This window comes from Arthrobacter oryzae (genome assembly GCF_037911235.1).
In the GTDB taxonomy this organism is placed as follows: Bacteria; Actinomycetota; Actinomycetes; order Actinomycetales; family Micrococcaceae; genus Arthrobacter; species Arthrobacter oryzae_E.
This window is the reverse complement of the sequence record NZ_JBBLYW010000051.1, coordinates 55123-169872: the sequence shown is the minus strand read 5'-3', so window position 1 is coordinate 169872 and position 114750 is coordinate 55123. Positions and strand designations below refer to the sequence as shown.

98 protein-coding genes and 1 riboswitch (2 of these 99 cut by a window edge) are annotated in these 114750 nt (G+C 66.9%); of the genes, 51 read left to right on the top strand and 47 right to left on the bottom strand.

What is annotated here, in order from left to right; translation table 11 throughout:
* From WMN78_RS14565 to WMN78_RS14540, 6 genes are all read left to right on the top strand, one after another.
* On the top strand, window positions 1–924 hold the 3' portion of the coding sequence (locus WMN78_RS14565; protein ID WP_340534457.1) for a ferredoxin reductase. It extends 492 nt beyond the left edge of the window; 924 of the gene's 1416 nt are visible here — the last part of the coding sequence; the start codon falls outside the window, past its left edge; the stop codon is at window positions 922–924.
* Window positions 925–1173: 249 nt separating this feature from the next.
* The gene (locus WMN78_RS14560; protein WP_340534456.1) at window positions 1174–3096 is read left to right on the top strand and encodes a BCCT family transporter; all 1923 of its coding nucleotides are present in this window, start codon (window positions 1174–1176) and stop codon (window positions 3094–3096) included.
* Between the two features lie 3 nt (window positions 3097–3099).
* Window positions 3100–4029, top strand: coding sequence for a formyltetrahydrofolate deformylase (gene purU, locus WMN78_RS14555; RefSeq protein WP_340534455.1), 930 nt, complete (start codon window positions 3100–3102; stop codon window positions 4027–4029).
* A 39-nt stretch (window positions 4030–4068) separates the two neighbouring features.
* Window positions 4069–6576, top strand: a complete 2508-nt coding sequence (locus tag WMN78_RS14550) for an FAD-dependent oxidoreductase (RefSeq protein ID WP_340534454.1) — start codon at window positions 4069–4071, stop codon at window positions 6574–6576.
* 535 nt (window positions 6577–7111) lie between these two features.
* Entirely contained in the window at window positions 7112–8551 is a 1440-nt protein-coding gene (locus WMN78_RS14545; RefSeq protein WP_340534453.1) for an alpha-amylase family protein, read from the top strand.
* Window positions 8552–8658: 107 nt separating this feature from the next.
* On the top strand, window positions 8659–10356 hold the full coding sequence (locus WMN78_RS14540; RefSeq protein ID WP_340534452.1) for an alkaline phosphatase D family protein: 1698 nt from the start codon (window positions 8659–8661) through the stop codon (window positions 10354–10356).
* On the opposite strand, the gene WMN78_RS14535 is transcribed toward WMN78_RS14540, so the two are convergent.
* The 3 genes from WMN78_RS14535 to WMN78_RS14525 are packed head-to-tail and all read right to left on the bottom strand — an operon-like array spanning window position 10295 to window position 14375.
* A complete protein-coding gene (locus tag WMN78_RS14535; RefSeq protein ID WP_340534451.1) occupies window positions 10295–12628 on the bottom strand; it encodes an FdhF/YdeP family oxidoreductase in 2334 nt (777 codons plus the stop codon). The genes WMN78_RS14540 and WMN78_RS14535 overlap by 62 nt on opposite strands.
* Window positions 12625–13245, bottom strand: coding sequence for an MBL fold metallo-hydrolase (locus WMN78_RS14530; RefSeq protein ID WP_340534450.1), 621 nt, complete (start codon window positions 13243–13245; stop codon window positions 12625–12627). Before WMN78_RS14530 ends, WMN78_RS14535 begins: the two co-directional genes overlap by 4 nt.
* Window positions 13242–14375 (bottom strand): S-(hydroxymethyl)mycothiol dehydrogenase, encoded by a 1134-nt coding sequence (locus WMN78_RS14525; RefSeq protein WP_340534449.1) that lies wholly within the window; start codon window positions 14373–14375, stop codon window positions 13242–13244. The genes WMN78_RS14530 and WMN78_RS14525 overlap by 4 nt, the downstream gene beginning before the upstream one ends.
* A 423-nt stretch (window positions 14376–14798) precedes the next feature.
* Here WMN78_RS14525 and WMN78_RS14520 point away from each other — a divergent pair, with 423 nt between their 5' ends.
* The 3 genes from WMN78_RS14520 (at window position 14799) to WMN78_RS14510 (ending at window position 18379) form a co-directional block, all read left to right on the top strand.
* Window positions 14799–16154: an MFS transporter gene (locus tag WMN78_RS14520; protein ID WP_340534448.1), complete on the top strand. Its 1356-nt coding sequence runs from the start codon at window positions 14799–14801 to the stop codon at window positions 16152–16154.
* A 60-nt stretch (window positions 16155–16214) separates the two neighbouring features.
* Window positions 16215–17471, top strand: coding sequence for an aminopeptidase P family protein (locus WMN78_RS14515; protein WP_340534447.1), 1257 nt, complete (start codon window positions 16215–16217; stop codon window positions 17469–17471).
* 89 nt (window positions 17472–17560) lie between these two features.
* Window positions 17561–18379, top strand: coding sequence for an IclR family transcriptional regulator (locus tag WMN78_RS14510; RefSeq protein WP_340534446.1), 819 nt, complete (start codon window positions 17561–17563; stop codon window positions 18377–18379).
* A gap of 116 nt (window positions 18380–18495) precedes the next feature.
* Here WMN78_RS14510 and opgC read toward each other — a convergent pair whose 3' ends face one another.
* On the bottom strand, window positions 18496–21003 hold the full coding sequence (gene opgC, locus WMN78_RS14505; RefSeq protein WP_340534445.1) for an OpgC domain-containing protein: 2508 nt from the start codon (window positions 21001–21003) through the stop codon (window positions 18496–18498).
* Window positions 20990–22249, bottom strand: coding sequence for a GAF domain-containing sensor histidine kinase (locus tag WMN78_RS14500; protein WP_340534444.1), 1260 nt, complete (start codon window positions 22247–22249; stop codon window positions 20990–20992). Before WMN78_RS14500 ends, opgC begins: the two co-directional genes overlap by 14 nt.
* A 281-nt stretch (window positions 22250–22530) precedes the next feature.
* Between WMN78_RS14500 and uraD the strand changes: the two genes are divergently transcribed.
* The 5 genes from uraD (at window position 22531) to purM (ending at window position 26721) form a co-directional block, all read left to right on the top strand.
* Complete coding sequence (gene uraD, locus WMN78_RS14495; protein ID WP_340534443.1) at window positions 22531–23028, top strand: 2-oxo-4-hydroxy-4-carboxy-5-ureidoimidazoline decarboxylase; 498 nt, start codon at window positions 22531–22533, stop codon at window positions 23026–23028.
* Window positions 23025–23366 carry a hydroxyisourate hydrolase gene (gene uraH, locus WMN78_RS14490; protein WP_340534442.1) on the top strand — a complete coding sequence of 114 codons (342 nt, stop codon included), beginning with the start codon at window positions 23025–23027 and terminating at the stop codon, window positions 23364–23366. Before uraD ends, uraH begins: the two co-directional genes overlap by 4 nt.
* 114 nt (window positions 23367–23480) lie before the next feature.
* Entirely contained in the window at window positions 23481–23831 is a 351-nt protein-coding gene (locus tag WMN78_RS14485) for a hypothetical protein (RefSeq protein WP_340534441.1), read from the top strand.
* 47 nt (window positions 23832–23878) lie between these two features.
* Window positions 23879–25552 (top strand): amidophosphoribosyltransferase, encoded by a 1674-nt coding sequence (gene purF / locus WMN78_RS14480; protein WP_340534440.1) that lies wholly within the window; start codon window positions 23879–23881, stop codon window positions 25550–25552.
* Window positions 25549–26721 (top strand): phosphoribosylformylglycinamidine cyclo-ligase, encoded by a 1173-nt coding sequence (gene purM / locus WMN78_RS14475; protein ID WP_340534439.1) that lies wholly within the window; start codon window positions 25549–25551, stop codon window positions 26719–26721. Before purF ends, purM begins: the two co-directional genes overlap by 4 nt.
* 84 nt (window positions 26722–26805) lie before the next feature.
* Here purM and WMN78_RS14470 read toward each other — a convergent pair whose 3' ends face one another.
* The gene (locus tag WMN78_RS14470) at window positions 26806–27597 is read right to left on the bottom strand and encodes a VOC family protein (RefSeq protein WP_340534438.1); all 792 of its coding nucleotides are present in this window, start codon (window positions 27595–27597) and stop codon (window positions 26806–26808) included.
* Window positions 27598–27917: 320 nt separating this feature from the next.
* Window positions 27918–28151 carry a DUF3073 domain-containing protein gene (locus WMN78_RS14465; RefSeq protein WP_043484564.1) on the bottom strand — a complete coding sequence of 78 codons (234 nt, stop codon included), beginning with the start codon at window positions 28149–28151 and terminating at the stop codon, window positions 27918–27920.
* A 236-nt stretch (window positions 28152–28387) separates the two neighbouring features.
* Here WMN78_RS14465 and WMN78_RS14460 point away from each other — a divergent pair, with 236 nt between their 5' ends.
* Window positions 28388–29149, top strand: coding sequence for a septum formation family protein (locus WMN78_RS14460; RefSeq protein WP_340534437.1), 762 nt, complete (start codon window positions 28388–28390; stop codon window positions 29147–29149).
* A 7-nt stretch (window positions 29150–29156) separates the two neighbouring features.
* Here the strand turns inward: WMN78_RS14460 and clpB are convergent, their stop codons facing one another.
* Complete coding sequence (clpB, locus tag WMN78_RS14455) at window positions 29157–31826, bottom strand: ATP-dependent chaperone ClpB (RefSeq protein ID WP_340534436.1); 2670 nt, start codon at window positions 31824–31826, stop codon at window positions 29157–29159.
* A 405-nt stretch (window positions 31827–32231) separates the two neighbouring features.
* On the opposite strand from clpB, the gene WMN78_RS14450 reads away from it, so the two are divergent.
* Entirely contained in the window at window positions 32232–32759 is a 528-nt protein-coding gene (locus WMN78_RS14450; protein WP_340534519.1) for a carboxymuconolactone decarboxylase family protein, read from the top strand.
* Window positions 32760–32788: 29 nt separating this feature from the next.
* Here the strand turns inward: WMN78_RS14450 and WMN78_RS14445 are convergent, their stop codons facing one another.
* From WMN78_RS14445 to WMN78_RS14430, 4 genes are read right to left on the bottom strand one after another with little or no spacing between them, the layout of a single operon-like run.
* Window positions 32789–33847: an ABC transporter ATP-binding protein gene (locus WMN78_RS14445; protein WP_340534435.1), complete on the bottom strand. Its 1059-nt coding sequence runs from the start codon at window positions 33845–33847 to the stop codon at window positions 32789–32791.
* Window positions 33844–34698, bottom strand: coding sequence for an ABC transporter permease (locus WMN78_RS14440; protein WP_340534433.1), 855 nt, complete (start codon window positions 34696–34698; stop codon window positions 33844–33846). The genes WMN78_RS14445 and WMN78_RS14440 overlap by 4 nt, the downstream gene beginning before the upstream one ends.
* A gap of 2 nt (window positions 34699–34700) precedes the next feature.
* Entirely contained in the window at window positions 34701–35513 is an 813-nt protein-coding gene (gene modA, locus WMN78_RS14435) for a molybdate ABC transporter substrate-binding protein (protein WP_340534432.1), read from the bottom strand.
* Entirely contained in the window at window positions 35510–35920 is a 411-nt protein-coding gene (locus WMN78_RS14430; RefSeq protein ID WP_340534431.1) for a TOBE domain-containing protein, read from the bottom strand. Before WMN78_RS14430 ends, modA begins: the two co-directional genes overlap by 4 nt.
* A 169-nt stretch (window positions 35921–36089) precedes the next feature.
* Between WMN78_RS14430 and WMN78_RS14425 the strand changes: the two genes are divergently transcribed.
* Window positions 36090–37424, top strand: a complete 1335-nt coding sequence (locus tag WMN78_RS14425) for an FAD-binding oxidoreductase (RefSeq protein ID WP_340534430.1) — start codon at window positions 36090–36092, stop codon at window positions 37422–37424.
* A gap of 42 nt (window positions 37425–37466) precedes the next feature.
* On the opposite strand, the gene WMN78_RS14420 is transcribed toward WMN78_RS14425, so the two are convergent.
* Window positions 37467–39215: an HNH endonuclease signature motif containing protein gene (locus WMN78_RS14420; RefSeq protein WP_340534429.1), complete on the bottom strand. Its 1749-nt coding sequence runs from the start codon at window positions 39213–39215 to the stop codon at window positions 37467–37469.
* 62 nt (window positions 39216–39277) lie between these two features.
* Window positions 39278–40225, bottom strand: coding sequence for an alpha/beta fold hydrolase (locus tag WMN78_RS14415; protein ID WP_340534428.1), 948 nt, complete (start codon window positions 40223–40225; stop codon window positions 39278–39280).
* An 81-nt stretch (window positions 40226–40306) separates the two neighbouring features.
* Here WMN78_RS14415 and WMN78_RS14410 point away from each other — a divergent pair, with 81 nt between their 5' ends.
* The gene (locus WMN78_RS14410) at window positions 40307–41176 is read left to right on the top strand and encodes a DUF4031 domain-containing protein (RefSeq protein ID WP_340534427.1); all 870 of its coding nucleotides are present in this window, start codon (window positions 40307–40309) and stop codon (window positions 41174–41176) included.
* Window positions 41173–41925, top strand: coding sequence for a 2-phosphosulfolactate phosphatase (locus WMN78_RS14405; RefSeq protein WP_340534426.1), 753 nt, complete (start codon window positions 41173–41175; stop codon window positions 41923–41925). The genes WMN78_RS14410 and WMN78_RS14405 overlap by 4 nt, the downstream gene beginning before the upstream one ends.
* A 26-nt stretch (window positions 41926–41951) precedes the next feature.
* On the opposite strand, the gene WMN78_RS14400 is transcribed toward WMN78_RS14405, so the two are convergent.
* Together WMN78_RS14400 and WMN78_RS14395 are read right to left on the bottom strand one after the other, a co-directional pair.
* Window positions 41952–42353, bottom strand: a complete 402-nt coding sequence (locus WMN78_RS14400) for a YccF domain-containing protein (protein ID WP_340534425.1) — start codon at window positions 42351–42353, stop codon at window positions 41952–41954.
* Window positions 42354–42431: 78 nt separating this feature from the next.
* On the bottom strand, window positions 42432–43898 hold the full coding sequence (locus tag WMN78_RS14395; RefSeq protein ID WP_340534424.1) for a TrkH family potassium uptake protein: 1467 nt from the start codon (window positions 43896–43898) through the stop codon (window positions 42432–42434).
* A gap of 259 nt (window positions 43899–44157) precedes the next feature.
* Between WMN78_RS14395 and WMN78_RS14390 the strand changes: the two genes are divergently transcribed.
* Together WMN78_RS14390 and WMN78_RS14385 are read left to right on the top strand one after the other, a co-directional pair.
* Complete coding sequence (locus tag WMN78_RS14390; protein ID WP_340534423.1) at window positions 44158–45174, top strand: magnesium and cobalt transport protein CorA; 1017 nt, start codon at window positions 44158–44160, stop codon at window positions 45172–45174.
* Window positions 45165–46286, top strand: a complete 1122-nt coding sequence (locus WMN78_RS14385) for a serine hydrolase domain-containing protein (protein ID WP_340534422.1) — start codon at window positions 45165–45167, stop codon at window positions 46284–46286. The genes WMN78_RS14390 and WMN78_RS14385 overlap by 10 nt, the downstream gene beginning before the upstream one ends.
* 78 nt (window positions 46287–46364) lie before the next feature.
* On the opposite strand, the gene WMN78_RS14380 is transcribed toward WMN78_RS14385, so the two are convergent.
* The 3 genes from WMN78_RS14380 to WMN78_RS14370 form a co-directional block, all read right to left on the bottom strand.
* The gene (locus tag WMN78_RS14380; RefSeq protein ID WP_340534421.1) at window positions 46365–46910 is read right to left on the bottom strand and encodes a YceI family protein; all 546 of its coding nucleotides are present in this window, start codon (window positions 46908–46910) and stop codon (window positions 46365–46367) included.
* A gap of 82 nt (window positions 46911–46992) precedes the next feature.
* A complete protein-coding gene (locus WMN78_RS14375) occupies window positions 46993–48084 on the bottom strand; it encodes an LLM class flavin-dependent oxidoreductase (RefSeq protein ID WP_340534420.1) in 1092 nt (363 codons plus the stop codon).
* Window positions 48085–48141: 57 nt separating this feature from the next.
* The gene (locus tag WMN78_RS14370; protein ID WP_340534419.1) at window positions 48142–48738 is read right to left on the bottom strand and encodes a phosphoribosylanthranilate isomerase; all 597 of its coding nucleotides are present in this window, start codon (window positions 48736–48738) and stop codon (window positions 48142–48144) included.
* Between the two features lie 76 nt (window positions 48739–48814).
* Here WMN78_RS14370 and WMN78_RS14365 point away from each other — a divergent pair, with 76 nt between their 5' ends.
* Window positions 48815–49444, top strand: coding sequence for a HutD family protein (locus WMN78_RS14365; RefSeq protein ID WP_340534418.1), 630 nt, complete (start codon window positions 48815–48817; stop codon window positions 49442–49444).
* Here the strand turns inward: WMN78_RS14365 and WMN78_RS14360 are convergent.
* Complete coding sequence (locus WMN78_RS14360) at window positions 49437–51407, bottom strand: glycogen debranching N-terminal domain-containing protein (RefSeq protein WP_340534417.1); 1971 nt, start codon at window positions 51405–51407, stop codon at window positions 49437–49439. The genes WMN78_RS14365 and WMN78_RS14360 overlap by 8 nt on opposite strands.
* A gap of 225 nt (window positions 51408–51632) precedes the next feature.
* On the opposite strand from WMN78_RS14360, the gene WMN78_RS14355 reads away from it, so the two are divergent.
* The 4 genes from WMN78_RS14355 (at window position 51633) to WMN78_RS14340 (ending at window position 54275) form a co-directional block, all read left to right on the top strand.
* Window positions 51633–52727, top strand: coding sequence for a LacI family DNA-binding transcriptional regulator (locus tag WMN78_RS14355; RefSeq protein WP_340534416.1), 1095 nt, complete (start codon window positions 51633–51635; stop codon window positions 52725–52727).
* 131 nt (window positions 52728–52858) lie between these two features.
* The gene (locus WMN78_RS14350; protein WP_340534415.1) at window positions 52859–53485 is read left to right on the top strand and encodes a hypothetical protein; all 627 of its coding nucleotides are present in this window, start codon (window positions 52859–52861) and stop codon (window positions 53483–53485) included.
* Between the two features lie 50 nt (window positions 53486–53535).
* Window positions 53536–53601, top strand: a riboswitch (guanidine-III (ykkC-III) riboswitch).
* 9 nt (window positions 53602–53610) lie between these two features.
* Entirely contained in the window at window positions 53611–53934 is a 324-nt protein-coding gene (locus WMN78_RS14345; RefSeq protein ID WP_340534414.1) for a DMT family transporter, read from the top strand.
* Window positions 53934–54275, top strand: a complete 342-nt coding sequence (locus WMN78_RS14340; RefSeq protein WP_340534518.1) for a multidrug efflux SMR transporter — start codon at window positions 53934–53936, stop codon at window positions 54273–54275. The genes WMN78_RS14345 and WMN78_RS14340 overlap by 1 nt, the downstream gene beginning before the upstream one ends.
* Here WMN78_RS14340 and WMN78_RS14335 read toward each other — a convergent pair.
* Window positions 54217–55302, bottom strand: a complete 1086-nt coding sequence (locus WMN78_RS14335; RefSeq protein ID WP_340534413.1) for a LacI family DNA-binding transcriptional regulator — start codon at window positions 55300–55302, stop codon at window positions 54217–54219. The two genes, WMN78_RS14340 and WMN78_RS14335, sit on opposite strands and share 59 nt — an antisense overlap.
* Window positions 55303–55497: 195 nt before the next feature.
* Between WMN78_RS14335 and pulA the strand changes: the two genes are divergently transcribed.
* The 4 genes from pulA to WMN78_RS14315 are packed head-to-tail and all read left to right on the top strand — an operon-like array spanning window position 55498 to window position 60996.
* Complete coding sequence (gene pulA, locus WMN78_RS14330; protein ID WP_340534412.1) at window positions 55498–58575, top strand: pullulanase-type alpha-1,6-glucosidase; 3078 nt, start codon at window positions 55498–55500, stop codon at window positions 58573–58575.
* Window positions 58576–58596: 21 nt separating this feature from the next.
* Window positions 58597–59265: a nucleoside/nucleotide kinase family protein gene (locus WMN78_RS14325; protein ID WP_340534411.1), complete on the top strand. Its 669-nt coding sequence runs from the start codon at window positions 58597–58599 to the stop codon at window positions 59263–59265.
* A 39-nt stretch (window positions 59266–59304) separates the two neighbouring features.
* The gene (locus WMN78_RS14320) at window positions 59305–60324 is read left to right on the top strand and encodes an aldo/keto reductase (protein WP_340534410.1); all 1020 of its coding nucleotides are present in this window, start codon (window positions 59305–59307) and stop codon (window positions 60322–60324) included.
* 21 nt (window positions 60325–60345) lie between these two features.
* Window positions 60346–60996, top strand: coding sequence for an MBL fold metallo-hydrolase (locus tag WMN78_RS14315; RefSeq protein WP_340534409.1), 651 nt, complete (start codon window positions 60346–60348; stop codon window positions 60994–60996).
* Between the two features lie 92 nt (window positions 60997–61088).
* On the opposite strand, the gene WMN78_RS14310 is transcribed toward WMN78_RS14315, so the two are convergent.
* Window positions 61089–62987 (bottom strand): DEAD/DEAH box helicase, encoded by a 1899-nt coding sequence (locus WMN78_RS14310; protein ID WP_340534408.1) that lies wholly within the window; start codon window positions 62985–62987, stop codon window positions 61089–61091.
* 427 nt (window positions 62988–63414) lie between these two features.
* On the opposite strand from WMN78_RS14310, the gene WMN78_RS14305 reads away from it, so the two are divergent.
* Together WMN78_RS14305 and WMN78_RS14300 are read left to right on the top strand one after the other, a co-directional pair.
* Entirely contained in the window at window positions 63415–63588 is a 174-nt protein-coding gene (locus tag WMN78_RS14305; RefSeq protein ID WP_340534407.1) for a CsbD family protein, read from the top strand.
* Window positions 63589–63958: 370 nt separating this feature from the next.
* Window positions 63959–65476 carry an amino acid permease gene (locus WMN78_RS14300; RefSeq protein ID WP_340534406.1) on the top strand — a complete coding sequence of 506 codons (1518 nt, stop codon included), beginning with the start codon at window positions 63959–63961 and terminating at the stop codon, window positions 65474–65476.
* On the opposite strand, the gene WMN78_RS14295 is transcribed toward WMN78_RS14300, so the two are convergent.
* From WMN78_RS14295 to WMN78_RS14260, 8 genes are all read right to left on the bottom strand, one after another.
* Window positions 65473–66888, bottom strand: coding sequence for an MFS transporter (locus tag WMN78_RS14295; protein ID WP_340534405.1), 1416 nt, complete (start codon window positions 66886–66888; stop codon window positions 65473–65475). The genes WMN78_RS14300 and WMN78_RS14295 overlap by 4 nt on opposite strands.
* Window positions 66889–67036: 148 nt before the next feature.
* A complete protein-coding gene (locus WMN78_RS14290) occupies window positions 67037–68419 on the bottom strand; it encodes an aromatic acid/H+ symport family MFS transporter (protein WP_340534404.1) in 1383 nt (460 codons plus the stop codon).
* Window positions 68416–70158: a CocE/NonD family hydrolase gene (locus WMN78_RS14285; protein ID WP_340534403.1), complete on the bottom strand. Its 1743-nt coding sequence runs from the start codon at window positions 70156–70158 to the stop codon at window positions 68416–68418. Before WMN78_RS14285 ends, WMN78_RS14290 begins: the two co-directional genes overlap by 4 nt.
* A complete protein-coding gene (locus WMN78_RS14280; protein WP_340534402.1) occupies window positions 70151–71134 on the bottom strand; it encodes an MBL fold metallo-hydrolase in 984 nt (327 codons plus the stop codon). The genes WMN78_RS14285 and WMN78_RS14280 overlap by 8 nt, the downstream gene beginning before the upstream one ends.
* Window positions 71131–72081, bottom strand: coding sequence for an alpha/beta hydrolase (locus tag WMN78_RS14275; protein ID WP_340534401.1), 951 nt, complete (start codon window positions 72079–72081; stop codon window positions 71131–71133). The genes WMN78_RS14280 and WMN78_RS14275 overlap by 4 nt, the downstream gene beginning before the upstream one ends.
* A 5-nt stretch (window positions 72082–72086) precedes the next feature.
* Window positions 72087–73223 carry an NAD(P)/FAD-dependent oxidoreductase gene (locus tag WMN78_RS14270; RefSeq protein ID WP_340534400.1) on the bottom strand — a complete coding sequence of 379 codons (1137 nt, stop codon included), beginning with the start codon at window positions 73221–73223 and terminating at the stop codon, window positions 72087–72089.
* A gap of 52 nt (window positions 73224–73275) precedes the next feature.
* Window positions 73276–74229, bottom strand: coding sequence for a phosphotriesterase (locus tag WMN78_RS14265; RefSeq protein WP_340534399.1), 954 nt, complete (start codon window positions 74227–74229; stop codon window positions 73276–73278).
* 50 nt (window positions 74230–74279) lie between these two features.
* Window positions 74280–75290, bottom strand: a complete 1011-nt coding sequence (locus WMN78_RS14260) for a phosphotriesterase (protein ID WP_340534398.1) — start codon at window positions 75288–75290, stop codon at window positions 74280–74282.
* Between the two features lie 254 nt (window positions 75291–75544).
* On the opposite strand from WMN78_RS14260, the gene WMN78_RS14255 reads away from it, so the two are divergent.
* The 5 genes from WMN78_RS14255 to WMN78_RS14235 are packed head-to-tail and all read left to right on the top strand — an operon-like array spanning window position 75545 to window position 80606.
* Window positions 75545–77287 (top strand): MFS transporter, encoded by a 1743-nt coding sequence (locus WMN78_RS14255; RefSeq protein WP_340534397.1) that lies wholly within the window; start codon window positions 75545–75547, stop codon window positions 77285–77287.
* Window positions 77288–77340: 53 nt separating this feature from the next.
* A complete protein-coding gene (locus WMN78_RS14250) occupies window positions 77341–78513 on the top strand; it encodes a cytochrome P450 (protein WP_340534396.1) in 1173 nt (390 codons plus the stop codon).
* On the top strand, window positions 78510–78704 hold the full coding sequence (locus WMN78_RS14245) for a ferredoxin (protein WP_340534395.1): 195 nt from the start codon (window positions 78510–78512) through the stop codon (window positions 78702–78704). The genes WMN78_RS14250 and WMN78_RS14245 overlap by 4 nt, the downstream gene beginning before the upstream one ends.
* Window positions 78701–79966 carry an FAD/NAD(P)-binding oxidoreductase gene (locus WMN78_RS14240; protein WP_340534394.1) on the top strand — a complete coding sequence of 422 codons (1266 nt, stop codon included), beginning with the start codon at window positions 78701–78703 and terminating at the stop codon, window positions 79964–79966. Before WMN78_RS14245 ends, WMN78_RS14240 begins: the two co-directional genes overlap by 4 nt.
* A 28-nt stretch (window positions 79967–79994) precedes the next feature.
* The gene (locus WMN78_RS14235; protein WP_340534393.1) at window positions 79995–80606 is read left to right on the top strand and encodes a TetR/AcrR family transcriptional regulator; all 612 of its coding nucleotides are present in this window, start codon (window positions 79995–79997) and stop codon (window positions 80604–80606) included.
* On the opposite strand, the gene WMN78_RS14230 is transcribed toward WMN78_RS14235, so the two are convergent.
* A complete protein-coding gene (locus tag WMN78_RS14230; protein WP_340534517.1) occupies window positions 80603–81634 on the bottom strand; it encodes an Lrp/AsnC family transcriptional regulator in 1032 nt (343 codons plus the stop codon). The genes WMN78_RS14235 and WMN78_RS14230 overlap by 4 nt on opposite strands.
* 143 nt (window positions 81635–81777) lie before the next feature.
* Here WMN78_RS14230 and WMN78_RS14225 point away from each other — a divergent pair, with 143 nt between their 5' ends.
* The 3 genes from WMN78_RS14225 (at window position 81778) to WMN78_RS14215 (ending at window position 84845) form a co-directional block, all read left to right on the top strand.
* Entirely contained in the window at window positions 81778–83001 is a 1224-nt protein-coding gene (locus WMN78_RS14225) for a M20 family metallopeptidase (RefSeq protein WP_340534392.1), read from the top strand.
* A 27-nt stretch (window positions 83002–83028) separates the two neighbouring features.
* The gene (locus tag WMN78_RS14220; protein ID WP_340534391.1) at window positions 83029–84321 is read left to right on the top strand and encodes an MFS transporter; all 1293 of its coding nucleotides are present in this window, start codon (window positions 83029–83031) and stop codon (window positions 84319–84321) included.
* A gap of 185 nt (window positions 84322–84506) precedes the next feature.
* Complete coding sequence (locus WMN78_RS14215) at window positions 84507–84845, top strand: hypothetical protein (protein WP_340534390.1); 339 nt, start codon at window positions 84507–84509, stop codon at window positions 84843–84845.
* A 52-nt stretch (window positions 84846–84897) separates the two neighbouring features.
* Here WMN78_RS14215 and WMN78_RS14210 read toward each other — a convergent pair whose 3' ends face one another.
* Together WMN78_RS14210 and WMN78_RS14205 are read right to left on the bottom strand one after the other, a co-directional pair.
* Window positions 84898–86361, bottom strand: a complete 1464-nt coding sequence (locus tag WMN78_RS14210) for an MFS transporter (RefSeq protein ID WP_340534389.1) — start codon at window positions 86359–86361, stop codon at window positions 84898–84900.
* A gap of 85 nt (window positions 86362–86446) precedes the next feature.
* Window positions 86447–86920: a MarR family winged helix-turn-helix transcriptional regulator gene (locus WMN78_RS14205; protein ID WP_340534387.1), complete on the bottom strand. Its 474-nt coding sequence runs from the start codon at window positions 86918–86920 to the stop codon at window positions 86447–86449.
* 136 nt (window positions 86921–87056) lie between these two features.
* On the opposite strand from WMN78_RS14205, the gene WMN78_RS14200 reads away from it, so the two are divergent.
* The 3 genes from WMN78_RS14200 (at window position 87057) to WMN78_RS14190 (ending at window position 90386) form a co-directional block, all read left to right on the top strand.
* Window positions 87057–88385, top strand: coding sequence for an MFS transporter (locus tag WMN78_RS14200; protein ID WP_340534386.1), 1329 nt, complete (start codon window positions 87057–87059; stop codon window positions 88383–88385).
* Window positions 88382–88903: a hypothetical protein gene (locus WMN78_RS14195; RefSeq protein WP_340534384.1), complete on the top strand. Its 522-nt coding sequence runs from the start codon at window positions 88382–88384 to the stop codon at window positions 88901–88903. The genes WMN78_RS14200 and WMN78_RS14195 overlap by 4 nt, the downstream gene beginning before the upstream one ends.
* Window positions 88904–89189: 286 nt before the next feature.
* On the top strand, window positions 89190–90386 hold the full coding sequence (locus WMN78_RS14190) for an ABC transporter substrate-binding protein (RefSeq protein ID WP_340534383.1): 1197 nt from the start codon (window positions 89190–89192) through the stop codon (window positions 90384–90386).
* A 53-nt stretch (window positions 90387–90439) separates the two neighbouring features.
* On the opposite strand, the gene WMN78_RS14185 is transcribed toward WMN78_RS14190, so the two are convergent.
* Entirely contained in the window at window positions 90440–91708 is a 1269-nt protein-coding gene (locus WMN78_RS14185; protein WP_340534516.1) for an MFS transporter, read from the bottom strand.
* Window positions 91709–91884: 176 nt separating this feature from the next.
* On the opposite strand from WMN78_RS14185, the gene WMN78_RS14180 reads away from it, so the two are divergent.
* From WMN78_RS14180 to WMN78_RS14170, 3 genes are all read left to right on the top strand, one after another.
* Window positions 91885–92325, top strand: coding sequence for a hypothetical protein (locus WMN78_RS14180; RefSeq protein WP_340534382.1), 441 nt, complete (start codon window positions 91885–91887; stop codon window positions 92323–92325).
* A gap of 83 nt (window positions 92326–92408) precedes the next feature.
* Window positions 92409–93380 (top strand): tRNA (guanosine(46)-N7)-methyltransferase TrmB, encoded by a 972-nt coding sequence (trmB, locus tag WMN78_RS14175; protein ID WP_340534381.1) that lies wholly within the window; start codon window positions 92409–92411, stop codon window positions 93378–93380.
* A 6-nt stretch (window positions 93381–93386) separates the two neighbouring features.
* Window positions 93387–93782 (top strand): hypothetical protein, encoded by a 396-nt coding sequence (locus WMN78_RS14170; protein ID WP_340534380.1) that lies wholly within the window; start codon window positions 93387–93389, stop codon window positions 93780–93782.
* 22 nt (window positions 93783–93804) lie between these two features.
* On the opposite strand, the gene WMN78_RS14165 is transcribed toward WMN78_RS14170, so the two are convergent.
* Complete coding sequence (locus WMN78_RS14165; RefSeq protein ID WP_340534379.1) at window positions 93805–94251, bottom strand: hypothetical protein; 447 nt, start codon at window positions 94249–94251, stop codon at window positions 93805–93807.
* 99 nt (window positions 94252–94350) lie between these two features.
* Window positions 94351–95928: a WXG100 family type VII secretion target gene (locus tag WMN78_RS14160; protein WP_340534378.1), complete on the bottom strand. Its 1578-nt coding sequence runs from the start codon at window positions 95926–95928 to the stop codon at window positions 94351–94353.
* Window positions 95929–96246: 318 nt separating this feature from the next.
* Here WMN78_RS14160 and WMN78_RS14155 point away from each other — a divergent pair, with 318 nt between their 5' ends.
* Both WMN78_RS14155 and WMN78_RS14150 read left to right on the top strand, forming a co-directional pair.
* A complete protein-coding gene (locus WMN78_RS14155) occupies window positions 96247–96996 on the top strand; it encodes a DUF1206 domain-containing protein (protein WP_340534377.1) in 750 nt (249 codons plus the stop codon).
* Between the two features lie 32 nt (window positions 96997–97028).
* Window positions 97029–97508, top strand: a complete 480-nt coding sequence (locus WMN78_RS14150; protein ID WP_340534376.1) for an SRPBCC family protein — start codon at window positions 97029–97031, stop codon at window positions 97506–97508.
* A gap of 21 nt (window positions 97509–97529) precedes the next feature.
* On the opposite strand, the gene WMN78_RS14145 is transcribed toward WMN78_RS14150, so the two are convergent.
* The 3 genes from WMN78_RS14145 to WMN78_RS14135 are packed head-to-tail and all read right to left on the bottom strand — an operon-like array spanning window position 97530 to window position 99932.
* The gene (locus WMN78_RS14145) at window positions 97530–98696 is read right to left on the bottom strand and encodes a pyridoxal phosphate-dependent aminotransferase (protein WP_340534375.1); all 1167 of its coding nucleotides are present in this window, start codon (window positions 98694–98696) and stop codon (window positions 97530–97532) included.
* A gap of 31 nt (window positions 98697–98727) precedes the next feature.
* A complete protein-coding gene (locus WMN78_RS14140) occupies window positions 98728–99435 on the bottom strand; it encodes a zf-HC2 domain-containing protein (protein ID WP_340534374.1) in 708 nt (235 codons plus the stop codon).
* Window positions 99432–99932, bottom strand: a complete 501-nt coding sequence (locus WMN78_RS14135) for a sigma-70 family RNA polymerase sigma factor (RefSeq protein WP_340534373.1) — start codon at window positions 99930–99932, stop codon at window positions 99432–99434. Before WMN78_RS14135 ends, WMN78_RS14140 begins: the two co-directional genes overlap by 4 nt.
* 261 nt (window positions 99933–100193) lie before the next feature.
* On the opposite strand from WMN78_RS14135, the gene WMN78_RS14130 reads away from it, so the two are divergent.
* A complete protein-coding gene (locus tag WMN78_RS14130) occupies window positions 100194–100712 on the top strand; it encodes a hypothetical protein (RefSeq protein WP_340534372.1) in 519 nt (172 codons plus the stop codon).
* Between the two features lie 38 nt (window positions 100713–100750).
* On the opposite strand, the gene WMN78_RS14125 is transcribed toward WMN78_RS14130, so the two are convergent.
* The 5 genes from WMN78_RS14125 to WMN78_RS14105 form a co-directional block, all read right to left on the bottom strand.
* Entirely contained in the window at window positions 100751–101542 is a 792-nt protein-coding gene (locus WMN78_RS14125; protein ID WP_340534371.1) for a hypothetical protein, read from the bottom strand.
* Window positions 101535–102089, bottom strand: coding sequence for a sigma-70 family RNA polymerase sigma factor (locus tag WMN78_RS14120; RefSeq protein ID WP_340534370.1), 555 nt, complete (start codon window positions 102087–102089; stop codon window positions 101535–101537). Before WMN78_RS14120 ends, WMN78_RS14125 begins: the two co-directional genes overlap by 8 nt.
* Before the next feature lie 132 nt (window positions 102090–102221).
* Window positions 102222–102893: a protein tyrosine phosphatase gene (locus WMN78_RS14115; protein WP_340534369.1), complete on the bottom strand. Its 672-nt coding sequence runs from the start codon at window positions 102891–102893 to the stop codon at window positions 102222–102224.
* A 444-nt stretch (window positions 102894–103337) separates the two neighbouring features.
* Window positions 103338–105743: a phosphoenolpyruvate synthase gene (gene ppsA, locus WMN78_RS14110; RefSeq protein WP_340534367.1), complete on the bottom strand. Its 2406-nt coding sequence runs from the start codon at window positions 105741–105743 to the stop codon at window positions 103338–103340.
* 151 nt (window positions 105744–105894) lie between these two features.
* The gene (locus tag WMN78_RS14105; protein ID WP_340534366.1) at window positions 105895–106713 is read right to left on the bottom strand and encodes a pyruvate, water dikinase regulatory protein; all 819 of its coding nucleotides are present in this window, start codon (window positions 106711–106713) and stop codon (window positions 105895–105897) included.
* A gap of 65 nt (window positions 106714–106778) precedes the next feature.
* Here WMN78_RS14105 and WMN78_RS14100 point away from each other — a divergent pair, with 65 nt between their 5' ends.
* Complete coding sequence (locus WMN78_RS14100) at window positions 106779–108011, top strand: pyridoxal phosphate-dependent aminotransferase (protein WP_340534365.1); 1233 nt, start codon at window positions 106779–106781, stop codon at window positions 108009–108011.
* Here WMN78_RS14100 and WMN78_RS14095 read toward each other — a convergent pair.
* The gene (locus WMN78_RS14095; protein WP_340534364.1) at window positions 108008–110011 is read right to left on the bottom strand and encodes a glycoside hydrolase family 32 protein; all 2004 of its coding nucleotides are present in this window, start codon (window positions 110009–110011) and stop codon (window positions 108008–108010) included. The genes WMN78_RS14100 and WMN78_RS14095 overlap by 4 nt on opposite strands.
* A 124-nt stretch (window positions 110012–110135) precedes the next feature.
* Window positions 110136–110984 (bottom strand): DMP19 family protein, encoded by an 849-nt coding sequence (locus WMN78_RS14090; RefSeq protein ID WP_340534363.1) that lies wholly within the window; start codon window positions 110982–110984, stop codon window positions 110136–110138.
* Window positions 110985–111162: 178 nt separating this feature from the next.
* Here WMN78_RS14090 and WMN78_RS14085 point away from each other — a divergent pair, with 178 nt between their 5' ends.
* Entirely contained in the window at window positions 111163–114639 is a 3477-nt protein-coding gene (locus WMN78_RS14085; protein ID WP_340534362.1) for a DEAD/DEAH box helicase, read from the top strand.
* Between the two features lie 48 nt (window positions 114640–114687).
* On the opposite strand, the gene WMN78_RS14080 is transcribed toward WMN78_RS14085, so the two are convergent.
* Window positions 114688–114750: the 3' end of a hypothetical protein gene (locus tag WMN78_RS14080; protein ID WP_340534361.1), read on the bottom strand. 324 nt of this gene lie beyond the right edge of the window; only the last 63 of its 387 coding nucleotides appear in the window; its start codon lies beyond the right edge, outside the window; its stop codon occupies window positions 114688–114690.

The following is a 114750-nucleotide window of genomic DNA, read 5'->3' as shown; positions in this document are numbered from 1 at the left end:
GGCGCAGGCATCACTCCCATCATGTCCATGATGCGGACCATCCACTCCCTGCCCGGACACGCCGATGTTGTGGTGCTCTACCACGGCTCGGATGCTGGAGGCTTTGCCTTCCACCGGGAACTTGCCTATATCGCATCGGTGGACTCACGCATCAAGGTCTACTACTCCCTGGGCGACCGCAGCGTACCGGAGGGGTGGGAAGGACTCAGCGGAAGACTGACGGCAGCCATGCTCGAGGAGGTGGCTCCGGACGCCAACGGCCGCCAGGTGTACGCATGCGGTCCTGAGGGTTACCTGAACACCGCCGCCGAGCTCCTCCAGAAGGTCGGTGTGGACGACACTTCCATCTACATGGAGTTCTTCTCCGGAGACCGCCAGACGCTCCTTGAATACCAGGCGGAGGTGGCCCTTGCAGCCGACGTCGCGGAGGAGATCGCCGAGGAGATCGCCGAATCCGCCGAGGACTACTTTGAAGGCCAGCCCGCCGCGTTCGGGCTCTACGAGCCTGGCTACGACGCTGACGGGACTCTGCAGGCCTCCGGGCTGCCGCTGGAAATCGTCGACCCGGACACGCCCGGCTCCGACCCCTCCGCCGACAGCCCGGTCGGGGAGCCGGAAGCCGGTTCCCCTGATGCCTCGAGCTTCGACACGGTGGGAACAGGCAGCCTCACCATGTCCTTCATGCGTACCGGCATCAATGTGCGGATCGACCCCGCCGAGCGCATCCTCGAGGTGGCACAGCGTGCCGGCGTCAGGATCGGCGCGAACTGCAAGGAAGGCATGTGCGGCTCCTGCAAGGTCGTCAAGCTTTCAGGGGAGATCGAGATGAACCACCAGGGCGGGATCCGGGCACGCGAAATCTCTGCAGGCAAATTCCTGCCCTGCTGCTCCATCGCGCAGACGGACCTGGTGATCGATGCCTGACCCCTGTTCCAGCCCACTGTCAAGGCGCAGCCGAAACCCCTGAAATCGGGCTTAAGAATTCGCAAAAACCTTGACACGTGACTGTGATCCGGGCCACTCTGTTGCTTATTACGAGACGTGTTGATCTTTGCGGAACAGCCGCCGATCAAAACGAAGCCGACTCTGTACTGAATGCCAGGAAGTCAACCTTCCGCCCGGCCTGGGGACGCCGGAGTACAACGCCCATGAATTCAAACCAAAGGACTTGACATGGCTTTGAACAGCGACATCCGCACGGATGCCCAACCCCCACTTGAGCTTGAGGAGCCAAAACTCGTTCCTGCGCCGGAGAACTCTCCCTCCTCCCACGATTCGCACGACGCGGAGGACACCCAGCAGATCATGCAGGAACTCCGCCAGACCAAGGCCGAACAGGCTGTGGCACAACGGCGAAACCGTAAGCTCACCCTCGACAAGGCCACCTTTGGTATCACAGGTGTCCTGGCACTCGCCTTTGTGGCCTGGGGTTTCCTGGGCCGGGACAGCCTGGCTGCCACCTCCACACTGGCCCTTGACTGGGTGATGGAATACACCGGCTGGCTCTTCATGGTCCTGGCCTCGCTGTTCGTCGTTTTTGTCCTCTGGCTGGCCCTCGGAAAATGGGGCAACATCCCGCTCGGCAAGGACGGGGAAAAGCCGGAGTTCCGGACTGTTTCCTGGATCGCGATGATGTTCGCGGCCGGCATGGGCATCGGCCTGATGTTCTACGGCGTGGCCGAGCCGCTGTACCACTACGTCTCTCCACCGCCCGGAACGGTGGACGGGAGGACCCCTGCGGCCATCCAGACCGCCATGGCCACCTCCATCTTCCACTGGACCCTGCATCCCTGGGCGATGTACGCCGTCGTCGGCATTGCCATGGCCTACGGAACCTACCGCCTGGGCCGCCGGCAGCTGATCTCCGCGGCGTTCACCTCGCTGTTCGGCATCAGGACGGTGGAAGGGCCGGTAGGCAAGGTCATCAACATCCTGGCGATCTTCGCCACGCTCTTCGGCACGGCGGCTTCCCTGGGTCTGGGCGCCCTGCAGATCGGCAGCGGGCTGAGCTCAAACGGCTGGATGGGCGAGGTGGGTACGCCCGTGCTCGTGGCCATTGTCGCCGTCCTGACCGCCTGCTTTGTGGCCTCGGCGGTGTCCGGCATCAGCCGCGGCATCCAGTGGCTGTCCAACATCAACATGGTCCTGGCCGTTGTCCTGGCGCTCATCGTCTTCATCGCAGGGCCAACGCTGTTCATCCTCAACCTCATCCCGGCCGCGGTGGGCGACTACGCCCGGGACCTGGCCGAGATGGCTTCCCGCACCGAGGCCGTGGGGGACGAGGCCCTGCGCACCTGGATGTCCGGCTGGACCATCTTCTACTGGGCCTGGTGGGTGTCCTGGACGCCTTTCGTGGGCATGTTCATCGCCCGGATCAGCCGCGGCCGCACCATCCGGCAGTTCGTCACCGGCGTCCTGCTGGTACCCAGCATCGTCAGCGTCATCTGGTTTGGCATCTTCGGCGGAACGGCCTTCAAGATCCAGGAGGACGCGGACAAGGCAGGCGCAGCCGGCCTCGTATCCATGGCCAGCGGGTCACCGTCCATCGACTTTGACGGAGCCCTGTTCGACCTGGTGAAGAACATGTCCATGCCGGCCTGGCTGACCGCGGCGGTCATCGTCCTCGCCATGGTTCTGGTGGCCATCTTCTTCATTACGGGAGCCGACTCGGCGTCGATCATCATGGCGTCATTGAGCTCCAACGGATCCTCGGACCCGAAGCGTGGGCTGATCATCTTCTGGGGCGTCCTCACCGGGGCGGTGGCGGCCGTGATGCTGCTCGCCGGTGGCGACAAGCCCTCCGAAGCGTTGTCCGGGCTGCAGCGCATCACCATCGTGGCAGCCCTGCCGTTCGTGCTGGTCATGCTGCTGCTCTGCTTCGCCCTGGTGAAGGACCTGCGCCGGGACCCGCTGTCCCTGCGGCGGCGGCTGGCTGACTCAGTAGTGGAGCGAGCCATCCGGACCGGCGTGGACCAGCACGGCGGCGTCCAGTTCGATCTCGTTACCAAGCATCAATGTGATCAGCGCTGTTCAGACGGCGGCCCCTGCGCCGCTTCCCCCGCTGACACCCAAGCCCCCGCAAAGAACCAGGAGTAGACCATGACCACAGTCCTTGAGGGCCGCCCCACCGGTAACGCGACGGCGGAAGCCGGCGCCGTCCCCAGCGTCCGCAGTACCGGCACCGCACAGTACGTCCTCACGCTTGCGTGCCCGGAACGCCCCGGAATCGTCCGGGCCATCACCGCATTCCTCGCTGATCGCGGCTTCGACATCGTTGAACACCAGCAGTTCGATGACCACATGAGCGGCAAGCTCTACCTGCGCACGGCCTTCACTCCGGGAGACAAGGAAGTGTCCGCTGAAGGCCTCAGCGCGGAGTTCGCCGCCGTTGCCCATGAGTTCGACATGGAGTTCGCCATCCACGACGGCCGCCCCCAGCGCGTGCTGGTAATGGTCTCGAAGTTCGGCCACTGCCTCAACGACCTTATCTTCCGCTGGCGCGCCGGCAGCCTGGGTGCGGAGATCGCCGTCGTGGTGTCCAACCACGAGGACCTCCGCCCCATGGCGGAAGCCGCGGGCCTGCCGTTCATCCACGTCCCGGTCACCGCGGACACCAAGCCGCAGGCCGAGGCGCGCCTGCTGGAACTGGTCGAGGAGTACCAGGCAGACCTGGTGGTCCTGGCCCGCTATATGCAGGTACTCTCGGACGGCCTCAGCAAGACCCTCCGCGGCCGCGCCATCAACATCCACCATTCCTTCCTGCCCGGGTTCAAGGGGGCCAAGCCTTACCACCAGGCCTATGACCGCGGCGTGAAGCTCATCGGAGCCACCGCGCACTACGTCACCGCAGACCTGGACGAGGGCCCGATCATCGAACAGGAAGTGTTCCGGGTGGACCACAGCCTGGACCCGAATGCACTGGTCACTGTAGGCAGGGACGCCGAATCCCAGGCACTGTCCCGCGCGGTTAGGTGGCACTGCCAGCACCGGGTCCTGCTCAACAACACCCGCACCGTCGTCTTCCGCTAACGCCAACGCCCGCCACGCAAAACAGGAGAACCAATTATCATGAGCGCATCACCACGCGTCGTCATCATCGGCGCCGGCATCGTCGGTACCAACCTCGCGGACGAGCTGGCCAGCCGCGGCTGGACCAACATCACGGTCGTCGAGCAGGGCCCGCTGGAACTGGCCGGCGGCTCCACATCGCATGCCCCCGGCCTGGTGTTCCAGAACAACCCGTCCAAGACCATGACGGAATTCGCCACGTACACCGTCAACAAGCTGCTCTCCCTGAGCAAGGACGGCCAGTCCTGCTTCAACCAGGTGGGCGGCCTGGAACTGGCAACTACTCCCGAACGCCTGGCCGACCTCAAGCGCAAGATGGGTGTGATGACCTCCTGGGGCGTCGAAAGCCGGATCGTCGACGCCGACGAATGCGAAAAGATCTACCCGCTGTTGAACACCGGTAAGCTCACCGGCGGCCGCGAGGTCCTGGGCGGCCTGCTCATCCCCACGGACGGGCTGGCCCTCGCAGCCCGTGCCGTGCAGCTGCTGATCGAGCGTTCCCGCGAGCGCGGCGTGATCTACCTCGGCTCCACCGCCGTGACCGGCATCGAACAGGCCGGCGGCAAGGTCACCGGCGTCGAAACGGCCGACGGCGTGATCCCGGCGGACATCGTGGTCTCCTGCGCCGGTTTCTGGGGCCGTGAGCTCGGCAAGCTGGTGGGCCTGGATGTGCCGCTGCAGCCGCTGGCCCACCAGTACGTCAAGTCCACCCCCCTCCCTGAACTCAAGGGCGCGAACGAACTGCCCAACGGTGCCCAGAAGCCCATTCTCCGCTACCAGGACAAGGACCTGTACTACCGCGAATGGGGCGAGCGCATCGGCATCGGCAGCTATGCCCACCGCCCGATGCCGGTGGACATGACCGCCCTGCCGAAGGTGTCCGCCGAGGAAATGTCCGACCACCGGATGCCCTCCCGCCTGGACTTCACCATGGAGGACTTTGCACCGGCCTGGGAGGACAGCAAGGACCTCCTTCCGGCCCTGCGCGCGGCGCAGATCGAGGACGGCTTCAACGGCATCTTCTCCTTCACCCCCGACGGCGGCCCGCTGATCGGCGAAGCCCCGGACCTCGCCGGCTTCTTCGTTGCCGAGGCTGTGTGGGTGACGCACTCCGCAGGTGTCGCCAAGGCCGTGGCGGAGCTGCTCATCGACGGCCGGTCCCGCACCGACCTGCACGGCACCGAGCTCACCCGCTTCGAGAAGGTGCAGACCAGCGACGAGTACGTCAGCGAAACATCCCAGCAGAACTTCGTGGAGATCTACGACATCCTGCACCCGCTGCAGCCCAAGGAATCACCCCGGGACCTGCGCGTCAGCCCGTTCAACGTCCGGCAGAAGGAGCTCGGGGCGTTCTTCCTGGAGTCCGCGGGGTGGGAGCGCCCGCACTGGTACGAGGCCAACCGTGGCCTGCTCGAGGTGCTGCCGGCGGAATGGCAGGCGCCGGAGCGGGACGGGTGGTCCGCGATGTTCCACTCCCCCATTTCGGCGGCCGAGGCGTGGAAGACGCGCACCGCCGTCGGACTTTACGACATGACGCCGCTGAAGCGGCTGGAGGTCAACGGTCCGGGCGCCCAGGCGCTGCTGCACCGGCTCAGCACGGGCAACATCACCAAGAAGCCCGGCGCAGTCACCTATTGCCTGCTGCTGGAGCACGACGGCGGCATCCGCAGCGACGTGACCGTTGCCCGCCTCGCGGAGGAAAAGTTCCAGCTGGGCGTGAACAGCAACGTGGACTTCGACTACCTCCGCGTCGAGGCCCGGAAGCAGTCCGCCGCGGACCCGGCGCAATGGGTTCACGTCTCGGACATCACCGGCAGCACCTGCTGCATCGGATTGTGGGGACCGCTGGCCCGTGAAGTGATCGGTAAGGTCAGCACTGATGACCTCAGCAACGACGGCCTGAAGTACTTCCGGACCAAGGAAATTTCCGTGGGCGGCATCCCGGTCACGGCCATGCGGCTCTCCTACGTGGGCGAGCTCGGCTGGGAGCTCTACACCACCGCCGAGTACGGGCTCAAGCTCTGGGACCTGCTCTTCGAGGCCGGGCAGGAGCACGGCATCATCGCTGCCGGGCGCGGTGCGTTCAACAGCATGCGTCTTGAGAAGGGCTACCGGCTGTGGGGCACGGACATGAATTCCGAACACCACCCCTACCAGGCCGGCCTGGGCTTCTCAGTGGCCAAGGACAAGACGGGCTTCGTGGGCTGCGACGCGCTGGCGGCCCGGAAGGAGCAGCCTGCCGCGCGCGTACTGCGGTGCCTGACCGTGGACGACGGCACGTCGATGGTCCTGGGCAAGGAACCCGTCTACGTCAACGGTGAGGCGGCGGGGTATGTCACCAGCGCCGCCTTCGGATACTCCGTGCGCAAGCCGATTGCCTACGCCTGGCTGCCGGCCGCTGTCTCCGAGGGCGACCCTGTGGAGATCGAGTACTTCGGCGAACGGGTTGCTGCCACCGTCACCGCCGAACCCCTGTTCGACCCCGGCATGGAACGGCTCCGCGGGTAACGGCGGCTGGCGGCCACCGGCCGTCCTGACCCTCTTTTGCGCCAGAACGACGGCGGCACACCGGCAGGTCCGGAGTGTCGTCGTCGTTTTCGGCTTTAACAGGGTCGGGAAGGCAGGGTAAGCCCGCGGCCAGCTTGCCCGGGTAGGCAACTGTCTCGCGCTGGAGGAGCCGGGTGATCACTTCAACCCGCCGGGACATGAGCGTGCCCACCTGCAGCCGGTCGCCGGGCCAGCGGGAGGCCTCCCGGGAGTCTTTGAGTGCTTGGGTCAGGGCACGGGAAAGGGAATAGACCTTCCAGGAATGTTTCAGGTGGATGAGTGCCTGCGCCACGGCTTCGGCCAGGATTCTTTGCCCTGCTTGAATTGTTTCCATGCGGACCATCACCATCCCCGGTGCGCAGACTTGCTACATGACCTTCCCTTCGAGTGTGGCGACAGTGCCTCAGCATCTGCTCAAGGCGGCTCAAGGATTTGCTCAAGACCCGTCCGCGGAGCTGACAGAGTATGTTGGGGAACCGACGAAAGGTGGATCTCCATGACGGAGCCGGACTGGGTCCAACACGCTATCTGGTGGCAGGTCTACCCGATCGGCTTTGTGGGCGCCGAACCCTCGGCCCGGGCGGCGCAGCCCGTTGCCCACCGGCTGGGGCAACTGGTTCCCTGGCTTGACTACGTGCTGGAACTCGGTGCTTCCGGGCTCGCCCTGGGACCTGTCTTCGCCTCGGAAACGCACGGCTATGACACCACGGATTACTTCCGGATCGATCCCCGGCTGGGCGATGACGCGGACTTTGACGAGCTGATCGCCCAGTGCCACGCCCGGGGGCTGAAGGTCCTGCTGGACGGCGTCTTCAACCACGTGGGCCGCAGCTTCGGGCCGTTCCAGAAGGTGCTTGCTGACGGGCCCGGCGCGCCCGCCGCCTCATGGTTCCGCCTGCAGTGGCCGGACTCCGGGTGGTCGCCGGGAACGGAGCCCGGCTACGAGGACTTCGAGGGCCATCACCATCTGGTGGCACTCAACCACGACGAGCCCGGGGTCGCCGCCCTGGTCACGGACGTGATGAAGCACTGGCTGGGCCGGGGTGCGGACGGCTGGCGGCTGGACGCAGCGTACGCCGTGCCGGCGTCGTTCTGGGCGCCGGTGCTGGCGGAGGTGCGCCGGGACTACCCGGAGTCCTACTTCGTGGGCGAGTACATCCACGGGGACTTCGCCGACGAGGTGGAGCGGAGCACCCTGGACTCAGTCACGCAGTACGAACTGTGGAAAGCGGTCTGGAGTTCACTCAACGATGCCAACTTCTACGAGCTGGCTTCCGCGCTGGAGCGGCACAACGGATTCCTGGAGACCTTTGTGCCGCTCACGTTCGTGGGCAACCACGACGTCACCCGGCTTGCCAGCAAACTGAAAAACCCGGACCAGCTGGGGCTTGCGCTCACCGTCCTGATGAGCGTAGGCGGGACGCCCTGCATCTACTACGGCGACGAGCAGGCCTTCCGCGGCATCAAGGAGGACCGCGCCGGCGGAGATGACGCGGTCCGTCCTGCGTTCCCTGCCTCTCCCGCGGAGTTGGCGAAGGCCGGCTGGCCCGTCTACCACCTGCACCAGGAACTGATCGGCCTCCGCCGGCGGCACGCCTGGCTGCACACGGCCCGCACCAAGGTCCTGACGCTCAGCAACGAACACCTCGTCTACCAGGTCCGTGCCGACGGCGGTGCGGCCGGCGGCGGTGCGGCCAGCGGCGATGCGGCCGGCGGCGATGCGGCCGGCGGCGGTGCGGCCAGCGGCGATGCGGCCGGCGGCGATGCGGCCGGCGGCGGTGCCCTGACGGTTGCGCTGAACCTGTCCGGCTCGCCCGCGGACCTGCCGGTGCCGTCCGGGTCCGGCGCGCTGCTGGCCGGGCAGGCCCGCCCGCATCCGGACCGCGACGCCGTGGGCCTGCCCGGTTTCGGGTGGGCCGTCCTCGGAAAGGGCTAGCTCACCGAGGCTGCCCCGCTGCGCTCCGCAGGGCGCCCAGATGATGTTTCCTGGTTCTCCAGCCCTGACCCATGGTTGAGGCGGGCCGGAACGGGTACAACTAAGTCATGACGACCTCATCCCTGGTGCTCGGCCCGATGATCCGGTACGTGGATGAGACCTCGGCCAGCATCTGGGCGGAAACCCGGAGCGATTCCCGAGTCACCGTCCGCGCCGGGGACCGCAGCTGGGAGGCCCGTACGTTCGCGGTGCATGGCCACCACTACGCACTCGTGGAGGCGGACGGGCTGGAGCCCGGAATGGTGCTGCCCTACACGCTGGAAATCGACGGGGCGCAGGTCTGGCCCGAGCCCGCATCCGAGTTCCCGCCGCCGGTGATCGCGACGTTGAAGATCGGCAAGCCCCTGCGCATGGCCTACGGCTCCTGCCGCACCAGCGTTCCCCATGATGAGTCGGGCAACCGGACCCACGGCGTCGACTCGCTCCGCGCCTACGCCTTGGCGATGGCCTCCGGCGGAGGCCAGGCGTGGCCGGACCTGGTGGCCTTCCTCGGAGACCAGGTGTACGCCGACCTAACCAGCGAGCAGATGCAGGATTTCATCCGGGCCAGGCGGGACATCGAGGCGCCGCCGGGCGAGGAGCTCAAGGACTACGAGGAATATGCCCACCTCTACTACCTCGCCTGGTCAGACCCGGCCAACAGGTGGCTGCTGTCCACCCTGCCCAGCGCCATGATCTTCGACGACCACGACGTCCGCGACGACTGGAACGCCTCGCTGAGCTGGAAGAAGGAGATGGAAGCCACCTCCTGGTGGCATGAGCGGATAGTCGCCGGGCTGGGCTCCTACTGGGTGTACCAGCACCTGGGCAACCTCTCGCCGCAGGAGCGGCTTGACGACGCCATCTGGCAGCGGGTGGTCCGGCACGGGAGCGAGACAGAACTGGACCTCAGCGCAGAGCTGGACAGTTTCGCCGACCGGGCTGACCAGGACCCGGAATCCTACCGGTGGAGCTTCTGCCGCGACTTTGGAGACACCAGGCTGATAGTGGTCGACTCCCGGGCCGCCCGCAACCTGGCACCGGAAAACCGCAGCCTGCTTGATGCCGCAGAGATGGCCTGGCTCGATGGCCGCATGCGCGGCGGATTCCGCCACGTGCTCGTCGCCACCTCCCTGCCCTTCCTCCTGCCGATGGGCCTGCACCACGTGGAGTCTTGGGATGAGGCCATATCCGAAGGAGCGTGGGGGAAGTCCGCCGCCCGGGCCGGCGAAAAGCTGCGCCAGGCGCTGGACCTCGAACACTGGGGCGCCTTCCAAAAGAGCTTTGCGGAGGTGGCTGCCATGGCGGCCGAGGTGGCCGACGGCAAGCGCGGCCCCTCGCCGGAGACCGTCACCTTCCTGTCCGGGGACGTGCACTTCTCCTACGTCGCGGAGGTGGAACGCTCCTCCGGCAGCCGGATCATGCAAGCAGTCTGCTCCCCGATCCGCAACCCCCTTCCCCGGCTGATGAGATCCTTCGGGGCAGTCATGTCCTACGGCCTGGCCGCGCCGATAGGCGCCCTGGTGGCCCGGTCGGCGCGGGTGCCGGACCCGCCGTTTACCTGGACACGCGTGAAGGGGCCCTGGTTCGACAACAACCTCGCCAGCCTCGAAGTTGCCCCGGAAGGGCTCAAGCTGTGGTGGGAGACGGGCGTGGTGGACGACGGCGACCACCTGCACCCCAGGCTCAAACGGGTGGCATCCCTTACCGTGGCTCCGCGAAACTCCCAGCAGCATGCGGCACGAACCGGACGAACATGGCCTTGAACCCGGGGGTGTTGGATTCCCGTGCCACGTTTTCCTTGTGCACCAGGGCGTTGGCCTCGGGGAAGTACGCCGCGGCGCATCCCTTCGCCGTCGGGTAGGCCACCAGCCGGAACTTGTCCGCCTGCCGGTCGTGCCCGCGGAACGTGCTCACCACATCCACCAGGTCCCTGTCCTGGAAGCCCAGCTCGGCCAGGTCCTCGGGGTGCACCAAAATCACCCGGCGGCCGTCCGAAATCCCGCGGTACCGGTCATCCAGGCCGTAGAACGTGGTGTTGTACTGGTCGTGGCTGCGCATCGTCTGGAGCACCAGGTGGCCTTCCGGCGGAGTCAGGTATTCCAGGGGGCTGACCGTGAAGCGTCCCCGGCCGATGTCCGTCTTGAAGGACCGCGTATCGCGCGGCGGGTTGGGCAGCACAAAGCCGTTCTTGGTCCGGATCCGCTCGTTGAAGTCCTGGAAGCCCGGGATAACGCGGGAGATGTGGTCCCGGACCACGTCGTAGTCCGCGGCCATGGCCTTCCAGTCCACAGCGTGGCCGTTGCCGAAGGTGGCGTCGGCCATGCGGGCGATGATCACCGGCTCGGCAAGCAGGTGCTCGGAGACCGGGTGGAGCCTGCCCTGCGTGGAGTGGACCACGGACATGGAGTCCTCCACGGACAGGAACTGGGCGCCGTTCGGGTGCTTGTCGTCCTTGTCCGTCCGGCCCAGCGTGGGCAGGATCAGCGAGGTGCGGCCGTGCACCACGTGGGAACGGTTCGGCTTGGTGGACACGTGCACGGTCAGGCCGATGCGCTGCATCCCGGCTTCCAGGGTCTCCGTGTCGGAACAGGCCAGGGAGAAGTTGCCACCCATGGACACAAAGACGTCCACGTCGTCGCGTTCGAACGCCTCCATCGCCTCCACTGCGTCGTAGCCGTGGCCACGCGGTGACCGGATTTTGAACTCACGGTCCAGTGCTTCCAGGAGCCATTCCTTGGGTTTTTCCCAGATGCCCATGGTCCGGTCGCCCTGGACGTTGGAGTGCCCGCGGACCGGGCACGCGCCTGCGCCGGGCTTGCCGAAGTTGCCCTGCAGGAGCAGGACGTTGACCATTTCCTTGATGGTGTCCACCGAGTGCGGCTGCTGCGTGACGCCGAGGGCCCAGCAGAAGATGGTGGCCTTGGACCGGATCAGCATCCCGGCCACGTCCTCGATCTGCTTCCGGGCCAGGCCGGTGGCCTTCTCGGTTTCCGCCCAGTCCAGCTCGCGACGGGCCTCACGGTACGCGTCGAACCCGTCAGTCTGCGCGTCAACAAAGGAACGGTCGACGACGGAACCCGGGTTGCGTTCTTCCTCCGCCAGGAGCAGGTGGCCCAGAGCCTGGAACAGCGCCAGGTCCCCGCCCACCTTGATCTGCAGGTACTCGTCGGCCAGGGGTGTGCCGTGCCCCACCACGCCGGAGACGGTCTGGGGGTCCTTGAAGTTGAACAGGCCGGCCTCAGGCAGCGGGTTCACCGCCACCACCTTGCCGCCCTTGTCCTTGCACTCCTTCAGCGCCGAGAGCATCCGGGGGTGGTTGGTGCCCGGGTTCTGGCCGACCACGAAGATGAGCTCCGAGTCGTGGATGTCATCCAGCGACACGGTGCCCTTGCCGATTCCGATGGTCGGGTTCAGCGCGGAGCCCGAGGATTCATGGCACATGTTGGAGCAGTCGGGCAGGTTATTGGTGCCCAGGGCCCGCGCGAACAGCTGGTACATGAACGCCGTCTCGTTGGCCGTGCGCCCGGAGGTGTAGAAGACGCAGCGGTCCGGCGTGCTGGCCCGGATGTGCTCCCCGATGAGGTCGAAGGCGTCCGCCCAGGAGATCGGCGAGTAGTGGGTTTCACCTTCGCGGATCACCACCGGCTCGCTGAGCCTGCCCTGGTTGCCCAGCCAGTACTCCGTCTTCCCTCTCAGCTCGGCAATGGAGTGCTCGGCCCAGAATTCGGCACCCACTGTCCTGAGGGTGTTTTCCTCCGCCACGGCTTTGGCGCCGTTCTCGCAGAATTCGGCTGTCTTGCGCTTTTTGTCCGATTCCGGCCAGGCGCAGCCGGGGCAGTCAAAGCCGCCGCGCTGGTTCAGGCGGAGCATCGAATGCACGGTCCGCGACACCCCGGCCTGGGCCACGGCGCGTTCCAGCGCAACCATCACGGCCTTGACGCCGGCGGCTTCCTTCTTCGGTGCGTGGACTTCGAGCTTGTCCTCGTTGATGTCCTCGACCGGGGCGGGCTGCCTGCCGAACTTCAGGGGATTCATTGGTCGACCTTGGCCAGCGTCTCGCGCTCGGCCCCGATGGTGGTGTTGTCACCGTGGCCGGTGCGGACCACCGTGCCGGCAGGCAGCGGCAGCAGCCGTTCGCGGATGGAGGTGAGGATGGTGGGGTAGTCGCTGTAGGACCTGCCTGTGGCACCGGGACCGCCGTTGAACAGCGTGTCGCCGGTGAACACGGTGCTTTCGGACTCGATGTAAAAGCACGTGGAGCCCGGCGAGTGGCCCGGAGTGTGGAGGGCAAGCAGGGTGGCCCCGCCCACCCGGAACTCGTCGCCGTCCGCAAGTTCGCGGTCCGGTTTGAGGTCCGGGTAGACCTGCTCCCACAGCACCAGGTCGTCAGGGTGCAGGTAGATCGGCGCGTCCACGGCTTCAGCCACGGCCCGTGCCGCCCCGATGTGGTCGTTGTGGGCGTGCGTCAGCAGGATGGCCAGCACCCTACGGCCGCGGACCTGGTTGATGATCGCAGCGGCGTCGTGCGGGGAGTCGATGATCACGCATTCGTCCTCGTTCCCCACGATCCAGACGTTGTTGTCCACGTCCCAGGTCCCGCCGTCGAGCGAAAATGTCCCTGAGGTGACCAGGTTCTCGATGGTGACGCTCATACGGCCGCCGCTTCCGTGGCGGTGGCTGCGGTTTCCGCGGACGGAAGGATCTCCACCACGGAACGCAGCACCTTGCCTTCGTGCATCTTGGCGAAGGCCTCTTCCACCTGGTCGATGGTGATGCGCTCGGTGACGAAGGCGTCCAGGTCCAGGTTGCCCAGCTTGTAATGCTGGACCAGCATCGGGAAGTCACGGGACGGCAGGCAGTCGCCGTACCACGAGGACTTCAGGGATCCGCCGCGGCCAAAGACGTCCAGCAGCGGCAGCTCAAGCTTCATGTCCGGCGTCGGAACTCCCACCAGCACCACGCGGCCGGCGAGGTCGCGTGCGTAGAACGCCTGCTTGTACGTTTCGGGGCGGCCCACCGCTTCAATCACGACGTCGGCACCGTTGCCGCCGGTGAGTGCCCGGATGGCCTCGATGGGATCTTCCTTGCTTGAGTCCACGCCGTGGGTGGCGCCGAGGGACTTGGCCATTTCCACCTTGTTGGCGTCGATGTCCACCGCGATGATGGTGGTGGCGCCGGCCAGCTTGGCGCCTGCGATCGCGGCGATGCCCACGCCGCCGCAGCCGATCACGGCGACGGATTCGCCGCGCTTGACCTCACCGGTGTTGATGGCGGCGCCGATGCCTGCCATCACACCGCAGCCGAGGAGCCCGACGGCGGCCGGATCGGCGTCGTCGTCAACCTTGGTGCACTGCCCGGCGGCGACGAGCGTCTTCTCCGCGAACGCGCCGATGCCCAGCGCGGGTGACAGTTCCGTCCCGTCCTCAAGGGTCATTTTCTGCGTGGCGTTGTGCGTGTTGAAGCAGTACTGCGGCTGGCCCTTGGCGCAGGCGCGGCATTCGCCGCACACTGCCCGCCAGTTCAGGATGACCCTGTCGCCTGGGGCCACCTCGGTGACGTCCGGTCCGACGGCGCTGACCACGCCCGTGGCCTCGTGGCCCAGCAGGATGGGGAAATCGTCAGTGATTCCGCCCTGCTTGTAGTGCAGGTCCGTGTGGCAGACACCGCATGTGAGGATATCCACCAGCGCCTCGCCGGGTCCGGGATCCGGCACCAGGATGGTCTCCACCGAGACCGGCGCGTTCTTTTCCTTCGCGATGACGGCTTTTACTTTGTGAACCATGATTTCGTGTGTTCCTTTCCTGAGCCCGGGGGGACTCTTTGGCAACGGCACCCGTTGCCCAATCTAGCTCGTTCAGCAGGCCCAGCGGGGACATTGCCCTTCTGAATTGCGCATTACACAACACGATGCACATAGCGCCTACTTGAAAATATGGCAGTCGTCACACGGGGGCGTCAAGGGACGTCCGGATTGGGGCATCCCCCTGGCAATGATCGGCGGTTGGGCCTTCTTTCCGCAACCACGTCTCTTTCACCGCAACATACCCCAGGGCGCCTCCAGCGGTCCTTCACTGCCGAATCCCGGCAGAGATTCGGCCCAGGGTTCACAATTCAGAAACCTAAAGGTATTGACTGTGTCTCATGTCACGCCTAGTCTGATGCAACAGCGTTGCGCTGAATGCAACCCCAACACCTTGGTGGATACATGAGTAACGAAACTTCCGCTCCCGCTCTTGCGGGCCGCAGAACGTTGAGCGGCCAGAATTTCCAACCCGCTGACAACGGTGTCAGCAAGGAAACGCGCCGCAGAGTGATCGCGGCCAGCTTCATCGGCAACTTCGTCGAATGGTTCGATTACGCCGTCTACGGCTACCTGGCCGTGACGATCGCGACAGTCTTCTTCCCTGAATCAGATCCCCAGACCGGGCTCCTGCTGACATTCGCCCTGTTCGCCATTTCATTCCTGGTACGCCCGCTCGGCGGGTTCGTCTGGGGCCACATCGGTGACAGGGTGGGCCGGCGGACCGCCCTCTCCCTGTCCATCCTGATCATGTCCGGAGCGACATTCTGCATAGCCCTCATCCCGGGCTACGACACCATCGGCATCTGGGCTCCGGTCCTGCTGCTGATCATCAGGGTCGTACAGGGCTTCTCAGCCTCAGGGGAGTACGCCGGAGCATCGGCCTTCCTGGTCGAGTACGCCCCCGCTAACAAGCGCGGCCTCTACGCCGCCGTGGTTCCCGCGAGCACTGCAGCAGGCTTGCTCCTGGGTTCCCTGATCGCTGGCCTGCTGACAGTTGTGCTCACTTCCGACGCGATGCATAGCTGGGGGTGGCGCCTGCCGTTCCTGCTCGCCGCTCCGATGGGGCTGATCGGACGCTATATCCGTAACAAGCTCGAAGACACCCCGGTGTTCCGCGAGTTGGCAGCGGAGGACCACGCCGGCAAGGCACCCGTGTCCAGCCTGTTCCGGAACCACTGGCGCCAGCTGCTGCAGGCCGTCGGTGCCGTGCTGCTGAACGCCGTCGGGTTCTACGTCATCCTCAGCTACATGCCCACCTACCTGTCCTCGGAGCTGGGCCTCGGAGAGACCGAATCATTCCTGGCCACCACCATCGCGTTGCTGACATACATCGGTTTCATCTTCCTGACGGGGATGCTCTCGGACCGTTACGGACGCAAGAAGGTGCTCATCGCTGCATCCGTGAGCTTCATCCTGCTGACGGTGCCCGCGTTCGCACTGCTGGGAACCGGAAACTTCCTGGTGATTGTCCTGGTCCAGATCCTGCTGGGCGCCATGCTCACCCTCAACGACGGGACGCTCCCCAGCTTCCTGGCCGAAATGTTCCCCACGAGGGTCCGCTACAGCGGCTTCGCAGTCAGCTTCAACCTCTCCAACGCGCTCTTCGGCGGCACGGCCCCGTTCATGGCAACCCTCCTGATCGCCGCCACCGCCAGCGATCTGGCGCCGGCCTGGTACCTCGTCGCTGCCGCTGTCATCTCCCTGATCGCCGTCGCGCTCTCCAGGGAAACCTGCAAAGAACCGCTACGCCACGAATAACCAACTTCTTTCCATTTCTCCCCACCTCAAGTAACTGCACCACAGAAAGGCACCACCACAATGACCACCACAGCATCCGAGAACGCAACGTCCGTCGCCGAACTGGAGCGGCTCAAGGTCCTGAAAAACGGCGATAAGGTCAAGCTGACCTTCTCCGACACGGAATTCGAACGCCGTCTCGCCGGACTTCGCCGCATCATGGCAGAGAAGGACCTGGACGCCGTCGTCCTGACCAGCTACCACTCGATCAAGTACTACTCCGACTTCCTTTTCACCACCTTCGGCCGCTCCTACGCCATGGTGGTCACGAAGGATGACACCGTCACGGTCACCGCCAACATCGACGCCGGCATGCCCTGGCGCCGCAGCTACGGCGACAACATCGTGTACACGGACTGGCGCCGGGACAACTACATCTTCGCCATCCAGGAAGTCCTGCGCACCCGCGGCATCAACCCGCGCCGCCTCGGCGTCGAGGACGATTCGCTGCCGCTGGATAACCGCAACAAGATCCAGGCCGCCTTCCCGTCGGCAACCCTTGTGGACGTGGCCCAGGCTGCCATGCGCCAGCGGATGATCAAGTCCGCCGAGGAGATCGAGGTCATCAAGCACGGGGCACGCATCGGCGACCTCGGCGGCGAGGCCATCCGCAACGCCATCACCGCAGGCATCACCGAGTACGAGGTCGCCCTAATCGGCACCGAAGCCATGGTCCACGAGATCGCCCGGACCTTCCCGGATTCCGAGATCCGCGACACCTGGGTCTGGTTCCAGTCCGGCATCAACACCGACGGCGCGCACAACTGGGCCACCACCCGCAAGATCCAGGAACACGACATCCTGTCGCTGAACTGCTTCCCCATGACCTCCGGCTACTACACGGCACTGGAACGCACCCTGTTCTACGGCGAACCGGATGCCCGCTCGCTGGAACTGTGGAACATCAACGTGGAGGTCCACAAGCGCGGCCTTGAACTCATCAAGCCCGGCGCCGTCTGCAAGGACATCGCCGCCGAGCTCAACGAGATCTACGTCGGTTACGGACTGCTCGCCAACCGCACCTTCGGCTACGGCCACTCGTTCGGTGTCCTGAGCCACTACTACGGCCGCGAAGCCGGCCTTGAGCTCCGCGAGGACATCGACACGGTCCTGGAGCCGGGCATGGTGGTTTCCATGGAACCGATGATCACGGTCATGGACGGCCAGCCCGGTGCCGGCGGCTACCGCGAGCACGACATCCTGGTGGTCGGCGAGGACGGCGCGGAGAACATCACCAAGTTCCCGTTCGGTCCGGAATACAACATCATCGGGGCCTAACCAGCACCGGTTTTGCCATCGCCCGAAAGCGGCGCCACGTACACCGTGGCGCCGCTTTCCGGCTGACATACGGAATGATGGTGCACACCATGACCTCAGCAGAAGCTCCCGAAACCAGCAGCAACGGCGACACCAAGGGCACGTCCGTCATCGTCAACGCCATCGCCGTGCTGCGAAGCTTTACCGCTGACGAGCCGCTCCTGGGCGTCACAGAGATCGCCAACCGCGTGGGCCTGCACAAGAGCACCGTCTCCCGCATCCTGGCCACGTTCGAGCAGGAACACCTGGTGGAGCGGGACCCGGAAACCCGCAGGTTCCGCCTGGGCCTGGGTCTGATCGCCGTCGCCGGCCCCCTGCTGGCCGAACTCGAAGAGCGCCGCGTGGCCTACCCCGTCCTGCGTGAACTCACGGAGCAGACCGGCGAAACAAGCGCCCTCATGGTGTGGAACGGGTCCGAGTCGATGTGCGTGGAGCAGATCGCCAGCCATCACCAGATCAAGCACACCACCCCGCTGGGCGCGCGGTACAGGGATGCCCTCAGCGCCTCCGTGCAGGTCTTCCTCGCCGCCGAGCCTGCCGAGCGGGTGCGGGTACTGCTCCGCAGCGGCGAAATTGCCCATCCGGGCCTGGACGATGCCAGCCTTGAGGCCTACCTGATCCGCCTCGGTGATGTGGCCCGGCGCGGCTGGGCCACCAACTACGGGGAGTCGTCACTGGACGAAGTGGGCCTCGCAGCCCCCGTTTTCGACCACCGCGGCGACATCGTGGCGGCAGTTCTCATCCCGGCACCGCGCTTCCGGGTATCCCCGGACACGCTGCAACGCCTCGGGGAATCCTGCAAGGCAGCCGCAGACCGGGTCACTGCCCGCCTCGGCGGCGCGTCCCCGGCCTCCTCCCCCGCCCGCTAACCCCCAGACGCTCTCTCACTTCCCGCCGGTTTTCCTCAGACGCTCTCTCACTTCAAATCCGAGACGCCCTGAGGTGAGAGAGCGTCCCGCATCAAGCGGCGAAAGGTGAGAGAGCGTCAGGTGGGGATGATGCGGAACAGGAACCGGGTCCGGACCATCACCCAGAGCAGGGCCACGATCAAGGCGTAGGCGACGGTGTTGAGCCAGATGTTCCCCTGCTGCAGTGCCGGAATGTTCGCCACCACGGCGATCAGCACCACGTGCATGATGAAGACGTACAGCGTGGACTGTCCCAGCGGGATCAGCAGCCAGCCCACCGCGCGTTCAACAGGCTTCCAGTACGCGGTAAGGAGCGCGTAGGCCGTCACCAGCAGGGCGAGCACGTTCAGGAGGCGTCCGGGTTCCAGGTAGGTCCGCCCGAAGAACTGATCGTAAACGGCGCGGTAGGTCGCATCCGAGGTGAGCGCGAGCCGCACATCGAATTCGTTGGCAAGGTACGGGTTGGCCCAGGACATCAGGGCGAAGGCCACGGTGATGGCCGCACAGACCCCCACCACCCAGCGGTGCGCGGACAGCCAGGCCACAATGATCCGCCGGTAGTATCCGCCCACCAGGCCCAGCACGAACAGGACCTGCCACACCAGGAGCGGGAACGAATCCTCAAACTGCGAAGGCAGGATCCTGAAACGGAACACCGTGCCCGCAATGTACAGGGCCGTGGTGGCAGCCAGGACCCAGAGCACCTTGCCGCGCGCGAGTGCCAGCAGGATCAGCGGGCTGACCAGCAGCATGATCACATAGAGCCCCATCACGTTGAACTGCCACGGGCCGAACTGCAGGAGCAGCACCGCCGGGATGACTGCCCCGGGCACGGGGAACTGCAGCAGGCCCTGCATGCCGGTGTAGAGGTCGTAGCTCCGGCCTGCCCCCGACCTGCCGGCACCGCCTGTCCCCTGGTCCGTGAACGTGGTCAGCACCTCCGAGTTGAAGACCGGAAGGAGGCTGAGGAGGAACACCAGGACAACAACCACCAGCGCCGTGACGTACAGCTTGCCCGCGCGCCTGCCGGTTTTTTGCGTCACCTCGCCAATGTTGTTCTGGGCCTTGGGCCCGTAGACCATCCCCAACACCAGCCCGGACAGCAGCACAAACAGCTCGGCGCCGGACACGAACCCGACGGTTTCCTGGGTGAGCAGTTGAAAGAGGGACGTCATGCCCACGTGGTTCACCACCACGAACAGGATGGCCACGCCGCGCATCAGGTCCACCCTGGCATCGCGCGAGGACTTGTCCGAATACGTCCAGCCCTTGGCGGGGCGCAGGCGGACCGGCACCAGCCACAGCAGGACCGCCCCGGCCAGCAGGGCGGCCGCGGCGATCCCCGCCGGAACACCGGACAGCGTGTTGCCGGATGTTCCGCCCAGCCCCTGCACGGTGCTGGTGACCGGTCCGGTGACCAGCGTGGAATCCCTGACGGCGGCGCCGGCCGCAGCCGCCACGTCCGCATTCCCGGTGAGGCGCCAGTCAATGACGGTGTTGCCGGCGTCCCCCACGGCCGTTGTCTCGGCCCAGACGACGGCGGCGATCCGTTCCATCTTGCCCGGCGCGGCCGCGTCCAGCACTTGCTTCCACCAACCGGATTTGATCTCGGTTTCCGAAGGGCCGCCCGCCGACGGGCTGTAATACGCCGCCGTCTGAAGCAGCAGGGGCTTGTCCCGCTTAACCGCGTAGGACCCGTAAAAGTTGGAGTCACCGCCGTCGGACGCAGCGTCCGCACCGGAGGCGGCCCCCTGGGCCGTCCCGTCCAGCAGCGAGGCAAGCTCCCCGTCCCTTGGCAGCGTGTTCCGGGCGGCTCCCCCGCCGGTGTCGTCATGCAGTGCCGTCAGGCCCGTCCAGTCAACAACGTCGTCCCCCGGGTAGTACGGGGCGTAGGGCTCGTCCGAACCGTTCCACTCGCCGTCGGAATTCGTGTCCAGCGCCGCGAAACCGGCGGTCCCGGGAGCCGGGGCGTCGCGGTTTCTTGTGAACGGATAGTCCCGCGCCTGGAACGGCTGCCACACCATCACCGCGTTTGATTCCGCGTCAAACGCGTGGGCCACGGCACGGTACGCCGGAACATAGGCCCCGGGTTGCTGGCCCCAGGACACCCAGCTGGAGTTCATGTCCGGGGCGAAGCGGATCAGCAGCTTTCCGGGGAAGCCGTTCGCCAGTTCCTCGAGCTGACGGGCAAAATCAGCGGCGCCGGCGGCGTTGATGTCAGTGAGGGGGACTGCGGGATTCACGGTGATCAGGGCGTGCGCTCCCGAGGCGGCACTCTGGGTCAGGAACTCCCGCAGGTATCCCTTTTCGGCGCCTTGGATGGGAAAGGAGACGTCGTGGCCCAGGACCGCCGGAGAGGCCTGCAGCCGGTCGGCGAACCCGGCAGCATCGTCCTCGCCCCATTCCAGCACGCTTCCCAGGAGCGGCTTTCCGGGCGAGGCACCGAGGTCCTCGCCGCTGTTAATGTTCGACGCCGGGACGGCACCCTGCGCGGTCACCGCAGCCTGCGCGGCTCCGGCCGGCAGGAAAAGCAGCAGGGCGAGCAGCAGCAGCATCGCCCTGAGCGAGGCTTTAAGCGGATTCATCCGGCCCGCCTTCCGGGAAGAGGGCCGAAACCGTTGTTCCGCCGCCCGGGGTTTCGGTGAGCGAAAGTTCGCCGCCGTGCGACTGGACGATCCGCACGCAGGTGGCAAGGCCCAGGCCCGAGCCGGGAGCGTCGCCGGGACGGTGCAGCCGGACAAGGGGTTCAAGGACCCGTTCGCGGTCGGCGGCACCGATGCCTTTGCCGTTGTCCGCCACCCGGAGGGTGACACCGCGGTCGTCGGCCAGGGTATAGACCCTCACGTTGAGGTCCTGCCCCGGGCGGCGGTAGTTGAAGGCGTTGCCCAGCAGGTTCTGCAGGAGGGTCCGCAACTGCGCCGGATCGGCCGTCAGTTCCGCGTCCTCGCAGGTCAGGTCGGTGTTACCGCCGAACCCTTCGCCCAGGTCGCTGACCGCCGCTGACACCGCGGCTTGAAGGGACACCCGCCGCGGACGCAGCATGCCGCCCACCTGCGAGTAGCTGAGGACCTCGTTAAGCATGGAGAGCATCCGCCGCCCGCTGCCGCCGATGCGCTGAAGGTAGATTGCCGCCGGGCCGTCCGGACGGATGTCCTCGTCGTCCTCACTGAGTTCCACATAGCCAAGGATGGTGGTGAGCGGGATGCGCAGGTCATGGCTGACGCGGCCGGCGAACTCCGCGAGCTTGCGGTTGCTGCGCCCCAGTTCTTCCAGTGCTTGCTGGAGCTGCAGGGTGCGGTGCTGCAGTTCCAGCACTTCCACGACCTGCGCCGCCAGGACATCCAGCATGGCGATCTGTTCGGCGGAGATGGTGGCCGGCGTATCGGAGAAGACGCACAGGGATCCCAGCACGAAGCCGGAACTGGTCTGCAGCGGTGAAGAGGCGTAGAAGCGGACCCTGGCGATTTCTCCGGTCACAAACGGGTTGGCGGCAAATCGCGGGTCGGCGGACGCATCGGGCACCACGGTGGTCTGGCCCTGCTGGAATACCTTGGCGCACATCGAGTCCTCGCGTGCGCACAATCCGGGCTCCAGGCCCGCCGCCGCAAGCTGGACCTGCTGCTCGGTAGTGACGATGTTGACCGCGCTGAAAGGCACACCGCAGAGTTCGGCGGCCAGGTCCACTAGGAAGTTCAGTGCACGCGCTGCGCTGGCGTTCGTGCTGTCCCCTGACGAGGCCTCCGGATCTTGGGGCAGCAGTCCGTACTCGCCCAGCACGGAGCGCCGTTCACGGTCAGCGCTAACACGGCTGAGCCCATCTGCTTGAGCCACTGGAGTCCTTCCACCAATAAGGACAGCCGGCCACCGGCGAAGTCCCCCGCAGGAGTCTAGTCGAGCGGATCCCGTTCGTCCGTGGTGGGGTACTCTCTTGACACTGGCCGCCACTCTCGGGTTGACTATTACGCATGCTGAAATAACAGTTCCATGATGCGGAATGCAGTAGGGCATGCGGGCCGGAAAATGAGCCGTGGCGCCCGCTGCAGCGGGGCACACCCCCTTTTCCGCATAGCCGACGCCATGGATGCCAGCATTTGCACGAGGGATGAACAAGCATGCAGCTTGCCGTATTCAACGAGGCGGACCGCGCGGAAGTCACCGCGGCACTTCGCCCCTGCATCGACGTCCAGCGCTGGGTGGACCAGATCGCGGACGCACGCCCGTTTGCCACCAGCGAGGCCCTGCTGGACTTCGCCCGCACGGCCGCCGCGCCATTCACCCCGGACGAGGTGGAGTCGGCCATGGCCCACCACCCGCGGATCGGGGAACGGCCCACGGCTTCCACCACCGAGGCCTCCATGTCCCGCTCGGAACAGGCCGGCGTGGATCCCGCAGACCAGGACATCACCACTGCGCTGGCCGACGGCAACCGCGCCTACGAGGAAAAGTTCGGCAGGGTGTTCCTGATCCGCGCAGCGGGGCGGACCGCACCGGAAATCCTCGCGGCGCTGCACGAGCGCCTCAACCACACCGCCGAAGAAGAAGATGCCATGGTGGCCCAGCAGCTGCGCGAAATCGCCCTGCTCCGGCTCGAAGGAGTGATCAGCGAATGACCGTTTCACAGGTGACCACCCACATCCTGGACACCGGGGCCGGGCGCCCGGCTGCCGGCGTCGCCGTCGTGCTTTACGCGCGCGACGGCGGCGGCTGGAACCTCGTCGCTTCGGGCACCACCGACGCTGACGGCCGGGCGAAGAACCTTGGGCCGGAACTCCTCCCGGCCGGAACGTACCGGCTGAACTTTGCCACGGGCGCCTACTACGAGGGACTTGGCACGGCCACGTTCTTCCCGGAGGTGGACCTGGTGTTCACCGTGTCCGATGCCGGCGAGCATTACCACGTGCCACTCCTGCTGAGCCCCTTCGCGTATTCGACGTACCGCGGCAGCTGACGAGTTTTGTCCAGATACCGCGGCCAAACGCGCCTCCAAAGCCCATTATCTGGACAAAAACTCGGGAGGGCGGGGCGGCCAACGCATTCAACCCCGGGCAGTAGGCTAGATGGCATGGCTTCTGAAGACACCCCCGCTGAACGGCGTGAAATCACCGTGCGCCGTGCACCCAAATACGTGCCGTTCCTCATACTTGGAGGGCTCGTGGGCATCATCGTGGCGGCGGTCATTGCCTTTGCCCTGCCCGGGGACCCGAGCTACGATCCCAACTCCGTCTTCGGCTTCTTTATGGTCCTTTTCGGCGCCGGCGGCGTGATTCTGGGCGCCGTCGTGGCTCTCCTGCTGGACCGGCTCAGTGTCCGCCGGGCTGAACACGCCGTCGTCGAAGCTGTCCCGGAGGATGCGACGGGCACCGATGCGGATGACGCCGGCACTGACGGCCCGCCAGCCGCCCGTCAGTCATAAACGGGCGACCGGAAAAGTCCTACCCCATCACGTGAGATAATCGACCAGTGGCACGCGGCGATGGAAAACTTTCTCATGATCTTCTCCCTGGCGAAAAAGGCCCCCAGGACGCTTGCGGCGTCTTCGGGGTCTGGGCACCAGGTGAAGAAGTAGCAAAACTCACCTATTACGGGCTGTATGCATTGCAGCACCGCGGTCAGGAGTCGGCTGGCATAGCAACCAGCGACGGCAAGCGGATCAACGTCTATAAGGACATGGGCCTCGTATCCCAGGTCTTCGACGAGACCACGCTGAACACCCTGACCGGGCACCTGGCCGTCGGCCACTGCCGCTATTCCACTACCGGCGCCAGCCACTGGGCCAACGCCCAGCCCACGCTTGGCGCCACCGCCACGGGCACCGTGGCACTGGCCCACAACGGCAACCTCACCAACACTGCCGAGCTCAACGCCATGATCATCGACCGCAACGGCGGCCAGCTCAGCGGCGAAATGAAGCAGGGCAACACCTCGGACACCGCCCTGGTCACGGCACTGCTGGAGGGCGAAGAGGGCAAGTCCCTCGAACAGACCGCCATCGAGCTGCTGCCCAAGATCAAGGGCGGCTTCTGCTTCGTCTTCATGGACGAAGGCACCCTCTACGCTGCGCGCGACACCTACGGCATCCGCCCGCTGGTCCTCGGCCGGCTGGAGCGCGGCTGGGTGGTCGCCTCCGAGCAGTCGGCCCTGGCCACCGTGGGCGCCAGCTTCATCCGCGAAATCGAACCGGGCGAATTCATCGCCATTGACGAAGAAGGCGTGCGGTCCCAGCGCTTCGCGGAGCCGACGCCGGCGGGTTGCGTTTTCGAATACGTCTACCTCGCCCGTCCGGATGCCTCCATCGCCGGACGCTCCGTGTACGAGTCCCGCGTGGAGATGGGCCGCCAGCTGGCCCGGGAAAACACCCAGGAGGCGGACATCGTCATCCCGGTCCCCGAGTCCGGGACTCCCGCTGCCGTGGGCTACGCCGAAGAATCCGGCATCCCGTTCGCGCACGGCTTCGTCAAGAACTCCTACGTTGGCCGCACGTTCATCCAGCCTTCGCAGACCCTGCGCCAGCTGGGTATCCGGCTCAAGCTCAACGCCCTCGAGTCCGTGATCCGCGGCAAGCGCGTTGTGGTGGTGGACGACTCGATCGTCCGCGGCAACACCCAGCGCGCCATCGTGCGGATGCTCCGGGAAGCCGGCGCCGCCGCGGTGCACGTCAAGATCTCCTCCCCGCCCGTGCAGTGGCCCTGCTTCTACGGCATCGACTTCGCCTCGCGTGCCGAGCTGATCGCCAACGGCGCCACCATCGAGGAAATCTCGCAGGCCATCGGCGCCGATTCGCTGGCCTACATCTCCGAAGACGGCATGATCGGAGCCACCCAGCAGCCGCGCGAACGCCTGTGCACCGCCTGCTTCACCGGCAAGTACCCCATCGAGCTCCCGGGCTCGGACAAACTGGGCAAGAACCTGCTGGAGCGCACCGACCTGGGCGGCCTGCCCGCGTCCGGCACTGTTTCAGGCACTGTTTCAGGCACTGCTGCCGGCCCCGCTGCTTCGGCCGTTGCTGTTGATAGCGATGAAGACCCGGCCGAAAAGCCCGGCGCCACGGGCTGTGATCCGGGACCGGACGCCGAGTTCGAGAACCTGCTGACCGACGCCGACAAGCTGACCGCTGACAAGAAAGAGTCCGTATGACTTCCGCATCTTCCTCCACCGGTAACTCCTCAGATACAGCCCGGGGCATCACGTACGCCTCTGCCGGCGTTGACGTCGAAGCGGGAGACCGCGCCGTCGAACTCATGAAGGATGCCGTCAAGGCAACCCACAACTCCTCGGTGATCGGCGGAGTGGGCGGCTTTGCCGGCCTCTACGACGTCTCGAGGCTCCTCACCTTCAAACGGCCGCTGCTGGCCACGTCCACGGACGGCGTAGGTACCAAGGTGGCAATCGCCCAGGCCATGGACATCCACGACACCATCGGGTTCGACCTCGTGGGCATGGTGGTGGACGACATCGTGGTGGTGGGCGCCGAGCCGCTCTACATGACCGACTACATCGCCTGCGGCAAGGTTGTTCCCGAGCGCATCGCGGACATCGTCCGCGGCATCGCAGCAGCCTGCTCCGTGGCCGGCACCGCCCTGGTGGGCGGCGAAACCGCTGAGCACCCGGGCCTGCTGGGCGAGCACGAGTACGACGTCGCCGGTGCAGCCACCGGTGTTGTCGAGGCCGACGCCCTGCTGGGCCCGGACCGCGTCCGTGCGGGCGACGTCGTGATCGGCATGGCCTCCTCCGGCCTGCACTCCAACGGCTATTCGCTGGTCCGCCGCGTCATCAACCACGCCGGCTGGGCCCTGGACCGCCAGGTTTCCGAACTCGGACGCACGCTGGGCGAGGAACTGCTCGAACCCACCCGCGTCTACGCGGCCGACTGCCTGGACCTTGCCCGCACCTTCCCGGTGAACGGCGCTACGGGTGCCGGCGGACAGGTCCACGGCTTCAGCCACGTCACCGGCGGCGGCCTCGCCGCCAACCTGGCCCGGGTCCTCCCCCAAGGCCTCATCGCCACGGTGGACCGCGCCACCTGGGAGCTTCCCGCCATCTTCAAGCTGGTCTCGGAGCTCGGCAACGTCCCGCTGGCAGACCTCGAGCGCACGCTGAACCTGGGCGTGGGCATGGTGGCCATCGTCTCCCCGGAGGCCGCCGACGCCGCCGTGAACCGCCTCAACGACCGCGGCCTGCCGTCCTGGATCATGGGCACCGTCGAAGAGAACTCGGACTCGATCGTGAAGACCGGCCCGGACTACGTGCAGGGCGCCAAGGGTGTTGACGGCGGCGCAGTCCGACTGGTGAACGCCTACGCCTAAGCAACTCACGGGGTGCTCCGCAACCGCCGTTCAGAACGCAGAAACGGCGGTTGCGGGGCACTCGCTTGTTTAAGCTCCAGTTGGCTAAACCGCCAGAAGGCTGAATATTCCGCCCTGCGGGTCCTTCAGGGTGGCGATGGTGCCGGCCTCTTCAATGTCCTGAGGTTCAACCAGCACGGCGGCACCCGCCGCCTCTGCCGCCGCCACCGCCTCCGCAACGCTGGCGACGCCGAAATACACCTGCCAGCCTGCCTCAATGTTGGGCTGGTCCTCCTGCGCCGTTTCCGGAGCCGCAGCGATGCCGGCCAGTTCCGCTCCGTTCACCATCAGCGCGGTGTATGTTCCGCCGTCGTCCTGCGGGTATTCGGTGACCTCGTGCCCGAACAACTGCTGGAAAAACGCGACGGCGGCCTGCGGTTCGGGGGTCAAGAGTTCCGCCCAGGCAAGCGCCCCGGGTTCGTTGTACCTGGCGGTGCCGGTATGGGTTCCCGGCTGCCACACTCCCGTGGTGCCACCCCCTGGCGGTGCCACGAACACCATGACTCCGGTGTCCGCCACCTCCTCAGGGCCGAACTCCACGGTACCGCCGGCGTGCGGGGTTTCCTCGGCGATGGCCTTGGCATCGGCGGCGGCGAAGTAGATGTTCCATTGCGCTGCAGTCCCGGACGCTTCCTGGAGGGGGTTCTGGGGCGCAATGACGGTGACAAGGTCGTCATCCAGGAAAGCCTTCGAATAGCTCCGCCCGTCCGGCGTGGGCAGGTCTTCGTACCGCCACCCGAACACGGCAGCGTAAAAGGACTTGGCCGCTTCCACATCCCGGGCCTGCAGGTCCACCCAGCAGATCTCGCCGGCGTCGAAAGTGGTGCGCCCGGTCATGGTGCGTCCTGCTTGTGGGTCTCGATTGCTGGCATGGAAATATTCCCTTTCGACCGCTGGAGTTCGGAACCGCCACGATCAACCTAATACGGGGCTCAGGCGCTGACAACAAAGGGGCCCACCCAACCGGGCGTCGGACTTAAGCCAGAAAGGCCCGTCAGGGCGCACCGGAAACCAGCGCGCCCTGACGGGCCTGATATCTATGGTCAGCACCCGGGGTGCTGGAAAAGAAGAGCCGAAGGATCGTACGGATCACTGTGGTGAAGGGTACGACGGCGGCACGCCGCTGAGTGCCTTAAGGCAGGCTCAGCGGGCGACAACTAACCGATTCGACGGGTGTCAACCTCGTCGTCGTCTTCTTCCAAATCGTCCGCGTACTTATCCACATAAGCCGAATAATCCGGTTCAACCGGTTCACTCGAGAAACGGCTCGGTGCACGACCTTCAGCGCTCTTCAGCTCGCGCTGGAGGGCGGTGTAGTCAGTGTTCGGGGAATAGTACTTAATATCCCGAGCCTGCTTGGTAGCTTTTGCCTTTTGACGGCCGCGCCCCATGGCGTGACCCCCTTTTGTACTCGGACCGGAGGTGGTCACCATTGGCGTTAGTGAGGCCCCGGAATGTTTGGTCAATTTGTCGTACACCTAGATTACATGCTTTCAGCGGTATCTGCGCCCCGGATCGGGCCTCCGGAGGCCAGTGGCCACGTTTGCGCAGGTCCCGGCCTTCTCCGATCCGAAGTTTTTCTTCGGTAGAGTCGGGGAAGATGAATCCGGGAAGGGCAAATCCTCACGTGAATGACCAGAACGCAACGGGCACCAGTGCCGGGAACCAGAAGGCATCCCCGAACCCCGGAACCCCGCCGGTCGCGCCGCCTCCGCCTGCGCGGCCACCCACCAGCAGCCTTCCCGTCCAGCCGCCCGCTTCACCCGAACAACCGGCGCCGGCCGGGAAACCGGTGGCCACCGAGAGGCCACTGGCCGCCGCGGGCGGCAAGCCCGCCACCGACGCGGATGAGCGAAAGCAGACCTTGTCCAAGATCGCCTTCGTCGCGGGCGCCCTGGTGCTCCTGGGCCTGGTGATCTGGTGGCTGGCCACGCTGATAGCCAGCGGCAACGAACAAGCCGCCAAGCAACCGCCGGCCCCGACCGCGGCGGAGTCCGCGTCCGCGCCCGCGGCGCCGCAGGCAACCCGCAGCCAGCTTCCCGTGGATGGCGTGGGGGCGCTGGACTACCAGCTGGGCGACTGCTTCGAGAACTTCGATCCCGAAGCTACGGAGTCAAGGGTGGTGGCCTGCACCGCCGGCCACTCAGCGCAGCTGGTTGCCGTGCACCGGTACCCGGAATCGGATTCCTATCCGGGCATTAACGCGCTGCGCCAGAAGGGCCGCGAGATCTGCCAGGGCGCCGGACTGACCGACGCCGTGGCCAACTACGTCCTGATGCAGCGCAACGCCTACCCGAGCGACACCAGCTGGGCGCAGGGCGACCGGCGGGTGGACTGCTACGTCACTGCGGACAAGGGAAACATCATCATGGAATCGCTGATTCCCTAGGGGCTCCCTAACCCTTACGCCGCACCGACAGGCCGCTGCCGGCGAGGGCACCGCCGTCGAGCCCTTCCTGTCCGCCCAGGCTGGCAACGGTGAGTTCGTTGACGTCGGCTGCGGTGTCCACCAGCACGGTGTCGCCGTCGGCGATGTCGCCGGCCAGGATGGCCTTGGCCAGCCGGTCACCGATTTCGCGCTGCACCAGCCGGCGAAGCGGACGCGCACCGTAGGCGGGATCGAAGCCCGTCATGGCCAGCCACGCACGGGCACCTTCGGTGACTTCCAGGTCAAGGCGGCGGTCGTGCAGCCTCTTGCCCAGCTCGGAGACCTGCAGTTCCACAATCCGGGCCAGTTCCTCGACGTTCAGTGCATCGAACAGCACCACTTCGTCCAGCCGGTTCAGGAACTCCGGCTTGAAGGAAGCGTGCACGGTGGCCATCACGGCACTGCGCTTGGCGTTGGCATCCAGGGTCTGGTCCACCAGGAACTGGCTGCCCAGGTTGGAAGTCAGCACCAGGATCACGTTGCGGAAGTCCACGGTGCGGCCCTGGCCGTCGGTGAGGCGGCCGTCGTCAAGCACCTGCAGCAGGATGTCGAACACCTCGGGATGGGCCTTCTCCACTTCGTCCAGGAGCACCACGGAGTACGGACGACGGCGGACGGCTTCGGTCAGCTGGCCGCCTTCCTCGTAACCCACGTACCCCGGAGGCGCCCCGACCAGCCGGGCCACGGAGTGCTTCTCGCCGTACTCGGACATGTCGATCCGCACCATGGCGCGCTCGTCGTCGAACAGGAAGTCCGCTAGGGCCTTCGCCAACTCGGTCTTGCCCACGCCAGTGGGGCCCAGGAACAGGAACGAGCCCGTGGGCCGGTTCGGGTCGCTGATGCCGGCGCGGGCGCGGCGGACCGCGTCCGAGACGGCGGCAACGGCCTTCTTCTGGCCAATGAGCCGCTTGCCGAGTTCATCTTCCATGTGCAGCAGCTTCTGGCTCTCACCCTGCAGCATGCGCCCGGCCGGAATGCCGGTCCAGGCGGAAATCACCTCGGCAATGTCGCCGGCTGTGACTTCGTCGGCCACCATGAGTTCCTGCTTGGCTCCGCCGCCGGCCACCCGTGCAGCCTCAGCCTCGGCGGCAGCGGACAGCTCGCGTTCGAGTGCGGGAAGTTCGCCGTACAGGATGCGCGAAGCAGCGGCGAGATCGCCTTCACGCTGGTGCTTCTCCGCGGCCGAGCGCAGCTCGTCGATCCTGGCCTTGAGGTCACCGACGTGGTTGAGGCCGGCTTTCTCAGCTTCCCAGCGGGCATTCAGTGCCGACAACGCTTCCTTCTTGTCCGCCATGTCAGCCCGCAGCGCGGCCAGGCGTTCCACCGATGCGGCGTCCTTCTCGTTGGCGAGGGCCAGTTCCTCCATGGTCAGCCGGTCCACCTGGCGCCGCAGCTGGTCGATCTCCTCCGGCGCGGAATCGATCTCCATGCGAAGCCGGGACGCGGCCTCATCCACAAGGTCGATCGCCTTGTCCGGCAGCTGGCGGCCGGAGATGTAGCGGTTGGACAGCGTCGCCGCAGCCACCAGGGCGGAGTCGGCGATGGAGACCTTGTGATGGGCCTCGTAGCGTTCCTTCAGGCCGCGGAGGATGCCGATGGTGTCGTCCACGCTGGGCTCGCCCACGAACACCTGCTGGAAGCGGCGTTCCAGCGCCGGGTCCTTTTCGATGTTTTCGCGGTATTCATCCAGGGTGGTGGCGCCGATCAGCCGCAGCTCGCCGCGGGCCAGCATGGGCTTGAGCATGTTGCCGGCGTCCATCGAACTGTCGCCGGAGGCTCCTGCGCCCACCACCGTGTGGAGCTCGTCGATGAAGGTCACAATCTGCCCCTCGGAGCTCTTGATTTCCTCCAGGACGGCCTTCAGCCGCTCCTCGAACTCGCCGCGGTACTTGGCCCCGGCCACCATCGAGGCGAGGTCCAGGGCAATGAGGGTTTTGCCGCGCAGGCTCTCCGGCACGTCATTGGCGACGATCCGCTGGGCCAGTCCTTCGACGACGGCAGTCTTGCCGACGCCAGGCTCGCCGATGATCACGGGGTTGTTCTTGGTGCGGCGGCTCAGCACCTGGATGATGCGGCGGATCTCGGCATCGCGGCCGATCACAGGGTCCAGCTTGCCGGACCGGGCGATCGCGGTGAGGTCGGTGCCGAACTTCTCCAGGGCCTGGAAAGTGTTCTCGGGGTCCGCATTGGTGACCTTGCGGTCGCCGCGGACACCCGGCAGGGCGGCGAGCAGGGCCTCATGGGAGGCGCCGGCGTCGCGCATTAACTTGCCGACGGCGTCGCTGCCGGCCGAGATCCCGAGCAGCAGATGCTCTGTGGAGACGTACGTGTCCCCCAGCTTGTCCGCCTCGTTCTGGGCGTTTTTGATGGTTTGGAGGGCAGCGCGGGACAGCTGCGCCTGCTGTACGGAGGTGCCGGACGTCGCCGGGAGCGCCTTGATGGCGGTGCTTGCCTGGACGCTGACGGCGTCCGGATCGGCGCCGGTGGCGCGGAGGAGCGCGACGGCGACACCCTCCCGCTGGTCCATGAGCGCCTTGAGCAGGTGGGCAGGCTCCACCTGGGGATTTCCTGCCGTGGAGGCGTTCATGGCTGCTGCCGAAAGAGCCTCCTGGCTCTTGGTGGTGAACTTGGCGTCCAAAGAGAGCTCCTTTCGGGGATAGATCAACTCTAAAGTTGAGTGTACATGACTCAACTTTGAAGACATGGCACTAAGGTCCATGTTTGCCCACGGCGAAATGGCTGTCTAGGGGCGATTGGCCCACCGCGCGGACAAGGAGGCGGGCTGGACGCTCGACGTCGACAGCGCCCCTCTGGCAGGGAGGCCGGGCATGCAGGAGGGCGGTTCCCCCAAGGAACCGCCCTCCTGCTGGCGCGGGCAGCCTGCGCATCGCACTGGCGCATGCCTCCGCGTAGAGACTTCTTTGGTGGACCGCCGCCCGCCGCAAGGAGGGCGCGCGGTCCGGTGAAAACACTACAACGCTTGTGGGGTCTTGTCACGAATATGACAAAACCAGTCATGCCTGCGGTGGGTATTCTGGGAGCCATGGACCAGGCCCAGGATGGCGGAAAACGCACAACGCAGCACATCTTCATCGACAAGGAGAGCCCGGCCGTCTGGCGCGCGCTGAACGGGCTCGGCCTGAAGGCCCGGGAAGCCGCCGACGAAGCCGGCATCAGCAAAGCGTTGACCGAACTGCTCAACGTCCGCATCTCGCAGATCAACGGCTGCGCCTACTGCCTCAACATGCACGTTGCCGACGCCCTCAAGAAGGGCGAAACCACTCAGCGGCTCGCCGTGCTGTCCGCGTGGCGGGACACCGCTTTGTTCACCGGGAAGGAGCGCGCGGCACTGGCACTGGCGGAGTCCATCACCACCCTGCCCGACGCCCACACCCGTGAACGGGAGGATGCCTACGCCCGTCAGCACTTGAATACGGCCGAATACTCGGCGGTGAGCTGGCTGGTGATCACCATGAACGCGTTCAACCGCGTGTCCATCACCAGCCAGCATCCCGTCCGGCGGGAAGCCGGGGAGCAGGCCACGTCGCAGGAGAAAAAGGTGCAGGAGTAGCGCCGTCCGCGGAAGCTTGAAGGAGTTTCCTAGGACGGATAGACGGCCACTGCCGCCGCTTTGATCACGAAGTAGACGGTCATTCCCGGGGCGAGTCCCAGATCCGCCGACGCTGCCGGAGTGATGTCGGCGGACATCCCGCCGGCCCGGACCCGGATCTGGTCACCGTGCTGTTCCAGGTCGGTCACGGTAACGGGGAACGAGTTCCGCGGACTGCCGTGCGCGTCCGTCAGGAAGACGGAGACGGCCGACGGCGGGAAGACCGCCACGCCGGACTGCCCCGGGCCGGCCGCGACGACGTCCTCATCCAGGTGCCCGGCCACCTCCCGGCCCTCTTCGGTACGGACACCGGTGGCCGTAAGCGTTCCAGGAATGAGGTTGAGCCCGGCCAGCCCGGCGGCGAACCGGCTCCGCGGCCGCTCCAGGACCTGCCGGGTGGGTCCCTCTTCGGTGATCCTGCCGTCTTCCAGGATGATCACCCGGTCGGCCAGCATCAGGGCGTCAAGGACGTCGTGGGTGATGATGATGGCGCGGCGCCCGGCCAGGACCTTCTTGAGGAGCCTGCGGAGCAGCGGCGCGGCGTGGATGTCCAGAGCCGCCATGGGTTCGTCCAGCAGCAGCACCTCGGGGTTGGCCGCAAGCGCCCGGGCCACCGCCACCCGCTGGGCCTGGCCGCCCGAGAGCTCCGCGGGCCGCCGGGCTTCCAGGTCCCCGGCATCCACCGCGGCCAGCCAGGTTCGGGCCGATTCCCTGGCCGTTTTCCGCGCGATCCCGGCGCTGCGAGGCCCAAAGGCCACGTTTTCCAGCGCACTGAGGTGCGGGAAAAGCAGCGGCTCCTGCGCAAGGAGGGCCGTGCCGCGGTGGTGCGGGGCAGTCCAGGTGCCGGCACCGGCGTCGAGGTCGAACAGCACTTTTCCATCGATTTCGGCGCGGCCGGAATCGGGCCGCAGGAGTCCGGCAATAACGTTGAGAAGGGTCGATTTCCCGGCCCCATTCGGGCCAAGCACCGCCACGGTTTCGCCGGGCGCGAGGCTCAGCCCGGCGTCGAACCCGCGGGCACCCACGGTTGCCTGCAGGTGGAATGTCATTGGGGACCCTCCAGCCGTCCGGCGCCAGCGCCGCCCGCCGGGGCACTGCGCCGGCCCGGCGTGCCCGGCCGCCGGTAGGTCAGCCCTACCACCGTCACAGCCACCGCCACGAGGACCAGGGAAAGCGCGACGGCGGCATCGGCGTCGGTCTCCCGCTGCAGGTAGATTTCCAGCGGGAGGGTCCGGGTCACCCCCTGCAGGCTCCCCGCGAAGGTGAGCGTTGCACCAAATTCACCGAGGCTCCGGGCGAAGGACAGCACGGCACCGGACGCCAGGCCGGGCAGCACCAGCGGTACGGTGACGCGCCGCAGCACAGTGGTGGGGCGGGCACCGAGGGTGGCCGCCACGGCCTCGTACCGTCCGCCGGCGGTGCGCAGCGCTCCTTCCAGGCTCACCACCAGGAACGGCAGTGCCACGAAGGTCTGCGCCAGCACCACCGCCGTCGTCGAAAAGGCAATCTGGATCCCGGCGGCCTCAAGGCTCCGGCCGAGGAGGCCCTGGCGCCCGAAGGTGTACAGGAGGGCGATGCCGCCCACCACCGGGGGCAGGACCAATGGCAGCAATACGAAGGCACGCAGCAGCCGCTGGCCGGGGAAGCTTGAACGCGCCAGTACCAGGGCTAGCGGCACACCGAAAATGATACAAAGGGCGGTGCTCGCCGCAGAGGTCCGCAGGCTGAGCCCGAGGGCCGTCAGGGAGGATTCGGACGTCACCAGCGGGATGAACTGCGGCCAGTTGACCCGTGCCGCCATCGCTGCCAGCGGCAGGAGCACCAAAAGCCCGCCCGCGGCGGCGATGGCGTAGATCCAGGGCGGGATGCCGTGGTAGCCGCCTCCCGTGGTCCGGTCCATGGTCAGGGAGCCCCGAAGCCGGCGTCAGCGAGGGTCTTCCGGCCGTCGGGCCCCTTCACCATCGCAACAAAGGCTGCGGCGAGTTCCTTGTTCCTGCTCGAGCCAACAGTGGCGATGGGGTAGGTGTTGACGGCCATGCCGGCTTCCGGGAACGGTATTCCCTTCGCCTTGCCACCGGCACCCTTGACGTCGGTGACGTACACCAGGCCGGCGTCGGCCTCACCCGAGGTCACTTTGCCCAGGACGTCGGTCACGGATGACTCCTCGCTGACCGGGGAAAGCGCGACGCCGGAAGTCTTTTCCACGGTATCCGTCGCGGCTCCGCAGGGAACCTGGCTGGCGCACACAACAACCTTGATGCCGGGCCTGGCGAGGTCCGCAAAGGAACCGATGGACGCCGGGTTGGATGGCGGGACCGCGATCTGCAGGACGTTGGTGGCGAAGTCCGTGGCTGTGCCGTCAAGGAGTCCGGCATCGGCGAGCTTGGCCATGTTCTTGGTGTCCGCCGATGCAAACACGTCAGCGGGCGCTCCCTGGCTGATCTGCGTGGCCAGGTCCGAGGAACCGGCGAAGCTGAGGGTCACCTTGGCGCCGGGGTTCTTCGCTTCAAACTCGTCCGCGAGGGTGCTGAACGTGGCTTTGAGTGAGGCCGCGGCAAAAACCGTGACCGTCCCGGAGAGTTGGCCGGCGGTGTCCGAAGACGTGCCCCCGTCAGCGACGGTTGAGGACGACGGGGAAGGGGCGCAGGCGGCCAGACCGGCCGTGACCGCGGCTGCTGCCAGCAGTACTGCAATCCGTGGTTTCCTGGCGATCACACGGTCCCCTTTCCCTGCGGCGTTTCAATAATCACGGTGGTGGCCTTAACCACTGCCGTGGCCACGGAACCCAGCTCCAGGCCGAGATCCCGCACGGCCTCGCTGCTCATCAGTGACACCACTCGGAACGGCCCGCACTGCAGTTCAACCTGGGCCATGACCTTGTCCGCAGTGATTCCCGTGACCAGGCCGACGAAGCGGTTGCGGGCGGAACTGCCCACCCGGGTGGGGTCCTCCGGAAGCTGCGCCTGCTCGCGGGCCAGGGTGGCCAGCTCGAAACCATCCACGGCCAGCCGGCCGGAATCGTCCTTCACCGGGGTGAGGTTTCCGTTTTCGGTCCAGCGGCGGACGGTATCGTCGCTGACCCCGAGGAACCGGGCTGCTTCGGCAATGCGAATGGTGGGCACTTGTCCAGCCTAGTACCTCATATGCGGATTCGGAAGAACGTTTCTTCCGCATATCCGGCAGAGTTCCCCGTCTGCGCTTGAGGTGACGCACACCTGCCATAGCCCGCCGTTCGCCGCGGCAGTACGATTCTTGGTGGGGGCGGAGCCGCCAGCGCTGAGGAGCGTTGCAATGAAATGGATCAGGCCTGACAGTCCGGATTACGACGAGTCCCGGAAGCTTTTCAACGCAATGATCGACCGGCGCCCGGCGGTCATAGCCCAGTGCAGCACCCCTGCGGAAGTCGCCCAGGCCCTGCAGCATGCACGCGATAACGAACTGGCCGTGGCTGTTCGTGCCGGCGGGCATTCGGTGGCAGGAATGTCCATGAACGACGGCGGCCTGGTGGTGGATGTCCGCCCCATGAAGTCCGTCCGCGTGGATCCCGAGAACCGCACCGTCACTGCCGGAGCCGGGCTCACGTGCGGGGAGTTTGACCGTGCCACGCAGGAGCACGGCCTCGCCCTGACCGGCGGCCGGGTGTCCACCACCGGGCTGGCCGGCTTTACGCTGGGCGGCGGCTCCGGCTGGCTGGAACGGGCTTTCGGCTTTGCCTGCGACCATCTGATCTCGGTGGACCTGGTCACTGCCGACGGCGAGCAGGTGACGGCAAGTGCCCAGGAGAATCCCGAGCTGTTCTGGGCCCTGCACGGCGGGGGCGGAAACTTCGGCGTGGCCACGTCTTTTACATTCGCGCTCCATGAGCTGGGCCCAAAAGTCCACGCCGGCTTAATGCTCTGGCCAGGGGAGGCAGCCACCGACATCAGCCGCGGATTCCGGGAGCTCGCCCTCGCAGCCCCCGACGAGGAATGCGCAACGCTGCTTTATTTCACTGCTCCGCCCGAGCCGTTCATGCCCCCGGAGCTGGTGGGCAAGATGGCCGTCGGGGTGGTGTACATCTACGCCGGCGATGCAGGGGAAGGTGCGGAGCGGGCCAAACCGTACCGGGCCCTCCGGCCGGCGGTGGACCTGGTGGAGGATACGAACTACGCCGACTTCCAGTGTTCGCTGGATGATCCTCCGGGCCTGTACAACTACTGGAGCGCCGATTACCACAACGAACTTTCCGATGACGCGCTGGACATCATCATCGACTCTGCACGGAACCTGCCGGGTCAGCACTCCCAGCAGCTGATTGCACGCTGGGGCGGCGCGGTGGGCGGACCGGCCGCTGCCCTGACTCCCCTGCAGAACCGGAATGCCAGCTGGGTCAGCCACCCGTTCGGCCTGGGCGAAACACCGGAGGAGGGTCAGGAAGCCAAGCAGTGGGTGAAGCATTTCCGGCACGACATCGCGCCGTACGCCACAGGCGGCGTGTGGCTGAACTTCATCGGCGACGAAGGCCAGGCCCGGGTGCGCGCAGCCTTCGGGAACGAGAACTTTGTCCGGCTGTCCCAGGTGAAACGCGAATACGATCCGGACAACGTGTTCCGCGGCAACCAGAACATTCCGCCCGCCCCCGCTTAGGCGTGCCGATCACAGGCGACGGTGACATCCGACGCCCGGTATTCAGGTGTTGAAGTAGTGGTTTCGTCGCGGTTTTCGGCGTGGGTCGATATGTGGTGGCGGGATGAACCACGGGACGCCCGTTTTGACCTGGATGTGCCATTGCTCCTTGTGGATCAGGTGGTGGTGATGGCTGCACAAAAGGGTGCCGTTGTCCGTGCTGGTGGTTCCGCCGTGTGACCAGTAGCTGATGTGGTGGGCTTCGCACCACGGGGCCGGGATGGTGCAGTCCGGGAACGCGCAGCCCTGGTCTCTGGCGGTGATGGCTTTGCGGATGTGGGGCGGGAAGATCCTGGTGGTGCGGCCGACGTCGAGGACGCGGCCTTCGCTGCCGAGCAGGACGGGGATGATGTCCGCGTCGCAGGCGATTTTCCGGACCGTTGAGGCGGTGACGGGGCCGGTGAAGGTGAACGAACCGGTGCCCGTTCCGGTGCCGGGGATCGGCCTGGAACCGGGGGTGCCGTCGGTTGTGGTCCCGGACTGATCCAGGCGGTCCAGGCGTTCCAGGAGGTCGCGGTAGTCGATGGTGACCATGACCTGGGGACGCAGCCCGCCCGCAGCGGGAAGGCCGCCAGTGGTCAGGCCCGCTTTGACCGCGCCGACGAGGCCGTCGAGGAGCCGCTGCTGGCGGGTCCGCAGGTCCAGGGCATCGGCTGCAGCGGTGTCCGCGTCGCCGCTGCGGGTGCGGGGGTTGGTGGCGATGTTCATCGCGGTCAGGAGGGGCTCGTACTGGTCCGGGGTCGCGAAGATTTCCACGTGGTGCAGCCCGCGGCGGGGCTGACGGAGGAAGACGCCCTGGCGGCGGCGGAGTTCTTCCTCGGACGGTTCGGAGCCGTCCTGGTCGAGCCCGTCGATCCAGCGGCGGGCGACCCGAGCCAGGAAATCGGTGTCGTGTTCCGCCGCGGCGCGGGTCAGGTGGTGTTCCATCCGGGCCACGGCGTCTTCGGGGGCATGATGGCCGACCCGTTCCAGCGCGAGGGTGATGATCGTCGCGGACCGGGAAGCGACTGTCCCGGCGGACACGGCGGCCGCGAGTTCGGCCCGCTCCGGCGGCTCAGTATGCCCGGTGATCCCGGTCCGGGGCAACACCGACTCGGCCAAGCTGATCCGGCGGCGGGCCTCGGCGACGCTGATCCGCAACCGACCCCGCAGGAACTCCGCGGCGTTCCGGCACCCGTCATCAGCAGGGTCCGGTTCGGCGGGGGCAGGCGCGAAAGCCCGAACCGGGCCGGCCGCGGCAGCTGCTGCGGAGATGTCGCCGTCACAGCCGGCCACCGTTCCGCCGCCCACTCTGCTGTCCGTTTGGCTGGTCCCCCATCCAATGGGTCCCTGCACGGCGGTTTCGCTGCCCCATCCGGTGGTCCAGCCGACCGCCGCACCGGAACTCGCGGACCCCTGGGCGTTGCGCCGGGTCCGGTCCACGGCTCCGGCTGCGACCACCTGAAGGTATTCAAGGGTCCGGGAGATCTCCTCGACGCCGGCGGCAAAGTCAGCAGCCTCGCGAACGCCGAAGCCAGCAGTGTCTCCCACCGCCGCCGAACCCATAGCCTTCAACAGCCGAAGGCTCCGGGCCAGATCACTGAAGACATCGTCGTCGGACGCCAAAGCCTCCGGGTTCTGCTGTCCCGCCGCGACGCTCCGCAGGCTGTGCGCCGCAATGGGGCGAACCCCAGCAGCAGTGTCAGTTACAGCGGGCAGTTTGGCCCACCGCAACGCCCCTCCTGTTACTTCGCGTTCCCCAACGGCCTCCATGGGATAACTCTGCCAAAGGGCACCGACAATCTAACCTCCGCAGAAGCCTGTCCAGAAGCAACTCAGATCATGACTGCAATGTCTTCGACTGCCTCTGACAATGCCGCCATGGATACCGGGCCGCCATGACCCTCGTTTTCGATGACTACAAGCCGGCTCGACTGCCATCGCCGATGCAAGTGCCACGCGGTGGCAGCAGGACCACTGATGTCTCGCCGCCCGTGGATGAGGTATCCCGGGATGCCGTTGAGCTCGTGAATCCGGGGGATGATTTCCTGTCCGTTTGTCAGGAATCCGTCGTGGGCCCAGTAGTGCGTCACGAGAAGGGCGAACGTCATGCGCTCATTCTCATCGTCAAACGGCGCGCCAGGAACCCAGTTGGGGTCCAGGGATACATGCGTGGACTCCCAGCGGTCCCAGGCCAGGGCGGCCCGTCGGGCGTCATCGCGGTCTTCCCCGGCGAGCCGGCGGGCGTAGGCCTCCACAAGGCGTTCGCCCGGGTTGGCGCGGGATGCTTCGGAGAACTCATCCCATGCTTCGGGGAAGATGCGTCCGACGTCCTCAGTGATCCATTGAATCTCGCTCCGGCTGGTCGTCGTCACTGCCACCAGAGCGATTCCGAGCACCCGGCCGGGATGTTTGAGGGCATAGGCGAGGGCAAGCGTGCTGCCCCAGGAAACTCCGGTGACGATCCACTTTTCGATACCCAGGTGCTTCCGCACCGCCTCAATGTCCTCGATGAGGGCCTGCGTGGTGTTCCCGGACAGGTGGTCAAGGTCGTCCTGGACAGCCGGAGTGCTCTTGCCACACCCGCGTTGATCCAGCCCGATGATCCTGAAGCGGCTGGGGTTGTGCCGTTTACGGTATCCGCCCTTGCCAAGGGAACCGCCGGGGCCACCGTGAAGGTACAGGACGGGAATGCCGGCAGGTTCGCCGGTCGATTCCCAGTAGATCCTGGCATGGGGCACATTCACCCAGCCGCTGATTGTCTCCGTTTGCTCGCCCGTCACCCGCCCACAATATGCCTGCTCCAGCCGGCCCGGCGTCCTGGCGCCGCCGCGACCCGGCACCGCAGCACTAGAATTTCCCCCATGGCCGTTTACTTGGATCCGCCGCTCTGGCCTGCCCACGGAACCCACTTCTCGCATCTGATCTCGGACACGTCCCTCGACGAGCTGCACCGTTTCGCAGAGGCCGCCGGCATTCCTGAGCGGGCGTTCGACGGCGACCATTACGACGTTTCCGAAGCCAGATACGGTGCCCTGGTGGAGGCCGGCGCCATTCCCGTGGAAGCACGGGTCCTGGTTCGCAAACTGATTGCCTGCGGACTCCGCATCCCTGCCCGCGAGCGCGGCAAGGCCCTCAAGCTGCCGCTGCTCAACCGCTGGAACGCCGTCCTGCCCGGCCACGACGCCCTCTTCCTGGACCTTCTGGACCGCTGGGGTGAGGAGCACCGGAAATACCACGGCCGCACCCACCTGCTGTCCGTCCTCGAAGCCCTGGACCTGCTCACCGAGCCGGCCGACCCGCCCCGCACCGTAGTCCTCGCCGCCTGGTTCCATGACGCCGTGTACCGCGGGATCGCGGGCCAGGACGAGGAGGAATCGGCAAGGCTGGCCGAAGACAGGCTCCTGCACGCCGGGCTCTCCGAAGAGGAAGCGTACGAGGTGGGGCGGCTGGTCCGGCTCACTGCCGACCACCGCCCCGATGCCGGGGACGACGACGGCGCCCTCCTCTGCGACGCGGACCTGTCTGTTCTCGGCGGCGAACCGAAGGCCTATGGCCGCTACCTCAGCGCCGTCCGGGAAGACTTCGCGCACATCGGCGACGCCGACTTCGCGGCCGGACGCGCCGCCGTCGTCCGTCATTTACTGGAACTGGACCCGCTGTTCAACACGCCCCGAGGCCGTGAGCTCTGGCTGGATTCCGCCAGGCGCAACCTGGCGGGCGAGCTCGCGTGAGCGAGCTTCAGGCGGCGCACCGGCAGTTGCCGTTTACGGTCCGGTTTGAATGGGGGCACGACGGCGCCATGGCAGTTGCGCCCGGGGCCGAACTGGCCGTGGTGGTGGACGTGCTGTGTTTCACCACGTGCGTGAGCGTCGCCATGGACCGCGGCGCCGAGGTGTTTCCCTACGCGTGGAAAGACAGCAGGGCAGCTGACTTTGCCGCCAGGAAGCACGCGGTGCTCGCCGGCCGGCGCGGCGGCAACGATGTGAGCCTCTCCCCCGCCAGCCTGCGCTCCGCACCATCCGTGGACCGGCTGGTTCTGCCCTCCCCCAACGGCTCGGCCCTTGCCCACGCCCTGGCGGGAATGGTGCCGCGCGTCGCCGCGGTGTGCCTCCGCAATGCCCGGGCAACGGCCGAGTGGACCGCGCGGAACCTCCCGCCTGCCGCGGTGGTCGCCGTCATCGCCGCCGGCGAAAAATGGCCCGACGGCGGACTCCGGCCCGCGCTCGAGGACCAGCTGGGGGCGGGTGCTTTCCTGGCCGCGCTGCCCGAGCACCGCCGGGCCGGTTTCTCCCCCGAGGCACGGTGGGCAATGGACGCCTTCACCGCTGCCGAACCGCGGCTCGGTGACGCGCTGCTGGAATGCTCCAGCGGGCGGGAGCTCGTCTTCGGCGGTTACCAGGAAGACGTGGAGATCGCCGCGGAACTCAACGGGAGCGCCGCCGTCGCACTTCTCGACGACGGCGCGTTCCGCCCGGCGTAGCAGCGAGTCTTGCGGCGGGCGGCTGGCTAGCGGTAGCTGGTGACGAACGGCCGGTCAGTGGGCACAATCTGCTTGCCCAGCGGCATCAGCGAGACGGGGATGAGCTTTAGGTTGGCGATGGCCAGCGGAATCCCGATGATGGTGATGGCCATTGCGAATGCCGTCACCACATGGCCGATAGCTATCCAGATGCCGGCGACCAGCAGCCAGATCACGTTTCCGAGGAGCGAAAACACCCCGTTGCCGCCCGGCTTGTCCACCACCATGCGGCCGAAGGGCCACAGCGTGTAGGACGCGATCCTGAAGGAGGCGATGCCCCAGGGAATAGTCACGATGAGCAGGCAGCAGATGATGCCCGCAAAGAAGTACCCCAGCGCCAGCCAGAGCCCGCCGCAAACCAGCCAAATGATGTTGAGCAATGTCTTCATACGGCCATTCTCCCCCGAGCGCGAGTCATCGGCGTCGGGGATTGCCCTGACCGGGCCCTGAATTCCGGGCCCGCCGCGTCAGCCGATGATCGGCCGCTCTTCAGGCAAATGGTAAAGCCGCGGATGAGCGGACAGTGCCAAAGCCGAGGCCACGGTGATGGTGCCGATGCGGCCGACGAACATCAGTGCCATCAGCACCCATTGTGCACTGGCCGGCAGGTGGTAAGTGATGCCCGTGCTCACCCCCACCGTGGCGAAGGCGGAGACGGATTCGAAGAGCACCTTTTCGAGGCTGTAGTCGGTGAGCATCAGGAGCAGGAGCGTTCCGGCGATGACGGCGGCGACGCCCAGCAACGCAACGGAAAGCGCCTGGCGCTGCGCCGAGGAGCTGATGGACCGGTGCGCAATGGTGACCTGCTCACGGCCGCGGACCTCGTTCCAGATGGCGAATCCCAGGATCAGGAATGTGGTGATTTTGATGCCGCCCGCGGTCCCGGCACTGCCGCCGCCGATGAACATGAGGATGTTGGTGACCATCAGGGTTTCCGGCGTGGCGGTACCGTAGTCGATGCTGTTGAAGCCCGCGGTCCGGGGAAACACGCTGCCGGCCAGTGCACCGAGGAACTTGCCGCCGGGGCTGAGTGGTCCCAGGGTTTCGGGCCGGTTCCATTCGAAGGCGGCGAAGAGCACGAAGCCGGCTGCCAGCAGCATGAGGGTGCCATAGACGGTCAGTCGGACGTGCACTGTCCAGAGCTTGATCCGGAACCCGTCCCGCATCAGTGCAATGATCACGGGAAACCCCAGCCCACCGGCCACCACTGCTGCGCAGATGGGGACGATGATCCAGGGGTCTTCAGCCAGCCCGACGAGGTTGTCGCTGTACAGCGAGAAGCCTGCGTTGTTGAAGGCGGACACTGCGTGGAAGATGCCGTGCCAGAGTGCCGTCGCCGGGTTGGCGTCATAGCCGATCCAGAACCGGAGCGTCAGTATTGCGGCTGTGCCGGCCTCGATGGTTGCCATGATTTTGGCGACGCGCACCAGTACGGAACGGACATCGCCGAAATTCAGCGTGTGGGTTTCGGACTGGGCAACGAGCTGTCCGCGGAGGCCCAAGTTCTTGCGGACCAGCAAGGCGAGCAGGGTTGCCAGCGTCATGATGCCGAAGCCGCCTACCTGGATCAGCCCGAGGATCACGGCCTGGCCGAAGGGCGTCCAAAACGTGGCGGTGTCCACGGTGATCAGTCCGGTCACGCAGACGGCCGAGACCGATGTGAACAAGGCCGGCATGACCGTGTCAGACTCCGTGGGGTAATGCGAGGCGGGAAGCAGGAGCAGGCCGGCTCCCAGCAGAATCACGGCAAGGAACGCCACCGGCACCGACCGGACCGGGTGCAGCAGCAGGCGCCTGATCCGGCCGTCCTGCGCGCGGAGCTTCTCGGGCCGGAGCTTCCCGGGCCGGTAGTCCCCGGGCAGGTGGTTCGCGGCGAGGTCCTTTGGACCGGGCTTCCCGGGTACTTTGGCCCGCCCCCTCAGCGGTACCGCCATTGGAAATCCTCTCATCGGCGGGCAGGCCAGTGGCTTCAGGCATCGCGCCAACAGACCGTGCCCATAGTTCGACGCTTCACGGAGACTAGCACCGCGCGATTCCGGCAGAACCCGGTCTTTACGAAATCCTTACGCGGCCTTTTTCGCAGCTTCACTGCGGTTTCACAGCTTCACTCCGGCATAGGAGCAAAACGGTTGGCAGTGCACCGTCGAAGGGCTAACGTCACAGCAAAGGGCAGTGCCGGGAAGGAGGCGCAGCGTGACCATTGTTGACAATGCCGTCTACGTGAATGGACTCCGGACCTCGGACCCGGAGGGGCTCGAGGAGACGTACTTCCTGCTGCGGCAGCGTGAAGGGATGGCCTGGATCGGGTTGTACCGGCCTGACTCGCAAGAATTGCGATCCGTGGCAGACGAGTTCGATCTTAGCCATCTGGCCGTGGAGGACGCCCTGACCGGGCACCAGCGCGCCAAGCTTGAGCATTACGGCGAAACCCTGTTCCTTGTGCTGCGCCCGGCGCGCTATCTCGACGACGTCGAAAAGGTCGAGTTCGGCGAGATCCACGTTTTTGTGGGCACCGACTTTGTGGTCACCGTCCGGCATGCCGAATCACCGGACCTGGCCCGCGTCCGACGGCGAATGGAATCCCAGCCCGAATTCCTGGCGCTGGGGCCCGACGCAGTGCTCTACGCCATCCTGGACCAGGTGGTGGATGAATACGAGCCGGTGGCCGCCGGACTGGAAAACGACATCGACGAAATCGAGGACGACCTCTTCGGCGGCGACCCCGACGTGTCACGCCGGATCTATGAGCTCTCCCGCCAGGTCATCATGTTCCAGCGCGGAACCAGTCCGCTTGCCGGGATACTGCAGGCCCTGTTGGCCGGCACTCCCGAGCACCGGCCAGGCCCCGAACTGCAGGACCACCTGCGCGACGTCCTGGACCACGTCCTCCGTCTCGGCGAACGGACCGCTTCCTTCAGGGCACTGCTGCAGAACGCGCTCACGGTCAACGCCGCGCTGGTGGCGCAGCGGCAGAACGATGAGATGCGGCGCCTGACGGAATCCAGCTTCGCGCAGAGCGAGCAGGTCAAGCGCATCTCCTCCTGGGCTGCCATCCTCTTCGCACCCACCCTGGTGGGCACTATTTACGGGATGAATTTCCGCACCATGCCCGAGCTCGACTGGATTTTCGGATACCCCATGGCTTTGGGCCTGATGGTGGCCATGGGCGTGGCCCTGTACGCGACGTTCAAGCACAACAAGTGGATCTGACCGCAGTCCGGGCAGCACTCGCGGACACAGCCCGCCGGGGCCGTGTTCCGGGAATGTCGCTGGCCGTCGTGTCGCGGGACCGGGTGCTCCATTTCGACGCGACAGGATACGCGGACCTGGCGGCGCTGACCCCGGCCACCGCGGAAACGGTCTATCCGTGGTTTTCGATGACGAAGCCGGTGACAGCCACCGCCGCACTGCGGCTGGCCGACCAGGGGCTCCTGGACGTGCACGCACCCGTGCACGAATACCTTGACTGGCTGCGCGCCCCCGGTTCCAACCAGCCCACCGTATGGCAGCTGCTGGCCCATTCGTCCGGGCTGGGCAATCCCGTGCCCGTGAAATGGATCCATCCCGCGGACGCACCGGGGCCTGACCAGGAGCACATGCTGCGGAAACTGATCGCCCGGCGCCACGCGTTCCGCTACCCGGTGGGAGGCAGAGGACATTATTCGAACGTCGGCTATCTTGTGGCGGCCCAGGTCATCAGCCAGGTCACCGGCGAGCCGTTCACAAGCTACGTTCAGCGCGAGATCCTCACCCCGCTGGGCATGGATTCCACCGGCTTCTCCTATCCGCCGGGTCGTACTGCAGCCACCGGCTATGTCCGTATCCCCCGCCCCCTCACGCCGGTGCTGGCGCGAATGCTCCCGCCGGGCACGATGGGGCCGAGGTACGACGGCTTCTCGTCGCTCAACCGGTTCCTCGTCGACGGGGCCGGCTACGGAGGCCTGGTAGGAACCGTGCTGGACACGGCCGAGTTTGCCCGGCTGCACCTCAACGACGGCCTGGCGGTCCGTTCGGGATCTGCCGGGCCAGGATCCGCCGGCGCTCTAACCGGGCACGCCATCCTTCAGGAATCCACGGCGCGGGCGATGCGCGACATCCACGTCAAAGGGAAGAAGTTTGACCACTCCGCGGGCTGGTTCCGCAAGCACACCAAAGGGCCCCACGGTTCCTACGTGGAGCACTTCGGCACCGGGCTGGGATTCTGGAACATCATGCGCCTCTACCCGGAACGGGGCAGGGCGATCGTGCTCATGTCCAACAGCACCACCAGCTACGGCTACGACGCACTGTTTTCACTGGTCCTCCGCATGCCCTGGACGTGAGCAGAGAGGCTGCGAGCCGCCGTGGACCGGGCTGGCGCGGCCGCTTGGCTTGCGCGGGCCCCGTGCGGATTCCGGTGACTAGGCCTGCTTGACGAGGGCCGCCTCCACGTTGATCTTGACCTTGTCGCTGACCAGCAGCCCGCCGGCTTCGAGGGCCGCATTCCACGTCAGTCCGAACTCCTTGCGGCTGATCTCGGCCTCCGCGCTGAATCCCGCCCTGGTGGCGCCGAACGGATCAACCGCCACGCCGGTGAACTCAACTTCGAGTTCCACGGGCTTGGTGATGCCGCGGATGGTGAGGTCGCCGGTGACGGTGTAATCCTCGCCGTCGCCTTCGATGCCCGTGGCCCGGAAGGTCATCTCCGGGAACTGCTCGACGTCGAAGAAGTCCGCTCCGCGCACATGGGCGTCACGGTTGGCATCGCCGGAGTCGAAGCTCGCCGTCTTGACGGTGGCGTGCAGGCTGGAGGCCGCCAGGGTCGTGCCCACGTGCGCCTCCGCCGAGGCGTCGGTGAAGCGGCCGCGGACTTTGCTGATACCCGCATGGCGGACCGTGAACCCGATTTCGCTGTGGGACATGTCGAGGGTCCAAATGCCGGGGGTAATACCTTGGGGCAGAGTCACAACGGGTCTCCTTCGACTCGGTTGGCGGGCCAGACCCGCCGGTTCTTCGGGGTGCTCCCCAGCTGAATGCTAGCGAAGACCCTCAGCCACGGCTAGCCTCCGCACCGGGCGCCCCCGCCGCAGGCAGAGCCGCAGGCAGAGCCACCGCCCACTGGGGCTGCCAGCCGATGGCCGGGGCGATGTGGCGGGCAATGTTGCCCAGGAGTTTGGCGTTAAAGTCCACGCCCAGCTGGTTGGGGACGGTGAGGAGCAAGGTGTCGGCAGCCTGCACCGCGGCGTCTGCCGCCAACTCTTCGGCGATTGCCTCGGGCTCGCCCACGTAGCTCTTGCCGAACCGTGCCACCAGGCCGTCAATGATCCCCACCTGGTCCCGCTTTTCACGCAGGGCACTGAGCCCGAAGTAGCGGCGGTCCTCGTCGTCGACGATCGGCAGCACGCTGCGGCTGACTGAGACCCGCGGCGTGTGCTCGTGGCCGGCTGCGGCCCAGGCGCTGCGGAACATGCTGATCTGCTCCGCCTGCAGCTCGTCGAACGGCACCCCGGTGTCTTCGGTCAGCAGGGTGGAGCTCATCAGGTTCATGCCCTGTTCAGCGGTCCACACCGCGGTGGCGCGGGATCCGGCGCCCCACCAGATCCGGCGGGCAAGATCCGGCGAGTTCGGCTGGACCGGCAGCCTGCCGGGTCCGCCGCCGTAGCGGGGATCCGATTCGGCCACTCCGGCGCCGGTGATGGCATGGCGGAACACCGCGGTGTGCCGGCGTGCCATGTCCGCAGGGCTCTCGCCGTCGGCCGGAACATGGCCGAAAACGGCGGCGCCGTCCCGTGCCGGTTCGGGTGAGCCGCGGCTGACGCCAAGCTGCAGCCTGCCGCCGCTGATCAGGTCCGTGGCGGACGCTTCCTCCGCCATGTACAGCGGGTTCTCGTAGCGCATGTCGATCACGCCCGTGCCCATTTCGATCCGGCTGGTGCGGGCAGCGATGGCCGCCAGCAGCGGGAACGGGGAGGCCTGCTGCCGGGCGAAGTGGTGCACACGGAAAAAGGCACCGTCGATTCCCAGTTCCTCGGCTGCCACCGCCAGCTCGATGCCCTGCAGCAGGGCGTCCCGGGCCGTGCGGGTCCGGGACCCTTCCACGTTGCCCCAGTGTCCGAAGGAAAGAAAACCAATGCGCTTCATGTCTGCGGCAACAACGGCCCGGCACTCTTCATTCCGGCCGAAAATTCAGGCAGGGTGCTAGGCCTTCGCTGCCAGTACGAACGCCCGGATCTTCACCAGGTCCTTGACCCCGCGGGAACTTTCGACGCCGGACGAGACGTCCACTCCCCAGGCACCGGCCTCCTTCGCGGCCCGGGAGACGTTCAGGGGGTCAAGGCCTCCGGCCAGCAGCCAGTTCCGGCCCCCCAGGCCCTTGGCCTGGACCGAAGCATAGTCCCAGGCTTCGCCGGAGCCGGGCACGGCGGCGTCAATCAGCAGCAGTTCCTCGCCCCAGTTTTTGAACGCTTCCGGCGCGGCACCCATGGTGACGGCCCTGATCACCTTCATGCCGGCGTCGTGCGCTTCTTTCACGTCCTCCGGTGCGCGGTCCCCGTGGAGCTGGATCCACCCCAGTCCCGCAGCACGGGCGACGGCGATCGCGTCCGCCACCGGCTCGTGCCGGAACACGCCTACCGCCGGAGTCTTCGGGGGAACGTGGGCAAGAAGCTCCCGGGCCCGTTCGGGTGTGACCTCGCGCGGGCTCTTGGTCAGGACGAATCCGACGGCGTCCGCACCGGCGCCGGCCGCTTCCCGGACCGACTCCGGCGTACTCAGCCCACACACCTTGACGAACATTCCTGGCTCCTCCTGCAGTATTTCCTCCACCTGACGTTAGCAAGCCCGCGCCGGCCCGGGGAGCTAGGCTGAACGAATGGAGATCATCCGCTATGCCGAGCTCAGGGCCGAACCGTGGCGCAACAAGGGCGGGGTCACCCGCGAACTGGCCAGCCATCCGAAAGCTGCGTCCTCCCAGGACGGCGCGTGGGACTGGCGGGTGAGCATCGCCGAGGTGTCCAAAGCCGGGCAGTTCTCAGCGTTTCCCGGCATGGACCGGGTGCTCACCGTGGTGGACGGCGAACTACTGCTCCTGACCGTGGACGGCGCCGAGCACCCGCTGGAGAAGTACCGGCCGTTCCGCTTCTCCGGCGAAGCGGAGGCCGCCGGCGCATTGCCCACCGGCGATATCCGCGGGCTCAACGTCATCACCCGGAACGGGGCCTTCAAGGGCTACACGTCCATCATTGAGCTCTCCAAGAAGCGGGCGCACCCCGTCTTCGAGGGCCAGTTCGGCATCCTGCTGCAGGGGCAAGCCACCGTCAGCCCGGGCAACGCCGGCGGCGGGGAGTCCTCCGGCGACGACGAAGCAGCCGAAGTATTTCCCGCGCCTGGCGGGCCCGAGACGCTGGACCGCTATGACGCCGTCGTCGGTTCCGATTCAGGTACGCCGGAAATCCTGGGCCGCGGCTTCCTGGCCGTCGTGTCGATCGACCGGGTCACCTAAAAACGCCGCTGGCGGCGGGTGCCTGCAGGAGCTCCTCCTGCGCCGGCCCCGCCGGGGTGAGGGCCGCAGCGATCACCACCGAGCTCGCGGAAGCCCAGGCCTGTGGGCGGCAGCTCGCCGGGAACGGGACGGGAGTGCGCATGGTGTCCGAGCCGTGGCCGCCAAACAACTCCGGCAGCCGCCAGTCGTTGGCTTCCGCCACATGCAGCAACCCGGCGGCGAGCTGCGCCGCTTCGTCCGGGAATCCGTCCGCCAGCATTCCGCTGATGATCAGGGCCGTGTCATGGCTCCAGACGGCGCCGGCGTGGTAGCGGGTGGGCCAGTAGCCGCCGTTGGTGGTGGACAGGGTCCGCACGCCGTAGCCGGAAAACATGGTGGGATCCATGACGCGGCGAACAACAATCCGCTGCTCGTCCTCGTTGAGGATTCCGGTACCCAGCAGGTGCCCCATATTGGAGGTCACGCCGTCCACCGGGCGCTTATCGGCATCCAGCGCGAGCGCAGGGTAGGGGCCGAGCTCGTCCTCGCACCAGAACTGCGCGCGGAAGCGTTCGGCCATGCCTGCTGCGTAGTCGCGCCATTCCTGGGCCCCCGGGCGTCCGAAGGCGTCCAGGATTTCCGCGCCCACTACTGCAGCCTCATAGGCGTAGGCCTGCACCTCGGCGAGCGCGATGGGCCCCTTCGCCAGCGAACCGTCATGCCAGCGGATGGCGTCGCCGGAATCCTTCCAGCCCTGGTTCACCAGGCCCTGGCCGGACGCGTCGAGGTACTCCAGGAAACCGTCCCCGTCCAGGTCGCCGTGGTCCCTGAGCCATTCGAGGGCGTCCTGGAGGTTGGGCAGGAGCTCCTCCACCTCCGCGTCCGGCATGCCGGCCTTCCAGGCATCGTGCAGGAGGCAGATCCACAGCGGGGTGGCGTCAATGGTGCCGTAGTACACCGGAGGCAGGCGCAGTGCCTGGCCGCTCTCGGCCATGGTCAGGACGGTCCGGCGGACCTCGTGCAGGATCTTGCCCGGCTGGACGGCTGAGGTGTGGTCCGTCTCGGTGCCCTGCCGACCGGCCAGCGCGCGGAGCGTTCCGCCGGCAATGGCCGTGTTGATGGGCAGCAGCATCCGCGCCGCAATGATCGAATCCCGGCCGAACATGGTGAAGAACCACGGGGCACCGGCCGCCAGGAATGTGTCATGAGGATGTGAGTAGTGCGCAAGGCGCAGGCTGTTGAGGTCGCTGACGGACCGTTCCAGGAGCCGGTTCAGCCGGGGGTCGTTCGAGGCCGGAGCAGCGATGGGCTCGCCGTCCGCAGCGAGCATGGGCGAATCCTCATCCGTCAGGTCCACCGCCCAGGCCACGTGCACGGGCACCCCGGGCAGGACTTCCACTGCCCAGTCGATGGTGACTTTGCTGCCGTCAAGGCTGACGGTGCCGTTGTCCGCTGTCAGCGCGAGGGTAGTGTCTGCGTCGCGCCAGGACCATGTGGTTCCCTGCGGCTCCACCGGGGTGCCCTCCGGCACACCCTGCTTGACCTGTTCCATGGTGGTGTTGTCCGCACCGAGGGTCAGCCGGACGTTCAGCGTGACAGGCTCCCGCATGGCCGACTCGAGCCGCAGGGTTTCGGCCACCCTGCCCGAACAGCCGGTGAGGGTCTCTGTGTCCTCGCCTGCACGGATGCGGCCGGACTCGGCCGTGCGAGTGCGCACCAGGGAGAGCAGTGGGTCAGCCACTTCGGCGTCCGCGCGGACAAAGTAGATGTAGTCGGTCTTCTTGGAGGAACGCAGCTGGGTGGACACCCATTCAGGTTCCCGGCCGTCCACCGTAAGGACTGCCGTATGGAGCACACGGTCATCGCCGCAGTAGACCCCCTGTGCGCCGGTGTGGCGGATCTGTCCATGCGCGTCGGACCACGCCTGGATGGGGGCGCTGAAAACGCCGGAAAGATTGTGCAGGTATGGCTGTTCAGAGGCCACGGTAAAACAACTCCTGTGCTGCTGGGTCTGGGGGCGGAGGCTGGCGTCCGCATTACCGGGCGTGAACCTGGGCGAACTAATTTGATCGATCAAATTTGTGCGGTTAAATCGTCTCACACGTTAGTCTGTGAAGGAAAAGGCCGCCAGGCTGCGGCGGTGCCGGGACCCCAGCCGGCCACTTCCTGCATTCCACCCGCCCAGTACCCGCATCCCAAGGAGTCCCGCTTGTCCCGGCCCACCCTCGCCAGCCTGGCCAGCGAACTTGCCGTCTCGCGGCAGACCATCTCCAACGTGCTGAATGCGCCGCACAAGGTGAAGCCCGCCACCCGGGAGCGTGTCCAGGCGGCCATCGCCGCTGCTGGCTACCGGCCCAGCGCTGCCGCCCGCCAACTGCGCACCCAGCGCTCCATGACCTTTGGCATGCGGCTCTTCCCCGCCACGGACGGCATCAACGGCGCCGTCCTGGACCGCTTCCTGCACGCACTGACGGAAGCGGCCCAGAGTGCGGGCTACCGGCTCACGCTGTTCTGCGCCGACTCCGACGGCGACGAGATCCGCCAGTACGAAGAACTTCTCGACGTCGCGGGGCTGGACGGATTCATCCTCACCTCCAGCTCACCCGACGACGCGCGGACCCGCTGGCTGCAGGAACGCGGCACGCCCTTTGCCGTGTTCGGCCGGCCCTGGCGCGCCGCCGGGCACCCGGCCGTGGCGAGCCATCCCTGGGTGGACGTCGACGGAGCCGCCGGGACGGAAGCCGCGGTGGAGATGCTGCTTGCCCAAGGCCACTCGAGGATCGGCTTCCTGGGCTGGTACACGGGCGATCCCGTGGGGGCCGACCGCCGCCACGGCTGGGAGCGAGCCATGGCCGCGGCCGGATTCGGCGCGGACGTGCCCCTCCTCAGCGTCGAGGCGGAAGACACGGTTGCCGGCGGTGCAGCCGGCGCAGCCCTGCTGGTTTCCCGGGGAGCCACCGCCGTCGTCTGTTCCAGCGACTCGCTGGCTTTGGGAGCCATGGAGAAGCTCCGGGAGGTACGGCAGGGCGCTTTGGCGTCCGGCCAGCCCGCCCTTTCCGGCGGACCGCCAGCCGTTGTTGTTGGCTTTGACGACACTCCCGTAGCCGCCGCACTGGGGCTCTCCAGCATCGCCCAGCCAGTGGAGGAGGCCGCGCGCCACATCATCCGCGTGCTGACGCACGAGCTGGCGGGAAACGCGCCAGCAGCCCGGAGCGTAGCCGGCGCACCGCCGGCCAGGCAGTTGCTCCTCGCACCGAGTGTGGTGGAACGGACTCCGCTACCCCTAGCCGCGCCCGGCCGGTAGCTGCGCGGCCGGTAGCTGCGCGTGTGGGCGCCGGCGGTAGCGTCGTGGCACGTACACCCTCCCGCGCCCTTGATCTTTGCATCGCAGTGCCCTAGTGTCGCCAGCTACCAGGTGAATCCGTGGAGCCGATCATGACCGGGAAAGAAGCTGTTCAAGCCTCGCGCGACGCCCGCCCCGCCGTCCATCGCACCGCGCCCTTCGTGGCGATCGGCATCACCTGCGGCATTGCCTGGGCAGCGGGATTCCGCAGCTACATGGTGGAACTGGCAGGTCCGGCCTCCACTTTCAGCTGGTGGGGAACGTTCGGCTCGCTCCTCCTGCCCGGGGCTGTTGCGGGCGGGCTCCTGGGGTGGGCGGAGGCTCTCCGGCGTGCAGGCGGGCGGAAGGGATGGCGCTGGCTCGCCCTTGCGCCGCTCGCCTTCGCCATCGCTCCCCTGTTCATGCCCGGTGCCATTACCGCCCTTCTCACCCAAGGCCTCGGCGGCGGCGCAATCGCCGTCGCCCTGGTTGGGATCGGCGGCGGTTACGCGATCTCCCGGCGAGGACCGCTCTGGGCCAGGCTCGTCTGCGGCCTCGTCAGTGCGGCCCTCGCCGCTGCCCTCGCCCTGACCGGGCCGGGGATCGCCGGCCCCAGCCTGGCATTCACCGAACCGCGCGGCGCGTGGGTGGCGGTGCTGGCCGCCTCGTTCATCGTCGTGCTCGCCCTCGCCGCATCGATCCCGCACCGGCCGGTGAACCCGGATACACAGCACCGGTGACCTTAGCCACCAACGGTGGCCTGCCGGCGTCGGGCGTTGCTACGCTGGAACCAAGGTTCCCCTCCGGAACCTCCGGACGACGGTTCAGTACCCGGCACGCGACAAGACTGGCCAAAGGATCTGTCATGTCGTGGTTAATCCTCATCCTCTCCGGGGCGCTCGAGGCCGTGTGGGCCGCAGCGCTGCACCGGACCTCCCAGGCCACAGGCCGCAGGCGGGTCCTGCCCGCAGCCGTCTTCCTGGTCTCAGTCATTGCCAGCACCGGCGGACTCGCCGTCGCCATGCAGTCGATCCCCACGGGCACCGCCTACGCGGTGTGGGTGGGCGTGGGCGTGGTGCTGACGTCCGCGTACGCGATCGTCACCAAAGTTGAACGGGCGACGGCGGCACGGCTGCTGCTGCTCGCGGGGATCGCCGCGTGCGTGGTTGGCCTGAAGGTGGTGGCGTGATGCTTCGGAAATCCGCCGCAGCCTGGCTGGTCCTGCTCGCCTCCGCCGTGCTCGAGGCCGTCTGGGCCACCGCCCTGGGACTGTCCGACGGATTCTCCGAGGCACTGCCCACTGCCGTTTTTGCCGTCACCGCCACACTGAGCATGGTTGGCCTGGGAATCGCCGTGAAGTCGATCCCGCTGGGGACCGCCTACGCCGTGTGGGTGGGCATCGGCGCCGCCCTGACCGTGGGCTGGGCCATGGCCACCGGCGTTGAGCCTGCCAGCCCGCTGAAGCTGCTGTTCATCGCCGGGATCGTGGGCTGCGCGGCTGGGCTGAAGCTGCTGCCGCAGGACCGGTAGAACCGCGCACCACAAGGTCGGACGCCAGGACCACCGGCGAGCGGGTGGCATGTTCGCCGGCAATTTCGGAGGCCAGGGCATGGACGGCCGCGTGCGCGATTGCGGCAACAGGCTGCCGGAGCGTGGTCAGCGGCGGATTGGTGAGCGCCATCAGCGGGGAGTCGTCGAAGCCCACGATGGACACGTCCTCGGGCACGCGCAACCCCCTGGAGTGGGCCGCCCGGATGGCGCCGAGGGCCATGACGTCGGAGGCGCACACAATGGCCGTGTGGCCGGAGTCCAAGAGTTCGTTGGCCGCGCTCTGGCCGCCTTCCACCGTGAACATGCTGGTGGCCGTGTGCGGATCCGGGTCCTCGGTGCCAAGGAACCCGGCCAACGCGGAGCGGAATCCGGCCAGCTTCTGCCGGCTGGGGATGAAGCGGTGCGGGCCGATCGCGAGCCCGATCTTCCGGTGCCCCAGGCTGGCAAGGTGCTGCACGGCCGTGCTGACTGCCGCGGCGTCGTCGTTGGACACAGAGGCGGCCGCCAGTTCCGGACGGGCGCCGTTGACCAGGACGAACGGAATGCCGCGCCCGAGCAGCCGGTGGTAGCGCTCCAGGCTGGCCTGGCCGTCGGCGTGTGAAGTGCAGATGAAGATGATGCCGGAAGCTTCCTGCGCCACAAGCATCTCGATGTACTCGTCCTCGGAGCGGCCCCCGCCCGGCAAGGCGCAGAGGATCGGGATGAAGTCCTCCTGGGAAAGGAGTGACACCATGGCCTGCGCAATGGCCGGAAAGATCGGATTGGCCAGGTCCGGGACGATGATCCCCACCTGGCCCCGGGTGGTGCTGCGGGCACGGTCCGGGCGCTCGTAGCCAAGGTCGTCCATCGCTGCGAGGACCGCCTGCCGCACCTCGCGTGAAACGCCCTTCCGCCCGTTGACCACGCGGGACACGGTGGCGATGCTGACGCCGACCTTCCGGGCGAGGTCCTCCAGCTTCGGTCGCTCCGGGGCGGCCGGGTCTGCGCGGCCCGCTGTCGTGCTCATAAAGCTCCTTCACCGGAACGGCCGTCCGGAAGTCATCGTGCTTCCAGTGTACGTAAGCCTCCCGTCTTGTTAGGTGAAAACAGAACGCAAAATTTTCAGCAAACTGTTGACGTGCGTCATAACGGGTACCTAGGCTCGTCACTATCCCCGCTCACCGCTGATGCCGTTCTGGGGCATTGCCAAGGAAGGTCTCCCATGATTCGCCACTCCCACTTGCCCGGGTCCCCGCCCGCCCTCAACCGGAAACTGCTGGCTGCCCTGGCGGCCGCCTGCGTCACTCCCCTGGCCCTGGGCGGCCTCGCCCTCCCCGCGTTTGCAGACCACACCGCCACGCCGGGAAACGTGGCACTCGTAGGATCGCTACAGTCCGAAATCGGCTGTCCCGGAGACTGGCAGCCGGAATGCGCCGCCAGCAGGCTGCTGCCGGTGGAGGGATCCACCACCCTCTACCGGGCCACCTTCGATGTCCCCGCCGGCACCTACGCCATGAAGATCGCCCTCAACAATTCCTGGGACGAGAACTACGGCGCCGGCGGAGTGGCCGGTGGCGGTGACCTGGTGCTCAATGCGCCGGGCGGACCCGTGACGTTCACCTACGACCACGCCAGCCACACCCTCACTGACGACGTTCCGGATGCGCTGGGAGCCGAGGCGGGCGCGCACTGGCTGACGGCAGACACCATCGCCTGGCAGGCCCCCGGAGCCGCAGGCACCACGTACCGGCTCTTTAGCGCCCCCGACGGCGGACTGGCAGTTGCTGACGGAGAGGTCACCGGGGGATCCGCCGTCCCCCTCGAACTGGATGCCCAGCGCCTGGAAGCCGGCCTCGCGGCCAAGTATCCGCACCTTGCGGGCCTTGCCTCCCTGCGGCTGCCGGAAGCCGACGCGCTCCGGGCCAAGGAACTCCTGAAAGGCCAGCTGCTCGTGGCCGCCATCGGGCCGGACGGCACGGTCACCGCAACCACCGGTGTCCAGGTCCCCGGAGTCCTGGACTCGCTCCACCCGGGGGCGGCGGAGCAGGAACTTGGACTGTCCTGGAAGGGCAAGCGCCCGGAGCTCTCCCTGTGGGCGCCCACTGCCCGCAGCGTCACCGTCCACACGTACGCTTCCGGCTCCGGCGGGGATCCCGCCTCCAGCAGGGCCATGGAACCGGCCGGCGACGGCGTGTGGTCCGTCACCGGGGACAAGGACTGGAACGGCAGCTACTACCTGTACGAGGTGGAGGTCTTCGTCCCGGAAACCGGCAAGGTAGAGCGGAACCTCGTCACCGACCCCTACAGCGTGGGACTCTCCGCCAACTCCGAACGCAGCCTTTTCGTGGACCTCGAGGACAAGGCCCTGGCGCCGGCCGGCTGGGCCAAGCTGCAGAAGCCGGCGCTCAGCAAGCCGGAAGACCTATCCCTCTACGAGCTGCACGTCCGCGATTTTTCCATCACCGACGACTCCGTCCCCGCCGAGCACCGCGGCACCTACAAGGCGTTCACGGACACCGGCAGCAACGGCATGAAGCGCATGCAGGAACTGGTGGACGCCGGGATGAACGCAGTCCACCTGCTGCCCGTCAACGACATCGGCACCATTGAAGAGCGCCGAAGCGAGCAACGCGAACCGCTCTGTGACCTCGCCGCGCTGCCTGCTGACTCCGAGGAGCAGCAGGCCTGTGTGGCCGAGACTGCAGCCAGGGACGGCTTCAACTGGGGCTACGATCCCCTGCACTACACAACGCCTGAAGGCTCCTACTCCACCAACCCGGACGGACCCGCCAGGATCACGGAATTCCGTGCAATGGTGGCTGCACTGAACACCACCGGCGCGCGGGTGATCCAGGACGTCGTCTACAACCACACGTCCAGTGCCGGCCAGTCCGGGAGCAACAACCTGGACCGGATCGTGCCGGGCTACTACCACCGCCTGAATGCCTCGACCGGATCCCTGGAGACGTCCACATGCTGCGCAAACACGGCCACGGAGAACGCCATGATGGGCAAGCTCATGGTCGATTCCCTGGTGACGCTGGCCAGGACCTACAAGCTGGACGGCTTCCGTTTCGACCTTATGGGCCACCACTCCAGGCAGAACATGCTGGATGTCAGGGCGGCCCTCGACGAACTGACGCTGCCCAGGGACGGAGTGGACGGCAAGAACATCACCTTGTACGGCGAGGGCTGGAACTTCGGCGAGGTGGCCAACAACGCCAGGTTCGTCCAGGCCACCCAGGCCAACATGGCCGGGACCGGCATCGGCACGTTCAACGACCGCCTGCGCGACGCCGTCCGCGGCGGAGGACCCTTTGACCCGGATCCCCGGGTCCAGGGCTTCGCTTCCGGCCTGTTCACGGACCCCAATGATTCCCCTGCCAACGGCACCCCGGACCAGCAAAAAGCCGCCCTTCTCCTCGCCCAGGACCTGGTGAAGGTGGGCCTGACCGGCAACCTGAAGGACTACTCCTTCGTCGACCGCACCGGCGCCACGGTCAAGGGCTCCGACGTGCCCTACAACGGCGCCCCGGCCGGGTACGCGAGCGATCCGCAGGAGGCCATCACCTACGTGGAGGCCCATGACAACGAGACGCTGTTCGACGCCCTGGCCCTGAAGCTCCCGATGGACACGCCCATGGCCGACCGGACGCGGATGCAGACCCTCGCGCTCAGCACCACCGCCTTCGGGCAGGGCATCTCGTTCTGGCACGCCGGCGGAGAGTCGCTGCGGAGCAAGTCCCTGGACCGCAACAGCTACGACTCCGGCGACTGGTTCAACGTCCTGGACCACACGGATGCCACCAACGGCTTCGGCCGAGGACTGCCGCCCAAGGCTGACAACGAGGACAAGTATGGCTACATGCGCCCGCTGCTCGCGGATCCGGCGCAGAAGCCGGCTTCCGAAGAGATCGCAGCAGCCCGCGGACGGGCCGAGGAACTGCTGCAGATCCGCAGGAGCACGCCGCTGTTCCACCTGGGCGAGGCAGCCCTGGTGCAGCAGAAGGTGTCCTTCCCGGCCGGCGGTCCCGACCAGACCCCGGGCGTCGTGGTGATGCGCATAGACGACTCCGTCGGACCGGACGTGGACCGGAACCTGCGCGGACTCGTGGTGGTGTTCAACGCCTCGGACGAGGCCACCAGCCAGACCGTAGCCGGCACCGCGGGCTCCGCCTACGCCCTGCACCCGGTGCAGGCCGGGGGCACTGACTCCGTGGTCAAGACGGCCGCCCATGACGCTGCATCCGGGACCTTCACCGTCCCGGCCCGCACGGTGGCGGTGTTCCAGGCCGGGTAGCGGCGGATTAGGCTGGTGGCCATGGCATCTTCCCCGCCGGACGCGTTCCGGCATCCCGACGCGCTCCGGCACCCCGACGTGACGGCAGCCGTGGCGGGCCTGCGTGCCCGCCTCGCGTCCGGAAACCGGATCTTGCTCGGCATTACGGGTTCGCCGGGGTCGGGCAAGTCGACCCTGGCTGCCGGCCTGCACGCGGTTTTCGGCGCCGGCACGGCCGTGGTTGTGCCAATGGACGGATTCCACCTGGGCAACGCGATCATCAACGGCACACCGCTGCGGCAGCGAAAGGGGGCAATCGACACGTTCGACGTCGGCGGCTACCTCTCGCTGTTGCAGCGGCTGGCGCGGCGGGATGAGCCTGTGGTCTACGCGCCGGACTTCCGCCGCGAGATTGACGAGCCGGTGGCTGCTTCCATTGCCGTTCCGGCGTCGGTGCCGCTGGTGATCACCGAAGGCAACTACCTGCTGGCCGACCGCCCCGTGTGGAGGCAGGTCCGGGCGGAACTGGATGAGGTCTGGTTCATGGACACTCCCCCGGACCTTCGCCTCGCCCGGCTGGTGAGCCGGCATGTGGAGTTCGGCATGGACCGGCCCGCCGCGGAGGAATGGGCCGCCGGCTCCGACGAAGCCAACGCGCGGATGATCGAATCCACCCGCCCTGCGGCAGACCGGATCATCCCCTGGTGCTAGATTTCCCCGAGAAGGCAAAGCAGCGAAATGGAGACTCCCATGGCAACGGCATCCGCACCATCGGTCCACCTCGGCGACGGCCTGTACGTCAGCCCCCTGGGGTTCGGCGGCATGGCCCTCACCCCGGTCTACGGCGAAGTGGACCAGGGCGAGGCCCTGCGCACCCTCCACCATGCCGTTGACGCGGGCGTCAGCTTCATCGACACCGCTGATATCTACGGTGGCGGCAGCAACGAGGAGCTCATTGCCCAGCTGCTGAAGGAACGCCGGGATGACGTGCAGCTGGCCACGAAGTTCGGCCTGGTGGGCACGCCCAGCAGCGGCTACACCGACATCCGCGGCGACCGCGCGTACATCCAGCAGGCGGTGGAAGCCAGCCTCCGCCGCCTGGGCACCGACACCATCGACCTTTACTACATGCACCGCCGCGACCTCCGCGTTCCGATTGTGGAAACCGTGGAGGCCATGGCGGTGCTGGTGCAGCAAGGCAAAGTGCGGCACCTCGGCCTGTCGGAAGTGACCGCCGAGGAGCTGCGGGAGGCCAGCAGCGTCCACCCGATCGCCGCCGTCCAGAGTGAATGGTCCATCTGGAGCCGCGATGTGGAACGCAACGTTGTTCCCGCGGCAGCCGCGCTTGGGGTGGGGTTTGTGCCCTATTCGCCGCTGGGCCGGGGATTCCTCACCGGCACAGTGGACGCTTCAAAACTCGGAAGCGGCGACTTCCGCCGCAACATCCCCCGGTTCGCCGCGGACGCGGCGGACGCCAACCAGGGAGTGGTGGCGGCGGTGCAGTCCGTCGCCGGCGAGCTCACCGTCTCCGGCAAGCCGGCGACGCCGGCCCAGGTGGCTCTGGCCTGGCTGTTTGCCCAGGGCAAAAAGCTCGGCCTGCCCGTGGTTCCCATCCCGGGCACACGCAAGGCGGAACGGATCGACGAGAACCTGGGTGCGCTGGCGCTACACTTCACCACTGCGCAACTGGAGATGCTCGACGCCGCCGCGGACGCCGTCGTCGGCTCCCGCTCTGCGGACCCCAACTGGGTGTCCCAGGGCCGCGAGTAAGGCGTCCGTAGACTGAAGCCCATGGATTCCCTCATTCACGACCTGCGAGACATCACCATCCGCCGAATTTCGGTCAGCGAGATGGACAACAACGTGTATCTGCTCACCAGCAAGGCGTCCGGCGCGCAGCTCCTGATCGATGCGGCCGATGATCTGGCCGCCATCCAGGGGCTGCTTTCCGACGCCGCCGCGGACACGTCCGCGACGCCGAAGCTGGCGCTGATTGCCACCACCCACCAGCACTGGGACCATGTCCGTGCGCTGCCGGGCCTGGTGGAGGCCACCGGAGCGAAGACGGCGGCCGGGACGGCGGACGCCCCGGAACTGCCGGTGCCGGTGGATGTGCTGCTGGACCACGGGGACGTGGGCAACTTCGACGGCTTCGACGTGACGGCCGTGCACCTGCGCGGCCACACGCCGGGGTCGGTGGCCCTGGTGTACCAGGACCCGGAAGGTCCCGCGCACATCTTCTCCGGCGACTCACTGTTCCCGGGAGGCGTGGGCAACACCCAGCAGGATCCCGAGCGGTTCAACCAGCTGATCACCGACGTCAGCGACCGGCTGTTCGACGCCTACCCCGATGACACCGTGGTGCATCCGGGCCATGGCAAGCCCACCACCCTCGGCGCGGAACGCCCGCACCTTGGGGAGTGGCGCGCCCGCGGCTGGTGATCCCGGGTTAACCACTCATCGAGTGCTCCAGCACCGCCGTTATGAACCTTCTAAACGGCGGTTACGGAGCACTCGATGTCGGTTAAGGGACCTTAGCGGCTGCGGCGTTCGTTCGACGCCGGAGCTGACGCGCGGCGGGGGCCGCCGCTGCGTGCCGGACGGCCTTCGCCGGAACGGCCGTTGCCGCCGCCGGAGTAGGATCCGCCCGAGGTGCCGCCGGTGTTGGAGGACCAGACTGCCGCGTTGCCGCCGGCCGAGCCGGACTTGGCTCCGGCAGCTGCGCGCTGGCCCGTTGCCGGACGTCCGCTGCGCTGGCCGCCCGTTGCGCCGCCGGTGCGGGGTGCGCCGCCACGGCCTGACGCGCTGCGGGGTGCACTGGTGCGGGTAGCAGCGCCGCGGGCATCGCCACGGCCGTCGGTTGCACGTGCGTCAGACCCGCGGCCGGCCGATGCACGGCCGCCTGCTGCGGGAACGTCGTTGTGGTGCGAGTAAGCAGTGGCACGGCCGCGGCCGCGGGCATTGCGGCGCTCGGCGCGCTCGGCGTCGGCGCGGTCCTGGTTCTTTTCCGCCACGCGCTCGGCAGCGTTGCGGGCAGCGGCCTGGCCTTCATAGGCCACGGCACGGCGCTCGGCGCGGGGAAGGTCCGTGCGGGGAGCCTCGGCCGCAACCCGTCCGCGTCCGCCACGTCCGCCGCGGCCACCCGCTGTGGGTGCAGCCTGGCGGCGGGCGCGCTTGCGCTCGGCGTTGGCACCGGTGGAGGTGCCGCCGCCCTGGTTGGACTTGGCAGCCAGCAGAGCGGCGCGGGTGCGCGGATCGATCTTGTCGGCCATTTCGCCCACCAGTTCTGCAACCAGCGGGGAGTTGGCGGTGACGCGCTCGAAGTTGACCTCGACGCCGGCAGCCTTCATGAGCTTCTTGACGTCGGACTGCTGCTCCGGGAGGGTCAGCGTGACCACGGTGCCGTCGGAACCTGCGCGGGCCGTACGGCCTGAGCGGTGCAGGTATGCCTTGTGCTCTGTGGGCGGGTCAACGTGGATCACCAGTTCGACGTCGTCCACGTGGACGCCGCGGGCGGCGACGTCGGTGGCCACCAGGACGCGGACGTCGCCGGAGGAGAACTCGGCGAGGTTGCGGTCACGGGCGTTCTGCGAAAGGTTGCCGTGCAGGTCGACGGCGGGGATGCCGGCGTCGGTCAGGGTCTTGGCAAGCTTGCGGGCGTGGTGCTTGGTGCGCATGAAGAGCACGCGGCGGCCGGAACCCGAAGCGAGTTCGACGATCAGCTGCTTCTTGACGGTCTGGTCGTTGACGACGAGCACGTGGTGTTCCATGGTTGTCACCGCGGCCTGCGGATCATCCACGGAGTGGGTCAGCGGGTTGGACAGGTAGCGCTGGACAATCTTGTCCACGCCGTTGTCCAGGGTGGCGGAGAACAGCAGCCGCTGGCCCTGGCTCGGGGTCATATCCATGAGCTTCTTGACCACCGGCAGGAAGCCGAGGTCGGCCATGTGGTCGGCCTCGTCCAGCACGGTGACCTCAACAGCCTCGAGGGTCAGGATGCGCTGACGGATCAGGTCCTCCAGGCGGCCCGGGCAGGCGATGACAATGTCGACGCCGGCGCGCAGCGCCTTCTCCTGGCGGGCCTGGGAGATGCCGCCGTAGATGACGGTGGTGTTCAGGCCCATGGCCTTGGCCATCGGCTCGATGGTGGCGTTGATCTGGGTGGCCAGCTCGCGGGTCGGCGCAAGGACCAGGCCCATCGGGCGGCCGGGCTTGCGGAAGTGCTTGGCTTCCCGCTCAGCGAGTCGTGCTACAAGCGGGATGGCGAAAGCGATGGTCTTGCCGGAGCCGGTGCGGCCGCGGCCCAGGACGTCGCGTCCGGCCAGGGTGTCCGGGAGGGTCTTGACCTGGATGGGGAAGGGTTCGGTGATTCCCTGTGCGGTCAGCGTGTCGGCGAGTGCCTTGGGCGTGCCGAGGGCAGCAAAAGTAGTCATGTGTTTCAAGGTCTTTCAGGCGGTATCCATGCGGATATCGGCCCCCGGTGCCGGTTGGCCCAAGGGTTCGCCGAAGAAAAGTCAGGTGATCAACCGGGCTGCTGCCAACCTTGCGGTGGCGGCGGCCGGGACCAAATAGAACGCGTTCATCGACGCAGGATGTGCCTCTCACATGAAAAAAACCCACTCCCTGCGGATAAATCCTTCGGGGACCCGGTCAACGAGCCGAAGCTGTTCAACCGAGTACTAAGCGGGCATCACTGCACATCAAGTTCCACCAGTCTAGCATCCGCGGGCTCCGCCCCCGTTTCGGGGTTACTGCACCGCCCCTCCGGCCGTCACTTCGGCTAGCGCCAACATGGCGGACCCATCCGGTTCAGGCTCGGGTCCGAATCCCCTCGGGAGGATCTACCCGAAAGGACATCCCATGGGACTCGAAGACAAGGGACGCAACGTCGTTATCCATCACCTTGGGAGCGCCAGCGAGCAACCCGGCCGGCTCACCGGCAACGGGGACCCCAGGCGGGAGGGCCAGGCGGACCAGGCCGGGGTGAGGCCCGTGGAAGCCGCCGAACCTGCTCCAACAACAGACTACGATTGATGCTTTGAGTCTCGACATTTGTCGAAGGGTAGTGACACGGACGGCGGCTGATTCGCCCGTCCGTGAGACGAAGACAGGGAGGCGCCCCCATCACGTCAGGGCCCGGCACTACGCCCAGGCACGCCCTTTCCCGCCCCGGGTCCGCTGGAAGCCCGAGGCTGCCCGCCGTCGAAACGCGGGCCCGCCGCTTGGTGCGAGCAGCTGCTGGCCTGCGGAGGAGGGCCTCCACCCGGCCCATAGTCTTAATCCACCCCCCCCAACTGTTACCTCCGTCACATTTGTGGCGGCTCCGTGCGGACGGCGGCGCGGCACCATGCCTGCAGAGGCAGGCCGCCCGCCCGGTCTGCCTGAGATAAGGAAAGAAGCACTGATGTCTGAACGCACCACTACGGCTGCCAGAAACACTGCAACGGAATCCGCCAGCAGCCACAGCCAGGAACCGCACCTTGCCCGGGCACTGGGCAACCGCCACATCCAGCTGCTGGCCATCGGCGGTGCCATCGGCACCGGGCTGTTCATGGGCTCCGGCAAGACCATCTCCCTCGCCGGCCCGGCCGTCATCTTCGTCTACATGATCATCGGCTCCATGCTCTTCTTCGTGATGCGGGCCATGGGCGAGCTCCTGCTCTCCAACCTGAACTACAAGTCCTTCAGCGACTTCGCCGGCGACCTGCTCGGACCGTGGGCCGGGTTCTTCACCGGCTGGTCCTACTGGTTCTTCTGGGTTGTCACCGGCGTGGCAGACATCGTTGCGATTGCCGGCTACGTGGACAAGCTGGCTCCCGGCACCCCGCTGTGGATCCCCGCGCTCATCACCCCGGTAGTGCTGATCCTGCTGAACCTTCCCACGGTCAAGGCCTTCGGCGAAGCCGAGTTCTGGTTCGCGATCATCAAAGTGGTGGCCATCCTTGCGCTGATCGGCACCGGCGTCGTGATGATTGCTACGAACTTCACCTCCCCCAACGGCGCGGTGGCCAGCCTGGCCAACATCTGGAACGACGGCGGCGTGTTCCCGCACGGCATGTTCGGCTTTATCCTCGGCTTCCAGATCGCCATCTTCGCCTTCGCCGGCATCGAACTGGTGGGTACGGCAGCAGCTGAAACCAAGGACCCGGAAAAGAACCTCCCGCGGGCCATCAACTCGATCCCCATCCGGGTGCTGCTCTTCTACGTTGGGGCCCTGGTGGTCATCATGGCGGTCAACCCGTGGCGGAGCATTGACGGCGCCAGCAGCCCGTTCATCGGCATGTTCACCCTGGCAGGGCTGGGCATCGCGGCAGTGGTCATCAACCTGGTGGTCCTCACCTCCGCGGCTTCCAGCGCCAACTCCGGCATCTACTCCACCTCGCGCATGGTCTACGGCCTGGCGCAGGACGGCAACGCTCCGAAGGCGTTCGGCAAGCTGAGCATCCGCAAGGTCCCCCAGAACGCCCTGCTGTTCTCCTGCATCTTCCTGCTGGCCGGCCTGGTGCTGCTCTACTCCGGCGACTCCGTGATCGGCGCGTTCACCGTGGTCACCTCGGTTGCCTCGGTGCTCACCATGTTCGTCTGGTCCATGATCCTGGTCAGCTACATCGTGTTCCGCCGCCGCCGGCCGCAGCTGCATGCAGCGTCCGCCTTCAAGATGCCCGGCGGCGCGTTCATGCCGTACGTGGTGCTGGCGTTCTTCGTGTTCATGCTGGTTGCCCTGGCCCAGGCTGAGGACACGCGCCTCGCCCTGGTGGTGGCTCCCCTCTGGTTCCTGATCCTGGGCGCTGCCTGGCACTTCAACCGGAAGACGCCGCTCCAGCAGGCGCGGATAGAGGAGTGGAAGGCTGAGTCTGCTTCGGACAAGGCCGCCGCCGAGAAGTCGGCCGCAGGCCAGACGAAAGCCAATGCCCTGAGCTAGGGCGTTCGACGCGACGCGACCCGCGGCGCAACAACCACAGCGACGACGGCGATGGCGGCCGTGAGGGCGAAGACTCCTGCGAAGGAGCCGCCCGGCACCCCGCCCGCCGTCGTCGTCGTGGTTAGCGCAGTAAAGACGATTCCGGTGGCGGCCAGCGCCAACGCTCCGCCCAGGGAATCCGCAATGGACATGGCCGAGCTGTTGAACCCCTCGGTGGCAGGTGTGGACATGGCCAGCGTCATCACGCTCAGGCGCGGATACATCAGCCCCATACCGCCGCCGGCGGAAATCCAGCCGGCAATCGCCACGGCGGCCGGCCAGCCCAGGACGGTGGTCACCAAGGCAAGGACGACGGCGCCAAGCACCATCACGGATCCGATGATCATGGCCCGGAGGTTGCTGAGCTTCCCGCCCATCCGCCCCTGGACGGCGGACGCGCCGGCCCAGGCGAGGGCGCCGCCGGTGAGGGTGAGGCCTGCGAACGTGGGCGAAAAGGAGTAGCGCTCCACCAGCAGGTAGGGAAGATAGACCTCCGCGCCGAAGAACGCCGCCGAGACCAGCCCGCGCGCAAGGATGACGCTCGGCAGCCCGCGCCGGGCCAGCAGGGTGCCGCGCGGCACCAAGGGCCGCACCGCCACCAGGGCAATCACGACGGCGGCCGCCGCCAGGAAGCCGCCGGCCACCGGAACCTGCGCCGACAGGTTCAGCGCCAGGACGGCCAGCGCCGCGAGGGTGGCCCAGGCGAGCCGTCCGTAGGACCAGCGCTGGGCGCCTGTGGTTCCTTCCGGCGTGCCGGCTTTTGCGGGGGTATGGTGCAGTCCCCGCAGCGCGGGCACGACCATCAGGAGCGCCGGAACCACCAGCCCCACCACACCGAGGAACACCCAGTGCCAGCTGGCCGCCTGGGCCACGATGCCGGCCGCGAACGGTCCCACCAGGGACGGGATGACCCACGCTGCGGAAAACGCGGCGAAAATCTTCGGATGCAGCACGGGCGGATAAACGCGCGCCACCACAACGTACAGCGCCACGGTCATGGCGCCGCCGCCCAGGCCCTGCACCAGCCGCCCCGCCACCAGGGAAGCCATGCTGCCCGCCGTCCCCGCGATCAGAAGACCGAGCACGAACAGGGCAACGGAAGCGTACAGGGGTCCCACGGGTCCGCGGCGGTCGGACCAGTTGCCGGCCGCCACCATGCCGATCACACCGGTGGCGAGGGGCCCGGCGAAGGCCAGCGCGTACAGGTCCGCACCGTCCAGTTCGCGGCTGACCAGCGGCATGATGGTGGTTACGGCGAGGGATTCGAACGCCGCCAGGAACACCAGGGCGCACGCGCCGGCCGTCACCAGCAGGTAGTGGCGGTGGAAGATGCCGGCCGTCTCGGGGGCGGCAGCAGGGGCGCTTCGTAGCACGGCGGTGGCCTGATCGGTAGTGGTGGCTGGTGCCTGCCATTAAACACCTCAGGCCGTGTTGTTCAGCGTCATCCTGAACAACACGGCCCGAGGTGCGTGCGGGCAATCCGGCCCGACGATCTTGTGCGCTGCTTTTGTCGCGACTTCCCTAGGGGGCTACCGCCACAGTGTCCCCGGCGACGGGTTCCACGTTGCTTTCGTCCTGATCCTTGTGCCCTGCCGGCCGGCCACTCGACTTTACGGCTAGTGGAACGAACAGGAAGGCCAGGGCGGCGATGAGCCCCGGGATCGCGAAGAACAGGAAGTTCATCTCAACCGGAAGTTTGAGGGTCAGGAGAATGCCTCCAAACGTCGGCCCGACGATGGCCCCCATCCGGCCGACGCCAGATGCCAGTCCGATCGCCGTCGAGCGCATGAACGACGGGTAGTACTGGGACACGAAGGAGTAGGAGATATTCTGTGCTCCCATCGTGCAAGCGCCGGTGAGAGCCACGAGCAGCAGCAGGACCACCATGTTGTCGGCGAACCCCAGCAGGGTCAGCGAGACGGCGGAGATCACGAACATGGGGACGAGCACCCGCTTCACACCCCAGGTGTCCGAGAGCTTTCCGAGCACCAGGGTGCCGACGATGGCCCCCACGTTCAGGACGATCATGAACGTCAGGCTGGAACCCAGGGCATACCCTGCCTCGACCATCAGCTGGGGGAGCCAGATGGTCAAGCCGTTGACCATGAGCAGGCACATGAAGAAGGCAACCCAGATCATGAGCGTCCCGAGTGCGCGGCGATTCTTGAACAGCGCACCCACCGGGCTGCCTGGTTCCTTCTCCTGGACTCCGGTGAACTCCACCGACGGTCCCGGCGCCGCCCCGGGGTTGACCTTGGACAGGGCGGAGCGCAGCGCCTCGAACTGCTTCTTTTCCAACAGGACCGCGGGGGAATCAAGGAAATACTTCATCATGAACGGCAGGAAGAGCAGGGGAAGCACGGCAACCCAGTAGACGCTCTGCCAGCCGAACGCCGGTAGCAGGAGCATCGCGACGAAGGCTGCCAGGATGCCGCCGACCGAGAAGAAGCACATCACGATCGCCACCAGGGTGTTGGCGCGGTTCTTCGGCGCGTAGTCGGTCAGCATGGCGATGACACTGGGCAGGATGCCGCCAATTCCGAGGCCGCCCAGGACGCGCAGGACCGAGAACTCGACGGGTCCCGGGGCGAATCCGCTCAGCGCGGTTGCGGAGCTGAAGAGAACGATGCTGGCCGTGAGGACCTTCTTCCGGCCGAACCGGTCCGCCAGGATCCCGAACAGGATGGCGCCGACCATCATGCCGACGGGGCCGTAGCTGCCAATGGCTCCCGCCTCGACGGGCCCCAGGGACCACTGCTTCATCAGGACGGGCAGCACCGATCCGTAGACCACCAGGTCGTACATGTCGAAGGTGATGATGAAGCAGGCCCAGAACAACATTCCGGCGTGGAAGCGGTTGAACCGCGCCCCGCCGATGAATTCCCTGACATTGACCGTTGTCATGGCAACTGGCTTTCCGGTGTCTTGCCCTTTGTGGTGAATGGCAGGACCAGCCGGGAGTGGTGGGCGGCGTCGCGGTAGATCTTGTGCGTGACGGGCCGGCCCACCGGCAGGTGGAAGGCGTCCGGCGGCAGCAGCGCATTGTGCTCGTCGGCCAGCGGTTCGGCGTTGGACAGCTCCACCGTCAGCTTGTGGCCCGGCATGAACGTGTTCGCGAACGGGTAGAGGCGCAGCACGTATTCCTCGACCGTCCCCGGCTCCACAGGCACGGAACGGGTGTGCGGGTGGTACGGATTGCCCTCGGTGGTGCGGCCGTCAAGTTCACGGTGCGAGGCCTTGAGGTAGCCGCTGGTGATGAGCTGGCGCTTGCCGCTGGGCGCGTAGTCCCAGAGCCGCAGGATGAAGTTGGTGTCCGGCTGGTCGATCTCCGCGAAGATGTGGGCGGCACCGGCGCCGATCATCTCGGTGGCCTCCTCGAAGACCGGAGTTGACCAGCTAATGATCTCCACCTTGTCGGTCACGGTCAGCGGCGCCTGGTAGAAGCCGTCCGGGACGGCGTATTCGGCACCCATCGGCTCGGGCTCGGTGGACAGCGCGTGGCGCGGGCGCAGGTACAGCGACGTGTACTCCACGTCCTTCGGCGGCCACTGGTCCGCGGTGACAACCTCGCGGGAGCCCTCCACGAAGACGCTCACGGCGGGCTCGTCCATCACGCCGTTATCGATGCCCTTGATCCAGTAGTCGTACCACCGGAACATTTTGTCGTGCTCCTCGATGAAGGGACGCGACTGCATGGGCGGGTAGGGGCCGATGTCCAGTTTCTTCGGGCCCCTGAGCTCGTTGAACAGCTCGATGGTGCCGTCCAGGGTCCAGCCGCGGCCCTGGTCGAGCTGCAGCCACACCGGGATGTCGATGTTCGGGGCCAGCGTGACGGGGTTGCGTTCCTCGTACCACTCCCCGTCCAGCTCGTTCATGACGATGTCGAACCAGGCTTCGTGGTTCTTCGGGTAATTCAGGACGTGGACCAGGTTCGGCCAGGCGGCCACGTCCGGGTCCTGCAGCCGCTTCTCGACGAGCTTCTTCAGCTCCCCGGGCGGGTACTTCTCGATCATGCGGGACTTCACGTTGTCCGTGAACGCCCAGCCGGAGTCGCCGCCGCGGCCTTCGCGGGCGGCACGGGGCATGAACCACATGACGCCGCCGTGGTAGGTGGTCTCGTAGAAGTCGTAGTGGCCGCCCGAAACGAAGATTGCCTTCAGGTGCGGCGGCCGCTCGGCTGCTGCCAGCACCTGCATGGAGCCGAAGTAGGAGATTCCCACCATGCCGACGTTGCCGTCGCACCACGGCTGCTCGGCGACCCACTCGATGAAGTCGTACGCATCCTGGCCCAGCGGAACACCGCCGGCGTTGTAGTTGCCGATGTGCTCCCCGCCGGAGTGGCCGGACCCGCGCAGGTCACCGATGACGTGGACGTAGTCCTCCTTGACGATGCGGGCAATGTCGCCGGCCTCGATGCAGCCGTCCCACATCGGGCTGGGCCGCCGCTGCGGCGGGGTGGTGAGAGCGAGCGCCTGCAGTTCCTTGCCGTAAGGGCTCAGGGCGACCAGCGCCGGGCGCGGCTTGTCATCGGTGCCCTGGTAGGCGTCCGCGGCGAGCTCGACGCCGTCGCGCATCGGGACCCGGAGGTCCTTGCGGACGGCGATCTTTTCCCCGCCGGCATTCAGTAACTGGAAGTCATCCATGAGTGCTAATCTCCTCATCTTCGGTCAAGTGGTCCATTGGCGCTTGGTCCGGCGTCGTGCAGTAGCCGTGGAGCGTCGTGAAGAACGGGGACGGCTCCAGGGCGGGGTCCCCCGCATACCCAAGGTCCGCGGCAACCCGGGCGAAAGGCGAGTACGGCGAGTCCGTCTCCTCCAGCCCGGCAGCCAGGCAGCCGCAGGCCGCATCATTGACGCGGGCCTCGATCTCCAGGCTTCCCTGGAGCGCTTCCCGGGCCTGGCCGGCGTCGAGCTCCACGCCGTAGGGCGTGCCGTCGGCGCGGCGGTACGGGTGCCCCAGGTAGAGGTGCCGCGGACGGACCTCGTCGCTGAGGTACTGCAGGCTGGAACGGTAGCCGGCAGGGTCCACATATCCCGGGAAGCCGTTGGCCGCGCCGTGGACCTGTACGGCGTCGCCCACGAACACGTCGTTTTGGCCGTCAATGACATATGCCACCGATCCGGGGGTGTGCCCCGGAATCGCGTGGACTGAGACGGTCACGTCGCCGCCGAGGGAGATGGTCTCACCGCCCCGGACCACCATGGTCGGCTCCATTTCGCCCGAGATGACGGCGTTGGTGGCCGCCGTCAGCTTCGCCTCACCCTCGGGGTCGTGCAGATACTGCCCACGTCCGGAAAGGTATTCGTCCACGTGGGCCCGGCGCGAGCGGAGCATCGGTGCGTCGGCCTCGTGGATCACCACCTGCGCACGCCGTCCGGTGAGCTCCCACAGGGCGTAGGCGCCGCCGACGTGATCGATGTGTCCGTGGGTCAAAAAGATCCAGCGGACGTCCTCGATCCGGCGGCCGATCGCCTCCAGTGCCGGCACCATGCCTTCGGCCGGCGAGGACGCGATTCCGGTGTCCACGATGGCGGGCTCCGGGGCGTCGATGAAGAAGCTGTAGAGACCGAACCGGCCCCACGGGGAGACCATGGGGTGAACGGCCACTGGCGCCGTCATTGCCCCGTGTTCCCGTCAATCCCGGGCCCCGCGTTCAGGAATTCACCTGTCTCCTCGAACGCCCGGTAGAACTCCGGGATCCAGAAGAAGTTCTGGACGAAGCCGTGGTTGGCTCCCTCGTAGCGGCTGACCGTTGCGTCGACGCCTGCCTCCAACAGGCGCCGGCCGTAGAGTTCGCCTTCGTCCCGCAGGGGGTCGTGCTCAGCCGTGATGACCAGGGCTGCGGGCAGTCCGGCGAGGTCCTCGCGCTTGATGGGTGAGACGAGCGGGTCCGCCGGGTCCGCCCCGCTCCCGAGGTAGAAGGAGTTGAACGGCAACAGGCCCGCCGTCTCCAGCCCGTACCCCTCAGCGTTCTCCCGCAGCGAGGGGTAGCGGTCGACGTCGAAGTCCAGGTCCAGCGACGGGTAGAACAGGACCTGGTGGGTAATCCGGTCGAAGCCGTCGTCGTGCGCTTTGGCGGCGACGGCGGCCACGAAGTTGCCGCCTGAGCTGTCGCCGGCGATGGCGAGGTTCTTCCCGTCCCAGCCCAGGCTGTCGCCCTGCTCGGCGGCCCAGCGGACCACCGCGTAACAGTCCTCGAGGCCCGCCGGAAAAGCATTTTCGGGGGCCAGGCGATAGCCGACGGAGATGACCTTGTGGCCGGTTTCCTTGGCGAGGGCCCGGGCCACGTGGTCATGCGTGTCCAGGCTGCCCAGGAAAAATGCGCCGCCGTGGAAGTAGACCAGCAGGCCGTAGGAGTCCGCCTCGGCCGGTGTGTAGATGCGCACGGGCACGCCGCCCGACGGCGTCACAGCGGTGGCGTCCTCGACGGCGTGCAGCGGCAACCGCTGGTCGAGAGGGGGCACCTGGGCTGCCTCGCCGTCGCGCATTGCCTCAGGGTTCAAGGGCGAACCATCGGGTGCCGGCAGGGTTGCGAGAATTTTGCCAATCTCCGGATGGATGGTCATAGCGCTTAGGCCTTTGCTGGTTCGTTGACTGCGGCGGGCTGCTGGGACGTGGGCTTCTGGCCCGGGAAGACATCATTGACTTCTTCCTCGCTCCAGCCCTGGCGGGAAATGCGCTGCAGCTCGTCGGTCACCGGTTTGCGGGTTGCTTGGAACAGGGCCAGCGCCTCCTTGACCGAACCGGCTTCGGCCAGCGCGTCGGCCAGTGCTCCCGCATCCTCAATGGCGGAGTTCGCGCCCTGTCCCTGGTGGTGCAGCATGGAGTGCGCCGCATCGCCCATGAGCACAACGGAGTCGGTGTGCCATGAGTCGACGGGGTCGATGTCGTAGACCGCACGGATGTTCACGGTGTCCATGTCCAGGCCGCGGGCAATCCCCACGATCCGCTCGTCGAAACCTTCCACGGTCTTGAGGAGTTCTTCCTTGGTGATAGCGGGCGCCCAGGTGCCGTCCGGGTTCAGGGCGGTGATGTCGAAGGACATCTGGTTGCGGTGGCGCAGCGGCAGCAGGTAGACCTTCGTGCCCCGGCCCATGTACATCCGCAGGTTGTCATCGACCACCATGCCATGGGCGTCATCGGCGGAGATCACCACGCGGTAGGCGTGCTCGCCGGAGAAGACGGGGCCCTTGTCGCTGAACAGCTGCTCGCGCACCGTGGACTTGATGCCGTCAGCACCGACCACCAGATCGGCCTCGGCGGTTTCCCCGTTGGTGAAGGTCAGGACGGAGCGGCCGTCCTTTTCCTCGATGGCCTGCAGCTTGTGGCCGAGCTGCACCATGCCCTCGGGGAGCACGCTGAGCAGTGCCTCGATGAAGTCGCGGCGGTGGATGAGGTAGGTCTGCTTCTCGTCGCCTGACTCCGGCCAGGTGTCCTTCATGATCGGATCACCGGTGGCCGTGAGGATCTCGAAGTAATCGCTCGGCGAGCTGACCTTGGCCACCGCGTCGAAGATGCCCCACTCGCGGAAGCGGGCCATGGTGGCGGGACGCAGGCCGATGCCGGCGCCGACCTCCCCCATCTGGGGTGCCTGTTCGTAGACCTTGACGTCTGCACCGAGCAGGCTCAGGGCCTTGGCCGCAGCGGCGCCGCCGTAGCCTGCGCCGATGATGGCGATCTTAAGGTTTTTGATTTCGTCAGCCTTCATTGGATGAGCCTCTTTCTTGACAGGGTAAGTTTTTTTGGGGGTTTGTCCGGGGTCAGGCGTGCAGCGACAGGAAGTCGGCCGGGTTGTCCTCGAGCAGGAGTTTGAGGGTGGCGTCGTCGATGCCGGCCGCCCGCATGTCGGGGATCATGTCCTCGAAGATGTAGTTGATGGTGTGGCCCTTCACGCCCGGCCAGCCCAGCGGGCTGCAGTTTGCGTCGGCCGAGACGAGGAGCTTGTCCGCATAGCCCTTGTTCACGAGCTTGACGAAGTGCTCCATGCGCTCGGCGCGCTTCCGGCCCCAGAACGGCGGATCCGGCAGTTCGAGGTCGTAGCCGAACGTGTCGAAACCGATCCGGCCGCCCTGCTCGTAGATCCAATCGTGCGGAGTGATCGGAGCGTTGAGGCCGTCATCGGCGTGGCCGAAGAGCACGCGGTCGAGCGAGAGGCCTTCTTCGTTGAAGATGGTCACTGCCGGTTCGGGGTCGATGGCCAGGTGGGTCAGGATCGGTGCACCGGTGACGACGGCGGCGCGGGCGGCGGCCCGGTAGATGCGCTTGTCCAGTTCCGTCATTCGTCCGCCGCGGCTCACGCCGACCTTGATGACTCCGGCCTTGGCACCCGTGTTGCCGATGCCGACGGTGATCTCGTGGATGAACACCTTCGTGAGGTAGTCAACGGTCGCGCGGGAGAAGTGCGGCAGGGCGGTGTCGCCGCCCACGAAGCCGGTGCAAGCCACGATGTGCACGCCCGTCTTCCGGGACAAGGACTTGTAGTAGTCCACGTCGCGGCCGTTGCAGATGCCCGTGGCGTCCACGAAAGTACCGCCGCCGTACTCGCGGAATTTCCGCAGCTTCGGCACGGTTTCCTCGTAGGCCTGCTCCGGCGACTTCCACCATTTGGTGTCCAGTTCGGATCCGGGCATGCCGTAGCCGATGTGTTCGTGGACCGCCACGATTTCCAGTTCTTCGGCCGGGATGGTTCCCAGCACGGTGTTGACCTTGGTCATTCGTTCACCTCAGGGTTCGAAAGCTTGTTTGTGAATGGGCCTACGCGTGCTTAGAGCACGGTCAGCAGGTTGCGCGGGTTGTCCACGAGGATGCCCCGGGCGTCTTCTTCGCTCAGGCCGCGGGCCTTCAGGAAGGGCACGAACGTGGTCAGGACGTGGCTGTAGGGCAGGTTGTACTCCGGCAGGCCCTTCGCCACGCCGATCGAGTTGCCCGAAAGGATGATCTTGTCGGCATGGCCGGCCCTGACGAGCTCGAGCACCAGTTCGGCGCGTTCGTGGTCCGTGAGGTAGTCCGCGTGGTCATTCAGGCCCACATGGTCGATGCCGACGAAGGCTCCGCGGCCGGCCACCTGGACGGCGGCGCCGGCAGCGTCCCTGCGGTCCAGGTCCCCGACGAGCACCCGGTCGGCACCGATCTGCTCGTCGAGGACGATGTCCAGATCGTGCAGGGCGTCGGCGCCGAAGCGGACGGAGACCGGGACGCCGGTGTCCTTGGCGGCGCGGGCAGAGCCGCGGAAGAGGCTTTCCTCGGTGGGGGTCATTCCGGCGCGGTCGGCGATGGTGGCAATGAGGCCGGCGGCGGCCCGGCGCTCGACCCGGGGAACCACCATCCCCTCCGTGACCTCCTTGCCGAAGAGATCGCTGAACTTCTCTGCCGGCCAGGGGGTGGGCGGGTTGGTCTGCGGCGTCAGGAAGTACCCGCCGAGTTCTTCCTCCGGGCCAAGGCCCGTGGAGGCGACGATGTGGACGCCGGTGGAGCGGGACAGCGCCTCGTAGAGCTTGAGGTCACGGCCGTGGAACATGCCCGTGCTGTCCACGATCGTCTGCCCGCCGTGCTCGCGGAATTCCTTGAGCTTCGCGGCCAGGGCTTCGAAGATCTCCACCCGGTCCATCGAAATGTCGGGGGCGTACTGGGCGCCCGGGAGCACCGACAACAGGGCCTCATGGACCGCGACTACGCCCAGTTCAGAAGCAGGTACGGGACCCAGGACCGTGTTGACGGTTTTCCCGGCCGTGGCATGGAACGCGTCACCGGTGTCGAAGGATGTGGTGTGACTCACTTGGCTTCTCCCTTGGAGATCGGGTGCTGAATGCAGGGGCGCCACGGAGTTCGAACGTGCCGTCGCTCCGTTGCGGTGTAGTCAGCATCACATGATTCTTTACATCGTGTCAAGGAAATTTGCGGAGCGTATGGGTATTCGGCTTCGGAGTGTTCACGAAGACCACGCTCCGTAAGTGCTCTTGACACTGTGTAAAACTTTAGCCCAGACTGTGGGGAGCGCCACATCTACTTCGAAACAAGGGAGTTTCATCGATGAGTCAGACCACCTCGGTAGCGAGCCGCGGCTCGGTACGGGCCACCTTCGTAGCCGCCTACAGCGCGGTTACGCTGGCCCAGATCACCAATGCCTTGCCCGGCGCCCTCAACGGCACCTTTGCAGTGGAATTCCACACTTCGGGCGCAGGCCTGACCTGGATCGCAGGTATGTTCATGATGGGCATTGTGGTTTTTGAGCTCAGTTGGGGGCTTCTGGGCGACCTGTTCGGCCGCAAGAGGCTGCTGTACGCAGGCGCTGTGGTCAGCGTCGTCGGCTCCGTCCTGGCGGCGCTGGCTACAACCACCGAAATGATGATCGCGGCGCAGGCGGTGGGCGGTATCGGGGCGGGCATCCTCTTCCCCATTTCGCTGTCCATGATTGCGGCGATCACCCCCGACCACCGCGCCCGGGCAAAGGTTATCGCCACCTGGGCCGGGTTCCTGTCGCTTGGTGCGGTGATCTCCCCCGTGCTGGCAGGCCTGACCGCTCAGGCTTTTACCGTGGCAGGTCCCGCGGCGGGCGCGCCCAACATCTTTAGTGGCTGGCGGGTGGCTTACTACATAGCCGCCGCGATCGCCGTCGTCGTTATTATCGTTGCGGTCCGCGCGAAGGACTCCGCTGCCGCCGAGGGACGCAAGCTGGACCTGCCCGGCCAGTTCACCCTCGCGCTCGGCCTGATCGCCGTCCTCTACGCCACGGTGACGGCGGTCGACGCCGGCTTCGGCAGCGCCGAGGTCATCGCAAGCTACATCGTGGGCGGCATCCTCCTGGTCGCCTTCGTGATCATCGAAACACGCACCGAGCAGCCGCTGATCCACCTGGCGCTGTTCAAGAACAGCGCCTACTCAATCACGGGCGTTGTTGCCGTCACCGGCATGTTCGCCTTCCTCGCGATCGCCTTCAGCACGAGTGTCGCCGTCGGCGGGCTCGCCCTTGCCGAAGCGTGGAAGGTCGGTGTGTTGTTTATCTTCATCCAGGGTCCGGCCTTCGCTTTCATCCCGGTGGTGGGCTGGCTGATCCACCACGTGGCCCCGCGCTGGGTGCTCACCGCCGGCTTTGCCTTCATGGCCGTCTCCGGTTTCTGGCTCTCGACCTTCGCCCTGGGCACGCCGGAGGCCTTCGGCGGAACTCCCTGGACTGCCTTCATTCCGCCGCTGCTGCTGCTGGGCATCGGGTTTGCGCTCACCGTCGGCTCCATCACCGCCGTCGCCATCAACACTGTCCCTCCGCAGCAGATCGGAATGGCTTCGGCAACGACGAACCTCCTGCGCGACCTGGGCTTCGCCCTGGGACCCGTGATCGGCTCCGCCATTGCATTCGGGGTCGGCGCCACGGCCTTCGCCGGCCCCCTCGCCGGAATCCTCGGCGGGGCAGGACTGCCCGCCGACGCCGTCGCCGGGCTGTCGAACGTGCCGCCGCTTGGCTACCTCTCCGGCTGGGACGGCGTCATTGCGCAGTTCTCCGGCCAGGCAGCGGCGGGCGGCGCACCCGCCCAGGCCGTGGACGGCATGGTCAAGGCCCTCACCTCCGCGCAACCGCAGATCCAGGGCGTGGCAGGGACCTCCCTCGGACAGGGCTTCCAGACTGTCTACCTCGCTGCCGGCATCGCGGCGATCCTCTCCGCTGTCCTCACCCTCTTCATCTCCGCACGGTCCTCGGCACCATCAGCCGATGCCGTCGCGGCAGCCCAGGAGACGCCTGCGGCCAACGCCGAAGCAAACGCCGAAGCCGCCGTCTAACACCGACAGCCTCCGGCGTCGACCCAACACCTTCCATCCGCAAGGAGAACACCGTGACTGCACCCATCGAATCAGACATCGACATCTGGGATGACGACATCCTTGTCGACCCGTACCCCACCTATGCCGCACTCCGTGAGCAGGCCGCAGTGGTGCACCTGCCCAAGAACGACCTGTACGTCCTGACGCGCTACGACGTCATCCGGGACGCCCTGGGTGATCCGGAAACCTTCTCGTCCACCAGCATCGGCTTCAACCCCATGGTGAACGAGGCACTGCAGGGCACCTCGCTCGCCTCCGACCCGCCCATCCACACGCAGCTCCGCGCCACGCTGTCGCAGAACCTCACCCCCCGCGCACTCCGCGGCCTGAAGGTGATCATCGACGAAAAGGCGGACAAGCTCGTCGCCGAGCTCGCAGCCAGCGGCAGCTTCGAAGCCGTCGATTCCCTGGCCCGGGCCTTCCCGATCGAAATCGTTGCAGACCTCATTGGCTTCCAAGGGCACGTCAAGGACAACATGCTCCGCTGGGGCCAGGCCGCGATGCAGGTCATCGGGCCGCTGAACCGGCGCACGCAGGAGAGCTTCCCGATCGCCGGCGAGCTGTACGGCTGGTGCTCATCGGTCACCGCCGAAGACCTCACACCCGGCTCAATCGGCCGCGGAATCTTCGACGCCGAGACACGCGGCGACATTCCCCAGGGCTCTGCGGGGCACATCATCCACCAGTACCTGGGGGCGGGCGTCGACACGACCATCGCCTCGATCGGGAACATCATTGCGCTGTTCGGCCACCATCCCGAGCAGTTCGAGCTGGTCCGGGAGAACCCCGAGCTCGTCCCCGCAGCCTTCGCCGAAGTGCTGCGCTACTGGGCGCCGGTCCACATCTGGGGCCGCAAGGCAACCCGCGACGTCGAAATCGACGGAGTCACCATTCCTGCGGGCGCCCAGGTGGGCATCCTCTTCGGTGCCGGCAACCGGGACCCGCGGCACTACGAGAATCCGGACACCTTTGACGTGAAGCGCAACCCGGTGGACCACCTCTCCTTCGGCTACGGACCGCACGGCTGCGCCGGCCAGGGCCTGGCGAAACTGGAAGCGCATGCCATCATCGAGGCGCTTGCCCGCAGGGTGAAATCACTGACGATCTCGGATGAGGTCCGGGAGCCGAGCAACATTACGCGGAGTTTCGAGTCGCTCCAGGTCGAAAAGGTGGTGGCAGCATGAGGATCGAACTCGACCGGCCGCGCTGCGAAGGACACGGCCTGTGCGAGGAAGCCGCACCCAAGCTGATGCACCTGGATGACGACGGCGAACTGGTCATCGATGTGCCGGAGGTGGACGGGGCCGACCTGGACGCCGCCAAGGCCGCGGTCAGGGTCTGCCCGGTCGCCGCGCTGCGATTGGCCGCGGCATGACGATGCGCAGGATAGTGGTGGTTGGCAACGGCATCGCCGGGCTCACGGCCTGCGACTCGTTGCGCTCGGCGGGCTTCGACGGCGAACTCACCGTCGTCGGCGCCGAGCGCCACCATCCCTACAGCCGGCCTGCCCTGTCCAAGGCGCTGCTGCATGGTGTCAACGGGAACAGCGATGATGCCCTCCAGGCCCACGAGCTCCCCGAGCCGACCCACGACGCCACGGAGCTGCTCGGCGTCAGCGCCACGGGCCTGGACCCCGACGCCCGGCTGGTCCGCCTGGACGGGGGCGGTGAGCTGCCGTATGACGGCCTCGTCATCGCCTCCGGTTCCCGGGCGAAGCGCCTCGCCTCCGGGCATGGAGGAGGCGGGCAACAACGAGTCGGGCAAGGAGGAGTCGGACCGCAACAGGACGGCTCACCCCGGGAGCTCACCCTGCGCACCATCGAGGATGCGATCCTGCTCAAGGAACGCGTCGCGTCGCGCCCCTCGGTCATCGTGATCGGCGGCGGCCCGCTCGGCATGGAGGTTGCGTCCGGCTGCCTGCACATGGGCTGCGAAGTCACCCTCGTCTCCGACGTCAAGCCACTGTCGCGCCAGCTCGGCGGCCATCTCGCGGACATCTTCACCTCCGCCGCCATCCAGCGTGGACTGCGGGTGGTTGGCGGAGGAAAGGCCCGGCTTGTCGACCACGGCACGGGGACACGGGTTGTCCTCGCCGACGGCACCGAACTCCACGCGGATCTTGTGGTCACGGCCGTCGGCGACGAGCCGAACACTGACTGGCTTGCCGGCTCAAACCTCCTCACCGACGGGTCACTGCGTGTCGATTCGCGCGGCCGGGTCCGGCCTGAGATCGTGGCCGCCGGCGACGTGGCGTTCTTCCCCACCCGCCGCGGCGTGCAGCGGGTTCCCCTGTGGACGAGCGCCATCGACCAGGCCAAGGTCGCTGCCGTCGGCCTGCTGCAGGGCGACGCCGCACCCGAATTCAACTTCCAGCCGTATTTCTGGACGGAGGGCTTCGGACTGTCACTCAAAGCGGTCGGTTTTACGCCTGTGGCGGGTGAACCCGACTTCTGCGAACCGGGAGCGGAGAGCGGATCGCTGCTCCTGCGCTGGGACAATCCGGACGGTGCCGGGACCGCCGCCGCGCTCAACTACCGGATCCCGGTCCCCAAACTGCGCCGGCTGGCCGACGCAGGCCCGGCCGCGCTGCGGCCGGCGGCGCCCGTCCTGCGTCCGGCGACCCCCGCCCGGGCCTGACCCCGCACACCACCGTTAGGATTGATCCATGTCGTCGTTGCGAGAAGCCCACAAGAAGCTCACCCGCGACATGATCGTGGAACGTGCGCTTGAGCTCTTCACCGACAAGGGTTACGCCGCGACCACCATCGACGAGATCGCCGCCGCGGCCGGCACCACCCGGGTGACCTTCTACGCCTACTACCCCTCACGCAGCGATCTGATGAGGGACTTCATGGCGCGCGTCAACGAGGTACTGGACCGTGCGGACGGCCCGGAGAGCGGCTCCACTGCTCCCGACCTCGTTGACGTGGTGCGCGCCGGCAAGCTGCCGGGCATCCTGGCCTGGCTGGAGTCGCGGGCGGCACTCTGGCCGGTCTTCCGCCCCTACCTCGACGTGCTCGATGAGGCCGCCGCCGTCGACCGCGAGGTGCGGGCCATGGTCGAGGGATGGCACGAGGAGGTCATCTCCGACCTGGTCCGCGGAATGCAGCTGGCCGGGCGCTTCTCCCCGGAGACGCACCACATCCGCGGAACGCTTGCCTTCACCTCCCTCGACTACGTGGCCACGCTCTGGACGCGGCGGAAGTTTGAACCAAACCGAGAACACGCGCTGGAGGTACTGGCCGACAACTGGTACCACCTGCTCTGCGACGACTAGGCCTCCAGCCGCACCCCTGCCGACGGAACCACTGCTCCGGTGGCGGTTGAATCCGGGTTGAGCATCCAGCCGACCCGCTTGGCGGAGCTCAGGACCACCACGCTTTCGGCCAGTTCCATGCCGGGGATCCGTTGTTGCAGTGCCAGTTCGGCATTCATCACCTCCGCCAGGGAGTGCAGCCACATGATGATCACGAAGTTGGTCCGCCCGGTGGTGGAGGCGGCAAGGCGGACGTTGCGGAACCCCCGCAGCTCTGCCGCCGCGGCCTCGTGCTGGCCCGGCGGCACGTTGGCGAACCACTGGCAGGTGACCGGGTAGCCGGAGTACTTCTGCGCGATCTCGCAGCGGAAGGAGAGCATCTGGCTGGACAGCACCCGGTTGAGCTGCCGCTGGACGGTAGCCGCGCTGCGGCCCAGGCTGCGGGCGATGTCCGCCGCCGTCGCCCTTCCGTCACGCGCCAGGAACGGAATAAGGTCCAGGTGGCTCTGTGGCAGCGCGGCGCCGGGGACGGCGGGCGGGGCGGAGCCCGACGCCTCGGGCCCGGCGAGCGCCTTGAGGGCATTCTGCTGCGCCTTGTTTAGGACGTTGAGCCGCCAGGCGTAGCCGCCCACATGCAGGCGGGTGCAGAGCGCGGTCCGGTACTTGAGCAGGCCCGGGATCTCCTTGAACTGCGGCACCACTGATTCGCTGAAACGGCCAAGGGTGGGCGTGATGACGGTCAGCATCAGGTCGCGGTTGCTGGCGGCTTCCTCCACCGTGACCACTTCGGGGATGGCCGCGAGGGCTGCGGTGACTCCGGCGCGCTGCCGCATTTCGCAGTCCACGTCCACCAGGGCCAGGCACATCTGCTTGGGATCGCCGATCAGGTGGGCGGTGGTCCAGGCCGCGCCGGCGGTCCGCAGCCGCTCCCAGCGCGCCGCAAGCGTAGTGGCGTGCACGCCCAGAATGCCGGCGGCATCAGACCAGCTGACCCGCGGCGCGACCTGGAGCGCGTTGATCAGCTGCAGATCGTCTTCACTGAGTTCCATTCCGCGAAGCACCCTTTCCTGCATGAATCCTGCCAGATCAAGCATAGTTGTGATTTTTTCCAGCTATTTCTGAAATTGTGAATCAGCTCACTCCACAATAGGTTGCAGATCACCAACCAATCGTTCGGGAAAGAGGAAAGCATATGTCGATCACCGCCGATGCCAAGGAACTGCAGGGCGAAATCGCCCGGTTCCGCCATGAGCTGCATCGGGAGCCGGAGATCGGCCTTGACCTCCCCCGGACCCAGGAAAAAGTCCTTCAGGAACTTGAGGGCCTGCCGTACGAGATCACCCTCGGTGAGAGCACGACGTCGGTCACTGCTGTTTTACGCGGCGGCGCACCGCACGCTTCGGCCCAGCGGCCGGCGGTCCTGCTCCGCGCGGACATGGACGGCCTTCCCGTCCAGGAGCGCACCGGCGTCGACTTCACCTCCCGCGTCGACGGAGCCATGCACGCCTGCGGCCACGACCTTCACACCTCCATGCTTGCCGGCGCAGCCCGCCTCCTGGCCGACCGCCGGGATCAGCTGGCCGGCGACGTTGTCCTGATGTTCCAGCCCGGCGAGGAAGGCTTCGACGGCGCGTCCCACATGATCCGCGAAGGCGTCCTGGATGCTGCGGGCCGCCGCGTGGACGCCGCCTACGCCATGCACGTGTTCTCCGCCTTGGAACCGCACGCCCAGTTCTGCACCAAGCCCGGCGTGATCCTCAGTGCCTCGGACGGACTTTTCGTCACCGTCCTGGGTGCCGGCGGCCACGGCTCCGCACCCCACTCCGCCAAGGACCCCGTCACGGCCGTGGCTGAGATGGTGACAGCACTGCAGGTGATGATCACGCGCCAGTTCAACATGTTTGATCCGGTGGTCCTTACCGTCGGCCTCCTGCAGGCAGGCACCAAGCGCAACGTCATTCCTGAATCCGCGCGCTTCGAAGCCACCGTGCGCACCTTCTCGGATGCATCCCGGGAGCGGATGATGACGGCCATTCCGGTGCTGCTCAAAGGCATCGCCGCCGCCCACGGCCTGGAGGTGGATGTGGACTACCGCTCCGAGTACCCGCTCAGCGTTACGGACGAGGACGAGACGAACACCGCCGAAAGGACCATCCAGGAGCTCTTTGGAGAATCGCGCCTCACCCGCTGGGCCACGCCGCTCAGCGGCTCGGAGGACTTCTCCCGGGTCATGGCGGAGGTGCCCGGCACCTTCATCGGCCTCAGCGCCGTCGCCCCGGGGGCGGACCACACGTCCACCCCGTTCAACCATTCCCCCTACGCCACGTTCGACGACGGCGTTCTCTCCGACGGCGCAGCGCTCTACGCGGAGCTGGCTGTTTCCCGCATCGCGGCCCTTGCGGCTGCCGACAACTGACCTTCCGACCACTTTTTGGAGCATCACATGACTTCCACCGTAGGCATGCCAGCCGAGGTCCAGGTTCACAAATCGCACCTGCGGACCCTCATCGGGACCGGCATCGGCAACGCCGTTGAATGGTACGACTGGGCCATCTACGCCACCTTCTCACCGTTCATCGCGAGCGCACTGTTCAGCAAGGCGGACCCGACGTCGGCCTTCCTCGCCACCCTGGCGATCTTCGCCGTCGGCTTCGTGGCCCGTCCGTTCGGCGGTTTCGTCTTCGGCTGGATCGGTGACCGGATCGGCCGCAAGACGTCCATGACGTTCGCGGTGGGTCTCGCCGCGCTGGGCAGCCTCCTGATCGGCATTGCCCCGACCTTCGAAGCCGTGGGAGCCTTCGCATCCGTGATGCTGCTGGTGGCCCGCCTGATCCAGGGCCTGGCCCACGGCGGCGAGCTGCCGTCGTCGCAAACCTACCTTTCCGAGATGGCCCCCAAGGAAAAGCGCGGTTTCTGGGCAACGCTCATTTACACGTCCGGCACCGCCGGCATCCTGGCCGGGACCCTGCTCGGCGCCGTCCTGTCCAACATCCTGAGCTCGGCTGACATGAATGCCTGGGGCTGGCGCATCCCGTTCCTGATCGGCGGCGCCCTGGGCGTCTACGCCCTGGTGATGCGGGCACGCATGAAGGAAACCGAGGCTTTCGCGGCCGAAACGCCCAAGGAAAAGCACGAGCCGATGTGGCCGCAGATCTATCGGCACCGCAAGCAGGCCCTGCAGGTCATCGGCCTGACCGTCGGCCTGACCGTGAGCTATTACATCTGGGGCGTTGTGGCGCCGAGTTACGCCGCCACTGCACTGAAGATGGACCGCGGGGAAGCCCTGTGGGCGGGCGTGATCGCCAACATCGTCTTCATCGCCGCCTTGCCGTTCTGGGGCAAGCTGTCAGACCGCATCGGCCGCAAGCCGGTCCTGATCGCGGGCTCGGCCGGCGCCGCGCTGCTGCACTTCCCCATGACCTGGCTGCTGAAGGACTCCCCCTGGCAGCTGGCCGTCACGATGTCCGTGATGCTGTTCTTCATCGCAGCCAGCGCCGCCATCGTTCCCGCCGTCTACGCCGAGCTCTTCCCCACCAAGATCCGCACCGTTGGCGTCGGCGTTCCCTACTCCATCTGCGTCGCGGCCTTCGGCGGCACGGCGCCGTACCTGCAGACCTGGCTGGGCACCATCGGACAGGCCAACCTGTTCAATGTCTACGCCGTGCTCCTGCTGCTGGTGGGCATCGCGTTCGTCTTCACCATCCCGGAGACGAAGGGCAAGGACCTGACGCACTAGCGTTCCCGGGCTGGCGGCATGGTTCGCCCAGGGGGACCAACAGAGACGGAACCGGCGAAGGCCGGGCGGCGCGGCCGCCCGGCCTTCGTTGGTGCCGCGTCTGAAGCGTCACAGGCCCGGCCCGCACACCGGATGCCCAGTCTGACCTGCGTACAATCGACCGACAGCCATCTACCAAGGGAACCATGAAGAAACTCACCACGGCCCTGCTCGCCGCCGGGCTCATCATCTCCGCTTCCGCCTGCTCCGCACCGGCAAAACTGACCACCGCCGAAACCTGCGACCGGCTCAAGATCGTTGTGACGGACTCCAGCACCAGCGCCGGCAAGACCGGGATGATCATCCTCGGCAACCGGCTCCGCCCGCTCGTCGGAGGTGCCTCCGATGAGATGAAGCCCGCCGTGCAGGCGATCCTGGATTACGCCGATGAGAACGCGAAAGAGTCGCCCGACGCTGAAAAGATGGCCCAGCTGCAGGCCGACTACCAGAAGGCCGGCGCTACATTCGGGCAGTTCTGCAACTAGTCTCTGCCACCAGGTGTTTCGGCGCGACGGCAGCCCTTCTCCCGAGCTGCCGTCAGCCCAAATGGACGGGAGCGGCCTCGGCATCGGCGCCGCTGAACGTCGTCCGGTCGATCCTGATCAGCACTACTGCAACCGGGATGATCAGGATTGCCACGGCCGCCGCCCACAGGAACACCGCCGAGTAGCCGGCTGTCAGCGCCGCCCTGGAGGCGCCACCTGCGGCAGCCGTAAATGCAGCTGCGATGGTGCTGAACAGGGCAATGCCCAGGGAGCCTCCGATCTGCTGCGAGGCGTTGACCAGGGCACTGGCAACCCCGGAGTCATCCTTGTCCACGCCGAAAAGGGCAAGGTTCTGCATCGGAACAAACACCATGCCAAGGCCCATCCCCATCAGGATCAGGGCAGGAAGCATGTTCACGGCATAGCTGCCTTCGGCGCTGACCTGCGTCAGCCACAGCATGGAAGCCGCCATGAAGACGGGTCCCACCGCGGTGGGGATTTTCGCCCCGAGTTTCGGCAGGTTCTTCGCAACCACTGCAGCGGTGGCGATCAGCACCACGGTCATGGGCAGGGACGCAACGCCTGCCGGGAACGGCGCGAAACCGAGCACGATCTGGATGTAGTAGTTGATGAACAGAATGCCGCCAATCAGGACGGCACCGGACAGGAACGAGGCGAGGAACGCTGCTGCCCGGTTGCGCTCCGTGGCGACGCGGAGCGGCAGCAAGGGATGCTTCACGTTTTTCTCCACCAGCACGAAGAGGGCCAGCAGCACCACGCCTGCCAGGATAAAGCCCCAGGCTTCCGGAGCACCCCAGCCGTGTTCGGCATTGGTGAAGCCATAGACCAGTGACCCCAGGCCGAGGGCTGCGAGGACGACGCCGGGCCAGTCGTATTTGGTGGACCCTTCAGCTTTGCTTTCGCGCACCGTAAGCCAGACGCCGAGAAAGGCGATGACGGCGATGGGGATATTCACGAAGAAGCACCACCGCCAGGACGCGTAGTCCGTGAGGTAGCCGCCCAGGAGGACGCCAATGGCTGCCCCGACGCCGCTGATGGAGCCAAAGATCGCGAATGCCGTACCGCGGTCCTTGCCGGCGGGGAACGCAACTGTCAGCAGCGCCAGCGCGGCAGGCGCCAGCAGCGCGGCGAACACACCCTGAAGGGCGCGCGCGCCGATCAGCTCCCACGATTCCTGCGCGATCCCGCCTACGAACGACGCGGCGGCGAAACCGACGGCGGCCACGATGAAGGTCCGCTTGCGTCCCCAGAAGTCCGCGATCCGTCCGCCCAGCAGCAGGAACGCCCCGAAAGCCAGAGCGTACGCCGTCACCACCCAGGACCGCGTCGAATCGCTGATCCCCATTTCGGTCTGCAGCCGCGGGAGGGCGAGATTCACAATCGTGCCATCCAGGACCACCATGAGTTGCGCAAGGGCAAGGAAAATCAGTGCCCACCACGCTTTCTGCGGCTTTTCCTCCTGCCGCACCTGCGCTGTTGCCGTATCTAGTGCCATCCTTCACAACCCTCCAAGTAGTAATACTTATAGAAGTATAACTACCTAGCCAGTGCCCACTAAGACAAAAACGGTGTGACGATGGCTACGCGGGTTCGTCGAGAAACGAAGCGAGGCGCTGGAGCGCCGGAAGGCTCGCTGAGATCTGCTCCCGTTCCGCCGGGAGAAGCTTGGAACTTGCTGCCGCAAGCGACTCCGCCCAAGCGGCCTCCAGCACGGTCTTGATGCGCTGGGACTCCCCGGTGGGATGGAGGGCGACGTACCTCTTGTCGGCGGCGTCTCGCGTGCGGGTCACCAGGTTGCCGGTGACGAGCTCGCGCACCTGCACACTCACGTTGCTGAACTGCCGACCCAGCCGGCTGGCGACTTCGGCGACAGTGATTCCCGGGTGGTTTTCGATCACCCGGAGGATCTCCAGCTGGCCATTGGGCAGCGGGCGGACCCCGGTCTCCTGGTGGGACTTCCGCTTGACGTCCGCGGAAATGTCAAGAATGGCCACAGCGAGGGCGCGGAGGTCCACGGCCTGTGCAGATCCTTCACCTCCGCCAACATTTTCCATCCCCTCAGCATAGGCGGGGTCCAGGGTCAAGGTGCTGCGAACGCCGCAGCTGATACCCACAGTATACCCGGTGGGGTATATTGGACGTGTCCCCCCGCCACCGCAGAACCGTGCCAGGGAGCCCAAAAGGACCAAGATGAACGCAGAGGAACGGCCGGAAGGCCTGCAGCTAGACGAGTCCGCCACGCCAAGGCCGGCCGCCACAGAGGACCAACGCCGGCTTGAGGACCACCGCCTCCAACGCCGCGTGGTGTCCATTCTCGTCGGCGGCCAGATCCTCGGCGGCATTGGCATGGGGGCGACGCTTTCCCTCGGCTCCCTGCTCGCGGCGCAGCTCTCCGGATCCAACGCCTGGTCCGGCATGGCAGCCACCATGAGCACGCTCGGCGCCGCTTTCGCCGCTGTCCCGCTGGCCCGCCTGGCCCAGGCCCGCGGCCGGCGGATCTCGCTGTCCACCGGCGCCCTCATTGCGGGGGCGGGCGCCGTGCTGGCCATCAGCTCGGCCGCCCTGGGTCTCTTTCCTGTGCTGCTGCTGGGCCTGATGCTCCTCGGTGCGGGTTCCGCGGTAAACCTGCAGGCGCGCTTCGCCGCAACCGATCTGTCCCGCCCGGGTTCCCGGGGCCGTGACCTCTCCATTGTGGTGTGGTCCACAACCATCGGCGCCGTCCTGGGGCCGAACCTTTTTGGCCCTGGCGAGGCGGTCGGCGCAACCCTTGGCCTTCCCCCGCTGACAGGTGCTTTCGCCTTTTCCGTCGCCGCCCAGCTGGCTGCCGCCGTCGTCTATTCAACCGGCCTGCGGCCGGACCCCCTGCTCACCGCCATGGCCTCCCGCGTGCCCGATCCCGCAGCACCCCGGCCAAAAAGCGGCCTGCGGATTCTGCGAAGCAACCCCCGGGCGCGGTATGCGGTGGCCGCCGTCGCACTCAGCCACGCCACAATGGTGGCGCTGATGTCCATGACGCCCGTGCACCTGCGCGACCACGGGGCCAGCCTCACGGTGGTCGGCCTGACCATCAGCCTGCACATCGCGGGCATGTACGCGCTGTCTCCGGTTTTCGGCTGGATGGCGGATAAGGCCGGCCGGCTGCGCACCATCCTCCTGGGCCAGGCGATGCTGCTGCTTTCACTGCTGCTGGCAGGGGTTGCGCCGGACTCCGGCGCGGCCGTGACCGCCAGCCTCATCCTGCTGGGGCTGGGCTGGTCCGCCTCGGTGGTCGCCGGCTCTGCGCTGGTGGCCGAGTCGGCTCATGTGCAGGACCGGCCTGCGATCCAGGGTGTTTCGGACCTGAGCATGAACGCTGCCGGGGCCACCGGCGGAGCGCTGGCCGGTCCTGTGCTGGCCGTCGTCGGGTATTCCGGGCTGGGACTGTTTTCCATAGCCCTGGTGGCCGTCGTGACCATCTGGACTTTCCTGCAGCCGCGACGCCCCGACCAGGACCCCACCCAAGACCACAATCAGCCGTGACAAACAACACCACGCCCGAGTCGGACGTCCGCCGGGACGCAAGCGACGCAACGGCTGGCCGCCTCCGGCAGTTCCGGCTGGTTCTCCGCAGCTGGTCCCGCCAGCGGGTGGCTACCGCCTTTGTTGCGGCCGTTGTGGCCGCCATCTTCCTGACGGGTGCAAACGGCATGATTGCCGGCGGGGGCACCGGCTGGACGGGCTACGTCCTGGTGGGCGCGGGGTCGATCCTGGCCGGCTTCCTGGCAGGGAGCTACGTGAACGCTCCGATCGGCGCGGCTTCCACGCTGTGCGATCTGCGCTGGCCCGTACTGGGCCTCTTCGGCGCGGTGTGGGCGAGCTCGGCGAGGGAGGAACTGCCGTCAGCCCAGGTGGCCGCCGGGCTGCTGTCCCTGGGCGTCATGGCGTGGGCCCTGCACGGCCGCCTGGAGCTGGAGCGCAAGGTCACGCTGGGCCGCGGCGGATCGCCGGACGCCGATGCCGACACCTGCACCGACTGCCGTCCGATGTTCCCCGCCTGAGCACGCAGGCGCGGGCGGGCACCTCCGGGGTCGGATGGCGCCTCTGCCACCCAAAACGATGACGACGGCGGCAGTTACCTTGCGTGACGCCCCGTTACCTTTGACACGCCCTGCGCCTCCGGTTCGGGGTCCACGATGACGCTTTGAGTCACTGGATTAACGCGGGTGAACGCGCGCGACGCAGGCCATTGATGCCGCGACAGGCCGGACCGTAATCTCAGTCCAATCGACCGCTGACCAGCGGTGAAGCCCCTGCGGTGACCGCCGCAATCGTGAAGGAATCCCCATGTCATCGCATCAGAACCCCAAAGGATCCACCCGCATCGTTGCGGGGGAAGCCCACAAGCCCCAAAGCTTCGGACTAAAGCGCAAGCGCGCCCTGGGAATCGGCGTCGCCGCCGGTCTCGTGGCACTCATTGCCGGCGGCGCGGCAGTGGCGTCGTCGCTGTCCGGCGCTAGGGGCAACACCGAAGCGCAGCCGGCGGCCGCCGTGACGGGCGCGCCGGCGGCGGAATTGAAGCTGGGTTATTTCGGCAACGTCACGCACGCCCCGGCCCTGGTGGGCGTCAAGCAAGGCTTCATTGCCAAGAGCCTGGGTGATACGAAGCTCAGCACGCAGGTGTTCAACGCCGGGCCGGCCGCGATCGAGGCGCTGAACGCCGGTGCGATCGATGCCACATATATCGGTCCGAATCCGGCGATCAACTCGTTTGTGAAGAGCCAGGGCGAGTCCGTCAGCATCATCGCGGGCGCGGCGGCGGGCGGCGCGCAGCTGGTGGTCAGGCCGGAGATCGGGTCCGCGGCGGATTTGAAGGGCAGGACCCTGTCCTCGCCGCAGCTGGGCGGGACCCAGGATGTGGCGCTGCGGGCGTGGCTGGCGGGGCAGGGCTACAAGACGAACACCGACGGCAGCGGCGATGTGGCGATCAACCCGACCGAGAACGCGCAGACCCTGAAGCTGTTCCAGGACGGCAAGCTCGACGGCGCGTGGCTGCCGGAGCCGTGGGCGTCCCGGCTGGTGCTGCAGGCCGGCGCGAAGGTGCTGGTGGACGAGAAGGACCTGTGGGACGGTTCCCTGACCGGTAAGCCCGGCGAGTTCCCCACCACCATCCTGATCGTGAACAAAAACTTCGCCGCCGATCACCCGGACACCGTCAAGGCACTGCTGAAGGGCCACGCCGAATCCGTGGCCTGGCTCAACGCCGCTGCCGCGGACGAGAAATCCTCCGTGATCAACGCCGCCCTGAAGGAAGCGTCCGGCGCCGAACTGAAGCCCGACGTCATTGAGCGGTCGCTCAAGAACATCGTCTTCACCGTGGATCCGTTGGCCGGAGCCTACACGAAGCTGCTGCAGGACGGTGTGGACGCCGGCACCACCAAGCAGGCCGACATCAACGGCATCTTCGACCTCACGGCACTGAACGGCGTCACCGCCGAAACCGGCGGCAGCAGGGTCAGCGCCGCCGGGCTCGGCAAGGACTGAGCCGGCTAACGCCGCGGGGCTGAGGGGGCGGCAGGCGCAGCCCCCTCAGCCGGTTAGCCGCCGATGAAACGGTCCCGCCCGGCCCGGTACCCGAACACCGCGGCCAGCGCCCCCACCACCAGGAACAGCACCCCCGCCGCGGCGAAGGATCCCGTGGCCTGGTGCAGCTGCCCCACCATCAGTGTCCCGGTGGAGCCGACGCCGTAGCCCACGCCCTGCATCATGCCGGACAGGTGCGCGGCGGTGTGACCATCCCGGGTCCGCAGCATGATCATGGTCAGCGCCACCGCGGTCAGGCTGCCCTGCCCGAGGCCCAGCAGCCCGGTCCACACCCAGATGACGTCCAGCGGCCCGAAAATGCTCAGCGCGAACCCGCCCCCGGTCATCAGGGCCACCACGGTGTTGATGGCCCGTTGGTCGCGGAACCTTGCGGCCAGCGCCGGAGCGAAGAGCGATCCGAGCATCTGCAGCACGATGGAGGCGGAGACGATCAGTCCGGCCGTTGCGCCGTCCACTCCGCGTTCCCGCAGGATGGGCGCCAGCCAGGCGAACACGCTGAAGGACATCATGGCCTGCAGCACCATAAAGATGGTGACCTGCCAGGCCACCGCCGAGCGCCACACATTCACGCCGTCGGCAACGGCCTGGTGCCGCGGGTGCCGCTGCCGGACGGCCAGCGGCAGGAACAACAAAAGGACGACGGCGGCGGGCAGCGCCCAGAACCACAGCGCCGCCGTCCACTCCCCCGACGCGGTGAACACCGGGTACGTGAAACCGGCGCCCAGGGCGGCGGAGGCGCAGATGGCGGTGGTGTACAGCCCGCCCATCAGCCCCAGCCGGTGCGGGAAGTCGCGTTTCACCAGCCCCGGCAGCAGCACGTTGCAGAGGGCGATGGCGGCTCCGCAGGCCGCTGTTCCGGCCAGCAGGGCGGGCAGGTGCCCGGCGCCGGGCAGCTCCAGCGGACGGAGCAGCAGCCCGGCGGTAAGCACGCCCATGGCTCCGAGCAGCACCCGCTCGGCACCGAAGCGCCGGGCGAGGACGGGCGCCAACGGGGCGAAAACTCCCAGCAGGGTCACGGGCACGGTGGTGAGGACCACCACTGCCCAGCCCGGCAGGCCGGCGTCGGACCGTATTTCCGGCAGCACCGCCGCAAAACTGGAGAACACGGTGCGCAGGTTCAGCCCGATCAGCACCAGGCACACGCCGAGGTACACCAGCCCGCGGCGGCTGCTCACCCGTGTGGGCTCGGCGGCAGGCAGGTCGTCGATCTCGGCGTCCACCAGCGTGCCGGGGTCCGCACGCCGGACGCGCGCCGGCGCCATGGTTTTCGCTGCCGAGTTAGGGGTTTCGTTCTGGGCTTCGGTCACGAGCCCCATTCTTGCAGGAGTTATCCACATAGGGCCGAATACCCGCAGCAGCCCGGTCCGGCCGTCCCTAGTCTGAACTGACCAGGTCCTGGCGCCACAGGACACCTCCCGTAAAGGCACAAGGAGACCACATGAGTTTGCCAGAGCCGCACGTCTTAACAGCAGGGTCAACGCCTCTGCCGCCACGCCACGAGCCGCCGCCCGCCCCGGCACCATCCGCCCAGCCGCGCCGCCCGGGTAACGGCGGGGCGGGTATCGCCAGCCTGGTTCTCAGTGTCGCTGCCTCTGCGAGTCTGGTCGTGACCATACCCATGAGCCTGATAGCCGCGCTGCTTACCCGGGCGGACATGGGCCGCGGTCAACTGGACTGGGTGGCACCGCTGGTCCTCTGGAGTCTGCCAGCGGTTCTGGGGCTTCTCGCCGTGTCCCTTGGCATCGCTGCAGTCAGGCGTTCCTCCTCCGGATCAAACAATTGGACGGCCGCCATCGCCGGCTTGTGGATCTCCGGGCTGCACGCCGCCGCTGCCTTGATGCTCGTGCTCAGGAAAGGGGATTTCATGATTTTGTTCTGACTCGCCCCGCCCCCGTATGCCCACGGCTGCCAGTCCGGGGCCTTGGCCGCTTCCAGGGGATGATCTCAACTACTCTGGAGGGGATGAGTGAATCCCCAGAAACCCCTGAGCCTTCCCCTGCCCAGACGCCGGAGGCTGCTCCGGATTCGACCCCCGACCAGCCGCAGGCGGCCCGGCCGGTGACCCCTGGCAGCCAGGCCTCGTTCGGAACCTACGGAGGCCGGCCGGTCAGCTTCGTGCGCCGCGGAACCCGTTTACAGGGCCGCCGGCAGCTGGCCTGGGAGGAACACTCGGACCGCTGGGCGGTTGACGTCCCGCGGCACATCGCCAACACGTCGGTGCACCCTGACTACGTTTTCGACGCCAAGGCGGAGTTCGGACGCACCGCGCCCCTGATCGTGGAGATCGGCTCGGGCCTGGGCGATGCCGTCTGCCACGCGGCCGAAGAGAACCCGGACTGGGATTTTCTGGCCGTGGAGGTCTACACTCCCGGGCTCGCCAACACGATGATCAAGATCAACAGCCGCGGGCTCAGCAACGTCCGGGTGGTGGAGGCCAACGCCCCGGAGGTCCTGGCCACCATGCTGCCTGCGGGTTCGGTCAGCGAGGTCTGGGTCTTCTTTCCCGACCCCTGGCACAAGTCGCGCCACCACAAGCGCCGCCTGATCCAACCCGAGTTCGCCGCGCTCGTTGCCACGGCACTGAAGCCCGGCGGCCTGTTCCGCGTTGCCACCGACTGGTCCAACTACGCCGTCCACGTCCGCGATGTGATGGCTGGCTCCGCCGATTTCGTGAACCTGCACGACGGCGAGCGCCGGGGTCCGGAAAGCCCCCTCACCCAGGTGTGGCAGTCCGGCGTCGAATCCCTGGTGGGCGGTGCGCCGGTCAAGGAGGGCCGCGCACCGGTGAGCACCGAACACACCGGCCCCAACGAGGGCGTGGATGAAACCGGCGGCTGGGCGCCCCGGTTCGAGGGCCGGATCCGGACGAGCTTCGAAAACAAGGCACACGAAGCAGGCCGCCTCATCTTCGATCTGTGCTACCGGCGGTTATGATGCACCATGGCCTCCGCCCAGCCCTCGCCCCCGCAGCGCCGCTCCGCTGACTCGCGCGGGCTAGCGGCCGGCATCACCAGCCTCGTCACCGCTGTGCTGGCACCGGTGGCGGCCATGGTTGGCCTGTCAACGTTCATCATGGCGGCCGCGGAACCCCTCCTGGCAAACGTCCCGTTGCCGGACACCAGCGGTTACTGGGTCCTGCTGGCGGTTCTGGCGGGTCTCCTGGCGGGGCTGGTCCTGACCTCCGTGGTTACGGGAATCATGGCCATCAAACGCTCACAGCGGATGAACGCCGCGAGGATCACCGGGCTGCTGGGTCTGGCATTTACTGCGTTCAACATGACGGGCGGCATCTGGACCTGGGCCGGCTTAGCCGGACCGTGGCCCCTCCTCGGCTAAGGGGACGGCGCCGTTCCAGGCGTCAGCTCACCCGGATGGCGCCGACCACTTCTTTGAGCAGGCCGATCCGCGGCTCGAGCTGGGGGTCGGCATACGGCCAGATCACCACCACACCGATGAAGCGGTCCTTTTCCCACACGCCCACGGTGGCGGCCGCTTTCGCGTCGCCGCGTGCGTCGTCGTAACCGACGACGACGGCGTATGCGGCTTTGCCGGGAAGGTTCAGTTCGCCCTCGGTCAGCAGGCTGCCGCCGCGCTCCTCGAGGTAGTGGTCTGACATCAGGTGCGCCCAGCCGTTGGCCTGGGCCGGACCCGCAACGGAAGTGTCGTCCCTGATGACAGTGACGAGGACGTCCCCAGGCAGCCCGTACTGCTCGGTGTTCGGACCGGCGGTGGAGTCGTCCAGGATGAGGGTGTGGTCGGGGAAGTCCGCGGTGAAACCGAGCGGGGATTCGATGTGAACTGTCATGGCTGGTGGTTGCTCCTTCAGCGGTAACTCAGGGTTGGCAGGTTTGCAGGGCGGGCGGCGCTTGCAGGGCATGCGGCGTTTGTAGAGCTCCCGGCCGGATTAAAGCCGGGACAGCCTCGTGTCGTTGGGGACCTTCTGGTAAGTGCTGACGTTGGTGCTGACCTGGTTTTCCGTGCTGACCTTGACCTCGCCCGCCTTGATGTCGAATCCGCCCTCGTTGGACGCCGTGACCACGCTGTTCACCTGAATGGTGGCCGAGCCTGCCTCGTAGAGCCTGGCGGCGTCCCTGGCAGCTGCCGCCTCGTTCCCCAGGGCCACATTCTTCATGTAGCTGTCGATCACGGCACTGTTCTCCGGCGAGTAGTCGATGTCGATCTTGACGGTGCCCTGCGTACCGGCCGTCACGCTGGATTCGATGTTGCCTGCCTTCACATCCATGCCCTCCTTGATGCCCTGCGCCACGGTACCCTCCAGGGACAAGGACACCGAACTGAGGTTGTTGTCGCGGTCCATGTTCAGTTCCAGTCCGCCCTTGCCGGAGGCCTCGAACGTCCGGCCGTCCAGGTCCAGGCTGCCCTGCGCGGATACTTCCGCGCTGCCCTTGGACGTCCCGTCACTGAGGTTCTTCTCATAGGCCAGTTCCAGCTTCGCGGAGCCTTCAGCGTCGGCGGAATCGGCCCCGGCTTCAAAACTCAGCGACCCCTTGGCTTTGTCCTCATGGCCGCTGGAGCCGTTATCCGAGGCGGCGTCATTAAGGGTGTCCAGAATGTAGTCCGGCGGATTCCCGGCCACGTGCTTGATATCGCCCACGCTGTCCGGCGGGAGGTCCGCGTACATCTGGTTGCGGGCCGCCACAGCCTCTTCAATGCTGCCGAACGTGTACTCGCGTGCCACTTCGCCGCTGAGGGTGGCGCCGGCTGAACCCGTGGCGTCGTTGACGCCCAGGCCCATGTTGCCGTAGACCTTCACGGTGGCCGAGCCGTCCGCGTTTTCCACCACTTCGGTGCCCACTTCCGCGCCCCCGTGGACCCACAGCACCCGTGCGTCGACAGTGGCCTTGCCCGTCTCCGAGTAGACCGCGATGTCTTCCTTGGCCAACTCCAGCAGGTGCTCCCGCGCGAGGTCCTGGGCTGATTCCGGGATCCCGCCGTCCATGGCCATCAGGTCCAGGGCCAACGGACCGTCAGGCCCCTCCCCCTCGACCAGGTATTTCTTGTCCGCGGCCGAGAGCCCGTCCCACCATTTGGCCTGTTCCTCGGGACTTGCCCCGGCCATTGTGTCCAGCTGATCCCGCAGTTCGGCACGGTGCTCGGCGGCCTCGCGGGCAGCCTCCAGTTTTTCCTGCGCCCAGTCCTTCATCTGCCCGAACAGGCCGGTCAGCCCGCCCGGCCCTGCACCGGTGCCGCCGGAACCGGCCGCCGAGGACCTCTCCTGTTCCGCTGCGTGCTGGAGCAGGAGCTTCGAGTTCTGCCGGAGGCTTGCCACCACCCGTTCGATGCCGGGACGGTGGCTGCCGGTCCATTCCTGGCGGAAGCGCTCGCCGTCGCCGCCTTTCCAGGGAGCGGCAATGATCTGGCTCTGCAACGAGGAGGCCCTGGTGCTGAGCTGCGAGGCAACCTTGTCTGCGGCCTTGGCCAAGGCGCGAAGCTGACTGACGTCAGCACCGTAAAAAGTCATGGTGTCTCCCCAGGGAATGATGCAGTTACGAGGTTGGCGGCTGGTCCATATCGTGCCATCTTGCACCAGGCGGCGCCATGGGCATCACTCCCCATGCGGCCCCGGAGCCGGTGGCGGTCCCTCCAGCCCAATGTCGCGCCGGGCCGCCGGACCGGGAACTGTTCCGGAACCGTTTCCCGTGGCACGATTGGCCTTTAACACTTCGGCGGGACAGTCCCGCGGCGACGAGAACTGTACGAGGATCCGGACATCAGAAAAGAACTCAGAGAGGCCGCTGGGACGGCCGAGGAAGTCACCAACTCGCGGCCGCTGGAGCTCATGGCCCGCGCCGGGTTCGCAGTGAGCGGCCTCCTGCATTTCCTGGTGGGCGCCATCGCCATCCGGCTGGCCATGGGCGGGGAGGGCAAGGCGGACGTCAGCGGTGCCGTGCAGGAGCTTTCCAGCCAGCCCGCCGGCCCGATCCTGCTGTGGAGCAGCTTCGCGGCGTGCGTGGCCCTGGCCATCTGGCAGACGAGCGACGCGATTTTCGACTACAGCCACCTGCCCACCCGCGAGAAGGTCCTGCGCAAGCTTAAGGCGGCGGGCCAGGCAGTGGTCTTTGCCGCCTTCGCCCTCACGCTCGTCTCGTTCGCCATCGGCACCGGGAAGGACAACAGCCAGTCCACCAGCGACTTCACCATCGCCCTGATCAAGGCCCCGGGCGGGGTTGCGCTGCTGATCGTCATCGGCGCAGCGGTTGCCATCACCGGAGTGGTGTACGGGATCCGCGGCATCCGGAAGTCGTTCGAAAAGCACCTTCGGATGCCTGCACCGGGCACTATGCGCACCGGGGTGACTGTCCTGGGCGTGGTGGGCTACGTCGCCAAGGGCTTTGCGCTCCTGCTGGTGGGCCTGCTCATTGTCGTTGCCACTGTCCGGGCGCATCCGGAGGAATCCACCGGGCTCGACGGCGGGCTGAAAGCCCTGCGGGACCAGCCGTTGGGGCTGTACCTGCTTGCCGCCGTCGGAATCGGGCTGATCTGCTACGGCGTGTTCCAGATGGTGCGGGCCAAACTGGCCAAAATGTGAACCCGCCGCGGACCCCCGGCTAGGGTGGACGCATGCCCCAGGTACGCGCCGAGCGCTTCATCCGCCTCGATCCGGAGACCGCCTTTGCGTTCTCCCAGACCACCGGCGACTTCCGGCTGAAGTGGGACCCTTTCATTTCGGCCCGGGGCTGGCTGGACGGCGCAAAGGCCGCCGGCAAGGGCGTCCGCACCCGGACGGTCTCGAAGATGGGGCTGGTGATGGTGAGCGAATACGTCTCGTATGCACCGCCCCGGAATGTGGGCATGACCATGGTGTCCGGCCCGTGGTTCTTCGGCAACTTTGGCGGCGGGTGGCGTTTTACCGCAGCCGACGGCGGCACCCGCGCAGTCTGGAAGTACACCTTTTCCTGCCGGCCGGCATGGTTGCGGCCCGTGGCGGAGGGGATCGGCACCTGGCTGCTGGGCCGCGAGATCGAGAAACGCATCGAAGCCTTCGCGCGGGCGTGCGAGGACCCGCAGCTCGTGGCCGAGTTCCGCACCCAGCACCCCTAAATGCGGCGCCCGGCCGCCCGGTCAGGCGCTGTCGAGGGCTGCACGGACGCGCACCCCGACGCCGCGCAGCCTCTCCAGTGGTTCAGTAGCGTAGACCAGCCGCACGTACCGCGGCGCCACGTCCTGGCCCCACGCCGTCATGGGGGTCGCGGCGATCCGGCCGGCGGCCAGGAGCCGCCGCGACAGCTCCGGCGCGCGCATCCCCAGCGCCTCCGCATCAAGGAGCAGCGACCAGCCGCCCTCGGGCACCACAACGGGCAGCCCGGCCAGCTCCTCGACCACCAGGTCGCGCCGCGCCTGCCACTCCCGCACCGCCCCGGGGATCCCGTCATCCCGGCCGGTCAGCGCCGCGAGGACCCCGGCCTGGTTGAAGCCGCTGGCCACGGCGGTGTTGTAGATCGCGGCGAGTGCCACGTCTCCCATCACTTCCGATGGCCCGGCAACCCAGCCGACGCGCCACCCGATCATGCGGTAGTTCTTGGAGACACCCCCGAGGGTGATGGTGTGAGGTGCCAGTTCCGGGAAGGAGGCCGGATGGCGGTACGGCAGGCCGTCGAACAGGATCCGGTCCATGGCGGCGTCATAGAGCAGCCAGCAGTCCGCATGCAGGCAGGCGTCACGGACGGCGCCCCATTCGGCGTCGTTGAGCACGTGGCCGGTGGGCATCGCCGGGCTCATCAACAGGATGGCGCGGGTGCGGGCGGACACCGCTGCGGCCAGCCGTTCCGTGTCCAGCCGCCACCGCCCGCCGGAGACCATCAACGGAACAAACACCGGCACCGCCCCCGCCAGCCGGACCCTGTTGATCATTCCCGCATACGTGGGATCCGTGACGATCACTTCGTCGCCGTGGTCCACCGTCGCCAGGAGAACGCTGAGCATTCCGGCGAGCGCACCGCCGGTGATCACCACCTCGGACCGCGGATCGTACGAGAGCCCGGTCTGCTGCCTGAGCCGGTGCGCCACGGCCTGGCGGAGGGCCAGCGTGCCGGTGAATGGGAGCCAGCTATTGGCGGCTTTGTTTCCCACCGCGTCCCGGGTGGCGATGACGGCCGACGGCGGCGGCGCCACATCCGTGTCCAGGTTCTCCATGCGGAGCACGTCGGGATCACCACCGACGGCGGCTGCCACCTTGTCGATGCCGAATGGCTGAATCCGGGCAAACCGCCCGGTCCTGCCGCGGACCATGTGCCCAGCGTCCCACCGGGTGCGGAGCGCGTCAATGGTCCCCGGACGGCCCCTCCACCATGGAAATGACCGCCACGGTCTGCTGCCCCTCGTTGCGCAGTTCCACGCTGCTGATGCTGCTGATCTGGGTGGGCGTTGCTCCGGTGATCCTGGACCGGCCCCCAGGCGTCGCCGACCAGCTGCAGGCCCGGTCCTCGGTGCCGTCCCGGCCCTTAACCCACAGGGACAGCGTGCCCTGCGTGGGCAGGCTGGTGCCGGAGAACGAGACCTCAGTCCCCCATGCCTTCTTCATCAGGGCAAGCTGGACCTGCAGGCCGCCCGGCGCCTCCACCGAGTAGCTGGCATCCGGTCTGGGCGGCTGGTTGAACAGCGGAGCGGCCAGCGCTCCCAGTGCCAGGCACGCGGCGGCCACGGCAGCGGCGAAAGCCGCCCACCGCCGTCGTGATTTCCTGCGCCGCACCGCCAGTTCATCCAGCAGGGCGGCAGGGTCCCCCGCGGAAGCTACCCCCAACGATGTAGCTTCCGCGGTTGCTGCGGACGCGGATGGCGCACCTGTCAGGGCGACGGCATCGGCAACCGGCAGGGCATCCAGCAGTGCCGGCAGGCTGGCGAGTTCGTCCAGTTCCCGGCGGCAGGCCGCGCACCCGGCCAGATGCTGCTCGAACACCGACGCTTCGGCCGGGTCGAGGCCGCCCAGCAGGTAAGACCCCAACAGCTGGTGCAGGTCTGCGCTGCTCACCGCTGCACCCCCATTTCGTCCAGGATGGTCCGGAGTGCCCGCACCGCGTAGAACGCACGGGACTTCACCGTCCCCGCCGGGATGTTCAGTTCCCCGGCCGCCTCCGCGACGGTGCAGCGCCGGTAGTGCAGGGCCACCAGGACGTCGCGGTGTTCGGTGCTGAGCCGCAGCAAGGCTTCCTCCATCAGGACGCGGTTGAGCAGCTCATCAACCCGTTCAGCGGCTTCCGCCGGATCCGCCACGTCCCGTTCCGTCGCTTCGACAGGACGGCGCTGGGCCTTGCGGTAGTTGTCGATCAGGATGTTCCGGGCGGTGCGGAAAAGGTAGGCCCGCAGGCTGCCGGTGATTTCCGGAGCCTGCTGCCAGACACGGAGCACCGTCTCCTGGACCACGTCGTCAGCCAGCTGCGGATCCCGGGAGGCACTCAGGACAAAGCGCCGCAGCGCCGGGCCGTGCTCCCGGTAGATCGCTGCCACCACGTCCTCATCGAGCGGCATCCGTGCCCCTCCCGCCGTGCTGATGGTGCCATGCATTGTGTGTGCTGCCTCGTGCTGCATTGTGCTGCCGCAGCGGGCCGGACGCCCGCCGTTCCCCCGTTACGACGCCGCCCGGGCCCAAACGGTTCAACGGGCCTAAAATGTTCACCCGGCAGCCGTCCTGAACCGTTCTGCTTCGTGAACCATTCTGCTTCCCTGCACGTCGTACCGGATAGCGCCGGACCCCACCAATTTGGCCGGCACGAATCCAAGGAGCTGGACATGAAAAAGCAATGGGGCGCCAGGCTGTCCATCGTGGCGCTGGCCGGTGCCCTCACCGCCTGCGGCGGCGGTGCCGGAACCACCCCCACCACTGGTACTCCCGCCACTGGCACGCCCACCACCGCGGAGAGCACGACGACGGCCTCCGCCCCGGCGGAACTGAAGACCGCGTCAACGGCGGCCGGCCAGGTCGTGGTGGACGCGCAAGGCATGAGCGTCTATTTCTTCACCAAGGACGTGAAGGACTCCGGTGCGAGCGCATGCACCGGCGCATGCATCGCCGCGTGGCCGCCAGTCCTCACGGAATCGGACACGCCTGCCGTTGAGGGCATGACGGGCACCGTGGGAACCATCTCCACGCCGGAGGGCAAGAAGCAGGTGACCGTCAACGGCCTGCCCGTGTATTACTACGTCAAGGACAAGGCCGCCGGTGACATTACCGGCCAGGGCGTCAACGACGTCTGGTACCTCGTCAGCCCGGCAGGAGAGATGGTGAAATCTTCGTCGGGAGGATACTAGCGGAAGGACATTAGCCCGGCGGAACTAGCCGGCGTTGACTACCTGGACGGCAACGGACCAGGCAGCTCGGGCAGCTCCACCGGGGGTGTGGGAATAAGCTCGGAAGGATCGGGGCTCACCGGGGAAACGGGAATCGGCTTCCCGGCGGGCAGCTGGCCGGGGTCCGGAATGCTGCCCGGGTCCAGGGGATCGGGCTTGGCGGGCAGCGTGTGACCCGGGGTGCGGGTCGTGCCCGGGGAGGGCGTTGCGGGATCGGCCGTGGTGCCGCCGGCCTGCCCGCCCGGGGCGGATCCGGCGTCCGCGGGAGTAGCGGCCGGCGTCGTGGGGGCAGTCGCGGGAGAATCTGGCACCGTGCCCCCGGTTTCCGGCGAGGGATGAACCGCTGTCTTTCCCGCTGTGCCGGAGGTCAGGGTCCCCACAACGACGGTCACGGCGTGGCGGAAGTTCTCATCGGAGGCGGCCGCGGCGGCACCGCCGGCGGCAAGGGCCGCGGCGACGGAGAAGGCCGTGAGCGGCAGGCGGCGTTTGCGGCGTCGCCGGGCAGCCAGTTCGTCCACAGCCGGGTGTTCGACCGTGGATTTTCCGGCAAACGGCTGTTCCGCGGCGGGCTGTTCTACTGCGGGCTGGTCGACGGCGGAAGCAGCCGACGCCGGGAACGTGGCAGCCGGGGCCATCAGGGCTTCCACTTCGGCGGACGGCCGGGGGCTGTCCGCTGCCAGGGCACGCAGTTCCAGCAGGACGGGGCGAAGGTCGCCGGCGTCTTCCACGCCGGCGTCGGCCAGCAGTTCGTCGATGATCCGCTGGTTCCGGGATGAGGAGGTCTCACTCATGATGTGCCTGGCTTCCTATTGAGGCGCGTTCCCTGAGGGCGCTAAGCGCCCGGCGATGCAACTGTTTGACTGCTCCCGGGGTCCTGCCCATGACCTCGGCGGCCTGTTCCACGGACAGGTCCGCAACCACCCTGAGTGCGAGTACTTCCTGGTGGTCCGGGCTGAGCCCCCGGAGCAGGGCCCCCGCGCTGCCGTGGACATTTTCGAGCGCCAGTTCCTCGGCGGATGCTGTGCTGCGCGCGTCGAGGTCGGCCTCATAGGGGCTGAGTGCCGGGGTCCGTTCGTTGCGGCGGTAGTAGTCCACCATGCGTGCGTGGGCGATGGAGAAGATGAGTGACTTGGCGCCCTGGAGCCCCCCGCTCAGGCCGTCAAGCTTCGGATAGAAGGCAAGGAACACGTCCTGGGTGACTGCTTCCGGATCGTCCACTCCCCGCGCCCTCAGGTACCCGAGGACGGCGCCGGAGAACTTTCGGTAGACAAGGGTGAACAGCACGGCGGGGTCGGTCCCGTCCGCGTGCACGTATTCATCTGCCAAAGTGTCGAGCACCCTCAGGCTCCTCCATCCCACGCAGCACGGTCCCATCCTTCCGGGTTCCGAAAGGCTGTGGACCGGCTCCAGTCGCACCGCGGGACTCCCGCCGAAGCGAAGGAGTCCCGCGATCCACCATAGGTGGCTGTGTTATGGACGGCCAGCTGAGGTGGGCAGCTCCGGGAGCTCGGTGGGGACCTCGGCGGGGAGTTCCGGCGCGGCCGGGACGGCTGCCTGGGTGGGCAGTTCCGGTGCTTCCGGGACCTCCGGGGCTTCAACGTCGACGGCGGCGGCACCGGAACCGGCGACGTCGGCCTTGTTGCCGTCAGCCTTGGCGGCTGCATTGGCTTCAGCGTTGCCTGCGGCAACTACGTCGGCACAGTAGCTGTCGATGTTGGCTTCGCCCTCGGCGGCGACGGCCAGCGACGTGAAGCCGGTGGATGATGCTGCCAGGCCGCCCTTGGTGAAGGCGGTGCACAGGCCGTAAGCGGCGGGGCCGGTGGCGTCAGGGCCGACAGCGGCGGCGGCCGATGCCTCGGCGCTGGCGTCGTCGCCTTCAACGGAGCCGGCTGCGGCGGCGTCAGCGTCGACGGAAGCGGACGGCGTGGCGGAGGCTTCAGCGGTGGCGCCGGACGTGGCGGTCTCGGAAACGCCGCCGACGCGCGGGGCGGGGGCGCCGAGCAGTTCGTGGGCGCTCTGCTGAACGTCAGCGGGAAGGGCTCCGGCAAATGCGGCTGCGCCGGTGCCACCGACTGCCAGCGTGCCGGCCGCCAATGCGCTCGCGGCAACCTTACTAGTGGCAAAAATAGTGAACAAGGACATGAAACCCTCCGAAAACATATACAACAGTGTCAGTAACGGCCAGGTTGGATCCGGCCACTCAAGCGGCGCGGACGCGGTCCGCACTCCCCTTACATCGATGCGGGGTACGGAAAAGTTACGCGGTCCCGGAAATTCTTTTCGGGACGGTTCCGGCGGCCGGAACGAGGATCAGCACATGCGCAACCTGACCGATCTGAAGAACGCCGCCAGGAGCTGGCAGACCATAGTGGACAACAACCACGCACTGCTCCTGCGAAAGTCCGGCCGTGTCCCTCCACTCCGATTTCTTTGACCGCAAGGTGCGCTTGACGTCAGTTGAAGAAGTGGACGACGACGTCCTGGACTTCCTGGCGAAAGCGCTCCACCAGAACAGCTGAGAATGTGACAAGGGGGAACCCGCCGCTGCACGCGGCGGGTTCCCCCTTGTGGGTGCGGAATGCCCCGCTAGTTCGCCGCTGCGCCGGCCGTGGCACCGACCTCGGCACCGGCAAGCCGGAGCCAGGTGTCCACCACGGTGTCGGGGTTCAGCGAGACGGAATCGATGCCTTCCCCGACCAGCCATTCGGCGAAGTCCGGGTGGTCGCTGGGCCCCTGGCCGCAGATGCCGACGTACTTGCCGCGCGCCTTGCACGCCTTGATGGCCATGCTGAGGAGCTTCTTGATGGCGGGGTCGCGTTCATCGAAGCCACCCGAGACAATCGCCGAATCGCGGTCCAGGCCCAGGCCCAGCTGGGTCATGTCGTTGGAGCCAATGGAGAACCCGTCGAAGTGATCGAGGAACTCGTCGGCCAGCAGCGCGTTGGACGGAATTTCGCACATCATGATCACCTCGAGGCCGTTCTCGCCACGGACCAGGCCGTTCTCCGCCAGCAGCTCGATGACGCCGCGGGCCTCGTCCAGGGTCCGCACGAACGGGATCATCAGCTTGACGTTGGTCAGCCCCATCTCGTTGCGGACGAAGGACAGGGCCTCGCACTCGAGGTCGAAGCAGTCCCGGAAAGACGGCTCCAGGTACCGCGAGGCGCCACGGAACCCGAGCATCGGGTTCTCTTCGTGCGGCTCGTAGGCGGGTCCGCCGATCAGGTTGGCGTACTCGTTGGACTTGAAGTCGGACATGCGCACAATCACCGGTTCCGGCGCGAAGGCCGCCGCGATGGTGGACACCCCTTCGGCCAGGCGCTTGATGTAGTAGTCGCGCGGGCTGCCGTAGGCGGCGATCCGTTCCCGGATCACCGCGGCCACGTCCGCCGGCTGCTCGTCCAGGTTCAGCAGCGCCTTGGGGTGGATGCCGATCTGGCGGTTGATGATGAATTCGAGCCGGGCCAGGCCAACTCCGTGGTTGGGCAGCTGCGCGAAGGTGAACGCCTGCTCCGGGGTACCGACGTTCATCATGACCTTGACCGGGGCCTCGGGCAGCTGGGTGATCTCGGTGTCCTCGACGCTGAAGTCCAGGAGCCCTTCGTAGATCACCCCGGTCTCGCCGTCGGCGCAGGAAACGGTCACCTCGAGGCCGTCGGACAGGACGTCCGTGGCGCCCCCGGTACCGACGACGGCGGGAATCCCCAGTTCCCGGGCAATGATGGCCGCGTGGCAGGTGCGTCCGCCGCGGTTGGTCACGATGGCGGAGGCACGCTTCATGATCGGTTCCCAGTCCGGGTCGGTCATGTCGGCGACCAGGACGTCGCCGGTCTGGAAGGCGGCCATCTGGTCGATCGAGCTGAGGATGCGGACGGTGCCGGCGCCGATGCGCTGGCCGATGGCGCGGCCTTCGACCAGGACCCGGCCGGTCCCGTTGAGCCGGAAACGGCTCAGGCTGCCGGAGGCGCGGCGGGACTGCACTGTCTCGGGGCGCGCCTGGAGGATGTACAGCCCGCCGTCGATCCCGTCTTTGCCCCATTCGATGTCCATGGGGCGGCCGTAGTGGTTCTCGATGGCCACGGCGTGCCGGGCGAGCTGCTCGACGTCGTCGTCCGTGAGGCTGAAGCGGTTCCGCAACGAAGCCTCAACCGGAACAAAATCGATGGTGTGGCCCACTTCGCGGTTGCTCGTGTAGGTCATCTGGAGCGCCTTCTCACCCAGCCCGCGCTTGAGGATCGCCGGGCGGCCGGCCTGCAGGGCGGGCTTGTAGACGTAGAACTCATCCGGGTTGACGGCGCCCTGGACCACGGCCTCGCCGAGGCCGTAGGAGGAGGTGACGAACACGGCGTCGTTGAATCCCGATTCGGTGTCCATGGTGAACATGACGCCGGAGGCCCCGACGTCAGAGCGAACCATCCGCTGGATACCTGCCGAGAGCGCCACCTCGGCGTGCTCGAACTTGTGGTGCACGCGGTACGCGATGGCGCGGTCGTTGTAGAGCGACGCGAACACATCCTTGATGGCGAGCAGGATGTTCTCGATGCCGCGGACGTTGAGGAAGGTCTCCTGCTGGCCCGCGAAGGAAGCATCCGGGAGGTCTTCCGCGGTGGCGCTGGAACGGACGGCCCAGGAGAGGTCCTCGGAGCCGCCGTGTTTCTCCACCAGCTGCTGGTACGAGTTCCTGATCTGCGCCTCGAAGTCCGGCAGGAACGGCGTCTCGCGCATGAGGGTGCGGATTTCCTGGCCCGCCGAGGCGAGGGCGGTCACGTCGTCGGTGTCGAGGCCGATGAGCCGGTCGGCGATCTTCCGGTCCAGTCCGGAGTCTGCGAGGAAGGTCCGGTACGCGTCCGCAGTCGTGGCGAAACCGTCGGGAACCTGGACGCCGGCAGAGGTCAGGTTCTGCACCATCTCGCCGAGGGACGCGTTCTTTCCGCCCACCCGGTCCAGGTCCTTGAGTCCGAGTTCTGAGAACCACAGGATGTCTGTCGTCATAGTTGCTGCTCCTTTGCAGATGATGGCATGCAGATGTGCCGCCCCGCTCGCGGCGATAGCCGGTTGGTGGGCGCGAATCCTGTCCACAGTGACAGGTCTCGGGCGCTCTTTCCACATGATGTGCGCCACACTCAGATTGTGAAACTTTTCCCTAATGCTTGAGGTTCATTCGCTGCAGGATGGTCGCAGCCATTTCCTCCACGGAGACTGTTGCTGAATTCAGGTACGGAATCCGGTGGGAGACGTACAACTGCTCGGCGCTGCGCAGCTCGAAGCCGCACTGCCGAAGCGACGCATAGGGCGAACCGCGGCGCCGTTCGGTGCGGATCTGGCTCAGGCGCAGGGGGTTGGAGGAGAGGCCGAAACATTTCTCAACGAAGGGCCTCAGCGGCTTGGGGAGCCCTTCGCGTTCGAAGTCCTCGTCCACCAGGGGGAAGTTCGCGGCAAAGATGCCGTGTTGCAGCGCCAGGTACATGGTGGTGGGAGTTTTTCCGCAGCGGGATGGTGCCACCAGGATGACCTGGGCCTTTTCCAGCGCACGCAGGCTTTGTCCGTCGTCGTGTTCCATGGCGTACTCGACGGCGGCCATCCTGGACTGATAACGCTCCGCATTGCCCAGGCCGTGCGCCCTGCCGGGCTCGCCGCTGGCCGGCGAGCCGAGGGCCTGCTCCAGCTGTCCGACATGCGTCCCTATCAGGTCCACGATGATCCCCTGGCACGTGGCCAGGGTTTGGCGGATGTCGCTGCTGACCGCGGTGGAGAATACGATCGGCCGCGGACCGCTGGCGGCCAGTTTGTCGATGGTGCCGACGACTGTCCTGGCCTGTTCGACGGTGGTGATGAAAGGGACCGTGATGCGGTCGAAATGATTAGCGGGGAACTGCGTCAACAAGGTGTTGCCGAGCGTTTCTGCGGTAATGCCGGTGCTGTCCGAAAGGAAGTAGACAGGCCGAAGATCGTCATTGGTCATGAACGCATTCTGCACCAGGACGGCCCTGCTTGCCGTGTCATGTCCACGCTGTGAAAAGATCAAGCATGCGTCCCATGCAGCACTCCAGCAAGCTCCAGAACGTCCGCTACGAACTCCGCGGGCCCATCCTCCAGGCGGCGAAGGAGATGGAAGCCGAAGGGCACCGGATCCTGAAGATGAACCTTGGCGACACCGCCCCGTTCGGGCTGGAGACCCCCGAGTCCGTCGTGGTGGACATGATCCACCACCTGCGGGGCGCCCAGGGCTACAGCGATTCCAAAGGCATCTTCTCGGCACGCACGGCCATCTCGCAGTACTACCAGACCCGCGGGCTGATGCAGATCGGCGTCGAGGACATCTTCATCGGCAACGGCGTGAGCGAGCTGATTTCCATGTGCCTCCAGGCCTTCATGGAAGACGGCGACGAAGTCCTCGTTCCCGCCCCGGATTACCCGCTGTGGACAGCGGCCGTCACGCTGACCGGCGGCAAGCCCGTGCACTACCTGTGCGACGAGGACGAGCACTGGTGGCCGGACATGGCCGACGTCGAGTCAAAGATCACCGGGCGCACCAAGGCAATCGTGATCATCAACCCGAACAACCCGACGGGAGCGGTCTACCCGCGGCACATCCTTGAGCAGTTTGCCGCGTTGGCGCGCAAGCACCACCTGGTGCTTTTCTCGGACGAGATCTACGAGAAGATCCTGTACGAGGACGCCCAGCACATCCATACCGCGTCGGTGGCCGAGGACATCTGCGTCCTGACTTTCAGCGGCCTGTCCAAGGCCTACCGGATGCCGGGGTACCGGGCAGGCTGGGTGGCTGTCACCGGTCCGCTCGCGGCCACCCTTGCCTACCGCGAAGGACTGGAGCTGCTGGCGTCCCTGCGCCTGTGCCCGAACGTGCCCGCCCAGCATGCCATCCAGACGTGCCTTGGCGGCTACCAGAGCATCGAGGCCCTGGTCCGGCCCGGCGGCCGGCTTCGCGAGCAGCGGGACCGCGCCTACGAACTGCTCACCGCCATACCCGGAGTCACCTGTGTTCCCGCAGCCGCGGCCATGTACCTGTTTCCCCGCCTCGACCCGGAGCTCTACCCGTTCAGGAGCGATGAACAGTTCGTCCTGGACCTCCTGCGGGAACAGAAGATCCTGGTCTCGCACGGCACGGCGTTCAACTGGCCGCGGCCGGACCATTTCCGCTTCGTCATCCTCCCGTCGGTCGAGGACATCGAGGAAGCGGTGCGCCGGATCGCCGCTTTCCTCGCCTCGTACCGGACGGGAGTGGAGGACGACGGCTAGGACGCGGCGGCCATCGGCGTGTAGCTGAAGGACTTCAGGGTGAGCGTCCCGTCCTTGGTCAACGCCTTCAGGCCCTTGGGAGCACCCGCGGGAAAGACGAGTGAACTGAGGGTTCTCTCGCCGCCGTTGACGAACACTTCCACGGAGCTGTAATCCACGTAGATGCTGAGCTGGACTTGTCCGTCACGGGGAGCCGACTGCGCCCGCCGCACCGCGCCGTAGTCCGGCGCCAGGGCGGCGGTTTCCCTGGCGGCGCCGTCCCGGGAGACGAACGCGGTTTCCGACTCGAAGTCATAGCCCACCGTGGCGAAGACGCCGTTTTCGGCGAGCAGTTCCACCTTGGCTTCCGATCCGTCGTCGCCTGCCGCGCGTTCGAGCGTGAGGTCGAGGCGGTACGCTCCCCCCGCCGAAGCGGGATGGCCCGCCGCGGGAAGCTCCGGCCCCGGAAGGTCACCGGCACCGTCCGGAGTAACTTTCCGGCCCTCCACGGTGTCGGTGTCGCCGTCCAGGGACGCCAGCGCACCGGTGGGCGTGGAGACGAGCGTGGGCTTTCCGGCGACGGTCTTGAGCCGGATGTCGCGCACCACGGTGTCCGCGCCGCCGTGCCAGTCTTCCGTTGGCAGCTTCCGGGCATAGGCCCAGTTGTTCAGCCATGCGATGGCGTGGCGTGAACCCATCCGCTGGCTTTCCGTGAGCCGGGGATCGTCCCAGGTCACGGCTGCGTAGAAGTCGGATCCGTCATCGAGCCACTGGTGTTTCTGGTCCGAGGGTTCGAACCGGGTACCGTCCCAGTTCCCGGTCCAATAGGCCACGCCGGTGGACTTTCCTTCCTCGGCCCCGTTGGCGCTGGCGGCCAGCACCCAGGTCCGCTTGGCGGGGTCGCCGTCGACGTCGAGCTGGAAGAGTTCAGGGCACTCGAGGACTCCCAGGCCTTCGCGCTCAAAGCCAGACAGGTACCGCCATTCCTTCAGGTTGGCCGAGGCGTACAGGCCGATCTTTTCGCCCTCCGCGAGGGCCATCACCCACTGGTTGTTCGCTTCATCGCGGATGATCTTCGGGTCACGCCAGTGCTGTTCCCCCGGGTTGTCCATCACAGGGTTCCCCTCGTAGGGCTTGAACGAATAGCCCTTGTCGGTGGAATAAAAAAGCGACTGCCGCTGGATGCCCTCGTCCTGCTGTGTCATGACGGCGATGACGGCATCTTTGCCGAACCCTGCGGTGTTCCCGTAGTCCACCACGGCGCTGCCGGTCTCAATGTCACCCAGGCCGTTCTTGTACTTTTCAATGGCCACCCCCTCGTCCTTCCAGTGCACCAGGTCGGTGCTGGTGAGGTGGTACCACTCGGTGCCGTTCTCCTCGGGGTAGCCGGCGTTGTACAGGTAGTAGTAGTGCCACTGACCGTCCAGCCAGAACGGCCGCTGGGGATCGTTCATCCAGTTTTCGCGGGGCGTGATGTGGTAGCTGGGCCGGTAGGCGGAGGCCGCGTCCGGCCGTGCAAAGGCGGACTCCGCCGGTGCGGGCAGCTCCGGTCCGGCGCCGAGGTCGGCCAGCATGGCATCTACCGCTTCGGGAGTGACGCAGTCCGGGCGGGAAATGTCCGCGGAGCCGGCCCGCACTGCCTTTGCCTGGCCGCCGGAGTCCTGCTCGCTGGAACGCAGCACTACGTCCTCCCCCGCCCGGGCGGCGGCCACCCAGCCCTCGGCGCATGCAATGGCGCGGAGGTCGGACACCCCTTCGGTCCGCAGCGGGCGCGCCAGGCTTTCCAGGCTGCGGTCACCCCGGGCCAGCCAGAACGAGCCGTAGCGGCCCTTCGCCTCTTTGGCTTCCGCCTGGGCCTCGGCAACGTCGGCCAGGGCTTCCTCGGCCGGGCCACGCGGATCCTGCTGCGACCCCGCACCCACCACGATGGCAACGGCCACCAGCACCAGGGCAGCGGCAGCGGCCACCGCCGCCCACAGGGCGCGGGGCGTGAGTTTGCTGGGAAGGAACCTGAGCGACATGTCCACCGATCATCGGGATGCACAAACGCCGGCGCCGGTTTTTTGCCGGCGCCGGCGTTCAGCATGTTGGTCTGATTCCGCTCAATTTTACAGGGTTTGCCGCTTCCGCGGTCCCGCAGTGGCCCTAGGCGTCGGCCTCTTCGAATTCCACGGCGGCAATGATCTCCTTGGTAGTGGGGCTGATCATGAAGGCCTCGTCGTCTTCTTCCACCATGATGAAATCGCCCTGGTCCGTGGTGAAGTGCCAGGCCAGGATGGTCTCCCCGTTGTGCTCGTAGTTAGGATCGCCCATGGTGATTTTCTGCAGTTCCTGGCCCGCGACGTCGCACAGTTCACGGATGATCAGTTCAAACTCCGGCGCGTTCTCCAGGGCTTCTTCCGCCGCCTCGGCCTGGCGTTCCGCGAGGTTGGGGATCTGGGCCACGCGCTCGGCGATGTGCAGTTCCAGCTGCTCCTCGTCAAGCAGCAGCAGGCCGTCCTGGCCACGGAGCCACGCGGCGTTGAGCGCGATGATGTCCTCGGTCTCAAGCAGCGATTCGAAGGCTTCGTCGAGCTCTTCGAGTCCCCGGACCGGCTCCGGAGTAGCTGACTCGCCGTCCGTATCCCCGTCCAAGTAGATGTCGGCGTCATCCTCGGAGAGCGCATCAAACGCCTCAGCGGTGCGGTTGAACAGCGCCAGGTGGGCGGTGGCACCCATTCCTTCCAGACCTTCGCGAACGTAGGCGTCGATTTCTTCGCGCTCAGGCACCGTAAAGACGTACTGCGCGAAGCCGCCGGCCAGCGCCTGGGTGAGGTAGAAGTCGACGTAGTAGCTGCGCAGGGCATTCGGCGCGATTTCCGGGGCGTCGAGGAGCTCCGCGTACATGGCGTTGACCACCGTCACGTTGGAGTCGACAACGTCCTCGTTGGCTGCCTCGGCACTTTCGGTTGCCAGGACGACGGGGTGCTTGATGGCGGTCTGACCGGTGCTCATGGGAAATCCTCACTGCTGAAAGCGGGTGTTACTCAGGACCCTTCCACGCTATGCGGGCCAACCGGCCGGCAAGTCGAGGAACAGTTGAACGTTGGGCGAAGTTTCAGGGCCTCTTCCGGCTCGGTAAGATGGATCAGATAACCTGCAGATTTTTGACCTGCTGAAAGTAGCGCGCACCATGCCATCCCAACCGGACGAGAGTGCGGCACTGGCAATACAGACCCCCGCGATCAACGACCGCTCCCTCGCGGCCGGGCTCGCCTACGCCATGGGCAGCCGCGTTTCAGGCATCTCCTTTGATGCCGCCACCGGCCTGATGCTCGGCAAGGTCCGCGGCGGGGCGGACGCGCCCTACTCAACCACCGCCAAGCTGGTCCGGAAAACCGGCGGCTGGAGCTGCACCGTCGGAGTGTGCAGCTGCCCGGTGCGGAAGGACTGCAAGCACGTGGCCGCGCTGCTGTTCGCGGCGGAGGACAATCCGGCCACCCGGGTGCAGCTCCTGGCACCGGCCGAGTCCACCCGGCTGTCCCGCGAACCGGTGGTGCTGGACATGCCGGACTGGGAACAGGCGTTGGGCCCGCTCATTTCCCGGCCCGGCATCACCCCGTCCACCAACGGCATCCCGCTGGCCCTGCAGTTCGACATCGAGGAGCCGGCGCCGCACTTCTCCTACACCGGCAGGCGTGATCCGCTCCGCAGTGTCCGCCAGCTGAAGGCCCGCCCCGTGATCATGGGGGCCAAGGGCAAGTGGATCCGCGGCGACGTCTCCTGGAACACCCTCAGTTACCTCAATTACCGGCGCGAATGCAACGAGGCCCATGTGGAATGGATGCAGGAATTCCTCGCGTCCCACACAGCCCTCGCCAACCGGCAGCACAACTCAACGGCGCCCTGGCTGGGCTTGAACACCTACGCCGGGAAGAACCTGTGGAGCCTGCTCGCCCAGGCCCGGAAGATCGGCGTCGCGCTGGTGCACACCGGCAGCCAGGAACCCGTGCGGTTCGTGGAGGAGCCGGCCGCCGTCGGGCTTAACCTGACCCGCTTCGGAGCTTCCGGCGGGGATGCGGGCGGTGCCATTGCCGCCGTCGAAAGTGCCGCCGTCGCAAAGGGAAAACCGTCCGACGACGGCGGGCTGACACTGGCGCCTACCATCACCGTTGAGGGGGAGGTAGTTGATCCGGCGTCCGTGGGGACGATCGGCCGGCCGGCGCACGGGATTTTCCTGACGTCCGGAGCGGACGCCCTGCCCGGTGTCGGCACCGGATCCATCATCACGCTGGCTCCGCTGGAAAACGGGCTCAGCGAGGAACTCCTGACGTTCGTCACGGCCGGCAGCACCCTGCACATTCCGGCGCGGGACGAGACCCGCTTCCTCACCGGTTTCTACCCCAAGCTCAAGCAGGCCGCCCGCGTCACTGCCTCGGACGAGTCCGTGGAGCTGCCGGCGCTTGCCGTTCCCACCCTCTCCCTCCTGGCCAACTACGGCGCCGACCATAAAGTGCGGCTGCACTGGGAATGGCACTACACGTCCGGGACCCTGGTCACGGCGCAGCCGCTGTGGCGTCACCCCGGCGACCACGGCTACCGTGACGACCCCACCGAAGCCCGCATCCTCGAGGCCGTGGGCCAGCCCTGGGACGTTGTCCCGAAGCTGGGCGAATCCGCGACGGGAGGGTGGGGCACTCCTCGGCTGGCAGCCTCGGCCGAGCTCAGCGGGCTGGACACGCTTGCCTTCACCGAGGAAGTACTGCCACGACTCCGCACCATTCCGGATGTTGTGGTGGACACCGCGGGCGACATCGCCAACTACCGCGAAGCCGAGGAAGCCCCAGTGGTTTCCATCTCCACCAAGGCCACGGAACAGCGCGACTGGTTCGACCTTGGCATTGTGATCACGCTCGAGGGCCAGCCGGTGTCATTCGCGGCCTTGTTCTCAGCCCTCGCCGCGGGCCAGACGAAAATGTTGCTGCCCAGCGGCGCCTACTTCTCGCTGGACCTTCCGGAACTGCACCAGCTGCGCGACCTCATCGAGGAAGCGCGTTCGCTGCAGGACAACAAGGACGCGCCGCTCCAGATCAGCCGGTTCCAGGCCGGGCTCTGGGACGAGCTGGCACATCTCGGCATCGTGGACCAGCAGGCCTCCGCCTGGCGCGAGGCCGTGGGCGGGCTGCTGGAGGGCGGCATCACCGGGCTGCCCCTGCCGGCAACGCTGAACGCCGAACTGCGCCCCTACCAGCTGGAGGGCTTCAACTGGCTGAGCTTCCTTTACCGGCACGGGCTGGGCGGGGTGCTGGCTGACGACATGGGCCTGGGCAAAACCGTCCAGGCACTGGCGCTGATCTGCGCCGCAAAGGAGCACTCCTCGCTTGACGGGACAGCGCCCGACGGCGGCGCTGCACCGGCAGCACCGGGCTCCGCACCCTTTCTCGTCGTGGCCCCCACCAGCGTGGTGGGCAACTGGGAGGCCGAAACCGCACGCTTCGCGCCCGGGCTCACGGTCCGGGCCATCGGCGAAACGTTCGCGAAGAACGGAATGGACCCTGCCGAAGCCATGGCAGGCGTGGACATCGTGATCACGTCCTACGCCCTGTTCCGGATCGACTACGAAGCGTATGCGTCGCGGGAGTGGGCCGCCCTGGTGCTGGACGAGGCCCAGTTCGTGAAGAACCACCAGTCCAAGGCCTACCAGTGCGCGCGCAAGCTTCCGGCGGCATTCAAGCTGGCCATCACCGGTACCCCGCTGGAAAACAACCTGATGGAGTTCTGGGCGCTCACCTCGATTGTGGCGCCGGGCCTCTTCGCGAGCCCGGGCCGCTTTGCGGAGTATTACCAGAAGCCGGTGGAAAAGAACGGCGACAAGGGGCAGCTGGACAAGCTCCGCCGTCGGGTCCGCCCGCTCATGATGCGCCGCACCAAGGAGCAGGTCATTCATGACCTGCCGCCCAAGCAGGAGCAGATCCTGGAGGTGGTGCTGAACCCGCGTCACCAGAAGGTGTACCAGACGCACCTGCAGCGCGAGCGCCAGAAGATCCTGGGCCTCATTGAGGACGTCAACAAGAACCGCTTCACCATCTTCCAGTCGCTCACCCTGCTGCGGCAGCTCAGCCTGGACGCGTCCTTGGTTGATCCGTCCCTGTCCGGAGTCCGGTCCAGCAAGCTGGACGTGCTGTTCGAGCAGCTGGAGGATCTGGTGGCCGAGGGGCACCGGGCGCTGATCTTCAGCCAGTTCACCGGTTTCCTGGGGAAGGTCCGGGAACGGCTCGTGGAGGAGGGGATCGAATTCTGCTACCTCGACGGCGGCACCCGCAACCGTTCCGACGTGGTGAACGAGTTCAAAAACGGCTCCGCGCCCGTGTTCCTGATCAGCCTCAAGGCCGGCGGCTTTGGCCTGAACCTGACCGAGGCGGACTATGTGTTCCTGCTGGACCCGTGGTGGAACCCGGCTTCCGAGGCGCAGGCAGTGGACCGCACCCACCGGATCGGCCAGGCCCGAAACGTGATGGTGTACCGGCTGGTGGCCAAGGACACCATCGAGGAAAAAGTCATGGCGCTGAAGGCCAAGAAGTCCCAGTTGTTCGCCGATGTGATGGAAGGCGATGCGCTCTCCGGCGGTTCCCTGACGGCAGAAGACCTGGCCGGCCTGTTCAACGACTGACGGTTCGCCCGCTGACGGTCCGCCCGCTGACGGTTGACCCTCTGCCGGTCAGCCCATGGCCGGCGCCAGGGACCTTCCGGAGGACATTTGTTTCCGGGCCCAGCGGGCGAG

What these genes read in the sequence shown, in the direction of transcription:
- WMN78_RS14560 (WP_340534456.1), top strand. Translation starts at nt 1,174, where the DNA reads ATGGCTTTGAACAGCGACATCCGCACGGATGCCCAACCCCCACTTGAG.
- purU (WP_340534455.1), top strand. Translation starts at nt 3,100, where the DNA reads ATGACCACAGTCCTTGAGGGCCGCCCCACCGGTAACGCGACGGCGGAA.
- WMN78_RS14550 (WP_340534454.1), top strand. Translation starts at nt 4,069, where the DNA reads ATGAGCGCATCACCACGCGTCGTCATCATCGGCGCCGGCATCGTCGGT.
- WMN78_RS14545 (WP_340534453.1), top strand. Translation starts at nt 7,112, where the DNA reads ATGACGGAGCCGGACTGGGTCCAACACGCTATCTGGTGGCAGGTCTAC.
- WMN78_RS14540 (WP_340534452.1), top strand. Translation starts at nt 8,659, where the DNA reads ATGACGACCTCATCCCTGGTGCTCGGCCCGATGATCCGGTACGTGGAT.
- WMN78_RS14535 (WP_340534451.1), bottom strand. Translation starts at nt 12,628, where the DNA reads ATGAATCCCCTGAAGTTCGGCAGGCAGCCCGCCCCGGTCGAGGACATC.
- WMN78_RS14530 (WP_340534450.1), bottom strand. Translation starts at nt 13,245, where the DNA reads ATGAGCGTCACCATCGAGAACCTGGTCACCTCAGGGACATTTTCGCTC.
- WMN78_RS14525 (WP_340534449.1), bottom strand. Translation starts at nt 14,375, where the DNA reads ATGGTTCACAAAGTAAAAGCCGTCATCGCGAAGGAAAAGAACGCGCCG.
- WMN78_RS14520 (WP_340534448.1), top strand. Translation starts at nt 14,799, where the DNA reads ATGAGTAACGAAACTTCCGCTCCCGCTCTTGCGGGCCGCAGAACGTTG.
- WMN78_RS14515 (WP_340534447.1), top strand. Translation starts at nt 16,215, where the DNA reads ATGACCACCACAGCATCCGAGAACGCAACGTCCGTCGCCGAACTGGAG.
- WMN78_RS14510 (WP_340534446.1), top strand. Translation starts at nt 17,561, where the DNA reads ATGACCTCAGCAGAAGCTCCCGAAACCAGCAGCAACGGCGACACCAAG.
- opgC (WP_340534445.1), bottom strand. Translation starts at nt 21,003, where the DNA reads ATGAATCCGCTTAAAGCCTCGCTCAGGGCGATGCTGCTGCTGCTCGCC.
- uraD (WP_340534443.1), top strand. Translation starts at nt 22,531, where the DNA reads ATGCAGCTTGCCGTATTCAACGAGGCGGACCGCGCGGAAGTCACCGCG.
- uraH (WP_340534442.1), top strand. Translation starts at nt 23,025, where the DNA reads ATGACCGTTTCACAGGTGACCACCCACATCCTGGACACCGGGGCCGGG.
- WMN78_RS14485 (WP_340534441.1), top strand. Translation starts at nt 23,481, where the DNA reads ATGGCTTCTGAAGACACCCCCGCTGAACGGCGTGAAATCACCGTGCGC.
- purM (WP_340534439.1), top strand. Translation starts at nt 25,549, where the DNA reads ATGACTTCCGCATCTTCCTCCACCGGTAACTCCTCAGATACAGCCCGG.
- WMN78_RS14470 (WP_340534438.1), bottom strand. Translation starts at nt 27,597, where the DNA reads ATGACCGGGCGCACCACTTTCGACGCCGGCGAGATCTGCTGGGTGGAC.
- WMN78_RS14465 (WP_043484564.1), bottom strand. Translation starts at nt 28,151, where the DNA reads ATGGGGCGCGGCCGTCAAAAGGCAAAAGCTACCAAGCAGGCTCGGGAT.
- WMN78_RS14450 (WP_340534519.1), top strand. Translation starts at nt 32,232, where the DNA reads ATGGACCAGGCCCAGGATGGCGGAAAACGCACAACGCAGCACATCTTC.
- WMN78_RS14445 (WP_340534435.1), bottom strand. Translation starts at nt 33,847, where the DNA reads ATGACATTCCACCTGCAGGCAACCGTGGGTGCCCGCGGGTTCGACGCC.
- WMN78_RS14440 (WP_340534433.1), bottom strand. Translation starts at nt 34,698, where the DNA reads ATGGACCGGACCACGGGAGGCGGCTACCACGGCATCCCGCCCTGGATC.
- WMN78_RS14425 (WP_340534430.1), top strand. Translation starts at nt 36,090, where the DNA reads ATGAAATGGATCAGGCCTGACAGTCCGGATTACGACGAGTCCCGGAAG.
- WMN78_RS14420 (WP_340534429.1), bottom strand. Translation starts at nt 39,215, where the DNA reads ATGGAGGCCGTTGGGGAACGCGAAGTAACAGGAGGGGCGTTGCGGTGG.
- WMN78_RS14410 (WP_340534427.1), top strand. Translation starts at nt 40,307, where the DNA reads ATGGCCGTTTACTTGGATCCGCCGCTCTGGCCTGCCCACGGAACCCAC.
- WMN78_RS14400 (WP_340534425.1), bottom strand. Translation starts at nt 42,353, where the DNA reads ATGAAGACATTGCTCAACATCATTTGGCTGGTTTGCGGCGGGCTCTGG.
- WMN78_RS14395 (WP_340534424.1), bottom strand. Translation starts at nt 43,898, where the DNA reads ATGGCGGTACCGCTGAGGGGGCGGGCCAAAGTACCCGGGAAGCCCGGT.
- WMN78_RS14375 (WP_340534420.1), bottom strand. Translation starts at nt 48,084, where the DNA reads ATGAAGCGCATTGGTTTTCTTTCCTTCGGACACTGGGGCAACGTGGAA.
- WMN78_RS14370 (WP_340534419.1), bottom strand. Translation starts at nt 48,738, where the DNA reads ATGTTCGTCAAGGTGTGTGGGCTGAGTACGCCGGAGTCGGTCCGGGAA.
- WMN78_RS14365 (WP_340534418.1), top strand. Translation starts at nt 48,815, where the DNA reads ATGGAGATCATCCGCTATGCCGAGCTCAGGGCCGAACCGTGGCGCAAC.
- WMN78_RS14350 (WP_340534415.1), top strand. Translation starts at nt 52,859, where the DNA reads ATGACCGGGAAAGAAGCTGTTCAAGCCTCGCGCGACGCCCGCCCCGCC.
- WMN78_RS14345 (WP_340534414.1), top strand. Translation starts at nt 53,611, where the DNA reads ATGTCGTGGTTAATCCTCATCCTCTCCGGGGCGCTCGAGGCCGTGTGG.
- WMN78_RS14340 (WP_340534518.1), top strand. Translation starts at nt 53,934, where the DNA reads ATGCTTCGGAAATCCGCCGCAGCCTGGCTGGTCCTGCTCGCCTCCGCC.
- WMN78_RS14335 (WP_340534413.1), bottom strand. Translation starts at nt 55,302, where the DNA reads ATGAGCACGACAGCGGGCCGCGCAGACCCGGCCGCCCCGGAGCGACCG.
- pulA (WP_340534412.1), top strand. Translation starts at nt 55,498, where the DNA reads ATGATTCGCCACTCCCACTTGCCCGGGTCCCCGCCCGCCCTCAACCGG.
- WMN78_RS14325 (WP_340534411.1), top strand. Translation starts at nt 58,597, where the DNA reads ATGGCATCTTCCCCGCCGGACGCGTTCCGGCATCCCGACGCGCTCCGG.
- WMN78_RS14320 (WP_340534410.1), top strand. Translation starts at nt 59,305, where the DNA reads ATGGCAACGGCATCCGCACCATCGGTCCACCTCGGCGACGGCCTGTAC.
- WMN78_RS14315 (WP_340534409.1), top strand. Translation starts at nt 60,346, where the DNA reads ATGGATTCCCTCATTCACGACCTGCGAGACATCACCATCCGCCGAATT.
- WMN78_RS14310 (WP_340534408.1), bottom strand. Translation starts at nt 62,987, where the DNA reads ATGACTACTTTTGCTGCCCTCGGCACGCCCAAGGCACTCGCCGACACG.
- WMN78_RS14305 (WP_340534407.1), top strand. Translation starts at nt 63,415, where the DNA reads ATGGGACTCGAAGACAAGGGACGCAACGTCGTTATCCATCACCTTGGG.
- WMN78_RS14300 (WP_340534406.1), top strand. Translation starts at nt 63,959, where the DNA reads ATGTCTGAACGCACCACTACGGCTGCCAGAAACACTGCAACGGAATCC.
- WMN78_RS14290 (WP_340534404.1), bottom strand. Translation starts at nt 68,419, where the DNA reads ATGACAACGGTCAATGTCAGGGAATTCATCGGCGGGGCGCGGTTCAAC.
- WMN78_RS14285 (WP_340534403.1), bottom strand. Translation starts at nt 70,158, where the DNA reads ATGGATGACTTCCAGTTACTGAATGCCGGCGGGGAAAAGATCGCCGTC.
- WMN78_RS14280 (WP_340534402.1), bottom strand. Translation starts at nt 71,134, where the DNA reads ATGACGGCGCCAGTGGCCGTTCACCCCATGGTCTCCCCGTGGGGCCGG.
- WMN78_RS14275 (WP_340534401.1), bottom strand. Translation starts at nt 72,081, where the DNA reads ATGACCATCCATCCGGAGATTGGCAAAATTCTCGCAACCCTGCCGGCA.
- WMN78_RS14270 (WP_340534400.1), bottom strand. Translation starts at nt 73,223, where the DNA reads ATGAAGGCTGACGAAATCAAAAACCTTAAGATCGCCATCATCGGCGCA.
- WMN78_RS14265 (WP_340534399.1), bottom strand. Translation starts at nt 74,229, where the DNA reads ATGACCAAGGTCAACACCGTGCTGGGAACCATCCCGGCCGAAGAACTG.
- WMN78_RS14255 (WP_340534397.1), top strand. Translation starts at nt 75,545, where the DNA reads ATGAGTCAGACCACCTCGGTAGCGAGCCGCGGCTCGGTACGGGCCACC.
- WMN78_RS14245 (WP_340534395.1), top strand. Translation starts at nt 78,510, where the DNA reads ATGAGGATCGAACTCGACCGGCCGCGCTGCGAAGGACACGGCCTGTGC.
- WMN78_RS14240 (WP_340534394.1), top strand. Translation starts at nt 78,701, where the DNA reads ATGACGATGCGCAGGATAGTGGTGGTTGGCAACGGCATCGCCGGGCTC.
- WMN78_RS14235 (WP_340534393.1), top strand. Translation starts at nt 79,995, where the DNA reads ATGTCGTCGTTGCGAGAAGCCCACAAGAAGCTCACCCGCGACATGATC.
- WMN78_RS14230 (WP_340534517.1), bottom strand. Translation starts at nt 81,634, where the DNA reads ATGGAACTCAGTGAAGACGATCTGCAGCTGATCAACGCGCTCCAGGTC.
- WMN78_RS14225 (WP_340534392.1), top strand. Translation starts at nt 81,778, where the DNA reads ATGTCGATCACCGCCGATGCCAAGGAACTGCAGGGCGAAATCGCCCGG.
- WMN78_RS14220 (WP_340534391.1), top strand. Translation starts at nt 83,029, where the DNA reads ATGACTTCCACCGTAGGCATGCCAGCCGAGGTCCAGGTTCACAAATCG.
- WMN78_RS14215 (WP_340534390.1), top strand. Translation starts at nt 84,507, where the DNA reads ATGAAGAAACTCACCACGGCCCTGCTCGCCGCCGGGCTCATCATCTCC.
- WMN78_RS14210 (WP_340534389.1), bottom strand. Translation starts at nt 86,361, where the DNA reads ATGGCACTAGATACGGCAACAGCGCAGGTGCGGCAGGAGGAAAAGCCG.
- WMN78_RS14205 (WP_340534387.1), bottom strand. Translation starts at nt 86,920, where the DNA reads ATGGAAAATGTTGGCGGAGGTGAAGGATCTGCACAGGCCGTGGACCTC.
- WMN78_RS14200 (WP_340534386.1), top strand. Translation starts at nt 87,057, where the DNA reads ATGAACGCAGAGGAACGGCCGGAAGGCCTGCAGCTAGACGAGTCCGCC.
- WMN78_RS14190 (WP_340534383.1), top strand. Translation starts at nt 89,190, where the DNA reads ATGTCATCGCATCAGAACCCCAAAGGATCCACCCGCATCGTTGCGGGG.
- WMN78_RS14185 (WP_340534516.1), bottom strand. Translation starts at nt 91,708, where the DNA reads ATGGCGCCGGCGCGCGTCCGGCGTGCGGACCCCGGCACGCTGGTGGAC.
- WMN78_RS14180 (WP_340534382.1), top strand. Translation starts at nt 91,885, where the DNA reads ATGAGTTTGCCAGAGCCGCACGTCTTAACAGCAGGGTCAACGCCTCTG.
- trmB (WP_340534381.1), top strand. Translation starts at nt 92,409, where the DNA reads ATGAGTGAATCCCCAGAAACCCCTGAGCCTTCCCCTGCCCAGACGCCG.
- WMN78_RS14170 (WP_340534380.1), top strand. Translation starts at nt 93,387, where the DNA reads ATGGCCTCCGCCCAGCCCTCGCCCCCGCAGCGCCGCTCCGCTGACTCG.
- WMN78_RS14165 (WP_340534379.1), bottom strand. Translation starts at nt 94,251, where the DNA reads ATGACAGTTCACATCGAATCCCCGCTCGGTTTCACCGCGGACTTCCCC.
- WMN78_RS14160 (WP_340534378.1), bottom strand. Translation starts at nt 95,928, where the DNA reads ATGACTTTTTACGGTGCTGACGTCAGTCAGCTTCGCGCCTTGGCCAAG.
- WMN78_RS14155 (WP_340534377.1), top strand. Translation starts at nt 96,247, where the DNA reads ATGGCCCGCGCCGGGTTCGCAGTGAGCGGCCTCCTGCATTTCCTGGTG.
- WMN78_RS14150 (WP_340534376.1), top strand. Translation starts at nt 97,029, where the DNA reads ATGCCCCAGGTACGCGCCGAGCGCTTCATCCGCCTCGATCCGGAGACC.
- WMN78_RS14145 (WP_340534375.1), bottom strand. Translation starts at nt 98,696, where the DNA reads ATGGTCCGCGGCAGGACCGGGCGGTTTGCCCGGATTCAGCCATTCGGC.
- WMN78_RS14135 (WP_340534373.1), bottom strand. Translation starts at nt 99,932, where the DNA reads ATGCCGCTCGATGAGGACGTGGTGGCAGCGATCTACCGGGAGCACGGC.
- WMN78_RS14130 (WP_340534372.1), top strand. Translation starts at nt 100,194, where the DNA reads ATGAAAAAGCAATGGGGCGCCAGGCTGTCCATCGTGGCGCTGGCCGGT.
- WMN78_RS14125 (WP_340534371.1), bottom strand. Translation starts at nt 101,542, where the DNA reads ATGAGTGAGACCTCCTCATCCCGGAACCAGCGGATCATCGACGAACTG.
- WMN78_RS14115 (WP_340534369.1), bottom strand. Translation starts at nt 102,893, where the DNA reads ATGTCCTTGTTCACTATTTTTGCCACTAGTAAGGTTGCCGCGAGCGCA.
- ppsA (WP_340534367.1), bottom strand. Translation starts at nt 105,743, where the DNA reads ATGACGACAGACATCCTGTGGTTCTCAGAACTCGGACTCAAGGACCTG.
- WMN78_RS14105 (WP_340534366.1), bottom strand. Translation starts at nt 106,713, where the DNA reads ATGACCAATGACGATCTTCGGCCTGTCTACTTCCTTTCGGACAGCACC.
- WMN78_RS14100 (WP_340534365.1), top strand. Translation starts at nt 106,779, where the DNA reads ATGCGTCCCATGCAGCACTCCAGCAAGCTCCAGAACGTCCGCTACGAA.
- WMN78_RS14095 (WP_340534364.1), bottom strand. Translation starts at nt 110,011, where the DNA reads ATGTCGCTCAGGTTCCTTCCCAGCAAACTCACGCCCCGCGCCCTGTGG.
- WMN78_RS14090 (WP_340534363.1), bottom strand. Translation starts at nt 110,984, where the DNA reads ATGAGCACCGGTCAGACCGCCATCAAGCACCCCGTCGTCCTGGCAACC.
- WMN78_RS14085 (WP_340534362.1), top strand. Translation starts at nt 111,163, where the DNA reads ATGCCATCCCAACCGGACGAGAGTGCGGCACTGGCAATACAGACCCCC.